The 89290-nt window shown below is 67.9% G+C and carries 72 protein-coding genes and 3 pseudogenes; 50 read left to right on the top strand and 25 right to left on the bottom strand.

Annotation, left to right across the window (positions count from 1 at the left end; translation table 11 throughout):
• The 7 genes and pseudogenes from EV659_RS15265 to EV659_RS13330 form a co-directional block, all read left to right on the top strand.
• Nucleotides 1–96: pseudogene (locus tag EV659_RS15265) on the top strand (IS5 family transposase); the annotation flags it as partial.
• Between the two features lie 230 nt (nucleotides 97–326).
• Nucleotides 327–1358 carry an NADP-dependent oxidoreductase gene (locus EV659_RS13300; RefSeq protein ID WP_132709384.1) on the top strand — a complete coding sequence of 344 codons (1032 nt, stop codon included), beginning with the start codon at nucleotides 327–329 and terminating at the stop codon, nucleotides 1356–1358.
• Nucleotides 1359–1810: 452 nt separating this feature from the next.
• The gene (locus tag EV659_RS13305; RefSeq protein WP_132709385.1) at nucleotides 1811–4729 is read left to right on the top strand and encodes a M16 family metallopeptidase; all 2919 of its coding nucleotides are present in this window, start codon (nucleotides 1811–1813) and stop codon (nucleotides 4727–4729) included.
• A 367-nt stretch (nucleotides 4730–5096) separates the two neighbouring features.
• A pseudogene (locus EV659_RS15170) lies at nucleotides 5097–5351 on the top strand (transposase); the annotation flags it as partial.
• Between the two features lie 384 nt (nucleotides 5352–5735).
• Entirely contained in the window at nucleotides 5736–6245 is a 510-nt protein-coding gene (locus EV659_RS13320; protein WP_132709386.1) for a helix-turn-helix domain-containing protein, read from the top strand.
• 77 nt (nucleotides 6246–6322) lie between these two features.
• A complete protein-coding gene (locus tag EV659_RS13325; protein WP_132709387.1) occupies nucleotides 6323–7048 on the top strand; it encodes an Abi family protein in 726 nt (241 codons plus the stop codon).
• A gap of 117 nt (nucleotides 7049–7165) precedes the next feature.
• A pseudogene (locus tag EV659_RS13330) lies at nucleotides 7166–7602 on the top strand (transposase).
• 185 nt (nucleotides 7603–7787) lie between these two features.
• Here the strand turns inward: EV659_RS13330 and EV659_RS13335 are convergent.
• The gene (locus EV659_RS13335; protein ID WP_132709388.1) at nucleotides 7788–9422 is read right to left on the bottom strand and encodes an acyl-CoA synthetase; all 1635 of its coding nucleotides are present in this window, start codon (nucleotides 9420–9422) and stop codon (nucleotides 7788–7790) included.
• A gap of 230 nt (nucleotides 9423–9652) precedes the next feature.
• Here EV659_RS13335 and EV659_RS13340 point away from each other — a divergent pair, with 230 nt between their 5' ends.
• Complete coding sequence (locus tag EV659_RS13340) at nucleotides 9653–10267, top strand: FKBP-type peptidyl-prolyl cis-trans isomerase (RefSeq protein WP_132709389.1); 615 nt, start codon at nucleotides 9653–9655, stop codon at nucleotides 10265–10267.
• 91 nt (nucleotides 10268–10358) lie between these two features.
• Here EV659_RS13340 and EV659_RS13345 read toward each other — a convergent pair whose 3' ends face one another.
• The 3 genes from EV659_RS13345 to EV659_RS14915 form a co-directional block, all read right to left on the bottom strand.
• A complete protein-coding gene (locus EV659_RS13345) occupies nucleotides 10359–11279 on the bottom strand; it encodes a class I fructose-bisphosphate aldolase (protein ID WP_132709390.1) in 921 nt (306 codons plus the stop codon).
• Between the two features lie 135 nt (nucleotides 11280–11414).
• Nucleotides 11415–12044: a LysE family translocator gene (locus EV659_RS13350; protein WP_200287663.1), complete on the bottom strand. Its 630-nt coding sequence runs from the start codon at nucleotides 12042–12044 to the stop codon at nucleotides 11415–11417.
• Between the two features lie 177 nt (nucleotides 12045–12221).
• On the bottom strand, nucleotides 12222–13019 hold the full coding sequence (locus tag EV659_RS14915; RefSeq protein ID WP_200287665.1) for a TetR/AcrR family transcriptional regulator: 798 nt from the start codon (nucleotides 13017–13019) through the stop codon (nucleotides 12222–12224).
• A 389-nt stretch (nucleotides 13020–13408) separates the two neighbouring features.
• Between EV659_RS14915 and EV659_RS13360 the strand changes: the two genes are divergently transcribed.
• The 5 genes from EV659_RS13360 (at nucleotide 13409) to EV659_RS13380 (ending at nucleotide 17497) form a co-directional block, all read left to right on the top strand.
• Nucleotides 13409–14164 (top strand): carbonic anhydrase, encoded by a 756-nt coding sequence (locus EV659_RS13360; protein WP_132709392.1) that lies wholly within the window; start codon nucleotides 13409–13411, stop codon nucleotides 14162–14164.
• Nucleotides 14161–15837, top strand: a complete 1677-nt coding sequence (locus EV659_RS13365; RefSeq protein WP_132709393.1) for a SulP family inorganic anion transporter — start codon at nucleotides 14161–14163, stop codon at nucleotides 15835–15837. The genes EV659_RS13360 and EV659_RS13365 overlap by 4 nt, the downstream gene beginning before the upstream one ends.
• The gene (locus tag EV659_RS13370; protein ID WP_132709394.1) at nucleotides 15834–16073 is read left to right on the top strand and encodes a DUF1289 domain-containing protein; all 240 of its coding nucleotides are present in this window, start codon (nucleotides 15834–15836) and stop codon (nucleotides 16071–16073) included. Before EV659_RS13365 ends, EV659_RS13370 begins: the two co-directional genes overlap by 4 nt.
• 69 nt (nucleotides 16074–16142) lie before the next feature.
• A complete protein-coding gene (locus tag EV659_RS13375) occupies nucleotides 16143–16454 on the top strand; it encodes a 4a-hydroxytetrahydrobiopterin dehydratase (RefSeq protein WP_132709395.1) in 312 nt (103 codons plus the stop codon).
• A gap of 185 nt (nucleotides 16455–16639) precedes the next feature.
• A complete protein-coding gene (locus EV659_RS13380; protein WP_132709396.1) occupies nucleotides 16640–17497 on the top strand; it encodes a class I SAM-dependent methyltransferase in 858 nt (285 codons plus the stop codon).
• A 4-nt stretch (nucleotides 17498–17501) separates the two neighbouring features.
• On the opposite strand, the gene EV659_RS13385 is transcribed toward EV659_RS13380, so the two are convergent.
• On the bottom strand, nucleotides 17502–17939 hold the full coding sequence (locus tag EV659_RS13385; protein WP_132709397.1) for a DUF1640 domain-containing protein: 438 nt from the start codon (nucleotides 17937–17939) through the stop codon (nucleotides 17502–17504).
• Nucleotides 17940–18044: 105 nt separating this feature from the next.
• Nucleotides 18045–19553 (bottom strand): UbiD family decarboxylase, encoded by a 1509-nt coding sequence (locus EV659_RS13390; protein WP_132709398.1) that lies wholly within the window; start codon nucleotides 19551–19553, stop codon nucleotides 18045–18047.
• Between the two features lie 169 nt (nucleotides 19554–19722).
• Here EV659_RS13390 and EV659_RS13395 point away from each other — a divergent pair, with 169 nt between their 5' ends.
• The gene (locus EV659_RS13395) at nucleotides 19723–20898 is read left to right on the top strand and encodes an acyl-CoA dehydrogenase family protein (protein WP_132709399.1); all 1176 of its coding nucleotides are present in this window, start codon (nucleotides 19723–19725) and stop codon (nucleotides 20896–20898) included.
• A 142-nt stretch (nucleotides 20899–21040) separates the two neighbouring features.
• Nucleotides 21041–22669, top strand: coding sequence for a tetratricopeptide repeat protein (locus tag EV659_RS13400; protein ID WP_132709400.1), 1629 nt, complete (start codon nucleotides 21041–21043; stop codon nucleotides 22667–22669).
• A 112-nt stretch (nucleotides 22670–22781) separates the two neighbouring features.
• On the opposite strand, the gene queG is transcribed toward EV659_RS13400, so the two are convergent.
• Complete coding sequence (gene queG, locus EV659_RS13405) at nucleotides 22782–23948, bottom strand: tRNA epoxyqueuosine(34) reductase QueG (protein ID WP_132709401.1); 1167 nt, start codon at nucleotides 23946–23948, stop codon at nucleotides 22782–22784.
• A gap of 25 nt (nucleotides 23949–23973) precedes the next feature.
• Nucleotides 23974–24642 (bottom strand): glutathione S-transferase family protein, encoded by a 669-nt coding sequence (locus EV659_RS13410; RefSeq protein ID WP_132709402.1) that lies wholly within the window; start codon nucleotides 24640–24642, stop codon nucleotides 23974–23976.
• A 108-nt stretch (nucleotides 24643–24750) separates the two neighbouring features.
• Here EV659_RS13410 and EV659_RS13415 point away from each other — a divergent pair, with 108 nt between their 5' ends.
• Nucleotides 24751–25683, top strand: coding sequence for an ABC transporter ATP-binding protein (locus EV659_RS13415; protein ID WP_200287673.1), 933 nt, complete (start codon nucleotides 24751–24753; stop codon nucleotides 25681–25683).
• On the top strand, nucleotides 25680–27308 hold the full coding sequence (locus EV659_RS13420; RefSeq protein ID WP_165878910.1) for an ABC transporter permease: 1629 nt from the start codon (nucleotides 25680–25682) through the stop codon (nucleotides 27306–27308). Before EV659_RS13415 ends, EV659_RS13420 begins: the two co-directional genes overlap by 4 nt.
• 175 nt (nucleotides 27309–27483) lie before the next feature.
• Here EV659_RS13420 and EV659_RS13425 read toward each other — a convergent pair whose 3' ends face one another.
• Nucleotides 27484–27936, bottom strand: a complete 453-nt coding sequence (locus EV659_RS13425; RefSeq protein ID WP_132709404.1) for a molybdenum cofactor biosynthesis protein MoaE — start codon at nucleotides 27934–27936, stop codon at nucleotides 27484–27486.
• Between the two features lie 15 nt (nucleotides 27937–27951).
• A complete protein-coding gene (locus EV659_RS13430; RefSeq protein ID WP_132709405.1) occupies nucleotides 27952–28764 on the bottom strand; it encodes a hypothetical protein in 813 nt (270 codons plus the stop codon).
• A 360-nt stretch (nucleotides 28765–29124) separates the two neighbouring features.
• Between EV659_RS13430 and EV659_RS13435 the strand changes: the two genes are divergently transcribed.
• Nucleotides 29125–31116, top strand: coding sequence for an acetyl-CoA carboxylase biotin carboxylase subunit (locus tag EV659_RS13435; protein WP_132709406.1), 1992 nt, complete (start codon nucleotides 29125–29127; stop codon nucleotides 31114–31116).
• Nucleotides 31117–31432: 316 nt separating this feature from the next.
• On the opposite strand, the gene EV659_RS13440 is transcribed toward EV659_RS13435, so the two are convergent.
• The 3 genes from EV659_RS13440 to EV659_RS13450 are packed head-to-tail and all read right to left on the bottom strand — an operon-like array spanning nucleotide 31433 to nucleotide 33346.
• Nucleotides 31433–32299 carry a S49 family peptidase gene (locus tag EV659_RS13440; protein WP_132709407.1) on the bottom strand — a complete coding sequence of 289 codons (867 nt, stop codon included), beginning with the start codon at nucleotides 32297–32299 and terminating at the stop codon, nucleotides 31433–31435.
• Nucleotides 32296–33132 carry a tRNA1(Val) (adenine(37)-N6)-methyltransferase gene (locus EV659_RS13445; RefSeq protein WP_200287675.1) on the bottom strand — a complete coding sequence of 279 codons (837 nt, stop codon included), beginning with the start codon at nucleotides 33130–33132 and terminating at the stop codon, nucleotides 32296–32298. The genes EV659_RS13440 and EV659_RS13445 overlap by 4 nt, the downstream gene beginning before the upstream one ends.
• Nucleotides 33122–33346, bottom strand: coding sequence for a putative signal transducing protein (locus EV659_RS13450; RefSeq protein ID WP_132709409.1), 225 nt, complete (start codon nucleotides 33344–33346; stop codon nucleotides 33122–33124). The genes EV659_RS13445 and EV659_RS13450 overlap by 11 nt, the downstream gene beginning before the upstream one ends.
• A 413-nt stretch (nucleotides 33347–33759) precedes the next feature.
• On the opposite strand from EV659_RS13450, the gene EV659_RS13455 reads away from it, so the two are divergent.
• The 6 genes from EV659_RS13455 (at nucleotide 33760) to EV659_RS13480 (ending at nucleotide 43859) form a co-directional block, all read left to right on the top strand.
• Nucleotides 33760–34782: a polyprenyl synthetase family protein gene (locus tag EV659_RS13455; RefSeq protein WP_200287677.1), complete on the top strand. Its 1023-nt coding sequence runs from the start codon at nucleotides 33760–33762 to the stop codon at nucleotides 34780–34782.
• A gap of 283 nt (nucleotides 34783–35065) precedes the next feature.
• A complete protein-coding gene (locus tag EV659_RS13460) occupies nucleotides 35066–35980 on the top strand; it encodes a glycine--tRNA ligase subunit alpha (protein ID WP_132709410.1) in 915 nt (304 codons plus the stop codon).
• Nucleotides 35973–38087 (top strand): glycine--tRNA ligase subunit beta, encoded by a 2115-nt coding sequence (gene glyS / locus EV659_RS13465; protein ID WP_132709411.1) that lies wholly within the window; start codon nucleotides 35973–35975, stop codon nucleotides 38085–38087. The genes EV659_RS13460 and glyS overlap by 8 nt, the downstream gene beginning before the upstream one ends.
• A gap of 118 nt (nucleotides 38088–38205) precedes the next feature.
• Nucleotides 38206–40902 (top strand): pyruvate, phosphate dikinase, encoded by a 2697-nt coding sequence (gene ppdK / locus EV659_RS13470; protein ID WP_132709412.1) that lies wholly within the window; start codon nucleotides 38206–38208, stop codon nucleotides 40900–40902.
• A gap of 8 nt (nucleotides 40903–40910) precedes the next feature.
• Nucleotides 40911–41894, top strand: a complete 984-nt coding sequence (locus EV659_RS13475) for an ArgK/MeaB family GTPase (protein ID WP_165878911.1) — start codon at nucleotides 40911–40913, stop codon at nucleotides 41892–41894.
• Nucleotides 41895–42173: 279 nt separating this feature from the next.
• Nucleotides 42174–43859 carry a hydantoinase B/oxoprolinase family protein gene (locus EV659_RS13480; RefSeq protein ID WP_132709413.1) on the top strand — a complete coding sequence of 562 codons (1686 nt, stop codon included), beginning with the start codon at nucleotides 42174–42176 and terminating at the stop codon, nucleotides 43857–43859.
• A gap of 89 nt (nucleotides 43860–43948) precedes the next feature.
• On the opposite strand, the gene EV659_RS13485 is transcribed toward EV659_RS13480, so the two are convergent.
• The gene (locus EV659_RS13485; RefSeq protein WP_132709414.1) at nucleotides 43949–45235 is read right to left on the bottom strand and encodes a cystathionine gamma-synthase family protein; all 1287 of its coding nucleotides are present in this window, start codon (nucleotides 45233–45235) and stop codon (nucleotides 43949–43951) included.
• A 242-nt stretch (nucleotides 45236–45477) separates the two neighbouring features.
• On the opposite strand from EV659_RS13485, the gene EV659_RS13490 reads away from it, so the two are divergent.
• The 7 genes from EV659_RS13490 to EV659_RS13520 all read left to right on the top strand — a co-directional run bounded on the left by EV659_RS13490 (nucleotide 45478) and on the right by EV659_RS13520 (nucleotide 53438).
• Nucleotides 45478–47865 carry a bifunctional diguanylate cyclase/phosphodiesterase gene (locus EV659_RS13490; RefSeq protein WP_132709415.1) on the top strand — a complete coding sequence of 796 codons (2388 nt, stop codon included), beginning with the start codon at nucleotides 45478–45480 and terminating at the stop codon, nucleotides 47863–47865.
• Nucleotides 47866–48047: 182 nt separating this feature from the next.
• Complete coding sequence (gene yaaA / locus EV659_RS13495) at nucleotides 48048–48827, top strand: peroxide stress protein YaaA (protein ID WP_132709416.1); 780 nt, start codon at nucleotides 48048–48050, stop codon at nucleotides 48825–48827.
• Nucleotides 48828–48911: 84 nt separating this feature from the next.
• Nucleotides 48912–49817 (top strand): LysR family transcriptional regulator, encoded by a 906-nt coding sequence (locus EV659_RS13500; protein WP_132709417.1) that lies wholly within the window; start codon nucleotides 48912–48914, stop codon nucleotides 49815–49817.
• A gap of 130 nt (nucleotides 49818–49947) precedes the next feature.
• Nucleotides 49948–51672, top strand: a complete 1725-nt coding sequence (locus EV659_RS13505) for a GMC family oxidoreductase (protein WP_132709418.1) — start codon at nucleotides 49948–49950, stop codon at nucleotides 51670–51672.
• Between the two features lie 130 nt (nucleotides 51673–51802).
• Complete coding sequence (locus tag EV659_RS13510) at nucleotides 51803–52012, top strand: cold-shock protein (protein WP_132709419.1); 210 nt, start codon at nucleotides 51803–51805, stop codon at nucleotides 52010–52012.
• A 48-nt stretch (nucleotides 52013–52060) separates the two neighbouring features.
• On the top strand, nucleotides 52061–52501 hold the full coding sequence (locus EV659_RS13515) for an FKBP-type peptidyl-prolyl cis-trans isomerase (RefSeq protein WP_132709420.1): 441 nt from the start codon (nucleotides 52061–52063) through the stop codon (nucleotides 52499–52501).
• Nucleotides 52502–52880: 379 nt separating this feature from the next.
• Nucleotides 52881–53438: a PAS domain-containing protein gene (locus tag EV659_RS13520; protein WP_132709421.1), complete on the top strand. Its 558-nt coding sequence runs from the start codon at nucleotides 52881–52883 to the stop codon at nucleotides 53436–53438.
• A 24-nt stretch (nucleotides 53439–53462) separates the two neighbouring features.
• Here the strand turns inward: EV659_RS13520 and EV659_RS13525 are convergent, their stop codons facing one another.
• Together EV659_RS13525 and EV659_RS13530 are read right to left on the bottom strand one after the other, a co-directional pair.
• Nucleotides 53463–55025, bottom strand: a complete 1563-nt coding sequence (locus EV659_RS13525; RefSeq protein ID WP_132709422.1) for a carotenoid oxygenase family protein — start codon at nucleotides 55023–55025, stop codon at nucleotides 53463–53465.
• A 17-nt stretch (nucleotides 55026–55042) separates the two neighbouring features.
• Complete coding sequence (locus EV659_RS13530; RefSeq protein ID WP_132709423.1) at nucleotides 55043–55492, bottom strand: DUF2141 domain-containing protein; 450 nt, start codon at nucleotides 55490–55492, stop codon at nucleotides 55043–55045.
• Between EV659_RS13530 and EV659_RS14920 the strand changes: the two genes are divergently transcribed.
• Nucleotides 55491–56765 carry a LytTR family transcriptional regulator DNA-binding domain-containing protein gene (locus EV659_RS14920; protein WP_200288043.1) on the top strand — a complete coding sequence of 425 codons (1275 nt, stop codon included), beginning with the start codon at nucleotides 55491–55493 and terminating at the stop codon, nucleotides 56763–56765. The two genes, EV659_RS13530 and EV659_RS14920, sit on opposite strands and share 2 nt — an antisense overlap.
• 42 nt (nucleotides 56766–56807) lie before the next feature.
• Here the strand turns inward: EV659_RS14920 and EV659_RS13540 are convergent, their stop codons facing one another.
• Nucleotides 56808–57974 (bottom strand): isovaleryl-CoA dehydrogenase, encoded by a 1167-nt coding sequence (locus EV659_RS13540; protein WP_132709424.1) that lies wholly within the window; start codon nucleotides 57972–57974, stop codon nucleotides 56808–56810.
• 397 nt (nucleotides 57975–58371) lie between these two features.
• Between EV659_RS13540 and EV659_RS13545 the strand changes: the two genes are divergently transcribed.
• From EV659_RS13545 to EV659_RS13555, 3 genes are all read left to right on the top strand, one after another.
• Nucleotides 58372–58845 carry a hypothetical protein gene (locus tag EV659_RS13545; protein ID WP_132709425.1) on the top strand — a complete coding sequence of 158 codons (474 nt, stop codon included), beginning with the start codon at nucleotides 58372–58374 and terminating at the stop codon, nucleotides 58843–58845.
• A gap of 207 nt (nucleotides 58846–59052) precedes the next feature.
• Nucleotides 59053–60330, top strand: a complete 1278-nt coding sequence (locus EV659_RS13550; protein WP_132709426.1) for an endonuclease/exonuclease/phosphatase family protein — start codon at nucleotides 59053–59055, stop codon at nucleotides 60328–60330.
• A gap of 101 nt (nucleotides 60331–60431) precedes the next feature.
• On the top strand, nucleotides 60432–61409 hold the full coding sequence (locus EV659_RS13555) for a hypothetical protein (RefSeq protein WP_132709427.1): 978 nt from the start codon (nucleotides 60432–60434) through the stop codon (nucleotides 61407–61409).
• A 53-nt stretch (nucleotides 61410–61462) separates the two neighbouring features.
• Here EV659_RS13555 and vapB read toward each other — a convergent pair whose 3' ends face one another.
• Nucleotides 61463–61672 carry a type II toxin-antitoxin system VapB family antitoxin gene (gene vapB, locus EV659_RS13560; RefSeq protein WP_132709428.1) on the bottom strand — a complete coding sequence of 70 codons (210 nt, stop codon included), beginning with the start codon at nucleotides 61670–61672 and terminating at the stop codon, nucleotides 61463–61465.
• A gap of 84 nt (nucleotides 61673–61756) precedes the next feature.
• Nucleotides 61757–63865, bottom strand: coding sequence for an acetyl/propionyl/methylcrotonyl-CoA carboxylase subunit alpha (locus tag EV659_RS13565; RefSeq protein ID WP_132709429.1), 2109 nt, complete (start codon nucleotides 63863–63865; stop codon nucleotides 61757–61759).
• A gap of 145 nt (nucleotides 63866–64010) precedes the next feature.
• Between EV659_RS13565 and EV659_RS13570 the strand changes: the two genes are divergently transcribed.
• Entirely contained in the window at nucleotides 64011–64772 is a 762-nt protein-coding gene (locus EV659_RS13570) for a CCDC90 family protein (protein WP_132709430.1), read from the top strand.
• Between the two features lie 100 nt (nucleotides 64773–64872).
• On the opposite strand, the gene apbC is transcribed toward EV659_RS13570, so the two are convergent.
• A complete protein-coding gene (gene apbC, locus EV659_RS13575; RefSeq protein WP_132709431.1) occupies nucleotides 64873–65982 on the bottom strand; it encodes an iron-sulfur cluster carrier protein ApbC in 1110 nt (369 codons plus the stop codon).
• 206 nt (nucleotides 65983–66188) lie between these two features.
• On the opposite strand from apbC, the gene hflK reads away from it, so the two are divergent.
• The 3 genes from hflK (at nucleotide 66189) to EV659_RS13590 (ending at nucleotide 69978) form a co-directional block, all read left to right on the top strand.
• Complete coding sequence (hflK, locus tag EV659_RS13580) at nucleotides 66189–67361, top strand: FtsH protease activity modulator HflK (protein ID WP_132709432.1); 1173 nt, start codon at nucleotides 66189–66191, stop codon at nucleotides 67359–67361.
• The gene (hflC, locus tag EV659_RS13585; protein ID WP_132709433.1) at nucleotides 67361–68248 is read left to right on the top strand and encodes a protease modulator HflC; all 888 of its coding nucleotides are present in this window, start codon (nucleotides 67361–67363) and stop codon (nucleotides 68246–68248) included. The genes hflK and hflC overlap by 1 nt, the downstream gene beginning before the upstream one ends.
• Before the next feature lie 221 nt (nucleotides 68249–68469).
• On the top strand, nucleotides 68470–69978 hold the full coding sequence (locus EV659_RS13590; RefSeq protein ID WP_207136825.1) for a DegQ family serine endoprotease: 1509 nt from the start codon (nucleotides 68470–68472) through the stop codon (nucleotides 69976–69978).
• 160 nt (nucleotides 69979–70138) lie between these two features.
• On the opposite strand, the gene serB is transcribed toward EV659_RS13590, so the two are convergent.
• On the bottom strand, nucleotides 70139–71035 hold the full coding sequence (gene serB / locus EV659_RS13595) for a phosphoserine phosphatase SerB (RefSeq protein WP_132709435.1): 897 nt from the start codon (nucleotides 71033–71035) through the stop codon (nucleotides 70139–70141).
• Here serB and miaA point away from each other — a divergent pair.
• From miaA to EV659_RS13635, 8 genes are all read left to right on the top strand, one after another.
• On the top strand, nucleotides 71034–72059 hold the full coding sequence (gene miaA, locus EV659_RS13600; RefSeq protein WP_132709436.1) for a tRNA (adenosine(37)-N6)-dimethylallyltransferase MiaA: 1026 nt from the start codon (nucleotides 71034–71036) through the stop codon (nucleotides 72057–72059). The genes serB and miaA overlap by 2 nt on opposite strands.
• Nucleotides 72056–73042, top strand: a complete 987-nt coding sequence (gene ilvC, locus EV659_RS13605) for a ketol-acid reductoisomerase (RefSeq protein WP_132709437.1) — start codon at nucleotides 72056–72058, stop codon at nucleotides 73040–73042. Before miaA ends, ilvC begins: the two co-directional genes overlap by 4 nt.
• Nucleotides 73043–73400: 358 nt before the next feature.
• Nucleotides 73401–74435: a rod shape-determining protein gene (locus tag EV659_RS13610; RefSeq protein WP_132709438.1), complete on the top strand. Its 1035-nt coding sequence runs from the start codon at nucleotides 73401–73403 to the stop codon at nucleotides 74433–74435.
• A gap of 53 nt (nucleotides 74436–74488) precedes the next feature.
• Nucleotides 74489–75430, top strand: coding sequence for a rod shape-determining protein MreC (gene mreC / locus EV659_RS13615; RefSeq protein WP_132709439.1), 942 nt, complete (start codon nucleotides 74489–74491; stop codon nucleotides 75428–75430).
• Nucleotides 75427–75927, top strand: coding sequence for a hypothetical protein (locus EV659_RS13620; RefSeq protein ID WP_132709440.1), 501 nt, complete (start codon nucleotides 75427–75429; stop codon nucleotides 75925–75927). The genes mreC and EV659_RS13620 overlap by 4 nt, the downstream gene beginning before the upstream one ends.
• 43 nt (nucleotides 75928–75970) lie before the next feature.
• Nucleotides 75971–77806: a penicillin-binding protein 2 gene (gene mrdA / locus EV659_RS13625; RefSeq protein WP_132709441.1), complete on the top strand. Its 1836-nt coding sequence runs from the start codon at nucleotides 75971–75973 to the stop codon at nucleotides 77804–77806.
• Between the two features lie 23 nt (nucleotides 77807–77829).
• A complete protein-coding gene (gene rodA / locus EV659_RS13630) occupies nucleotides 77830–78978 on the top strand; it encodes a rod shape-determining protein RodA (protein WP_200287923.1) in 1149 nt (382 codons plus the stop codon).
• A gap of 9 nt (nucleotides 78979–78987) precedes the next feature.
• Nucleotides 78988–80058, top strand: a complete 1071-nt coding sequence (locus EV659_RS13635; RefSeq protein ID WP_132709442.1) for a hemolysin family protein — start codon at nucleotides 78988–78990, stop codon at nucleotides 80056–80058.
• Nucleotides 80059–80102: 44 nt separating this feature from the next.
• Here the strand turns inward: EV659_RS13635 and EV659_RS13640 are convergent, their stop codons facing one another.
• Both EV659_RS13640 and EV659_RS13645 read right to left on the bottom strand, forming a co-directional pair.
• Nucleotides 80103–81524 carry an FAD-binding oxidoreductase gene (locus tag EV659_RS13640; protein WP_132709443.1) on the bottom strand — a complete coding sequence of 474 codons (1422 nt, stop codon included), beginning with the start codon at nucleotides 81522–81524 and terminating at the stop codon, nucleotides 80103–80105.
• 111 nt (nucleotides 81525–81635) lie between these two features.
• The gene (locus EV659_RS13645; protein ID WP_132709444.1) at nucleotides 81636–82580 is read right to left on the bottom strand and encodes an L-threonylcarbamoyladenylate synthase; all 945 of its coding nucleotides are present in this window, start codon (nucleotides 82578–82580) and stop codon (nucleotides 81636–81638) included.
• A 164-nt stretch (nucleotides 82581–82744) separates the two neighbouring features.
• Between EV659_RS13645 and EV659_RS13650 the strand changes: the two genes are divergently transcribed.
• A complete protein-coding gene (locus EV659_RS13650; RefSeq protein ID WP_132709445.1) occupies nucleotides 82745–84538 on the top strand; it encodes an acyl-CoA dehydrogenase family protein in 1794 nt (597 codons plus the stop codon).
• 101 nt (nucleotides 84539–84639) lie between these two features.
• Nucleotides 84640–86193, top strand: coding sequence for a hypothetical protein (locus EV659_RS13655; RefSeq protein ID WP_132709446.1), 1554 nt, complete (start codon nucleotides 84640–84642; stop codon nucleotides 86191–86193).
• Between the two features lie 21 nt (nucleotides 86194–86214).
• Here EV659_RS13655 and EV659_RS13660 read toward each other — a convergent pair whose 3' ends face one another.
• Nucleotides 86215–86766 carry a thiol-disulfide oxidoreductase DCC family protein gene (locus EV659_RS13660; RefSeq protein ID WP_165878912.1) on the bottom strand — a complete coding sequence of 184 codons (552 nt, stop codon included), beginning with the start codon at nucleotides 86764–86766 and terminating at the stop codon, nucleotides 86215–86217.
• A 79-nt stretch (nucleotides 86767–86845) separates the two neighbouring features.
• The gene (locus EV659_RS13665) at nucleotides 86846–87253 is read right to left on the bottom strand and encodes an MGMT family protein (protein WP_200287926.1); all 408 of its coding nucleotides are present in this window, start codon (nucleotides 87251–87253) and stop codon (nucleotides 86846–86848) included.
• A 155-nt stretch (nucleotides 87254–87408) separates the two neighbouring features.
• Between EV659_RS13665 and EV659_RS15160 the strand changes: the two genes are divergently transcribed.
• Entirely contained in the window at nucleotides 87409–89199 is a 1791-nt protein-coding gene (locus EV659_RS15160) for a PAS domain S-box protein (protein ID WP_132709449.1), read from the top strand.
• Nucleotides 89200–89290 lie beyond the last annotated feature (91 nt).

Raw genomic sequence — 89290 nt, forward strand, 5'->3', positions numbered from 1 at the left:
GCGACCCGCTACGACAAAACCGCCGACAGCTATCTCGGCTTCATCCATCTCACCTCGATCCGCCTCTGGTTCCGCCACTTCGTCAACAGCCCCTAAGAGAAAACTGGATGGAATTTTTGACGATATCGGGTCCTACATGAGTAAAATAGTGGCTTCGTTCGAATAAAAATATGTGTTTTTAGGTTGATTTTCTGGTGTTAATCGAAGTGCGGGGTTGCTTTTTGTGTTTGGCAAGTGTCGGGCTTGCGACCCCGGTCGGGCGCGCTTAGGTTCGGGGTCGCAGTTCAGTTTCAGCGCGTTCATTCCCCGAAAAGAGGATCGATTTCATGACCGAAACGACCCGGCGTTGGCTGTTTCAAAAGGCTCCCATTGGCGAAAATCCCGGCCCGCAGCATTTCACCCTCGACACCCAGCCGGTGGCCGAGCCCGGTCCGGGCCAGGTGCTGGTCGAGACCATCTATCTGTCGGTCGACCCCGCGCAGGTGAGCTGGATGCAGGGCATCGCCGACTATATGCCGCCGATCAACCCCGGCGACGTGATGCTGGCGGGCGGTGCCGGGCGCGTGCTGGCGTCGAACCATCCGCGCTTCAAGGTCGGCGACCTGGTCACCGGCACGCTCGGCTGGCAGGAACATATGCTTTGCGACGGCTATGACCTGACCGGCCAGCCGCTGCGCGCCGTGCCCGCCGACGCGCCGCTGGCGCTGACCCAAAGCGTGCTCGGCATGACCGGGCTGACCGCCTATGTGGGCCTGTTCCATATCGGCCGCATCCAGGCCGGCGACACCGTGCTGGTCACCGGGGCGGCGGGGGCTGTGGGCTCGATCGTCGGTCAATTGGCCAAGATCGCCGGCGCGCGCCAGGTGGTCGGCGTCGCCGGCGGGGCGGAGAAATGTGCCTGGGTCACCGACACGCTCGGCTTCGACGCCTGCATCGACTATAAGCAGCAGAATGTGGCCGAGGGCCTGCGCACCACGCTCAAGGCGCCGGTCGACCTGTTCTTCGACAATGTGGGCGGCGACGCGCTCGACGCCGGCCTCGGTGCGATCGCCCACGGCGCGCGCATCGTGGTCTGCGGCGGCATCTCGGGCTACACCTCGACGCCGCGCGGCCCGCGCAACTATCTCAACCTGATCCTGCGCCGGGCGCGCATGGAGGGCTTTATCGTCCTCGACCATGCCGACCTGTTCCCCGAGGCGGTGCGGCGGCTGTCGCGCTGGGTCCGTGACGGCCGGATCGTCTATAATCTGGACATCGTCGACGGCTTCGAGCAGACGCCCGACGCGCTCGGCGGCCTGTTCACCGGCGCCAACCGGGGCAAGCGGCTGGTCCGCGTCGCCGCCGACCCGACCGCCTGACCGGGCCAGGCCGCCCGGCGTCGGATTCCGGGCGGCCTGGGCTGCCTGTACGGCCTGAACGGCCTGGGCGGCGGCCAGGGGGCCGGGCGGGGGCCGGCTTAGACCGCCCGCCAGCCCGGCCCCGACGCGCCCGCGTGCCGGACCGGCGCGCCCGGCCGTGCATCGCCACGAGCCCGAGTGCGGCCACGCCCGCCCATCGCCGCCAAGCCCGGGCGGCGGCGCCTGCCCAAGCCTCGACGAGGCCGCCCGGCGTCGGTCGGATCGCCGCTTGTCTCGTGGCCATCTCCGCTAATCGCTGCCCCCCTTGCACCAACGCGCGCTTCGCGCCAGCCTTGCCGCCGGAACCCTGTCGGTGTGGCGATTTATGGCTGGCGATGTGCGCGCCATTGTCGTAGGCGTGGACCGATCTTGACGAGGGGTCGCAAGTAGCAGCGATTGTGAGGAGAGTGCCGATGAACGAGGCGATGGAACCGACCGGCGTGCGGCGTCGGAGCGGGCCGCGCGGCCGATGGGCGGCGGGGCTCGTGCTGGCGTTGGGGCTGGCGTGGACCGGTCCGGTGGGCGCGGCCGACGACGCGGGCATCGCGCCGCCGCCCTGGCCGCGCACCCAGAGCGAGCTGACCCCCGACCCGGGCGTGCGCTATGGCGAACTGGACAACGGCCTGCGCTACGCCATCGTCGCCAATGAGGGCCCCGAGGGGCAGGCGTCGGTGCGCCTGCACATGCGCGCCGGCTCGATGATGGAGGCCGCCGACCAGCGCGGGCTCGCCCATTTCCTGGAGCATATGGCCTTCAACGGCTCGGAAAACGTGCCCGAGGGCGAGTTCACCAAGATGCTGGAGCGCTTGGGGCTCAAGTTCGGCCCCGACACCAACGCCTCCACCGGCCCGCTCAGCACCGCCTATATGCTCGAACTGCCCGAGGTCGGCGAAGAGACGCTGTCCACCGCGTTGATGCTGATGCGCGAACTGGCCGACCGGCTGACCCTGGCCGAGGACGCCATCGACCGCGAGCGCGGTGTGGTGCTGTCGGAGCGCCGGGTGCGCAACACGCCCCAGCGCCGCTACACCCAGGCGCTGTTCGACTTTCTGGTCCCCGGCACCAAGCTGCCGGCGGCGGTGTCGGTGGGCGACCCCGAGGTGCTCGAAAACGCCGGGTCCGAGCGGTTCCGCGCCTTCTATGAGGCGTTCTACACGCCGCAGCGGGCGTTTCTGGTCATCGCCGGCGACGTCGACCCCGACGCCATCGAAGCGCGCATCGAAAAGCGCTTCGCCGATTGGAGCCAGCCCGAGGCGGCGGCGCCCAACCCCGATTTCGGCACCCCCGATCCGGTGCAGCCGACGCCGCAATCGGTGGCCGGCTATTTCCACGACCCCGACATCCCGACCATCGTGTCGCTGAGCATGGTCAAGCCCTATGAGGCCCGGCCCGACACCTCGGAAACCCGCCGCCAGGCGCTGCTGCGCCAGGTTGCCAACGGCGTTATCTCGCGCCGTTTCGCCCGCCTCGCCCGTGCCGAAGACGCCCGGTTCGTCCAGGGCAGCGCCGGTTATGGGCCGCTCTACCGGGTTGCCGAGCGCGCGGCGGTGACCGTGGTCGCCGAGCCCGACACGTGGCGCGACGCCTTGATGCTGGCCGAACAGCAGTTGCGCGCGGCGCTGCAACATGGCGTCACCCAGGCCGAAATCGACGAGCAAGTGGCCAATATCCGCACGGCGCTGAAAAACGCCGTCGACAGTGCCGACACCCGGCGCAATGCCGTGCTCGCCAGCGGCGTCATGGGCGCCTATCATGGCCGGTCGGTGTATACCCACCCAGACACCGACCTGGCGCTGTTCGAGGCGGCCGCCGACACGGTGACGCCCGAGGCGGTGGTTGGTGCGCTGCGTGCCATGTGGCAGGGCGCCATGATCCAGGCGCATCTGGCCACGTCCGCCGACGTGGAAAACCCCGCGCAAGCGATTCTGGCGGTGTTGCGCCAATCGGCGCAGGTGGAGGTGAGCCCGCCCGAGGGCCAGAAGGACCTGTCGTTCGCCTATACCGATTTCGGAACCCCGGGCGAGGTGGTCGCGCGCGACACCGTCGAGGACCTGGACTTCACCCAGGTGCGGTTCGCCAACAATGTGATGCTCAACGTCAAGCGCACCGATATCGAGAAGGGCAAGGTGCTGGCCTCGGTGCGTTTCGGCGGCGGGGTCTTGAGCGAAACGCCGGAGCAGGCCGGCATCGACAGCCTGGTGTCGCTGGGCTTCGTGGCCGGCGGTGTGGGCGCGCACAGCCTGGACGATCTGCAACGCTTGATGGCCGGGCACAATGTGGGCGTGCAATTGGGCAGCGGCCAAGACGCTTTCGGCTATCGCAGCCTGACCACGCCCGATGACCTGCTGTTGCAGTTGCAATTGTGGGCGGCGTTCATGACCGACCCGGCCTATCGCCCCGAGGCCGAGGCGCAGTATCAGCGCACCATCGCGGCGGTCTACGACACCCTTGACGCCACGCCCGGGCGGGTCCTGCAGACCCGGGTGGAGGCAATCCTCACCGGCAACCAGCGTCTGGGGCTGCCGAGCCGTGCCGCCCTTGAGGCGTTTACGCTCGATGACCTGAAGGCGCATTTGGGCCCGGCGCTTACCGACAGCGCCATCGAGGTCAATGTGGTCGGCGATATCGACCCGGATGCGGTGATCGAGCAGGTGGCGCGGACGTTCGGCGCGCTCGACCGGCGTCCGGCCGACTTCGTCGACCATGGCGCGGGCTGGGACGTGTCGTTCCCCGAGCCCGGGCGCACCACGCTGACCCATGCCGGGGCGGCCGATCAGGCTTTGGTGCGGGTCTATTGGCCGGCCTTCGACGACGACGACCTGGAGCAAGTGCGCCACATGACGCTGTTGAGCGAGGTCTTTCAACTGCGCATGACCGACAAGATCCGCGAACAGCTGGGCGCGTCCTATTCGCCCCAGACCGGCGCCAGCTTCTCCGACGCGTTCGACGGCTTTGGCTATGTGTTCGCAGGCTCGGAGGTGGACACCGCCGACCTCGACGCCACCGTGGCGGTGATCGAGGCGATCGCGGCCGATCTGGCCCGGGGCACGATCGAGGCCGACGAGTTGCAGCGCGCCCGCCAGCCGATCCTGGAAAGCCTGGAAGAGGCGCGTGCCAACGAGAACGGCTATTGGATCAACGTGCTGGAACGCTCGCAGACCGACCCGGACGATCTGGAGGCGCATCGCCAGGCGGTGGCGCACTATGAGAGCGCCACGGTCGCCGACCTCAATGCGCTGGCCAAGACCTATCTGGTCAACGACCGCGCCCATGTGGTCGCCGTGGTGCCGGGCGAGGGCGAAGGCGGCGACGCCGGAGACGCCGGCCAGTAAGCCAGACCTGTGCCGGCGGCGCTCCGTTCGTCCGCCGCCGGCACAGGGCCGCCGCAGGGCCGCCCGGGTCGATCTTTCCGGCCGTCTCGGGTGGACGATATCGGCACAGGCCGACAAGATCGACGCGAGGCAAGGCTGCCGGGCCGGGGGAGGGGGCATTGGTCGAGCCAGTTGGGGACGGGCCGTCGGACCAGGGTCGCCGCGGCGACGCAGAGAGGCTCAGAGGCCGTTTCGAGAGTGGTTGAGCGGTCGAGGCTCATCTGATTCCAAGGAGTTGCGAAGCTTCCTGGAATTGTCATGATCTGCCTGCCGCTCCGAAGACGGGCCGGCCCCGCGGCTGGCCGATGCGGGAAATCATCAACGCGATCTTCTCCGTGCTGCGCGGCGGCATCACGTGGCGGCTCTTGGCGTCGGATTTGCCGCCGTGGCCGAAAACATCCTCGTCGAAATCGTCAGAAAGCAACCCGATCAGGTCGGCTTCGTCGTCCTCCCGAGGCGGTGGGTGGTTGAACGCTTCTTTGCCTGGATCAACCGCAACCGGCGGCTTGCCAAAGACGTTGAAGCGAGCGTCAATGCCGCAGCCGCAATGCTGCTCATTCGCCGATTGGCCCGCTCGTCATGACGTTCGAAACCAACTCTTGAGTGCCTGCTGCGGGGCGATCTCCATGCCACCTCTCTGTTTGAGCCTCGATTGAACGGAATTCGTTGTCTTTTGGAGGCGAGATGAGGTTAGGGACTGGTCATTGGCGTCTGGTGCCAGGTTCATACTCGTTCATCCGCTTTTCGGATACTGGGTAAATCTGTTCTTCTTTAGCGGACATGCATGGCCGTACCGTGCAGTCATTCATGACTTCACCGCATGGACAAATCCGTCTGGTGGCTTTCCATTGAAACGTTTGGATTTGAAGGCGATATTACCGCCAGACGGATTCGTTGTCTTTTGGAGGCGAGAAGAGGTCAGGAGTGGTCATCGGCGTCTGGTGCCAGGTTCATAAAGGAATAAATCATGTCTGACAAAAACAAAAGTGATGCTGGCAATGTCGTCCAGCTTCGACCTCCCAACGCAGGCCGTGCCTCCGAGAAGAAATGGGGTAAACAGGTCATGGACCTCGGGTTCTGTATCGTGCCGTCTCTGCTGCTCAGGGCGCAGCAGAGGCTCGGCCTGAATCCCACGCAGCTTTCTGTCCTGATGCAGCTGTGCGATTTCTGGTGGGAGGACGCACGCAAGCCCCATCCGGGCAAGAAGCTTCTGGCTGAACGGCTGGGCCTGAGTGAGCGACAAGTGCAACGATACATAGCCGAGCTGGAGCAGGCGGGCCTTGTCAAACGCATCGAGCGACGCGCGACTCACGGCGGCAAAATGACGAATACCTACGACCTGAGCGGTCTGGTGGAGCGTCTGAAGAAGCTCGAACCGGAATTCCGTAAGGTCGAGGAAGACGTGAAGACCGAGCGGAAAGCTGTGGCGAAGCGCGGATACAAACCGAAACGCAAACCATCCGCTACCGCAAATTGACGAATTCAATGTCCTGAAATGCTGAGCCCCGGGCGCATGCCTAGGGCAGAGGCGGGTCCGGGGCTAACGAGGTAAGTGTGACCAGTCCTACCCCAAATGTCAAGAATTTTGGCCTGAACGACGACATTCTCGATGAGCTGGAAGCATCGCTGTCGGCGGATCGGCTCGGGAAATATCTGACCGCTACCGGCGGTGACCGGGCCGAAGCAGTCAGACTTTACACATGGAATACGGCGGTCAGCGCGGCTTTCTATGGACCGCTTCAGGCTCTTGAGATCGCACTTCGAAACGCGATGAACCGCGAGCTGGCCCGTGTCTATGGACCGGCATGGTACGACAGTGCCAAGGCCGGTCTCGACAGTGGTTGCCTTGCGCGAGTTGATCAGACCAAGCAGGGGCTACGCAAGGACAAGTATCCGGAAGATGCGCCTCACGTCATCGCCTCTCTATCTTTCGGTTTCTGGGTGTCCCTTCTGGGTCGAGGCGGCGTCATCGACCGGAAAACGGAGACGAAAGCCAACTACGAGATGACGCTCTGGCGCCCTGCTCTGAGACACGCGTTCCCGCATGCAACCAACATCACCCGCAAGAAGGTTCATCAGCCGCTGGACTACCTGCGCACTTTCAGGAACAGGATCGCGCATCATGAACCGATCTTCACCAGGCACCTTGAAAAAGACTACCTGAGAATCCTTGAGACTGCTGCGTGGATCGCACCGCATAAGCGGGCATGGATCGAGGCGCATAGCAGGGTGCCAGAGATTCTGGAAACGCCCCCAGACGATGATAACCTGAAGTTTTAATGTCCAGCCCTCCTGACGTATAGACTGGAAGCTTCAGCTCAGATGCCGTTTCGGAAGTGGTTGAGCGGTCGAGGCTCATCGGATTCCAAGGAGTTGCGAAGCTTCCTGGAGATTGTCATGTGGGCTCCGACCACCCGTAAGCAGCATAGTCGCCCTACGGCGCGATACCAGACCGGTTTGACGGACAAGGAGTGGCGGCTGATCGAGCCGTATCTGCCTGTCGCTTCGAAGACAGGCCGGCCCCGCGCCTGGCCGATGCGGGAAATCATCCACGCGACCTTCTCCGTGCTGCGCGGCGGCATCACGTGGCGGCTCTTGCCGTCGGATTTGCCGCCGTGGCCGAAAACATCCTCGTCGAAATCGTCAGAAAGCCACCCGATAAGGTCGGCTTCGTCGTCCTCCCGAGGCGGGGGGTGGTCGAACGCTTCTTTGCCGGGATCAACCGCAACCGGCGGCTTGCCAAAGATGTCGATGCGAGCGTCAATTGCGCCGCAGCATGCCGCTATGCCGCATCTGCAATGCTGCTCATTCGCCGATTGGCCCGCTCGTCATGACGTTCGAAACCGACTCTAGGGCTTCAAATATATTTATCGATCGTTTCTTTGGGCCTTTTTCTTCTTCCGAATGTGTTAGCCGTGTTTTAGGCTTAGTTTTGAGAAGAATTATGGGCAGCCCTTCACGGGGTCTTGTCGTGACGACCGTGAGGGGCTGTCTTTCTTGCCTTCTTGAGGGTTCGGCTCTATTCGGCCGCCACCGGTTCCTTGGCGCGTTCGCGCAGGATGAACTTCTGGATCTTGCCGGTCGAGGTCTTGGGCAGGTCGCAGAAGACGATGTGGCGTGGCGCCTTGAAGTGCGCCATCTCGGCGCGGCAGAAGGCGACGATCTCGGCCTCGGTGGCGGTCTGACCCGGCTTGAGGGTGACGAAGGCACACGGCGTTTCGCCCCATGTCTCGTCCGGCTTGGCGACCACCGCAGCTTCGAGCACCGCGGGGTGCTGGTAGAGCACACCCTCGACCTCGATCGACGAGATGTTCTCGCCGCCTGAGATGATGATATCCTTCGACCGGTCGCGGATCTCGATATAGCCGTCGGGGTGCTTGACCGCCAAGTCGCCCGAATGGAACCAGCCGCCGCGGAACGCCTCTTCGGTGGCGGTGGGGTTCTTCAGATAGCCCTTCATGACCACATTGCCGCGGAACACGATCTCGCCCAGGGTTTCGCCGTCGGCGGGCACCGGCACCATGGTCTCGGGGTCCATCACGTCGAGCCCTTCAAGCACCATGAAGCGCACGCCCTGGCGCGCCTTGAGCGCGGCCCGGTCGGCCAGCGGCAGGTGGTCCCATTCCTTGTGCCAGGCGCACACCGTGGCCGGCCCATAAGTTTCGGTCAGGCCGTAGCCGTGGGTGATCGTGGCGCCGGTGTCCTCCATGGCTTCGATCACCCGGGGCGGCGGCGCGGCCCCGGCGGTCAATACCCGCAACCCTTGCGGCAGCTTGGCACGCAGCGTCTCCTCGGCGTTGGCGATCATGTTGAGCACGATCGGCGCGCCGCACATATGGGTGACGCCGTGTTCGGCGATATTGTTGATGATCGGCTCGGCGGCCACCTTGCGCAGGCACACATGGGTGCCGCCCTGCATGGTCACGCCCCAGGGGAAGCACCAGCCATTGCAGTGGAACATGGGCAGCGTCCACAGATAGACCGGGTCGTGGCCCATGTCCCAGGCCTGGACGTTGCCGATGGCGTTCAGCATGGCGCCGCGGTGGTGGTAGACCACGCCCTTGGGGTTGCCCGTGGTGCCCGAGGTGTAGTTGAGCGCGATCGCCTGCCAGCCATCCTCGATGTGCCAGACCTCCTCATGGGGGTCGCCCTCGGCCAAGAGGTCGTCGTATGACATCGGCACCAGCCGGTTGTCGGGGCCTTCGGGGTCGGCCAGGTCGATCACCAGTGGCGAGCGTGCCGCGTGGCCCAGTGCCGCGCGCGCCAGGTCGGCGAACTCGCCGTCGACCAGCAGCGCGTCGCATTCGCCATGGTCGAGGATGAAGCCGACCGCTGCCGCGTCGAGCCGGTAATTGATCGAGTTGAGCACCGCGCCGGTCATCGGTACCGCGAAGTGCGCCTCCAGGTGCGGCGGGATATTGGGCGCCAGCACCGAGACGGTGGAACCGGGGCCGATGCCGCGGCCTTTGAGCGCCGAGGCGAGCCGGCGCACGCGCTCCAGCATCTGAGCATAGGTGAAGCGCTGGCGGCCGTGGATCACGGCGACACGGTCGGGGTAGGCCTCGGCCGTGCGCAGCAGAAAATCCACCGGCGACAGCGGTACGTGGTTCGCCTCCTGTCGGGCCAGGAAATCCGCTTCGAACGGGTTGGTCATGGCGGTTACCTCCGAATGCGCTGAAAGGGCGGGGAGTGTGACAACGCAACCGGGCGAGCGGCAGTCAGACTTTGGTCTTAAATTACGTTAACGCTTGATTTGCCGCAGCTTCTCGGCCTGAAACAGCACCATGTTCGACCGTCAGTGTAGCACGGATCGCGCGATTGTCTCGATCGACGCGCCCGGCTAGGCTCGCCCCCTCGCATCGTCGTTTCCCCTGGAGCCCTCCTATGCGTCTTGGTCCGGTCCGTCCGTTTGTCTTGCTGTTCGCTTTGGCCGCGGCCGCGTGGGGGCCGGTGCACGCTCAGGACGACGAGGCGGCGACGCGCGAGGCAAGCTTTTGGGCGCGCATCGCCGACAGCGATGACCCGGCGCTGTTCGAGGCCTATCTCGCCGAGGTCAAGGCGGGGCTGTTTCCGGGCGCCTATGCCGCCGAGGCCGAGGCCCGGCTCGACGCCCTGACCGCGCCCGAGGCGCCGCCCGAGGCCGACTCAGACGGCTTCATCACCCGGAAAAGCGGCTTGCGTTATAAGGTGTTGACGGCCGGCGGCGGCGCCCAGCCCGGCCCCGGCGACATGGTGCGCGTGCACTATGAAGGCCGGCTCGCCGACGGCACGGTGTTCGACAGCACCTATGACCGCGACAAACCGGCGGTGTTCGCCGTGCGCGGCGTGATCCGTGGCTGGCAGGAAGCGCTGTTGATGATGCGCGAGGGCGACAAGTGGCTGTTGGAGATCCCGTCTTACCTGGCCTATGGCAAGAACGGTACCGACACGATCCCGCCCGACGCCGACCTGACCTTCGAGGTGGAGTTGATCAAGATCACCTTCCGCGCCGGCCGCTAAGCCGCTGAGCCGCTGAGCCGCTGAGCCGCCGCACCGGCGCCCGATCAGCGCCGGCGTGTCGCAGGCCGGCGCCGATCGGGCGGCCGTCCGGTCAGGCCTTGTCGCGATAGATCTGTACGATGGTGTCGAGCATGGCCAGTGCCTCGTCGCGCGGGCGCTGGAACGTGTTGCGGCCGATGATCGAGCCGTTGCCGCCGCCGTCGCGGATCGCCCGGGCGTCGTCGAACACCGACGTTTCGCCGCGCTTGGCGCCGCCCGAGAACACCACCAGCCGCCGGCCGGCGAACGCGCAGCGCATCACATGGGCGACCCGCTCGGCCGGGCTGGCGGCGGCGACGCCCTGGGCCTCATAGACCTGGGCCGCCTCGCTTTGTTCCAGATGCTCGCCGGGCAGCTTGACCTTGATCACATGGGCGCCCATCAGGGCGGCCAGATGGGCGGCGTAAGCGGTGACGTCGAGCGCGGTTTCGCCGGCCTTGGACAGGTCGCCGCCGCGCGGATAGCTCCACACCACCGCGGCGAGGCCGGCGGCCTTGGCCTCGGCGATCAACTCGCGCAGTTCCTCGGCCATCTCGTTGAACCAGGGCGAGCCCGGATAGAGCGTGAAGCCGATCGCCGAGCAGCCGAGGCGCAGCGCATCCTCGACCGAGCCGTGCACCGCCTGGTCCTTCTCGGTCGCCCAGCTGTTCGACGAATTGACCTTGAGGATGGTGGGGATCTGGCCGGCAAATCGGTCGGCGCCGGCTTCCAGCATGCCCAAGGGGGCGGCATAGGCGTTCAGCCCGGCGTCGATGGCCAGTTGATAGTGATAGTGCGGGTCGTAGGCGGGCGGGTTGGCGGCGAAGGAGCGCGCCGGCCCATGCTCGAACCCCTGGTCGACCGGCAGGATCACCATGCGCCCGGTACCGCCGAGCCGGCCATGGCCCAGAAGCCGCGCCAGATTGGCCTTGGTGCCGGGATTGTCGGCCTCGTACTTGGCGAGGATGTCCTTGACCTTGCGGGTGATCTTCATGGCCGCTGTGCCCCCTTTCTCATGCTGTCCATCCGGGGTCCGCAGGCGGCCCGGACACGGTCTTCGCGAGGCTATCTACACAAGCCCGGGCGTGGAGACAATCCAGGGCCCGCGCGGCTCCCAGTCCGCCCGGCGCTAGCGGTCCAGCACCAGCTTGACCGACAAGCCGGCAAGCACGGTGCCGGCAACCCGGTCGAGCGTCGGCTTGAGCCGGCCATAGGCGCCCTGCAGCCGGTCGGTCGACAGGGCATAGGCGACGATCAGATACCAGCCGCACTCGATCGCGAACACCATCGGCACCAGCACCGCGTAGAACACCGCCGGCGGGTCGGGCGGCAACAGGGTGACGAAGATCGAGCCGAAGAACACCGCCACCTTGGGGTTGGCCAATTGGGTGAACAGCCCGCGCCGGACCGCGCGCCGCCGCGTCTGGCCGAGCGGTGTGGCACCGCCATGGCCGGTGGCCAGCGGCGTGCGCGCGTGCCGCCACAGCATGATCGCCAGCCAGGCCAGATAGGCGCCGCCGGCCAGTTTGACGGCGGTGTAGAGCCACGGCACGGCGGCGAACAGCAACTTGAGCCCGAACAGCGCGCCGAGCCCCCAGACCACCGAGCCCAGGCCCAGACCCACCGCGGTCCAGGCGGCGGCCACCCGGGTCGACCCGACCGCGGTGCGCGCCACCACCAGCAGGCTCGGCCCCGGGCTGACCACCGCCACCGCCTGCGCCAGCCCGACGCCCAATAAAACCGGCAATAGGTCGATCACGGCCCCATTATCCTCCTTGACGTTTCGCGCACCGCCTCTGCCGTCGGCGGACCGGCGCCCCGCGCCGGTGACTGTTCCATAGCGTCAGCCTGCCGCAATCGTCTCGCCGAGGGAAGCGGTCGCCCGCGTTGGGCGGGCGACCGGGCGTATCGGTCTGTATCGGATCGCCCGAAAGGCTCAGGCGTCGGCCGGTTGTTCGGCCGCATCGACGCCGCGGCGCAACAGCGTCAACATGGTCTCGGCGATGGCGTCGGGCGTCAGGCCGTCGGGGCGATACCAGTGGAGCGCCCAGCTAAGGGCGCCGAACAGGGTCAAGCGGAACAGCCGCCGGTCGACCCCTGCGGCCAAGGGAACCCGGTCGATCAGATCGATAAACTGTCGTTCATAAACCGCGCGCTCCGCCACCATCTCGTCGCGCACATCCTGGCCCAGGGTCTTGATGAACTCGGGCGTGACCACTTGGGCGTAGGCACTGCCGTCCAGCAGCACCCGCAGATGCGCCGCACAGGCCGCCGCCAGCGCCGCCCAGGCGTCGCTGTCGCACCCGGCCGGGCCGCCGGACTGCGCCGTCGTCTGACTGTCGCCTTGGGACGCTCTCTTGGCGGCCGCCTCGGCCGCTTTCTGGCCGGTTGTCCGGCCGGGCAATGGGCCCGCCGCCGGTCCCGCCGCCTGTCTCGCCACCCGTTCCAGCGTCGGTCCCGCCGCCTGAAATGGCGCCAGCGCGGCCTCCACCTCGGCGGTGAAATGGGCCACGCCTTCGCGGTGAACGGCCAGCAAAAGCCGCTCCTTGGACGCGAAGTGATAGTAGACCGACCCCGGCAGCATATCGACCGCCGCGGCGATATCGCGGATCGAGGTGCCGGCATAGCCCTTGGCGACGAATAGGTTCGCCGCGGCGTCGAGCAGCGCTTGGCGACGGCTGCTGCCGCCGCGCCCGTCAGCGGTGCCGGCCGGCGGTTCGGGCGGTTGTGTCACGATTTTCCAAGCCCCTCACGATCCGGCGCCGGGGTGTCCGCGCGCCGATGGTCACTGCCCCGAACCGTCTATTGATTGCGTTTAGGGTTTACCGGGTCAAGAAAGCAATTCTCCAAGTCAGTGTGCATTGAGGCCCGAGCGCCCGTGGCACCGATTCCGATTGTCTCTCCCCCCTGTCTGTTGGCGATGATCGTTCCGTCTGCGTCGACGGGCAAAAGCGGTTCGTTCGACAGGTCGGTGATCATTTCGAAACCGTAACAAATTGGCTTTCGAGGGCGCAAACGCCGGGTGAACAGCCGCTTTCGGGGTGATTGCGAACCGGTTTTCATTGACCGGGAAATTTTCGTCCCCATACCCTTCCTGTACGGATCATTAACAGGGAGGACAGGGTGCCCAAACTTACTGCCGGCGTCGTTAAGTTCCAGCGTGAGGTCTATCCAGACCGCCGCGCCATGTTCGAAACGCTGACCCAAGGCCAGAAACCCGAAGCGTTGTTCATTACCTGTTCAGATAGCCGGGTCGACCCCACCATGGTCACGCAGACCGAGCCGGGCGAACTGTTCATCTGTCGAAACGCCGGCAACATCGTGCCCCCCCACACCACGCATACCGGCGCCATGACGGCGGCGATCGAATACGCCATCGGTGCGCTCAAGGTGCCACACATCGTCGTTTGCGGTCATTCGCAATGCGGTGCGATGACCGGTGCGCTCAACCCTGACAGTCTCGCAGACTTGCCGCACACCCACGAATGGCTCGACTATGCGCGCGCGGCGGTGCAGATCGTGCAGACGCGCGATCGCGAATTGAGCCAAGAAGAAAAGCTCAAGCGGCTGATCGAGGAAAACGTTATCCTTCAACTCACCCACCTGCGCTCGCACCCTTATGTGGCCCAGGCGCTGGCCGAGGGCACGGTGACCTTGCGCGGCTGGGTTTATGATATCGGAACCGGCGGCATGCACGCGCTTGACGAGAGCCGGCGGGCTTTTGTACCCGTTGATGAGTTGTATAGCGACCTGCCCGACGCTCAGCCCGACAATTTGACCACCTCCATGGCCAAAGCGGTGCGCGACGCCGCGGCGGGCCCCGTTGGGCCCGGTGGCGGATGCTGCACGAACACCGGCCCCGGTCAGGAGGTGACATGAAAGCCAGCAAATTCTTCGATCCATCCAATCTGCGCGGCGACATCTATGGTGGCCTGACCGCCGGCGTCGTGGCTCTGCCATTGGCGCTCGCCTTCGGTGCCGCATCAGGGGTCGGCCCGATCGCCGGGCTGTGGGGCGCCATTCTGGTCGGGTTCTTCGCCGCCCTGTTCGGCGGTACGCCGACCAACGTCTCCGGGCCCACGGGGCCCATGGTGGTGGTGTTCGCGGGCGTGGTGTCGTCGTTTTCCGGCCACCCGGAATTGATCTTCGCCACCGTCGTACTGGCCGGTCTGATCCAGGTCGCCATGGGCGCGGTGCGGCTCGGCCGCTATATCCGGCTGGTGCCGTACCCGGTGATCTCGGGCTTCATGTCGGGCATCGGCATCATCATCATCGCGTTGCAGGCGTCGCGGCTGTTCGGTCATGCGCCGTCGGAAACCGGCACCATCGCAGCCTTGGCGGCGATCCCTCAGGCGGCGAGCGATCCGGTCTGGGCGGCCCTGGCGGTGGGCGGGTTGTGCCTGGCCATCGTCTTCCTGTGGCCGGCGCGCTGGGGACGGATCGTGCCCGGCCCGTTGGTCGCTCTTGTGGCCGGCACGCTGGCCAGCTTGTGGCTCAATTCGGTGATGGCGGTGCCCGCGCCGGTGTTGGGCGACATTCCCACCGGCTTTCCCGACTTCCAGATGCCGGCGATCACCGCCGACAGCGCGGTGATCATCGGCAAGGCGGCGGTCATTTTGGCGCTTTTGGGCGCCATCGACAGCCTGTTGACCTCGCTGGTGGCCGACAACATGACCCGCTCGCGCCACGACGCCAATCGCGAGTTGATGGGCCAGGGCATCGGCAACGCCATCGCCGGCCTGTTCGGCGGCGTGCCCGGCGCCGGCGCGACCATGCGCACGGTGGTCAATATCCGCACCGGCGGGCGCACGCGGCTGTCGGGCATGATCCATGCGCTGGTGCTGTTGGCCGTGGTGATCAGTCTGGCGCCGCTGGCCGAAGCGATCCCGCACGCCGTGCTGGCCGGGATCCTGATCAAGGTGGGCGTCGATATCGTCGACTGGTCGTACCTGAAGGTCGCCCATCGCGGCCCGCGTTGGGACCTGGCGTTGATGGCGCTGGTGCTGGGGCTGACCGTGTTCGTCGATCTGATCACCGCGGTCGGGGTTGGCGTCGTCTTGGCGGCGATCGCGTTCGTCAAGCAGATCGCCGACACCCAGATCGAGCGCTTTGCCACCATCAAGGACCGGGTCAGCGACCCCGAGGAGCGCGCATTGCTCGACGAGGCCGGCGGCCGGGTGGTGATGTTCGACTTCGGCGGGCCGCTCAGCTTCGGCGCGGCGGCCGACATGGGCCACCAGGTGCGCGAACGCACCGATAATGGCACCGCCTATCTGGTGCTCGATTTCTCGCGCCTGCCAACCATCGATCTGTCGGCCACCCGAGCGGTCGAGGACATCATCCAGGACGGGCGCCGGTCCGGCAAACGGGTCCTCATCACCGGGATGAACGACGAGGTCCGCGCGACCCTGTCGAACCTCAAGGCCGACCGCGACCTGGGGCCAGGGGCGCATTATCCCAGCCGGGTCGAGGCCCTGCGCGACATCGTTGCCGATCTCAAGGGCCGAGCCGACGGCGCCGGCGGATCGGACCGCGCGGTGGCGCCGGCATGAGCGACCGCCGCGGCCGGCTGCCGGTGAGCCCCTGCGTCGGGGTTTGTACGCTCGACCCCGGCACCGGCTGGTGCCGGGGCTGTGCCCGGACCGGCGACGAGATTGGCCGCTGGGCCGGTGCCGATCCGGCCTGGCGGGCCGCCGTCTGGGCGCGGCTGCCGGCCCGCGCCCAGCGCTTGGGCATCAAGGTGGTGCCGCCGCCCGGCGGTGCCGGCGATAACCGCTCGGACGCTTGACAGTCGGGGCGGTGAGGGCCTTATGAGACCCGTCCCGTCAATCGATTGAGACCAAGGAGCAGGACGCCCATGGGCAAGACCGATATCGACCGCAAGACTGTGCTGGACGGCGCCGCACTGGACGAGGCGCTGGCCGGGCTCGACGGCTGGGCCCAATTGGAGGGCCGGGCCGCTATCGCCAAGACGTTCAAGTTCAAGGACTTCAGCCAAGCCTTCGCGTTCATGACCCGGGCCGCCTTGCGCGCCGAGACGCTCGACCACCACCCTGAATGGTTCAATGTCTACAACAAGGTGGACGTGACGTTGGCGACCCACGATGCGGGCGGGGTGACCGCGCTCGATACCACCATGGCGGCCGATATGAACCGCTTTGCCGGCTGACCCGGAGGCGGGCCCGGAGCCCGGGCCGCAGATCGGCGACCGCCGCAACGGCCGGGACGGGTGACGCGGCGGCAAGCGGGTGCTAGGAACGGCCCACCCTGGCCCCGACCAGGAAACTCGGGTGCGCCCGAATGTGTCTGTGGGACGGGGCCGACCTGACTTGACCAGGAAAGAACGGCCCGCCGATGCTTGCAGTCTTCCGTTCGGTCGCCCGTCTCGGGGCCGCCGCTCTCTATCGCACGCTCGACCCGGTCTACCGGGCGCTCGACCGCCACTATGTGGTCCGCACGCCGGCGCTGCGCCGTATCCCCGGCGCCGGCGACCGGCGTGGCGGCAAGCACGCCTATGGCGAATGGGCCCATGTGGCCGGGTTGTTCCAGGGGCTGATCCACCAGGCGCTCGGCGGCGGGGCCGGCCATCATATTTTGGACGTGGGCTGCGGCACCGGGCTTTTGGGCATCGCCGCCAGCCCCTATGTGGGGACCGGCGGGCGCTATACCGGGCTGGACGTGCAGGCCGCCGATATCGCCGCCGCGCGGCGCCGGTTTGCCGAGCACAGTCATCGGTTCATCCACCTGTCCGCGGCCAACCCCGCCTATGACACCGCCGGCGCGCCGGCGCGTCCGCCCTGGCCCGTGGATGACGCCAGCCAGGATCTGGTCACCGCGCTGTCGGTGTGGACCCACTTCGCCGAGGCCGATGCGGGTTTTTATCTGGGCGAGGTGGCGCGCGTGCTGCGCCCCGGCGGGCGGGCGCTGATCACCGCCTTCGTGCTCGACGACACCTACCGCGCGGCGGCGCCGGCGCGCCTGGGGCGCTGGGTGTTCGACCGGCCGGCCTATGGCGCCGACGACTGGCTGTGCCCGGCCTGGGTGCGGGTGCCCGAAGACGCCGTGGCGCTGACCGACCGGGCGCTCGACCGTATCGCGGCGGCGGCCGGGCTGAGGCTGGCGGCGGCCCATGCCGGCACCTGGAAGGCCGAGGGCGGGCTGTACTTTCAGGATGTGCTAGTGCTGGAAAAGCCGGCGGCGGCGCCGGGTTGAGCGGCTAGGGAAAGCGGATCAACAGGCCGAGCACCACCAGGATGACGCTCATATAGCCGAGCATCTCGGCACGCACCGGGCGTTTCATCACCTCGGCCTGGGTCGCCAGGTGGGGCAAGGTGGCGTCGAGCTTGGCCGCCATGGTGGCCAAATCGCCGCGCAAGCCCTGGATATCCGTATGCAGTTCGCCGCGCAGGTTCTGCATGTCGGCGCGGACCTCGCTACGCAAGTTTTCCATGTCGCTGTGAATCTCGTTGCGCAGGTCGTGCAACTCGGTGCGCGTGGCCAAATTGGGTAGGCTGGCGCGCACGAAGCCGTCGAGATTGTTGAGCACCGGCTCGATGCGCCGCAGGGTGGTTTCCACGTCGGTCATCCGGGTTTCCAGGTGCGACACACGGGGGCCCAGATCGCGCGCGTCGACGCCGCCATTGCCGTCTTCCATGCCTGTCCTCTCGCCAGCTTGGATCAGCCACTAAAAGGCGAGAGGTTATCACGATGGCATGGGCGTGTCTCGCGCGGCATCACCCGGCCGCCCGGCAAGGCGGCGCTAGCCCCAGATGTCCTTGCCCGAGCCCGGCAGGCCGAGCCGGTCCCACATGGCGCTGACCTTGTCGACCACCGCCGGGTCCATGCGGATCGCTTCGCCCCATTCGCGCTCGGTCTCGCCGGGCATCTTGTTGGTGGCGTCGAGCCCCAACTTGCCGCCAAGGCCCGAGACCGGCGAGGCGAAGTCCAGATAGTCGATCGGCGTGTTTTCCACCGTGGTGATGTCGCGCACCGGGTCCATGCGGGTCGAGATCGCCCACATCACGTCTTTCCAGTCGCGGGCGTTGATGTCGGCATCCACCACGATCACGAACTTGGTGTACATGAACTGGCGCAGATACGACCACACGCCCATCATCACCCGCTTGGCGTGGCCGGCATAAGCCTTCTTCATGGACACCACGGCGATCCGGTAGCTGCACCCCTCGGGCGGCAGCCAGAAGTCGACGATCTCGGGGAATTGCTGCTGGATCAGCGGGATGAACACTTCGTTGAGCGCTTCGCCCAGCACGCTCGGCTCGTCCGGCGGCCGGCCGGTATAGGTCGACAGGTAAATCGGGTCGCGGCGCATGGTGATCGCCGAGACCTGGAAGACGGGGAAGGTGTCGACCGAGTTGTAATAGCCCGTATGGTCGCCATAGGGGCCTTCGGGCGCCTGTTCGTCCAGCAGCACATGGCCTTCGAGCACGATCTCGGCGCTTGCCGGCACCTTGAGCGGCACGGTCTTACAATCGACCAGATCGACCTTCTGCCCGCGCAGCAGGCCGGCGAACTGATACTCGCTCAAGGTATCGGGCACCGGCGTCACGGCGGCGAGGGTGGTGCCGGGGTCGGCGCCGAGTACGGCGGCCACCGGTAGCGGTTCGCGCCGTTCCTGCTTCCAGCGGCGGAATTGTTGCGCGCCGCCGCGATGCTTGAGCCAGCGCATGATGCAGCGGTCGGGGCCCAGGCGCTGCATCCGGTAGATGCCCAGATTATAGGCGTCTTCCTTGGCACCCGACGGCCCCTTGGTGACCACCAGCGGCCAGGTGATCAGGGGCGCGGGCTCGCCGGGCCAGCAGGTCTGGATCGGCAGCCGGGTCAGGTCGACCCGGTCGCCCGTCCACACCACCTCCTGCACCGGTGCGCGGCGCGCCTTGCCCGGCTTCATGGCCAAGACCTTGCGCGCCAGCGGCAGCATCTCCAGCGCGTCCCTGACGCCGCCCGGCGGTTCGGGCTGGCGCAGGAACGCCAGCGTCTCGCCCACCTCGCGCAGTTGGTCGGGCGTGCGTTCGATGGCGCGGGCGACCCGTTCGACCGTGCCGTAGAGGTTGACCAGCACCGGCATCTCCGAGCGTTCGCCGCGCTCGTTGAGCACATGCTCGAACAGGATCGCCGGACCGCCCTCGGCGATCACGCGGGTCTGGATCTCGGTCATCTCCAACTCGGTGGAGACCGGCTCGCGGACGCGCACCAGGTCACCGGTGCGTTCCAGGTCGTCGATGAAATCGCGCAAGGAAGCGTAAGACATGACCCGTGTTTAGCCCGCCCGGCGGTCGGCGAAAAGAGCCTCTGGCATGGCGGGCGTGGGATTGCGCCGGTTTGCCGCTCGTCTGGCCTCCGGTTGCGGGCCGGCCGGCCGGGGCGATTGGCGGATCGCCGCGTTTCTGGCATGATGTCAAAAATAAGGGAGGCGAGCCATGGCCCTGGCGATCGACGTGACCCGGCGCGACCCGCAGGCGGCGGCCGAGGCGTTGCAGCCCGCGATCCGCGCCCGCGCCGAGGCGATCGAGACCGAGCGGCGGCTGCCCGCCGACCTGGCGGGCGAACTGGCGCGGGCCGGGCTGATGCGGCTGTTCGTGCCCGCTGCTGCGGGCGGGCTGGAGATGGACCCGCCGCAAGCCTTCGCCGCCACCGAGGCGCTGGCGCGGGCCGACGCCTCGGTCGCCTGGTGTCAGATGATCGCCGCCACCACCGGCCTGGTGTCGGCCTATCTGCCCACCGACCGCGCGGCGCAGATCTTCGCCGCCGACGACGCCATCACCGGCGGCGTGTTCGCGCCCAAGGGCGAGGCACGGCCGGTCGCTGGCGGCTACCGGGTTTCGGGGCGCTGGCAGTGGGCGAGCGGCAGCGCCAACTGCGCCTGGCTCATGGCCGGTTGCCGGGTGGTCGAGGACGGGGCGGTGCGCACGCTGCCCAATGGCGCGCCCGACGTGCTGATGGTGCTGGTGCCGCGTCGGGCGGTGACCCTGCACGACACCTGGCACGCCGCCGGCCTCGCCGGCACCGGCAGCGGCGATATGGAGATCGTCGACGCCGAGGTGCCGGGGGGCCACAGCGCGTCGTTCTTCTCCGACCGGCCGGTGGCCGATGGGCCGCTCTATCGTTTTCCGGTGTTCGCCATGCTCGCCCAGGGCATCGCGGCGACGGCGCTTGGCAATGCGCGCGGCGCGCTCGACGAGTTGGCGGCGTTCGGCACCGCCAAGACCCGCCAGTTCGAGCGCAAGGCCCTGGGCGCCACGCCCCATGTGCAGGGCGAGACCGCGCGCGCCGAGGCGCTGTTGTCGTCGGCGCGCGCCTTTTGGGCGGCGACCCTGGCCGACGCCTGGGACCGGGCGTCGGCGGGCCAGGCGCTGAGCATCGAGACCCGGGCCCGGCTGCGCCTCGCTGCCACCCACGCCACCCGCACCGCCGCCGAGGTGACCGCGATGGCCCATGACTTGGCCGGCGGCGCGTCGGCGTTTCTGTCGTTCCCGATCCAGCGTCGGTTCCGCGACGCCCATGTGGCGACCCAGCACATTATGGTCGGCCACGCCACCTACGAAACCTATGGCCGCACCGTCTATGGCCTCGATGTGGACGCCACCTTCGTGTGAGCGCGGCACTGGACCGGTCGGCGGCGTCGGCGTATGACGGAAGAGCGCCGGCCGGGCCGTGCCGTCACCACCCCGCCGTCGCGCACAGACCCATGAGCCTTTCCCATGCGCACTATGACCGCACCATGACCGCATCCGCCCCATGAGCGCCACCAAAGACCCGCATGCCGCCCTGTCCGCCTGGCGCGCCGAGCCGGGCAGCAAGCGCGCGTTTCAGGCGTTTCTCGACAGCCTGGGCCCGAGCACCCCGGTGGCGACGTTTCTGGACTCGCTCGGTGTGTTCCAGCAGCACGGCACCGTCGATGCCGATCTGTTGGCGCAAGTGGGCATCAAGGCGTTCGAGCGCGACGCGCTTGATATCGCGCGGCGGTTCTTCGAGCGCGCCTTGACCGAAAACCGCCAGCAGGTAATCGCCTATTCCGGGCTGATCCACATCTTCTATCGCCAGGAAAACGCCAACGCGGCGATCGCCGTGTTCAAGCGGGCGATGGCCAATGGCGCGCTGCATTCGCGGCTGTTCAGCGATATGAGCCACGTCTATGGCCGGCTTCTGGGCGACACCGCCAAGGGCCGGCGCTACAGCGAACTGGCCCATCAGACCGACGCCAACAATGTGGCGGCGATGGACAATCTGGCGCGCATGTACGCCGTGCGCGACCCGGAATTCGCCGACCAACTCTATACCCAAGCGCTCGCCCGGTCGCCCGAGGATGCGCAACTCAACATGAATTACGCGCTGTTCCTGTTGCAGGCGGGACACTTGGCGCGCGGCTGGAGCCACTATCGCTATCGGTTGGACCTGTCCTTGGGCCCGCGCAAGGCGTTGCGCTACAACCCGATCCTGCCCGGCTGGGACGGCGAGGACCTGACCGGCAAGGCGGTATTCGCCATGGCCGAACAGGGGTTGGGCGACGAATTGCTGTTCGGGCTCACATACCCCGCGCTTTATGCCCGGGCGCGCCACCTGACCATCGGCTGCGACCGGCGGCTGATCCCGATCTTCCAGCGCAGCTTCCCCGACGCCACGGTCACCGGGTTTCGCGATACGGTGGTCAACCGGGTGCGTGACCGGTCGTTTCCCTATGTGGAGGCCGGCGTGCAGGCGGGGACGCTGGCGCTCGACCATGCGCTGCCGATCGGCGATTTGGGGCGCGCCTTCTGGCCCGACCGTGCCGCCGTCGGCCAGTGGCCGTGCGGTTATATCAAGGCCGACCCCGAGCGCACGGCGGAGATGGCCGCGCGCATGGGCCCCCGGCGCGAACCGGTGCGCATCGGCATCGCATGGCGCAGCGGCACCGTCGACGTGGACCGCAAGCACGGCTATCTGGACCCCGACGATCTGGCGCCGATCCTGGCGGTGCCCGGGGTCGAGTTCGTGGTCTTGCAGTATTCGCTGGCCGAGGGCGAGTTGGCGCATCTGCGCCGGGTCGCGCGCCAGCCGGTGATCGCGCTCGACGATGTGGACCTCAAGGACGATCTCGACGCCAATCTGGCGATCATGGAAAATCTGGATATGGTGATGTCGCCCCCCATGGCCCCGGCGATGATGTCGATCTGCCTCGGCCGGCCCACCTGGCTGTTGGGCGGCATGCCCTGGTGGTTCTTCGGCGAACGCGGCGAATGGCCGGCGCATGTGCCGGTGCTGCGCTGGTTGCGCTTCATTCGCCGCCAGGGGGTGGCCGACTTGGAACCGGTGGTCGCGGCGGTGCGCCAACTGGCCGCCGACGGTCCCGACGGCGCCTGGGGGCCGAACCGCGCCGCCGCCGATTGACCGCGCCGTCGCTTGATCCTGCCGGCCTTGATCCCGTCGGCCTTGATTGCGTCGATTGCGGCGTGCCGTGGCCGGACCGGGCGGCGGCTCTTGCGTGCGTGCGCGCCCCCGCTCAGTCGGGCAGGTGTGCCCACTCCGCGATCACGTCCGGGTCGGTTTCGCGGTCCGCCCGGCGGGCCTTGAGCGCCCGCACCCGGTCGGCGGGCGCCAACTGGGCAACCGCCCAGACCGCCGCGCCGCGCACCGCCGGTTCGGCGTCGTCGAGCAGCCCTTCGACCAGCCCCATAAGCCCCGCGTCGCCGCTATTGGCGATGGCGATCAGCACGTTGCGCACGAACCGGGCGCGCCCGGTGCGCTTGATCGGCGAGCCCGAGAACAGCGCGCGAAAGTCGGCGTCGTCGAGCAACGCCAGGTCGGCCAGGTCGGGGGCGCCCAATTCGGCGCGGGCGAAGAACTGCGCCTCGGTCGCGCATTCGGCGAACTTGTTCCACGGGCACACCGCCAGGCAGTCGTCGCAGCCATAGATGCGGTTGCCGAGGGCAGGGCGCAGGGCGTGCGGGATCGGGCCCTTGTGCTCGATGGCCAGATAGCTGATGCAGCGCCGGGCATCCAGTTGATAGGGAGCGACAAACGCGTTCGTCGGGCAGGCGTCGAGACAGCGCCGACACGAACCGCAATGGTCGCGCTCGGGTGCGTCGGCGTCGAGGGCCAGCGGCGTGAACAGCGCGCCCAGGAACAGCCAGTTGCCCAGATCCCGACTGACCAGATTGGTGTGCTTGCCGCGCCAGCCGATCCCCGCCGCCTCGGCCAGCGGTTTTTCCATCACCGGCGCGGTGTCGACGAACACCTTGACCGGCTGGCCCGAGCGCTCGTGCAGCCAGCGCGCCAGGCGCTTCAGCCGCTTCTTGAGCACGTCGTGATAATCCTTGCCGCGGGCATAGACCGACACCGCCCCCTTGGTCGGGTGGTCGCGCAGGATCATCGGGTCGACGGCGGGGCCGTAGTTGAGCCCGACCATCACCGCGGTGCGCATCTCGGGCCACAGCGCCTGCGGGTGACGGCGCTGGTCGGCGCGCTCGGCCATCCAGGCCATGCCGCCATGGTGGCCCTGGGCCAGAAACCGGTCGAGGGCCGTGCCGGCATGGGCCAGCAAGGCGGGCACCGCGTCGGGGCGCGCCAGGCCCACGGCGTCGAAGCCGAGCGCCCGCGCCTCAGCCCGCACCGCGTCGGCGGTGACCGGCGGGATGGGGGCTGAGCTGGCGGCGGGTGCGGGCGTCATCGGCGGCCCCTGGGTGTCATGCGTCTCAAAAGTCGGGCTGGTCGTAGTATTTCGGCGGCCGGATGCCGGCGATCCGCTCGCCGAGCAGGTGGCGCATGGACTTGCGCGACTTGACCAGCATGTACCATTCGCGCGCGCCGGGATGGTCGTCCCAGGCGACATGGCCCAGATAGTCCAGCACCGATACCTGAGCGGCGGCGATGGCGTCGGCGAGGGTAAAATAGGTGCCGGTCAGATAGTGCCGCCGGGTCGCCAGATAATCCAGATAGTCCAGATGGGTGCGCAGGTTTTGCAGACCGGCGCGGATGGCTTCGGTGTCGGGGGTCTCGCGCCGGTAAAGCCGCTTGATGATCTTTTCGGTGATCAGATAGCGGCCGACCTCTTCCCAGAAGCGGTGGCCGTACCACAGCGCCAGGCGGCGCACCTCGGCCCGCGCCAAAAGGTCGCGCCCGAGCATCGGCGGCTCGGGGTGCAATTCCTCCAGATATTCGCAGATCGGCAGGAAGCCGGCGATGGTATGGCCGCCGTCGACCAGCAGCAGCGGCACCTCGCCCTCGGGGCTCAGGCGGCGAAACTCGATCCGGCCTTCCCAGTCGGGCTCCTCGCGCAGGTCCGCCTCGACCCCCTTTTCGGCCAGGAACAGCCGCACAGCCCGCGCACTCGGAGAGATGATGTTGTGAAATAGCACCAGCATGATAGGCCCTATACCCCGCAGCCGACCCCAACGCCACCTTGCATTGCCTGGACCGGGGTTTCTACAGTGCCGATCAAGAACCAAGCCATCATCACAAGGGGGGCGTGCGTGACCGATCATTTGGTCGAACTGGAGGGGATCGAGAAGCGCTATGGCCGCTTCAAGGCGGTCAACGGCGTGTCGATGGCGGTCAAGCCGGGCGAGATTTTCGGCTTTCTGGGCCCCAATGGCGCCGGCAAGACCACCGTGATCCGCATCCTTTTGGATATTCTGCAACCCGACCGGGGGCGGCGTCAGGTTTTGGGCGCCGAATCGGCGCTCAGCGTCGGCGACCGGATCGGCTATCTGCCCGAGGAACGCGGGCTCTACAAGGCGATGACGCCGGTCAACGCGATCACCTATTTCGCTCGGCTCAAGGGCATGAAGGCCGCCCACGCCAAGGAGCGCGCGCGCGAGTTGCTGGAGCGCTACGGTCTGAGCGCCGTCGCTGACAAGCCGATCAAGACCTTCTCCAAGGGCATGGCGCAGAAGGTGCAGGTGCTGTCCTGCGTCGCCCACGACCCCGAGGTGGTGATCCTCGACGAGCCCTTTTCGGGCCTCGACCCGGTCAACCAGCAGGTGCTCGAAGAGTTGATCTGCGCGCTGCGCGACGCCGGCCGCACGGTGATCTTCTCCACCCATGTGATGCAGCACGCCGAGCGCCTGTGCGACCGGGTGATCATGATCGGCCGCGGCGAGACGCGCTTTCTGGGCACGGTGGACGAGGCGCGGGCGCGCTTGCCGCGTCGGCTGCGGCTGACCACCGACAGCACGGCCTCGGCGCTGCCGGCGTTGCCGGGGCTGGAGAAGGTCGCCGAGGCCGATGGCCACGCCACCTATGAGACCCGGCTGGCGGCGCAGCAGTCGGTGCAGCAGATCCTCAAGCAATGCCTGGACAGTGGCGTCGACCTGTCCGGTTTCACCGTGATCGAGCCGACCCTGCACGACGTGTTCGTCGATCTGGTCGGCGAGGACGCCCGCCAAGCGAGGACCGCAGCATGAGACGGATCGCGCTCGTCGCCCGCCACGAAGTCATCGAAACCGTGCGCTCGCGCACCTATTGGATCGGCCTGGTGATCACCCCGGTGATGTTCGCCATCGGCCTGTTCGTGCCAAGCTTTCTGCAACGCAGCTTCACCCCCGACCGGCCGGTGGCCATTGTCGACCTGAGCGGCAATCTGGCGCAGCCTCTGCGCGAACAGATCGAGCGCCGGTTCGCCCGGGATCGCATGGCGACGCTTTATGCCCATGTGCGCGGCTTCGCCAAGCCGGACCTGCGCGACGCCCAGGGCGGCCTGGACCCGGCGCGGGTGCCGCTCGAATTCCTGCGCCGGTCGGGCGACATCACCGACCCCGATGTGGACGCCTTTCTGGCCCAGGGCGGGGTCGAGGCGGCCCTCGACCGTGCCCGACCGCTGCTGCGCGCCGACGCCCCACCGCCCACCTTCGACCCGCAGCCGTTCTCGCTGGTCGACCCGCCGGCGGATTTGGCGGCGGCATTGCGTGCCGGCACGGGTGCCGAGTTGGTGCGGGCCTATCTGAGCGGCGAGCGGCCCTTGCCGCCGGCTGCCGGGGCTGCCGGGGCTGCCGGAAGCGCCGGGGCGGACCAGGCGGGCGAGGGGCGCACGCTCTATGGTGTTTTGGTGCTGCCGGCCGGGGTCGGCCTGGTGCCGGCGGGCGAGCCGGTGGCGCTCGGGCTCGGCGACGGCAGCCGGACCGCTCAATTGTGGACCGACGCGGCACCCGACGAGGCGGTCAGCGACGCAGTCGAGGGAGCGTTGGCGCGGGTGTTGCGCCGGCAGGCCCTGGCCGCCGAGGCGTCGCCCGAACTGGCCCGGCGCCTTGCGGGGCTGGTGACGCCGTTCGACACCCGGCTGACCAGCAAGGCCGACGGCGCCTCGGTGACCAGCCGCGACGTGTTGGAAAAGAATATGCCGCGGGTGTTGTCGATTGCGCTGTGTTTCTTCCTGTTGGGCAATCTGGTCATCTTGATGACCAACACCATGGAAGAAAAGTCCAACCGCATCATCGAGGTGTTGATGTCGTCGATCACCGCGCAGGAGATGATGACCGGCAAGTTGCTCGGCGCATCGATGGTGGCGCTGTTGGGGGTGATGTTCAATGTGGGCACGCTGATGGGTGTGTTTTTCCTGGCCAGCGACGGCGGCTTCGCCTCGTTCGCCCAGGATCTGCTCAGTGTCCTGTTCGGCTCGCCGATCTTGCTGGCGTTGTTGTTCTATTTCATCGTCGGCTATTTCCTGTTCGCCGGCCTGTTCATCGCCATCGGCGGCCTGTGCGAGACCAGCAAGGACGTGCAGTCCCTGTCGCTGCCGCTGCAATACTTTCTGATCCTGCTGCCGATCCTGATCTGGACCGTGGCCAACGAGCCCAACGGCGTCGCCGCGCGGGTGTTGAGCTACATCCCCTATACCAGCCCGATCATGATGATGGCCCGGATCAACGCCGATCCGGGCTGGTTCGACCTGGTGGCCACGGCGGTGCTGCAACTGGTCGGCATCGCCGCGACACTGTGGCTGTCGGGCCGGGTGTTCCGCGCCGGCGCCCTGCGCACCGGCAAACCGCCCAAGCTCGGCGAACTGTGGGGCGCCCTGCGCGGCCAGGCGTAAGCGCATGGGGGGCGGCGGCCCAAGGTCGCCGCCCCCGCCGTGTCCGTGTCCGGCCCAATGGCCTCCCCGATCATCATGGCGACAGCAAGCGGCGCCATCCAAGCGGCGTTGGCGGCGGCTCGGGCGTTGGCCGGTTGCCCGTTAGGGGCGCCCTGGTCGGCCCTGGGCCGCGCCTTCAGCCGCGATCGGCCCAGCGCGCGGCGGCGCGGTCGTCGCCGGGGCGCGGCTCGACCCAGCGCCGCCCCCATGGGCCTTCCTCGCATTTCCAGAACGGCGCGTCGGTCTTGAGCCGGTCCATCACATAGGCCGCGCCGTCGAAGGCGGCCCGGCGATGGCCGGCGGCGGCGACCACCACCACGATGGTCTCGCCCACCGCCATGCGCCCGACCCGGTGGGCCACGCTCAGGGCGGTGAGGGCGAAGCGCGCGGCGGTGCGTTCGGCGATGGCGGTCAGCGCGCGTTCGGTCATGCCGGGATAGTGTTCCAGGGTCAGCGCGGTCAGCCCGTCGTCGGCGCGCACCTGGCCGGTGAAACTGACCAGCGCGCCGCTTTGCCCGTCGCCCGCGTCAAGTGCTGCCAACTCGGCACCGGTGTCGAGCCGCCGGTCGGTGACCCGCGCGGTGATCATGGCCTGCGCCGGCGCTCAGGGGGTGCCGCGGCCGCCCGACGCACCGTCGCCGCCGGTGGCGCCGTCGGTCGCGCCATCGGCGGCGCTGTCATCCGCCCGGCCCGGCAGGGCGTCGCCGATCAGCCCGGCGGCCCAGCCGAGGCCGAAGATCGGATTATAGCCGCCGATACTGGGCAGGTAGAGCTGGCCCAGGCCGCTGTCGACGGTGACCGGCTGGCTGCGACGCATCAGCAGATAATTGTCGATCGCCGCGCCGCCATCGTCGCCGAGCGCCACCGGCCGGCCCAGATCGCCGCTATAGGGCGCCATGGCCGCCCCCATCTGCTCGCCGCCTGGCAGCCGGCCGAAGGTGGCGTAGACGTCGGCCAGCGACAGGTTGACGAAGCGCGTGCCCAACTGGGCCATGCGCTCGGTCTCGGTGAACGAGCCGTCGCGATTGTGGTCGAGCAGGAAGGCGAACCGGCCGCCGGTCAACATGCGCACGCTGGCGCCGGTCTGCACCGCCAGTTCCAGGTCGGAGGCCGGATGGTCGGTCCAGCCGGTGAAATAATGCGCGCGGATCCATTCGCCGAGCGTGATTACCGTGCCGTCGGGCATGATCGTCTCGCGGGCCAGAAACTCGTCCGGGTCGGGCACGTCCATGTCCAGCGGCGTGACCGTCACTTCGAGGGGATTGCCGTCGCGCTCGGGCGTTTGCGGCCGCTCGCCGCTTTCGGGCAGTTCGGGCAGCGGGTCGGGCTCGCCGGTTTCCTGCGCCGAGCCGCCGGGCGCCGCGCCCAACGCCAGCCCGCAAGCCGCCATGATCGCCATCGCCCTCAGCCGCTTCATCCGTCTGCTCCTCATCCGCATTGTTGGCTCGACAGCATATAGGAAGCCCCCGGCCGGGTGAAAGCGGAACCATGGGGGCTGGCGTCGACGTGAAGGCTCAGTCCTCGGCTCCTTGGCGTGCACCGGCTGCCTGATCGACCGTCATTCTGCATGTCGGCGCGCCCTGAGACCCTTTCACCGGGTATCGCCCGAACGGTCGGTCGGGTGCGCGTACGGGTTGTTTTTGCGGTGCACCCCGTTGCGCTCGGCCCCGAACCATGCTGCATTGAGCCGCCCGGTCCGGCCGCCCGCGCGGTCGGCCGATGCAGGCGTATTCACACAACGCAGGCATGTTCACACAACAATTGAGGGCCCGCCGGGATGTTCAAGAAGATTTTGATCGCCAATCGTGGGGAAATCGCCTGCCGCGTCATCAAGACGTGCCGGCGGCTCGATATCGCCACCGTGGCCGTGTATTCCGACGCTGACCGGGATTCGCTGCACGTGGAGATGGCCGACGAGGCGGTGTTTCTCGGCCCGCCGCCGGCGGCGGAGAGCTACCTCAAGGGCGATCTGATCATCCAGGCGGCCAAGGACACCGGCGCCGAGGCGATCCACCCGGGCTTCGGTTTCCTGTCGGAGAATGCCGGTTTCGTCGAGGCGGTCGAGGCCGCGGGGCTGGTGTTCATCGGCCCGGGCACCCGGGCGATCGACGCCATGGGCGACAAGATCCGCTCGAAGCAACTGGCCAAGGAAGCCGGCGTGTCCACCGTGCCCGGCTATATCGGCGAGATCGCCGATGCCGACGAGGCGATCCGCATCGCCGGCGAGATCGGCTATCCGGTGATGATCAAGGCGTCGGCCGGCGGCGGCGGCAAGGGCATGCGCATCGCCCATACCGAGCAGGAGGTGGCCGACAATTTCCGCGCCGCGCGCTCGGAAGCCAAGTCGAGCTTCGGCGACGAGCGCATCTTCATCGAGAAATTCGTCGAACAGCCGCGCCATATCGAGATCCAGGTGCTCGCCGACGGCCACGGCACCGTGCTCTATCTGGGCGAGCGCGAATGCTCGATCCAGCGTCGCCACCAGAAGGTGATCGAGGAGGCGCCGTCGCCGTTCATCGATGCCGCGACCCGCAAGGCGATGGGCGAGCAGGCGGTGGCGCTGGCGCGGGCGGTCGACTATCGCTCCGCCGGTACGGTCGAATTCATCGCCGACAAGGACCGCAATTTCTACTTCCTGGAGATGAACACCCGGCTGCAGGTGGAACACCCGGTCACCGAGATGATCACCGGCATCGACTTGGTCGAACAGATGATCCGGGTCGCTGCGGGCGAAAAACTGTCGCTGACCCAGGATGACGTGACGCTCGACGGTTGGGCCATGGAAGCGCGGGTCTATGCCGAGGACCCCTATCGCAACTTCCTGCCGTCGATCGGCCGGTTGAAGGGCTATCGCCCGCCCGAAGAGGGCGAGCAGGTGCGCCTCGACACCGGCGTCGGCGAAGGCTCGGAAATCTCGCTCTACTACGACCCGATGATCGCCAAGCTGGTCACCCACGGCCCCGGCCGTGCCGCCGCCATCGACGCCATGGTCGCCGCCCTCAGCCGCTATCATATCCGCGGCATCACCCATAACATCCCGTTTCTGGCCGCGGTGATGGAACATCCGCGGTTCCGCGACGGCGCGCTGACCACCAACTTCATCGCCGAGGAGTATCCCGACGGCTTCGAGGGCGCGCCGCTGACCCCGGAACGAGCGTTCGAGTTCCGCGCCGTGGCGTTGTTCATCCACGCCCTCCACGAGGACCGGCTGTTGAGCATCGACGGCCGGGTCAACCGGGGCAAGCCGGTGACCGAACGGCGCTTCCAGGTCTGGCTCGACGACGAGGCGGTCGAGGGCCGCATCCTGCCGAGCGATTCCGGTGCCATGGTCAGCATCGGCCGCGACAAGGCCGAGATCGCCACCGACTGGCTGCCCGGTCGGCCGATCTTCGACTGCCGCATCGACGACCGCCCGGCGGCCTTCGACGTGACCCGCACGCGCAAGGGCTATCGCCTGATCGCACGCGGGATCGACCGTGAGCTGGTGGTCCAGGACCCCCATGTGGCCGATCTGATGGTCCATGTGCCGATGGTCGCCGACCTGGACAACCAGCGCTTCCTGCTGTGTCCGATGCCGGGCCTGGTGGTGCAGATCCCGGTGGCCGAGGGCGACACGGTGGAGGCGGGCCAGACGCTCGCGGTGGTCGAGGCGATGAAGATGGAAAACGTCCTGCGCGCCGAGCGCACGGCCACCGTCAAGGCGGTCAAGGCCAAGCCCGGCGACAGCCTGGCCGTCGACGAGGTGATCCTGGAGTTTGCCGAGGACTGACCGACCCCGCTTGCGCCCCATCCCCATACCGGCCGTCAGGCCGCGCCGCTGTCATGCGGCGCGGCAAGCCGTGGATACCGGCGGGGGAAAGAAGCCCGTCGGGGCCTCGTGCCCGGGGTCGGCGGCGATTGGACAGCGTCGCTGCGCCCGACATGACGGCTGTACGATCCACGGCGGTCGGGCTCTCTTGGCCTCCGTTCGATCCACTCGATCGCCGACAGGCCAGGGGGGGCGCTCGCGCGCGGGGCCTGCGACGCCGGCCGTCCGGGCGGTGCGTGCTGGCGCCACCGCGGCCGGCGGGCAGCCAACGACGCGGTCACAGTCCCCAGCGCTGCCACATCAGGCGCTCTTCCAGGGCGGCGAGGGCCGCGGCGGCGTGGCGGCCGGTGCGCAGGCTCGCTTCGCCGGTCAGCGCCGACAACAACCCGGTCTTGCGCCAGCGCACCGGCCGCACGCGCACCTTGGGGCCGTAGCGCTGTTTCAGCGTCGGCATCATGGCGCCGACGCCGTCGGCCAACCCCAACGCCACCGCACGGCGGCCGGTCCAGACATCGCCCGAGAACAGGTCGGCCGGGTCGCCGGTCAGCTTGTCGCCGCGCCGTTCGCGCACGATATCCTTGAAAATGGTATGGATTTCGTCCTGAAGCCCGGCGATCCAGGTGCGGTCCCCGGGCTTTTCGGGTTGGAACGGATCGAGCCGCACCTTGTTTTCGCCGGCCGTATAGACCCGGCGTTCGATGCCCAGCCGGTCCAGGGCCTGTGCGAAGCCGAAACCGCCCGAGATCACGCCGATGGAGCCGACCAGAGATGCCTCGTGGACGATGATCTCGTCGCCGGCGAGGGCCAGCATATAGCCGCCCGACGCCGCCACATCCTCGCAAAAGGCGATCACCGGTATCTGGTGTTCGGTCGCCAGGTCGCGGATGTGGCGCAGGATCAGCGCCGACTGCACCGGCGCGCCGCCGGGCGAATTGATCGCCAGCGCCACGGCGGTGACGCCGGGATGGTCGAACAGCCGTTCCAGCGGACGGGCCAGGGCGTCGAAGGTAATGGCGCCGGTGCCCCGCCCGGTTTGACCGATCGGGCCGGTCAGCCTCAGCACCGCAACCAAAGGCGCAGGCGTGCCGAAATGGCGGACGCGCAGGCCGTGCCAGAACTTTCGCCACAGACGGGTCAAGGTCATGGGGTCGGTGTCTCCCGGATCGCGCCGCCATCGGCCAGGTCGAGCGCAGCACCGCGCCGCAGCACCGCTTCGGCCTCGGGCGTGTAGCGGGTCTGGGCTCCGTGCAGGCACAGCCCCGGCAGCAGCCGGCTGCCGCCGCGCGTGCCCTTGCGCGCCTGGACCAGGACGCGTTTGGCGCTTTGCCCCGCGCGCGGCCACAGCGGCAGCACCGTCGTGTCGCCGAAGCGCGGGTGCAACAGCGCCACCAGGGCGGCCAGGCGGTCGGCGCGGTGGATGACGGTCAGCGTGCCCTTGGTGCGCAGCAACCGGTGGCCGGCGTCGACCCAGTGGCCGAGATCGAGGGTCTCGTGGGCGTGGGCGGCGGTCTTGCCGGGGATCGGCGAGGCCGGGCCTTCACCGGGCGCGGCATAGGGCGGGTTGGCGAACACATGGTCGACCCGCCCCGGCACCAGGTGCGGCAGCGTGTCGCGAAAGGGTCGGTCCAACGAGCCTTCGGCGATGCGTACCCGGCCATCGAGACCGTTAAGCGCCGCGTTGCGCCGGGCGAGGGCGGCTAAGGGCGCCTGCACCTCAAGCCCGTCGACGCGCGCCCCGGTACGCCACGCCACCGCCAGGGCGGCCGCGCCGGTGCCGGTGCCAAGCTCGACGGTCTGGGCGCCCGCCCGCGCCGGTACCGCAGCGGCCAACAGCACGGTGTCGACAGCCATGCGATAGCCGCGCGCCGGTTGGATCAGCCGCAGGGCTCCGCCGAGCAGGTCGTCGACGGTTTCGTCGGGGCGGGCGGGGCCGTGCGCGGCGGGCGTCAAGGGCGGAACGATGGCCTCAGGGGTCACGCAACTCGCCCTCCAGGCCGGCATCGGTGAGCAGGCGACGCGCATAGCCGTAGCGGTCGTCGGCGACCATCAGGCGGCGCGGAAAAATGCCGATCGAGCCTTCGGTGATGCTCATATGGCCATCGAACACTTCCGCAGGCACGCCGGCTTCGTGCAGGACGGCACTGGCGAAGGCGATCACGGTGGGGTCGGTGGTTTGGATCACGGCTTTCATGGGCCTCCCCTCGGCTCCCTCCGTCTGCTGGTCGACCCGGCCAACAGGCGCCCGGCCGGGTTTGGGCGCGGTCGTCGCCGGCTGCGCCGACCGGCCATCGGACACGGCACACGGACACGTCTCACCGGGCCCGCACCAAGGGCACGGCATCGCGCGTTCGGGCGGGACGGTCCGCGGCCGATGGCACACGGGCGTCGGTCCGTTGCGGTCTCGCGGTCAGTTCACTGCCCTCTTGCCATTCCGGCCGACCCGCGCCAAGTGTCCCAAGGTCAAGGCGCTGCGGCGGAACGATCTCTTGTATTGTCGCAGCGGTGGTCCCTATTGTCACCCCATGTGAAACATGCCATAGCCCCGACGCTGCCTTTTCCGGGCGGCGACTTCCTGGCCCTGGCTGACATCGAACAGGATCGATTGTGGCGGAGAGTGTTCCTCTTTCAACCGACCGGGCGCCGGCCCATCACGAAGCGCTGGACCGGTTGCAGACCCTGGTGGCGGACGACCTGTCGCGGGTCAACCAGATCATCCTGGATCGGATGCAGTCGTCGATCCCGCTGATCCCGCAATTGGCCGGCCATCTGGTCTCGTCGGGGGGCAAGCGGTTGCGGCCCATGCTGACGCTCGCGTCGGCGCAGATGCTCGCCTATGACGGGCGCCGGCACGAAGGGCTGGCGGCGTGCGTGGAGTTCATCCACACCGCCACCCTGTTGCACGACGATGTGGTCGACGAAAGCGACCTGCGCCGCGGCATCGAATCGGCCAATGCCGTCTGGGGCAACAAACCCAGCGTGCTGGTCGGCGATTTTCTGTTTTCGCGCTCGTTCGAATTGATGGTCGAGGACGGCTCGCTCGACGTGCTGCGCATCCTGTCGCGCGCCGCCGGCATCATCGCCGAGGGCGAGGTGCTGCAACTGACCACCTCGAACGATCTGGGCACCACCGAGGAAGCCTATCTCGAAGTGATCGGCGCCAAGACCGCCGCCCTGTTCGCCGCCGCGTGCGAGGTGGCCGCGGTGGTGGCCGGGCGTCCGCAGGCCGAATGGGACGCGCTCAAGGCCTATGGCCACAATCTGGGCGTGGCGTTCCAACTGGTCGACGACATTCTCGACTATTCCGCCAAGCAGGCCGAACTGGGCAAGTCGCTCGGTGACGATTTCCGCGAGGGCAAGATCACCCTGCCGGTGATCATCGCACACAGTCGCGGCACCGACGAGGAACGCGCCTTCTGGGTGCGCACGCTTGAAGACACCGAGCAGGTGGACGGCGACCTCGACCACGCCATCGCGCTGGTCCGCCGCCACGAGGCGCTGGCCGAGACCGCCGCCCGCGCGCAGAGCTTCGGCGAGGCGGCGCGCCGCGCACTCGACCCGTTCCCCGACAATGAGGCCAAGCGCCTGCTGCTCGACATCGTCGATTTCTGTATCGACCGGGTCTACTGACCGGCCTCCCGCCTCTCGGGCTTTTGCCACCGTTGCGGCCTTGACGGCGCGCGGTGGCCGCGATCCGGCCGTCGCCTGTGGTGCGCGCGGCCGGCGGGCCGGCGTGCGTGGGCCTGTTCCATGGTCGGGCCATCGCCCATGCCCTCGGCTGTCCCCGCGGCCGTTCGGGGGACGGCACGGGGCGCGCGGGTCCCATGGGCCGCCTTGACCGGCTGGGGGTGCGCGGCTAATGCTGCGCCCGCGTGCACAGCCCACGCTTGGTTTCCACCCAATCGATTACGGAATGCGTCCATTGGCCTCTTCTGCGCCGTCGTTTCAGGACATCATCCTGCGTCTGCAACGCTACTGGTCCGACCAGGGCTGCGTCATCCTCCAGCCCTATGACGTGGAGATGGGCGCCGGTACCTTCCACTGGGCGACCACGCTCAAGGCTTTGGGCCCGCGGCCATGGAATGCTGCCTATGTGCAGCCCTGTCGCCGGCCCACCGACGGCCGCTATGGCGAGAATCCCAACCGGCTTCAGCACTATTACCAGTTCCAGGTGATCATGAAGCCGAGCCCGGCGGATTTCCAGCAGCGCTATCTGGGCAGCCTGGCGGCGATCGGGCTCGACATGGCCGCCCACGACATCCGCTTCGTCGAGGACGATTGGGAAAGCCCGACGCTCGGCGCCTGGGGGCTCGGCTGGGAGGTCTGGTGCGACGGCATGGAGGTCAGCCAGTTCACCTATTTCCAGCAGGTGGGCGGCCTCGACTGCCACCCGGTGGCCGGCGAACTGACCTATGGCCTGGAACGGCTGGCCATGTATGTCCAGGGCATCGAGAACGTCTATGACCTGGACTTCAACGGCGCCGGGGTGCGCTATGGCGACGTCTATCTGGCGTCGGAAAAGCAGTTCTCGGCCTATAATTTCGACCATGCCGACACCCGTGCGCTCGCCCAGCACTTCCGCGACGCCGAGGCCGAGTGCGCGCGCCTGATCGACGCCGACCTGCCGCTGCCGGCCTATGACCAGACCATCAAGGCGAGCCACCTGTTCAACCTGCTCGACGCGCGCGGGGTGATCTCGGTGACCGAACGCCAGGCCTATATCGGCCGCGTGCGCGCGCTCGCCAAGATGTGCTGCGAGCGCTTCGCCGCCCATGAGGAACGCCTGGCCCGGTCGGCCGACGCAGCGGGGGAGGCAGCCCATGTCTGAGCACTCCGGGTCCGACCTGCTGCTGGAGCTCTATTCCGAGGAAATTCCCGCGCGCATGCAGCGCCGGGCGTGCGACGACCTCAAGCGCTTGATGACCGCCGAGTTGAAAGACGCCGGCTTGGCGTTCGCGGGCATGGACGCCTACGCCACGCCGCGCCGCCTGACCTTGGTGGTCACCGGCCTGCCCGCCGCCCAACCCGACGTCCACGAGGAACGCCGCGGCCCGCGCGCCGACGCGCCCGACAAGGCGATCGCGGGCTTTTTGGCGTCTGCGGGCATCACCCGCGACCAGGCCGAGGAACGCGACGAGAAGAAGGGCCGCTTCCTCTATGCGGTGATCGACCGGCCCGGCCGGCCGACGCCCGAGGTGGTCGGCGAAGCGGTGGAGCGCATCGTGCGCGGGTTTCCGTGGCCCAAGTCGATGCGCTGGGGCACCGGCAGCCTGCGCTGGGTGCGCCCCCTGCACTCGATCTTGTGCCTGTTCGACGGCCGGGTGGTGACCTGCGCGGTGGACGGGATCGAGGCCGGCGACACCACGGCCGGCCACCCGTTCCTGGCGCCCGAGCCGATCCGGGTCGGCGGCGTTCAGGACTATGTCGACCGATTGGCCCAGGCGCGGGTGATCCTGGACCCCGCCGAGAGGCGCGCCGCCATCGCCGACGCCGCCCGGGACCTTGCCGAGGCGCGCGGCCTGGCGCTGGTCGACGACCCCGGGCTGCTCGACGAGGTGGCCGGGCTGGTGGAATGGCCGGTGGCGCTGTTGGGCGATTTCGACCCGGCGTTCCTCGACCTGCCGGGCGAGGTGCTGACCGCCTCCATGCGCACGCACCAGAAGTATTTCGCGCTCCAGGACCCCAAGACCGGCGCTCTGGCCCCGCACTTCGTGGTGATCGCCAACAAGGTCGCCGCCGACGGGGGCGCGGCGATCAAGGCGGGCAATGAACGCGTGCTCGCCGCGCGCCTGTCCGACGCCCGCTTCTTCTGGGATCAGGACCGCAAGACGCCGCTGGCGGCGCGTCTGCCGGCGCTCAAGGCGATCACCTTCCACGACAAGCTCGGCACCCTGGCCGAGCGGGTCGAGCGGATGACGGCCTTGGCCGAGCGCCTGGCGGTCGAGGTGGTCGGACCGCAAATGCTGGGCGCGGCGTCCGACGGGTTCGTCGACCAGGTGCGCCAGGCGGCGCGGCTCGCCAAGGCCGATCTGGTCACCGAGATGGTCGGCGAATTCCCCGAGCTTCAGGGCCTGATGGGCCGCTATTATGCCGCGGCCGAGGGGCTGCCGGCGCCGGTCGCCCACGCCATCGAACAGCATTACGCGCCCAAGGGCCCCGACGACCGCTGCCCCACCGACCCGGTGGCGGTGTGCGTGGCGTTGGCCGAAAAGCTCGACACCCTGGTCGGCTTTTTCGGCATCGACGAGAAGCCCACCGGCTCCAAGGACCCCTTCGCCCTGCGCCGGGCCGCCTTGGGCGTGATCCGCTTGATCGTCGAGAACCGGCTGCGGCTGAGCCTGGTGGCGCTGGTCGGCGCCCACGCCGGGCGGCTGCTGGACGGCGACCGCGCCGCCATCGCCGCCGTCGAGACCGATATCCCGGCGTTTTTCGCCGACCGGCTGACGGTGCAGCAGCGGGCCAAGGGCGTGCGCCACGACCTGATCGATGCGGTGTTCGCGCTCGGCGGCGAAGACGATCTGGTGCGATTGTTGGCGCGCGTCGACGCCTTGCAGCGCTTCGTCGAGACCGACGACGGCGCCAATCTGTTGGCCGGCTACAAGCGCGCCGCCAACATCCTCAAGATCGAAGAGAAGAAGGACGGCCGCCCGGCGCCGGGCGAAGCCCACTTGACCTTGCTCAAGGAGCCGGCCGAAAAGCATCTTTACGACAAGCTCACGGACGCCACGGCCCAGGCCGAAGCCGCCGTTGCCCGTGAGGATTACGCCGACGCCATGGGCGCGCTGGCCCAATTGCGCGCGCCCATCGACGCCTTTTTCGACCAGGTGACGGTCAATGCCGGCGACCCGGCGGTCCGGGCCAACCGGTTGGCGCTGTTGGCGCGCATCCGGCAGGCCGCCCACACCGTGGCCGATTTTTCCCGGATCGAGGGCTAAGGGTCTCGATCCGATCACCGTGGCGGCGCACGCCCGACGGACCCGGCACAGCATTTGCCAGGGTCGGGGGCCGGGTCTATGCTGCGCCGCGTGACACATTAGAGTAGCCCAGGGGGCGATGACCGTGACTTCAGCAACGCAGACCAAGACCAAATGGGTGTACAGCTTCGGCGACGGCAAGGCCGAGGGCGGGCGTGCCATGCGCGACCTGCTCGGCGGCAAGGGCGCCAACCTCGCCGAGATGGCGTCGCTGGGGCTGCCGGTGCCGCCGGGCTTCACCATTTCCACCGACGTCTGCACCTATTTCTACCAGAATGATCGGACCTATCCCGCCGACCTGGAAGGGGCTGTGGAAGCCGCGCTGGCGCAGGTGGAACAGACCGTCGGCGCGCGCTTCGGCGACCCGGCCAAGCCGCTCTTGGTCTCGGTGCGTTCGGGCGCGCGGGTGTCCATGCCCGGCATGATGGACACGGTGCTCAATCTGGGGCTCAACGACGAGACCGCGGCGGGGCTTGCCCAGCAGTCGGGCGACGAGCGATTCGCCTGGGACAGCTATCGCCGGTTCATCCAGATGTATGCCGACGTGGTGATGGGCGTCGACCATTACCTGTTCGAGGAAGCGATCGAGATCCACAAGGAAGGCAAGAACGCCGACCTCGACACCGATCTCGACGCCGACGACTGGAAGCAACTGGTCGAGGCGTTCAAGAAGATCGTCGCCGACAATCACGACCGGCCGTTCCCGCAAGACCCCAAGGACCAGCTTTGGGGCGCCATCGGCGCGGTGTTCGGGTCGTGGCAGATCGACCGCGCCCGGACCTATCGCCGGCTTCACAATATCCCCGAGGAATGGGGCACGGCGGTCAATGTCCAGGCCATGGTGTTCGGCAATATGGGCGAGACCTCGGCCACCGGCGTGGCGTTCACCCGCAACCCCTCGACCGGCGAGCGCGAGGTCTATGGCGAGTTTCTGGTCAACGCCCAGGGCGAGGACGTGGTCGCCGGCATCCGCACGCCCCAGCCGCTGAGCCGCGAAGCCGCCGAGGCCGCGGGCCCCGGCTCCGACAAGCCGAGCATGGAAGAGGTCATGCCCGGCGTCTATGGCCAGTTGCTCGACGTGTTCGAGAAGCTGGAGACCCACTATCGCGACATGCAGGACATCGAGTTCACGGTCCAGGAGGGCAAGCTCTGGATGCTCCAGACGCGCGCCGGCAAGCGCACCGCCAAGGCGGCCCTGCGCATCGCCGTCAACATGGCCCATGAAGGGCTGATCACCGAGACCGAGGCGGTGACGCGCGTCGAGCCGAGCCAGCTTGACCAACTGCTGCACCCGACGCTCGACCCGGCGGCACCGCGCGACGTGCTGACCAAGGGTCTGCCGGCGTCGCCCGGGGCCGCGTCGGGGCAGGTGGTGTTCACCGCCGACGAGGCCGAGGAAAAGGCCAAACAGGGCGAAAACGTCATCCTGGTGCGCGTCGAGACCAGCCCCGAGGACATCCATGGCATGGCGGCGGCGCGCGGCATCCTGACCTCGCGCGGGGGCATGACCAGCCACGCCGCCGTGGTGGCGCGCGGCATGGGCCGGTGCTGCGTGTCGGGGGCGGGCTCGCTGCACATCGACATCAAGACCCGCACGATCACCTGCAACGGCCGCACGCTGAAGGCCGGCGACCTGGTTACCCTCGACGGCACCACCGGCGAGGTGATGGTCGGCGAGGTGCCGACGCTCAAGCCCGAACTGTCGGGCGATTTCTCGACCCTGATGCAGTGGGCCGACCGCAGCCGCAAGCTCAAGGTGCGCGCCAACACCGACACCCCGGGCGACACCCAGACCGCGCGCGAATTCGGCGCTGAAGGCATCGGTCTGTGCCGCACCGAGCACATGTTCTTCGAGGCCGACCGGATCATCGCCGTGCGCCAGATGATCCTGGCCCGCGACGCCGACGGCCGGCGCGCGGCGCTTGAAAAACTGCGCCCCATGCAGCGCGGCGATTTCGTCGAGCTGTTCCGGATCATGGCCGGGCTGCCGGTGACCATCCGTCTGCTCGACCCGCCGTTGCACGAGTTCCTGCCGCACGAGGAACAGGAATTCGCCGATGTGGCCGAGGCCATGGGCGTCGAGCCCGAAAGCCTGCGCTGGCGGGCCAAGGAGCTGGAGGAATTCAACCCCATGCTCGGCCACCGGGGCTGCCGCCTGGCGGTGACCTATCCCGAAATCTACGAGATGCAGACCCGCGCGATCATCGAGGCGGCGCTGGAAGTGGCCCAGGAAAGCGGCCAGACCGTGGTGCCCGAAATCATGATCCCGCTGGTGTTCGGCGACAAGGAACTGGCCAGCATCCGCAAGCGGGTCGAAGCGGTGGCGCAAGAGGTGATCGCCGCCTCGGGCCACAAGCTCGACTATCTGATCGGCACCATGATCGAACTGCCGCGCGCCTGCCTGCAAGCCGGCTCGATCGCCGACCATGCCGACTTCTTCTCGTTCGGCACCAACGACCTGACCCAGACCACGCTGGGCATCAGCCGCGACGACGCCAGCCGCTTCCTGCCCGCCTATGTGGAGCAGGGGCTGCTGGCCTACGACCCGTTCGTGTCCATGGACCGCGCCGGCGTCGGCGAACTGGTCAAGATCGCGGCTGAGCGCGGCCGGGCCACCAAGCCCGACATCAAGCTTGGCATCTGCGGCGAGCATGGCGGCGACCCGCAGTCGGTGGCGTTCTGCCATCGCCAGGGGCTCGACTATGTGTCCTGCTCGGCCTATCGGGTGCCGATCGCGCGCCTGGCCGCGGCCCAAGCCGCGCTCGCCGAGGACTGAGCGACGCCATGGCCGCAGCCGACGGCACCGAGGCGCACGCCGCCGCTGCCGCTCCGGCACTGACCCTCGACGCGGTGCGCGGCGCGGGCAAGCCGGGGCTCGCCCGCGCGCTCGCGGCCATGGAACGGACCGGCGCGGCGCCGGCGGTCGCTGCGCTGCTCGACGCCGCCTATGACGCGCCGGTGGGCCATGTGTTGGGGCTCACCGGGCCGCCCGGTGTCGGCAAGTCGACGCTGGTCAACCGGCTGATCGCGCTGTGGCGCGGGCGGGGCGAGACCGTCGGCGTGATCGCCGTCGACCCCACGTCGCGCGCCACCGGCGGTGCCCTGCTCGGCGACCGCACCCGGTTCAAGACCGACCCCGAAGACCAGGGCGTGTTCGTCCGCTCCATGGCGGCGCGCGAGGCGCTGGGCGGTCTGGCCGAACTGACCTTCCCCGCCACCGTGTTGATGCGCGCGCTGTTCGACCATGTGATCGTCGAGACCGTGGGCGTCGGCCAGTCCGAAACCGATGTGGGCCAGGTGGCCGACACGGTGGCGTTCTGCATCCAGCCCGGCTCCGGCGATAGCCTGCAATTCATGAAGGCCGGCATCATGGAGGTGCCGGACCTGTTCGTGGTCACCAAGGCGGACCTGGGCACCCCGGCGCAGAAAGCGGTCGCCGACGTGGAGGGCGCGTTGAGCCTGGCCGCCGGGCGCGGTGACTGGACGCCGCCGGTGCTCAGCGTCTCGGCCGACCGGCACGCGGGCCTCGACGCGTTTATCGACGCGGTGGCGGCGCACGCCCGCAGCCTCGCCGCGCCCGCCGAAGCCCTGGCCACGCGCCGCGCGGCCCAGGCGCGCGCCTGGCTGATGGCGGCGGTGCGCGCGCGCTTCGGCAGCGCCGGCACGGCGCTCATGGACCCCGCCGCCCTCGACGCCCGCACCGACCGCTTCTTCACCGCCCGCACCAGCCTGCTCGCCTCGCTCGACGTGGTCCGCACCGACGGCTGAGCCCGGCGTCTGCCCCAGGACCGGCGGGCTGGACGGGCTTAAAAGCCGCTGGCGAACAGGATCAGGATCAGCAGGGCGGCCAGGCCCAGCACCAGCAACAGGCGCCGTTCCCCGCCCTGGGGTTTGCGATGTTTGCGGCGATGGCTGTGCTGGCTCATGGGCGGTTCTCCAAATCGGTGTTTGGTCGCACCCTAGCGCGTCCGGCGGCCCGATTTGAAGACTTGGCCCAAGGAGGGTGTGTGCGCGATAGTCGTCGGCGTCGAGACAGGGGCCCGGGCGATGACCGCAGTGACCGACCTTCAGGCGCAGATCCTCTGGCACCGGTTGATCGCCGTGGTCGAGGAACAGGCGCAGACGCTGATCCGCACCGCCTTTTCCACCACCGTGCGCGAGGCCGGCGACCTGTCGGCGGGCGTGTTCGACGACCAGGGCCGCATGCTCGCCCAGGCGGTCACCGGTACGCCCGGCCACGTCAACGCCATGGCCGCGTCGGTGGGCGCGTTCCTGCGCGCCTATCCCCTCGACAGCTTAAGCCCGGGCGACGTGCTGGTGACCAATGACCCCTGGGATGGCACCGGCCACCTCAACGATTTCACCGTGGTCACGCCGGTGTTCCGGGCCGGCCGGGCGATCGCGCTGTTCGCCGCCACCACCCATATCGCCGATGTGGGCGGTCTGGGCTTCGGGCCGCAGGGTCGCAGCGTGTTCGAGGAAGGCCTGTTGATCCCGATCGCCAAGCTGTTCGACCGCGGCCGGCTCAACGACACGCTGATGGCCATCGTCCGGGCCAATGTGCGCGACCCGGTGGCCGCCGAGGGCGATCTCTATTCGCTGGCCGCCTGCAACCGCACCGGCGCCGAGCGATTGGCCGCCATGCTCGACGAATTCGGGCTTGCCGACTTGGGCCCGGTGGCCGAGCAGATCCTGGTGCGCTCGGACGCCGCCATGCGCGCCGAGATCGCCAGGCTGCCCCAGACCCGCGTGCGCCATGCCATGCGCATCGACGGCCATGACGCGCCGCTCGACCTGGTGTGCACGCTGAGCGTCGCCGACGAGACCATTCATATCGACTGGACCGGCAGTTCGGCCCAGGCGCCGCGCGGGGTCAATGTGCCCTTGACCTACACCCAGGCCTATTCGGCGTTCGGCGTGCGCGTGCTGATCGGCGCGGCGGTGCCCAACAATCATGCCAGCCTGGCGCGCGTGGTCACCACGGCACCCGCGGGCTGCGTGTTGAACGCGCAGCGCCCGGCGCCGGTGTCGGCGCGCCACGCCATCGGCCAGATGCTGCCCGACGTGGTGCTCGGCTGTCTGGCGCAACTGCTGCCCGACCGGGTGCCGGCCGAGGGGGCGGGCTGCCTGTGGAACCCGGTGCTGCTCGGCGGGCCGGGGCAGGGGCTGGAGGTCGCGGCCGGGGCGGCGCCGACCCGGGCGCCGGGACCGGCCCGCCGAGCGGGCCGCCCAACCGGCGATCCGGGCCCGGCGTTCGTCATCAACCCGTTTCACACCGGCGGCATGGGCGCCCGGCCGGACCGCGACGGGCTCGACTGCACGGCGTTCCCGTCGGGCGTGCGCTCGACGCCGGTGGAGATCTACGAGGCGACCGCGCCGGTGATCGTCTGGCGCAAGGAGTTTCGCCCCGGCAGCGGCGGCGCGGGACGGTTTCGCGGCGGCATGGGCCAGGTGATGGAGTTCGGTCATGCCGACGACCGGCCGTTCGCGGTCAGCCGTATGTTCGACCGGCTGGTGCACGCGCCGCGCGGCCGGGCGGGCGGCGGCGACGGCGCGCCCGGCCGCGCCTATCTGAGCGACGGCACCGAGTTGAGCGGCATGGGCCGCGACGTGGTGCCGGCGGGCGTCACCTTTGTCATGGAAACGCCCGGGGGCGGCGGCTATGGCGACCCGGCCGAGCGCGCCGCAGACGCGGTGGCGCGCGACGCTCGCGACGGCGTCGCCGAGCCCTGAGCCGCGGCCGGGCGCCGGTGACGCCCGTTGATGCTGGTGTGGAAGGGGCCCGACGGAGTTGGAGTTGGTGGCTCCCCCGGGCCGGGCCGTCAGACCTTGTCGAGCGCCTGGGTCAGGTCGGCGATCAGGTCTTCGGCCGACTCGATCCCCACCGAGATCCGGCACAGCGCGTCATTGACGCCCGCCTTGGCGCGCAGGTCCTTGGGCACGCCCGAATGGGTGGTCGAGGCGGGGTGGCAGATCAGCGTCTCGGTGCCGCCCAAGCTGACCGCCAGCTTGACCACTTCGAGCGCGTTCAAGAAGCGGAACGCCTCGGGCTCGCCGCCCTTGAGGTCGAACGCGAAGGTCGAGCCCGGCGCCAGACACTGGCGGGTGAACACCGCATGGGCGGGGCTGCCGGTCTCCAGAAAGCCCAGATAGTGGACCTTGTCGACCTTCGGGTGGTTGTGGAGGAACTCGGCGATGGTGCGGGCGTTCTCGGTGGCGCGCTCGAAGCGGATCTTCAGCGTCTCCAGGCTGCGCATGACCATCCAGCAGGTGTGCGGATCGATATGGTTGCCGATCGCCGAGCGCATCTGCTTCATCGGCTTGACCCACCGGGCCGGACCGGCGGCGGCGCCGGCCACCAGGTCGGAATGCCCGCCGACATATTTGGTCAGCGAATAGAGTACGATGTCGGCGCCGTGTTCGAGCGGCTTTTGCCACACCGGGCCCAGGAACGTGTTGTCGACCGCCAGCGGCGGGCGCTCGCCGTCGCTGTCCTGGCAGTCTTCAAGCCAATTGCGCACATAGCGGATGTCCACCAGCCCGCAGGTGGGGTTGGCCGGCGTCTCGATCAGCGCCATGCCCACCGGGCCCATTTCCTGCGCCTTCTTGAACGCTTCGTCGATCGCCGCCTTGCTGTCATTGGCGGCGAAACCGACGGTCTTGATCCCCCATTTGGGCATCAGGTTGAGGATCAGCGTCTCGGTGCCGCCATAGATCGGTTGCGAATAGACCAGCACCTCGCCCGGCTTCATGTGCGCCATGATGGCGGTGAAGATCGCCGCCATGCCCGACGAAAACACCGTCGCCAGTTCCGACTTCTCCCACAGCGCCAGCCGGTCTTCGAGCACTTCCATGTCGGGATTGTTGAACCGCGAATAGACCAAACCGGCCGATTCGCCCGGGTTCAATTCCCGCCGGCCGCCGACCAGGTCGAAAAAGTCCTTGCCGTGCTCGGCCGATTCAAACACGAACGTCGAGGTCAGAAACACCGGCGGCTTCAATGCGCCTTCGGACAGTTTCGGGTCGAAACCGTAGCCCATCATCTGAGTCTCGGGGCTCAGTTCGTGATTGCCGACGGTGAGGCTGCGAAAGTCTTTTTTGTTACCCATGCGATGGTCTCCCGGGGCCATGGGGTGATAGGTGCGTCCCGGTGTGACGGCTTGGGGCGGCGGAATCAATGGCTCGATCCCGTCGATCCGCCGTGCTGGGATTGGTGTTTTGAAACTAAAGGAACTGCCGCGCGCCGGGTGTTGGTGTTTTTCGACTTCCGGATCAGAATGCTTAAACATTCAGCAACTTCTCCCTGAGACGCTGCGTCACGGGCAGATTCCGCCTTTTCTTGGAGTTTGGATTGTTCCAAGCGCTACTCCACCACGATGGGGCCTGGCTTGCCGTCGCGGCCATGGTCGGCTTTGCGAGCGTGCTGATGACGCTGAGCGTCGTCCAAAGGGCGCCGTCGGGTCTTGCCAAGACGCCCGGCCCATGGTGGCTGGCCGCCACCGGTGTGGCCGGCGGCGGTGGCATCTGGGCGGCGCACGCGATCGCGCTTCTGGCCTTCGAGCCCTTGGCGGGGCGGCATTTCGACCTGCCCATCGCTCTCGCTGCGGTGCTGATCGGGGTGGCGAGCGTTGTCGGAGCGGTCATGGTGATGGCCGGGCGCAGGCGCTCGACGGCGCCGTTTCTGGCCGCCGTCTTGCTGGCCACGGGCTTTGCCCTGATGCACTGGATCAGCTTGGCCGGCCTGATCGACAGCCAGCTTCTGCGGCCGTCGCCGCTGCTGGTCATCGCCGCTCTGGCGCTGATGACGGCGGTGGTGGTGGCGGGCATGTTGACGGTGTGGCGTGCCGGAGGTCTGCATCGGCTGATCGCCGCTGCGTCGCTGGTCGTCACCGGCGGCTTTGTGGGCTATCTGCTGACCATGTCCCAGGCCGGCGAGGCCGCCGTCGCTCTGTCCGGCGGCCTGGCACCGCCCGACATGTCGCGCATGGCGGTCAGCTTCACCACCATGGTGATGGTGATGGCGGTGCTCGGCGTCGGGGTCGCCGGGGTGCTGCTCGACCGTCATCTGGCCCGCGCCGCCCGGGTCGAGGCGCGGCGCGTCACCGATCTGGCCAATGTGGCGCTTGAGAGCATCGTGCTGTTGCGCGACGACGGCATCGTCGAGGTCAATCGCAGCTTCTGCCGATTGACCGGCCAGAACCGCGACAGTTTGATCGGTTGCCGCTTCAGTGAGTTGTTCATCGACGATCATCGGCTGTCCGTGGTGCAGGCCCTAGAGCAGCCGGGCGGGCCGGGGCGCGAGTTCCGGCTCGCCGCCGTCGGTCAGACCGAGGGCGTGCCCGTGGAGCTGTCGGTGCGCGAGACGGAGGCGCACGAGAATGCCAGCCGGGTGGCGCTGTTGCGCGACCTGCGCGACCAGCACGAGGCCGAGGCGCGGATCCGCTACCTGGCCCAGCACGATGCGCTGACCCGCCTGCCCAATCGGGCGCTGTTCGGCGACCGGCTGGCCCATGCGCTGCAATTGGCCGAACGCTACGAGAACCCGGTCGCCCTGTTGCTGGTCGATGTGGACCGCTTGCAGGAAATCAACAAGCTGCGCGGCCAGGACATCGGCGATGGCGTGTTGCGCCAGACCGCCAAGCGGATCAAGAATACGGTGCGCGGCAGCGACACCGTGGCTTGCCTGGGTGGCGATACCTTTGCGGTGATCCAGGAAGGCATGGATCAGCCCCATGCGGCGGACAAACTGGCGCGGCGTCTGCTGACCCGCATGGGCGTGCCGTTGATCGTCAACGGCAACGAGATCGCGGCCACCGTCTCGATCGGCATCGCGGTGGCACCGACCGATGCGCTGGTCGGCTCGGCGCTGTTGGCGCACGCGGAAAGCGCGTTGCAACGGTCCAAAGACGGCGGCCGCAACCGCCATACCTTCTACGAGGCGCGCATGGAGGAAGAGCGTCGCGCGCGCCAGGTGCTCGGCGTCGACCTGCGCAACGCCTTGCGTGCCGGCGATTTGCATGTGCACTTCCAGCCGGTCGCCGACGTGGGTACCGGTTCGTTGCTCGGTTTCGAGGCGCTGGCGCGTTGGACTCACCCGGAGCGCGGCGTCGTGCCGCCGGGCCTGTTCATTCCGGTCGCCGAGGAATCGGGTGCGATCGTCGACTTGGGCGAGTGGATGCTGGAGACCGTGTGCCAGGAAGCGACGCGCTGGCCGTTGGCGTGCACCGTGGCGGTCAACATCTCGGTGATGCAGTTCGAAAAGAGCGATCTGGTCGCCCAGGTGGACGGTGTGCTCGAGCGCACCGGGCTCGACCCCGCGCGGCTGGAGTTGGAGATCACCGAAAGTGTGCTGATCCACGATACCGACTATGCCGTCGAGGTGCTCAATCGGTTGAAGGCCCGGGGCGTGCGCATCGTGCTCGACGATTTCGGCACCGGCTATTCGTCGCTCAGTTATCTCAAGCGATTTCCGTTCGACAAAATCAAGATCGACCGCAGCTTCGTCTCGGAGATCGGCGACAGTCAGCAATCGGCGGCTATCGTGCGCGGCGTGATCGGGTTGGCGCGTGGGCTCGGCGTCCCGGTGGTGGCCGAGGGCGTCGAACAGGCGGCCCATGTGGACATGCTGCGCGAGGAAGGCTGCGACCAGATGCAGGGTTATCTGATCGGCCGGCCCGCGCCCATCGAGGATTATGGCGACCTGGTGTTCGATCACCCCATGGCCGCCCAGCCCGAGTGATCAGGGCTGGCAGCTTGCGTCTTGGCGGACGTTTGTTGAGGCGCTTGGGCGGGGGCTGAGGGGGCGCGCGTCTGGCAGCGTGTTGAGGCGCTTATGGGGGGCGCGTCGAGCGGTGCTTTGACACGGCACGCGGCTCTGCGTATGTGCGAAGGGCAGCATCAGGATCATCCGAGGGGCCCCCCATGCTCAGCGTCCTTTCGCCGGCCAAGCGGCTGGATTTCGAGACCCCGCCGGTGGTCGACCGGCACAGCCAGCCCGCGTTTCTGGACGCGGCGCAGACTCTGGCGCACGAAGCCGCCAAGCTCAAGCCCGAGGAGATCCAGGGGCTGATGGGCGTGTCGGACCAGATCGCCGAATTGAACGCCCGGCGCTTTCAGGCGTTTTCGCCGCCTTTCGATCTCGCCAACGCCAAGCAGGCGGTCTTCGCCTTTCAAGGCGACGTCTATCAGGGCCTCGACGCGGCGAGCCTGTCGGCCGACGATCTGGGCTTTGCGCAGGACCATGTGCGCATCTTGTCGGGGCTTTACGGGCTGCTGCGCCCGCTCGACCTGATGCAACCCTATCGCCTGGAAATGGGCACCAAGTTCCGCAATCCGCGTGGCACCGACCTTTACGCCTTCTGGCGCGACACCCTGGCGCCCGCCCTGGCCGCCGAAGCCGCCTGCGACGTGCTGGTCAATCTGGCGTCGAAGGAATATTTCTCCGCCGTCGATACACAGGCGCTGGCGGCGCGCGGCGTCGAGGTGGTCACCCCGGCCTTCTACGAGATGCGCGATGGCCGGCCCAAGATCATCTCGTTCCATGCCAAGAAGGCGCGCGGGGCGATGGTGCGCTTTCAGGTGGAAAACCGCATCGATCGGGTCGACGGGCTCAAGGACTTCGACCGCGACGGCTACACCTATCGCGACGATCTGAGCGACGCCGCCACGCTGGTGTTCACCCGGCCCGACAGCCGCGGCTGAGGCGCGCCATCGCATCTGGCCGGGCGGCCGTCGGGACACCCGGCGGTCGACCAAGCCTGAGGGCAAGTCTGAGGGGAGGGGCGGATGGCGCCGACCATAGATTGGGACAAGCTGCGCATCTTCCACACCGTCGCGCGTGCCGGCAGCTTCACCGAGGCGGCGCGCAAGCTCGGGCTCAGCCAGTCCTCGGTCAGCCGCCAGGTGCGCGCGGTCGAGGACCATTTCAACGTCAGTCTGTTCAACCGCCATGCCCGCGGCCTGGTGCTCACCTATGAAGGCGAGCGCTTGTTCGAGACCGCCGAGGCGATGGCCGACCGGCTCGCCGGCACCGAGCAGATGTTGCTTGAAGCCAAGGGCCAGCCGCGCGGCCGGCTGCGCATCACCACCATGGCCAGCTTCGGCGCCTATTGGCTGGCGCCGCGCCTCAGCGCCTTTATCGAGGCCTATCCCGAGATGGATCTGGAATTGATCCTCGACGACAACGATCTGGACCTGAGCCGGCGCGAGGCCGACGTGGCGATCCGCTTCCACGGCTCGCGCCAGTCGGAGTTGATCCAGCGCCCGCTGGTGGTCGTCCACCACCATATCTACGCCTCGCCCGACTATCTGGCGCGCAAGGGCGAGCCGTTGACCGCGGCCGATCTGGACCGCCACGACCTGATCGTCTACGGCCCCGAAACCCCCGATGCGCTGCGCGACATCAACTGGACGCTGACCATCGGCGCCGAGGGCAGGCCGCGTCGGCCGGTGATGATGATCAATTCCACCTATGCGGTGTTGCAGGCGATTCGCTCGGGCCTCGGCATCGCCGCCTTGCCGGACTATCTGGCCGAGGGCGACGACAGGCTGGTGCGCATCCTGACCCACATCGATTGCCCGGCGTTCGAGAGCTTCTTCGTCTATCCCCAGGAACTGCGCGGGTCGAAGCGGGTGCGGTTGTTCCGCGAATTCCTGGTCGACCGGGTGCGCCGCGACGCCGCCAATCTGTGATCGCCCCTTGAGCCCCGGCGGCCGGTTCAAGCCCAAAGCTTTGACGCGCGCGGCTGAACCAGTTTAGTCTCGTTCTGAAGACGGCGCAGACGCCGCGGTAAAGGCCGGGTCGGGCCGGCGGGGAGGCGATATGGCGACCAAAACCGGCGGGGCGCCCAAGACCGGCGGGACCAGCCAGGCGGGCGGGGTCGAGGGCGCCGAGGTTTTCGACTATATCGTCATCGGTGCCGGGTCGGCGGGGTGCACGCTTGCCGGGCGTCTGGCCGAGCGGCCGGGCGTGCGCGTGCTGGTCCTCGAAGCCGGGCCGAAGGATCGCAGCGCCTGGATTCATATCCCCGTGGGCTATGCCAAGACCCTGTCGTCGCGGACGCTCAATTGGCAGTTCCCGACCGAACGCGACGCCGGTACCGGTGGCCGGGTCCATCTGTGGCCGCGCGGCAAGACCCTGGGCGGATCGTCGGCGATCAACGCCATGCTCTACATCCGCGGCAATCCCGGCGACTATGACGGCTGGGCGCAGCGCGGCCTTGCGGGCTGGGACTGGGCCCATGTGTTGCCCTATTTCATGCGCAGCGAAGACCAGGCGCGTGGCGCGCTGCCCGGTCACGGCGTCGGCGGCCCGCTGCACGTTTCCGACCCCACGTTCGAGCACCCGATTTCCGACGCCCTGGTGGCCGCAGCCGAGGCCGAGGGCCTGCCCCGACGCGCCGACTTCAACGCCGGCGAGCAGGAAGGCGTCGGCTTCTACCAGTTGACCATCCATGGCGGCCGGCGGGTGTCGGCGGCGACCGCCTATCTGCACCCGGCGGTGGCGGCCGGTCGGGTGGCGGTGCAGACCGGCGCGCTGGTCGAACGGATCCTGGTCGACGGCGGCCGGGCGGTGGGCGTGCGCTACCGCCAGGGCCGGCGCACGGTCACCGTGCGCGCCGGGGCCGAGGTGATTTTGAGCGCCGGGGCGGTCAACTCGCCCCATCTGCTCGAACTGTCGGGCATCGGCGACGCCGAACGGCTGCGCGCGCTGGGTATCGAGCCGGTGCACCATCTGCCCGGCGTGGGCGAGAATTTGCAGGACCATTTCAACGCCGCGCTGGCGTTCCGGCTCAAGCCCGGCACGCCGTCGGTCAACGCCATGGGCCATGGGCTCGGGCTGCTGCGCGAGGCGCTGCGTTATCTGGCCAGCCGGCGCGGCTTTTTCGCCATCTCGGCAGCCCATGTGGCGATGTTCGCCAAGTCGCGCCCCGGCCTGGACTGGCCCGACCTGCAATACCACGCGCTCGCCGGCAGCCTCGACGGCGAGGCATACAAGCGCAACAAGCTCAAGTTCGACCGCGACCCGGGGCTGACCATCGGCCATTGCCTGCTGCGCCCGGACAGCCGCGGCTCGATCCACGCGCGCAGCGCCGACCCCACCGAGCCGCCCGTGATCCGCCCCAACTATCTGAGCGCGCCCGGCGACGTGCGCGCCATGCTCGACGGCTACCGGTTGACCCGCCGGATCGTCGCCCGCGCGCCCCTGGCCCAGCACATCGACCATGAACGCGAACCCGGCAGCACCGCCCAGGACGATGACGCCCTGATGGCCCATATGCGCGACAAGGGCACCACCATCTATCACCCGGTGGGCACCTGCCGCATGGGCGCCGCCGACGAGCCCGGAGCCGTGGTCGATGCCACCTTGACGGTGCGCGGGCTTGACGGCCTGCGCGTGGTGGACGCCTCGGTGATGCCGACGCTGGTGTCGGGCAACACCAATGCACCGACGATCATGATCGCGGAAAAGGCCGCCGATTTGATCCTCGGGCGCTCGGCGTTAGCCCCCGTAGAACTGGCCCTGGATCAAACAGACGCGGCTTGACTCGAACCCACTCAAACACCCACACTTTTCTCTGCCGCATTGGGTGCTGAGCCTCATCGCCCGAGCTAGAGGTGTGTGTGCCCGGTCTTCTCTGCGGTAGAGACGCGAACTGGAAGACGGAGATCGGACGGTGGCTTCGGGTAAGGTGAAATGGTTCAACGCGACCAAGGGCTATGGGTTCATCCAGCCCGACGAGGGCGGCAAGGACGCCTTCGTCCATATTACCGCAGTCAAGCAAGCCGGCTTGGAAAGCCTGGAAGAGGGGCAACGGGTCGAGTTCGAGCTGTTGCCGGCGGCCAAGGGTCGGACCTCGGCGGGCAATCTCCGTCTTCTCGACTGAACCGGCCGCGGCGGCGGCATTTGATCACAGACATATAAGGAGGCCGGCATGGCGGAAGCGAAAACCGGCGATCGCGTCAGCGTGCACTACAAGGGCACGCTGGACGACGGACAGCAATTCGACAATTCGCGCGAGCGTGACGAGCCGATCGACTTCGTGGTCGGTGACAACCAGATCATCGCCGGTTTCGAGGACGCGGTGAAGGGCATGACGCCCGGTGATACCAAGGCGGTGCGCGTGGAGGCCGAAGATGCCTATGGCGAACGCCGGGACGAACTGGTCTTTACCGTGCCGAAAAGCGAACTGCCCGACGATGTGGAGGTTCAGGTGGGCTCGCGCCTGCAACTGGGCACGCCCGACGGGCAGTCGGTGGTGGTCACGGTGACCGCGATCGACGACGACAATCTGACCCTTGATGCCAATCACATGCTGGCGGGCAAGGCGCTCAATTTCGAGATCGAACTGGTCGACGTGCAGGAACAGGCGTAAACGCCCGCTTGATCGTCCCGATCATGAGCCATTGGATGCCCGGCTCGGCGCCGCCGAACCGGGCATTTTTGTCGCTCCGTTCGGCTTGGTGTCGGGGGAGAGGCGGCCATTGCCCACCGCGTGTGCCGGGGTGGGCTTGTGCCGCGTTGCGGGCGCTGTGCTCGGCTGCGCGATGGAGGCCCAAGACGAAACCGGGCGCTCGGGCGGCTGTTGTTGCGATCTGGTGGTGACCGTTTAAGCTGGCCGGCCATGGCTGGGATACTTCTTTCATCCGTCGGCGGTCTATGCTTTACTGGACTTCGCCGGTTTTGGAAGTTTGTTGATGCTCCCGGCGGCTGGCTGGCTCGACACCAGCGATCGTTGGGGGGGTGGTCGAGCCATGTCGCGAACGCTCATCAAGGCTTATTACGCCCTCGACGATCCGATGGCCGACCTGGAGGTGCAGCCTGCATCGCTCGCCTGGTGGCGGGGTTTGTGCCGGCGCTGTGACCGGCCAACCCGCCGCGACCTGGATTTCGCCGAGTTGCGCGGGTGGCACAGCCGTCTGATGCTGTGCGAGGTGTTGGCCGATGGCAGCGATATGGTCACGCGCATCGTCGGCGAGGAGGTCAAGGATCTGTTCACCGGCCAGGTGGAGCCCAAGCCGCATCTGCGCTTCGATCGCGGCACGCGGCTGGGCACGATCATCGATGTGTCGCCCGAGCGCCAGCGCGCTCATGTGCGCCGCATCGTCGACACCCCGGCGATTGCCGTCACCCAGGGCTGGCTTGAGCTGCTCAACGGCCGCCAGGTGGAGTTGTTCGCGCTCGATTATCCGCTGTTCGCGGCGGCGGGCGAGAACCGCTATGTGATCACCTTTTTCGAGGTCCAAGCCGGCGACGTGCTCGACGCGATGCCCCACAAGGGCCTGCGCGACATGGCCCACGACAATCGCTGACCGATGGCGCGAAAACGCTTTGGCTCACCAACGCCAGATCCCATGAAAGCTTAACGGCAGCGCCACCGGTGCTCGCCACGTGACCAGCGGCCCGCGCTCCAGACGGGCGGCGTCGAAGACATGCAATTCGGTCGCCTGCGCCGCCAGATTGAGGCTGGTACCGACCAGCCAGCCCTCGGTTTCGGCGCCGCCGCCGGGAGCGGGCACGAAGATATGCTCCTCGACGAGATGGTCCGACCCGAACCGGAAGCAGTCGGTGGTGCCGGTCGACCAGTCGGTTCGCTGGACGGTATTGAAGCCCACCGCGGGTGCGGGATCGCCGGCATCGTGTCCGACACTCCACACCGACGAACGCGGCTGTCCTTGGCGGCGCGCGTCGGTGCGCGGGAATTCCGCCACCACGTCAGACTGACGCACCTCGGCGCGACCGTCCGGATGTAGCGAGACCAGACACAGGCGCGGCAGGTCTTGCCGAACCGCCACGCCACGGACCAGTTGTCCGCCGATCTCGCCATCCATGGTCGGTCGGTCGGCGAAACAAACGTCGAAATGCAGGCCGCCGCCGGCATCTTCCCAGGCATCGCCGGTGTGGAAGAAAAACGCCGCCGGCAGATGGAACAGCCGCCGGTCGGCGAAATTGTCCTTGTCGACCACCAGCACCGTCACGCCGCGCTCCGGCTGCCAGGCCAGACGGTCCACAAGCGGCGGATGACCGCCCGACACGATCCACGGATGCAGCGGAAAGATCAGTTTGCGCTCGGTGACCGCGAAATCGTGAATGTAGGCGGCTCGGGGCCAGGGAATGGTGGCTGCTTTGGCCACTCGCCCTGTGGGGTCGAGCGCCCAGACGAAGGCCCGGGTGCTTCCCAGACCGAGGCCGAAGTTCCAGATCCAGCCGCGCGGGTCAATCTTGGGATGGGCGGAAAACGGCATGTGGCGCACATCATCGCGCAGCGTCACGGTGCCCCGGGTCGCCAGGGTTTCGGGGTCGAGCGCTGTGGGGCTGCCGGCTTCCCACAGTGCCCAGAGGGCGTCGCCCCGGTCGAGCACGGCGGTGTTGGCGGCGTTGGCGTCGTCGGCATGGGCGATGGCTGTGTCCGGGGCGCCCGCCGTCCCGAAACCGGGACTGACGAAACCGCCGGCCGCAGTGTCAACCCGACGCTTGTGGGTGTCGACGAAGCGGGCGGTCAGATGGGCTTCCTCGCCGGCGATGCGGAACGCCCGGACCAAGCCATCGCCGTCGAACCAGTGCCCGATCGTCTGGTCGCCCCGGGTAAATTGGCCTGGTCCGTTGCGGATCAGGGTGCCGGCCAGGGCTTCGGGCGCGCGGCCATGGATCGGGCGCAGCGGCACGGGCCCGACGCCACCGACCGGCGCGTTGCGAAAGCCCAGATGCCAGCGCGGCGTTCCGCCCTCAAGCGCCGCCGCGGCTGCCAGCGCGCCTTGTCGGGCCGGGGCGCTGAGCCAGAGACCGGCGGCGGTGCCGGCCAACAGGTTAAGCACGGTGCGCCGCGACGGGGTGTGGTCGCAGATGGGCCCGCCGATGGTCGGCGCCGATGGCGGTCGGTGCGTGCGGGGGGTGTGCATGGCTCTGGCTCCCGGCGTCAGCGGCGGAACGACAGCGTCTGACCGGTCTCGCCAGTCGCCACCTGAAACCGTGTTGCGGCCCACTCGGGCGGGCCGTAGCGGACCGTGGCACCGTTGGAAAAGGCCACGGCCTCGACGGGCACGCCGAACGGGTTGGTGTTCAGGCTGTTGTCGTCGTTGAGGTCGTGGAATGCCCGCACCGCATAGTCGCCAGGCGGCAGAGCGTCGAGCGTCTGGCGCACGGTCGGCGCGGTGACCGGCAGGCGGAAAGCGCGCACCGGTGCGCCGTTGCCGCCATAGGCATCGGCATTGTCGAATACCGCGGCCATGATTGCGCCCGACGGCTCGGTTACTTCGAACGTGAGCGTCAGTCGACCGGTTTCACGGTCACCGTCAGCCGCGTTGCTGCCGAGCCCAATGGCGCCGGTCAGGCATAGGGCATACAAGAACAGGGGGGCAGATCGCATGATCAAGGCTCCATTGCAAAAGCGGTTCGCTCGCTGCCATCAGGCAGGCCAGAGCGGTGCGCTGGCCTGCCTCGGCCATCTCTGCCGTCGGCCTTTCCCGCTGACTGGCTTTCGGCCGCGTTGCGTGCGGGGGCATTGGCATCGGACTCCCATGTGCCGCAACCAGGGCGAAATCGGCACAGCGGATGCGTGGAGGGCGTTGCGGCGCATCGCCGGCGGCGGGTATCGTGACCGGCGATGCGCGACTGACGATGATCGAGCCGCCATGTTCGCCCGGACGACCGCTTTCAATATCGCCTTCGTTCTGATCGTCGGCACACTGTTGGCCGCCAGCGGTGTCTATGGCACCGGGGTGCTTGGCTGGCCGCGGGTGTGGCTTTACTGGACCGGCCTGATCGCCGTGGGCTTCTGGATCGGCACGGCGATTTCCGCCCAGCTTGCCCGCATGCTGCCGGTCGGTCGCGCGCCCTGGATGCTGCGATGGTTGCTGCTGTCGGCAGCCCTCAGCGCGCCCATGTGCGCCGTCGTTGCGACGGCTCAGATCGTGATCGATCAGCCGATTCCGGCGTCGGCGCTGTGGGATTTGTTGCTCAAAGTCGCGGTGATCACCGCAGCGGTCGTCGGCGCGCGGCAACTGGCCGACATGGGCGGCGCCGGTGCGCCGGATCTGGCCGAATCACCGCCCGCCGCGGACGGCAGCGCGCTATCCGCGCCGACGGCCGCTGCCGTGCCGCCGTCGGGTCCGTCGCCCATTCCGTTGCCGGGGCCGGCTCTGACGCCCGCCTTCGCCCCCAAGCCGACGCCGGATCCGCTGGCCGCGCCGCGGGGGCTGACCGACGAGCCGCCGGTCGCCGGGGCCAGGGCGGCAGGCGGCCCATCGGATGCTCCCGACACCGCGCCGTCCACCGCCGCCGCCCGATCCGTCCGGGCGGCCGACGGTTTCGCCCGTTCGGCCCGGCTGGCACGCCGGTTGCCTGCGAAGCTACAAGGCGCCGAGATTTGGGCGCTGTCGGCCGAAGACCATTATGTGCGCGTCCATACCGCGCAAGGCGAGGCGCTGATCCTGATCCGTTTCGCCGACGCCATCGCCGAAATGGCACCGATTCCGGGGGCGCGCACGCACCGGTCCTGGTGGGTGGCGCGCGCCGGCATACGCACCGCCGAGCGGCGGCGCGAAGGCGGGGTGGTGGTGCTGAAAAGCGGCGTTCAGGTCCCGGTGTCACGCAGCCGGACGGCCGAGATCGCGGCGCGCGACTGGTTCGACCCGGATTGACGGCCCGGGATCGCCGAACGGGCCATCAGTCCCGGGGCGCCCTTAGCGGGTTTCTTCGAACAACTCGCGGCCGATCAGCATGCGGCGGATTTCGCTGGTGCCGGCGCCGATCTCGTAGAGCTTGGCGTCGCGCAGCAGCCGGCCGGTGGGATAGTCGTTGATATAGCCGTTGCCGCCGAGCGCCTGGATCGCGTCGAGCGCCATCTGCGTGGCCTTTTCCGCGGCATAGAGGATGCAGCCGGCGGCGTCCTTGCGCGTCGTCTCGCCCCGGTCGCAGGCCTGCGCCACCGCATAGACATAGGACCGCGCCGCGCCCCAGGTGGTGTACATGTCGGCCAGCTTACCCTGCATCAACTGAAACTCGCCGATCGGCCGGCCGAACTGCTCGCGCTCGTGCACATAAGGGATCACCGTGTCGAGACAGGCGCGCATGATGCCCAGCGGCCCGGCGGCCAGCACCACGCGCTCATAGTCGAGCCCCGACATCAGCACCCGCACGCCGCGGCCTTCGCCGCCCACCACATTGTCGGCCGGCACCCGGCAGTCCTCGAACACCAGCTCGCAGGTGTTGGAGCCGCGCATGCCGAGCTTGTCGAGCTTCTGCGCGGTCGAGAAGCCGGCGAAGTCGCGCTCGATCAGGAACGCGGTGATGCCCTTGGAGCCGGCCTCGGGGTCGGTCTTGGCATAGACCATCAGCACGTCGGCGTCGGGGCCGTTGGTGATCCACATCTTCGAGCCGTTGAGCACGAAGCCGTCATTGGAGCGCTCGGCGCGCGTCTTCATGGACACCACGTCCGAGCCGGCGCCGGGCTCCGACATGGCCAGCGCGCCCACATGCTCGCCCGAGATCAGCTTGGGCAGATAGCGGCGCTTCTGCTGTTCCGAGCCGTTGAGCGCGATCTGGTTGACGCACAGGTTCGAGTGCGCGCCATAGGACAGCCCCACCGAGGCCGAGGCGCGCGACAGTTCCTCGACCACGATGGCGTGGGCCAGATAGCCCATGCCGGCGCCGCCATAGTCTTCCGGCACGGTGATGCCCAGCAGCCCCAACTCGCCCATGGCCGGCCACAGGTCGCGCGGGAACTCGTTGGTCTCGTCGATCTCGGCGGCGCGCGGCGCGATCTTGTCGGCGGCGAAGCGGGCCACCGTGTCGCGCAGCATGTCCAGGTCGGACCCGTGGCCGAAGGACAGGTGGGGAAAGTCGAACATGGCAGGGCTCCCAAAGGCGCGTGTCATTGTTGGCTTTGTCTCTACGCTGTCTCTAACCCGCACTCAAGCGTGCGCAGGCGTTGGACGCCCGGCGGGTCGGGCGGTCTGTGGGCGCTCGGGGGGCGCTCGGGGGGCGGCGCGGCGACGGCGCGGCGACGGCGCGGCTCGGGGGGGCGACGACGGGGCGCGGGGGGCTTGGCCTGGGCGCGCCGGCCGATCGGGTTTAGGCTGGTCCGGGTGACCAACCGGACCGCCAAGACAGCCAAGACAGTCAAGACAGGCGGGGCCGGCGGGAAAGCCAAGACAGACGGGGCAGGCGGGGGCGACCATGGTGCAGCGGCGACACGGCGACTTGTGGGTTTATCGTCCGGCTTTGGGCGGGCGAGGCTGGCGGCCGGTGCCCCAGGGGTTGGACCGCAGCATCCGCCGGCTCGCTCACCGGCTCGGCCTGGCGTTGCTGGTCTGGGCGCTGGCGCTGCTGGGCTTGCGGGTCGGCGTCGGGCTCGGCGGCTGGCACCGGGTGTTTCTGGGCGCCCATCTGGCGTTGATGCCCTATGCGGCGTGGCTTGGCTGGCGGGTGCTGCTGGGCCTGCATGGGCGCCCGGTGGCGGCGCTGCCGGTGGACCAGGGTGCGGGCCAGGATGCGGGGCAGGGTGCGGGCCAGGGTGCGGGGCAGGGTGCTGCGGGCACGGACGGCCGCGCCGACCCCGCCGCTGGCCGCGCGCCGGGCGATCGCTATCAGGCCGCCGCGTTTGCCGCCCTCGCGCTCGCCGTGCTCAGCCTGTGGGGGGTGGCCGCTTGGCTCGACGCCGTGGCCGGCGGTGTGGCGTTGGTCTGTGCGGGGCTCGCCGGGCGCGCCTGGCGGGGCTGAGGCGCCTGATGGGGCCGGGCTGCCACCAAGCCGTCACACTCGGTCGCTAGCGTGCCGTGCCAGACCATCGGCGGGCGGTGCCGGGGCCGGTTCCTGCCGGGGCCGACCCCGGGCGTCGTGCGCCTCCGCCGCCCCGGGGTCCGTCCATCCGCCTGTGGCCTGCCCATCCGCCCCTGGCCCGCTTATCCGCGCGTGGCCGCCCTGCCCATGAGGAGAACCGCCTTGGCCCGTGTTTCGCGTCGTGTCGCCGCTGTGTCGTTGGTGTCGCTGGGCCTGTGGCTGGCCCCCGGGGCGCCCGCCGGTGCTGAGCCCTTGGTGCCGGCCAAGGCCGACGGCGCGGTGCGCATCGCCACCTTCAACGTGTCGCTCTATCGCGACGCCGCCGGCGCCCTGGTCGCCGATCTCGACGCCGGGTCCGACCAGGCCCACGCCATCGCCGAGATCATCCAGCGGGTGCGCCCCGACGTGCTGCTGCTCAACGAGATCGACCACGACCCGCAGGGCCGCGCGGTCGCGCTGTTGCAGGAGCGCTATCTGGCCGAGCCGCACAATGGCGCCGCGCCGGTCTTCTACCCGCATCGTTTCGTGGCACCGGTCAACACCGGCCAGCCTTCGGGCCACGACCTCAACCGCGACGGCAAGGTCGACGCCCAAGGCGGTCCGGACGCCTGGGGCTATGGCGTCCACCCGGGCCAGTACGGCATGGCGGTGCTGTCCAAGCTGGCGATCGACACCGAGGCGGTGCGCACCTTCCAGCACTTTCGCTGGGCCGACATGCCGGGCGCCAAGCTGCCCGACGACCCGGCGACCGAGGCGCCGGGCGACTGGTACGGCCCTGACATCCTGCGCGCTTTGCCGCTGTCGTCGAAAAGCCATTGGGACGTGCCGCTGCGCCTGGAGGACGGCCGCGCGCTGCACCTGCTGGCCAGCCACCCGACGCCGCCGGGCTTCGACGGCCCCGAAGACCGCAACGGCCGCCGCAACCATGATGAAATCCGTCTGTGGGCCGACTATGTGACGCCGGGGGCGGCCGACTATCTCTATGACGACCGGGGCGGGCGCGGCGGTCTGGACGACCGGGCCGCGTTCGTGATCGCCGGCGACCTGAACGCCGACCCCGACGACGGCGACGCCACCGCTGCGATCGCCCAACTGCTCGACCATCCGCGCATCGAGACCCAGCCCGAGCCCGCGTCCGACGGCGCGGTGGCGGCAGCCCGACGCCAGGGCGGCGCCAATGACCGCCAATGGGGCGACCCGGCCACCGACACCGCCGATTTCAACGACGGCGCCCCCTCGGGCGCCGGCGGCGTCGGCAATCTGCGCGTCGACTATGTGCTGCCGGGCGGGCCGGGGGTCACCATCGTCGCCGCCGGGGTGTTCTGGCCCGACCCCGACAGCCGCGTCTTCCGCCTGGTCGGCGACTACCCCTTCCCCAGCTCCGACCACCGCCTGGTGTGGGTGGACGTGCGGGTGGGGGAGTGATGTGTATGCATGGCTCCGCTTTTGAAGCCGATTTTCGTTGACACTTTACAGGCGCGGAATTTAAGTAAAATTGTAGCTTTTTAGAATTTTATGGTGATGAGATGTATTCTGCTCGAATTGGTCCGGAAAAATTGAAATCTGGAGGCAAAAAACTGCATATTTACTTTTGCCAAGAAATCGCAATAGACCATGGCTGGAAGCACAAAGAGGAGTTAATATTAGAGTTTGAGGGCTGGCCTGGAAAATGGAAGGGGACAGTTGGTATTAAGAAAAACAACAAGCCCTACATGCATTGTAACGTCCGTCCAGTTTCCGATCTAGAGCCTTCAAGTCTTGGGGGTAAGACTTCAGTAACTTCGTTATTGTGTGATATCGGTCTTTCGGAAAACGAATATCTGCGAGTAAATGTATTAGATAATAATAATTTGCAAATCAGGAAATTCAGTGAAGGTGGTTCTTCGGAGGTCGCAGAAAAATCAGTTTTATCTCCTGTTGTTCCTGGCTTTGTTAGTCATGAATTCAGTAAAGAGAATTATTTGCACACTAATTTTCCATTTGGAGACAAAAAAGAAATCCTTCGGCTCGCAAAGACATACTGGCAATATATAAGCGGTAAGAATCGTGAGGCTGAAAAGGAAATTGAGTTTAAAATTGTTCCGAATTGCCAGGACAGGGGCTATTTAACTGATGAGGATTTTGAATTTATTTGCAGTTGGAAAAGCCCTAGGCCAAAAATGCATCGCCAGAGAAACACAAGTTCGGAGATTGCGAGAAAAACACATGCGGCATTAAGTGAGGTTAGTCGAAGTAAAAGTCTTGATTTTTTAGTTGAATTGAAAGGTGTTCGCTTGCGGACTGCGACAGCAGTAATGCATTGGTTTCGTCAGCATGATACACCAATTTTAGATTATCGAGTAATTTTCTCTCTTGGAAGGCCAGAGCCATCGAATTATGAAGACATGTTGTTTTATGACCAAATTGCAGATGAAATTATTGGAGAAGCCAAAAAAGTTGATGTTTCACTGAGAGAAATGGATCGCGCATTATGGGTTTGGGATAAAATTAAGGATAAAAAATGATGGTTGGGGCGCGTTTGATGTGTTGATTGCATGATTCGGCGATTTGGTTCGAATTAAAGTTGCTCACGATCACGAAAGTAGTCGTCCGTCGCGCGGGGGCCGTGTCGGAACAGATCATCCCAGCGCCTGCCCCTGGGGACAATCAGCCGGCTATGGCCGACCTTAAGAATGTCCACCTGGTCGATCCCCTCGGGAAACGCGACCGCTTGGGGAAGGCGAACAATCTGGGTTTTGTCGGTGGTCGAGACGGTCGATCGGGTCATCTGCGCCTCCTGCACGGCAAAGCTGCCCTCCAGAATAAGGGCGCTGCTGCCGATTGCACAAGACAAGGCATGCCAGACCCGTGGCTATTCTCCGTCCGCCACGCTCAGCAGCACATCGCCGTCGCCCACCTGGTCGCCGGGGCGCAGGGTCAGGGCGGTGACGGTGCCGGCGCGCGGGGCGGTCAGCGTCTGTTCCATCTTCATCGCTTCCAGCACCACGAGCGGCGCGCCCTTGGCCACCGGGTCGCCCTCTCCGACCAGGACCGCCAGCACCTTGCCCGGCATCGGCGCGCGCACCGTGCCCGGCGCCTCGGCGTCGGTGTCGGCGTCGACGCGCAGGGTGTGCCGGGTCAGCACCGCGGTGTGGCCCGCGTGGATCACCACCACCCGGTCGTCGTGCACCTGCACCGTGGCGTGGACGCTGAGCCCGTCCACCACCGCCTCGAAGCGCTCGCCGGTCTGGCCGCGCAGGCGCACATGGGCCTCGGCCTCGACGCTGCCGGCGCCGTCGCCGTCGTCGAGCGCCACGGTCATGCGATAGCCGCCGGCATGGGGGCGGTCCGCGTCGGTGTCCCGGTCACTGCCCGGGTCGGTAGCGGTCACCGGCACCAGGGTCAGGTGGCGGCGCAGGCCGTCGGCACCCTCGAAGGTCAGGGTCTCGGCATAGGGGCGGTTGAGCCGCCAGCCGTCGACCCGGTGCCAGGGCGAGCCGGGGTCGCCTGACGCGGCGGCCAGGCCCGCCACCTGCGCGCGGCGCCGGGCGACCACGCCGAGGGCCGCCAGATAGAGCCATTCGGGCGCCGGCGCCGTGGCCGGCGGGGTCAGGTCGGCCGCGTGGCGGGCGATGAAGCCGGTGTCGATGTCGCCGGCGACGAAGGCGGGATGGTCGATCACCCGTTGCAGGAAGCTCAGATTGGTCGCCAGCCCGGCCACTTCGGTGTTGCGCAGGCCGTGGCGCAGATGGGCGAGGGCGGTGCGCCGGTCCTCGCCCCAGGCGACGATCTTGGCGAGCATGGGGTCGTAGTGCAACGTCACCCGGTCGCCCTGGCGCACGCCGGCGTCGACGCGCAGGATGCCGTCTTCGTCGGGGAACGCCAGCCGGTCGAGCCGGCCGGTGGCGGGCACGAAGTCGCGCGCCGGGTCCTCGGCGTAGAGGCGCACCTCGACCGCATAGCCGTCCATGTCGATATCGTCCTGGACCAGCGGCAGGGGCTCGCCGGCGGCAACCCGCAACTGCCATTCCACCAGGTCCTCGCCGGTGATCATCTCGGTCACCGGGTGTTCGACCTGAAGCCGGGTGTTCATCTCCATGAAATAGAACGGCGCGCCGTCGAGGCCGTTGGCCACGTCGACGATGAACTCCACCGTGCCGGCGCCCTCATAGCCGATCGCCTTGGCCGCCGCGACCGCCGCAGCCCCCATGGCCTCGCGCATCTCTTGCGGCATGCCCGGGGCGGGCGCTTCCTCGACCACCTTCTGGTGGCGGCGTTGCAGCGAACAGTCGCGCTCGAACAGCGACACCGCGAGGCCGTAGCGGTCGGCGAACACCTGGATCTCGATGTGGCGCGGTACCTGGATGTATTTTTCCAGCAACACCACGTCGTTGCCGAAGGCGCTTCGGGCCTCGCGCCGGGCGGCGGCGAGCGCGTCGGCGAACTGGCCGGCGTCGTGGACCACGCGCATGCCCTTGCCGCCGCCGCCGGCGACCGCCTTGATCAGCAGCGGAAAGCCGATCCGCTCGGCTTCGGCGGCGAGGCTGGCGTCGCTCTGGTCGGCGCTGTGATAGCCGGGCACCACCGGCACGCCGGCCTCTTCCATCAGCCGCTTGGCCTCGCCCTTCAGCCCCATGGCGCGGATCGCGTCGGCCGGCGGGCCGATGAAGGTCAGGCCGTTGGCCGCGCACATCTCGGCGAAGTCGGCGTTCTCGCTCAGGAAGCCATAGCCCGGGTGGATCGCCTGGGCGCCGGTGCGTCGGGCCGCGGCGACGATGGCCTCGGCCTTGAGATAGCTGTCGCCGGCCGGCGCCGGGCCGATATGAACCGCAGCGTCGGCCCGGTCGACGAAGGCGGCGTGCGCGTCGGCGTCGGAATAGACCGCCACGCAGTCGATGCCCATGGCCTGGGCGGTGCGCATGATCCGGCACGCGATCTCGCCGCGGTTGGCGATCAGGATGCGGTCGAAGACTTTGGGCATGGGCGGCTCCCTCCTCGGGCCTCGTTTGCCGCCTTGGTAGGCGATCGGCGCCGCCAAGCCAAGGGGCGCCGGTGGCCTCGGCGTGGCGCGCGCTTTGTTGAACCGGCGTCCTGGCGTATGATGGCGGTCGAGGGAGGCTAAGCGCATGACCGCCGCCGACGAGCCCGTGGGCCGGATCTTCGACACCCTGCGCGCGACGCAGTATCTGACCGAGCATGGCTGGTCCGACGATCAGGCGCGCGCGGTGGTGACCCTGTTGAGCGAGTTTCGCGACGCCGAACTGGCGACCAAGGCCGACCTCAGGCTGCAGACCCAGGAACTGCGCACCGAAATCGCCGACCTGCGCGGCGAGGTGGCGGCGTTCAAGGCGGAGATCTCCGGCGAACTGGCGGCGTTCAAGGCGGAGGTTGCCGGCGAAATATCGGTGTTCAGGTCGGAAATCGCCGGCGAGATGGCGGCGTTTAAGTCGGAAACGGCCGGTGAGATGGCGGCCTTCAAGGCCGATCTGCTTGGCGCGATGGACGCGTTCAAGGCGGAGATCTCCGGCGAACTGGCGGCGTTCAAGGCAGAGGGTGCCGGCGAAATGTCGGTATTTAAGTCGGAAATGGCCGGCGAGATGGCGGCGTTCAGGTCGGAAATGGCCGGTGAGATGGCGACCTTCAAGGCCGATTTGCTTGGCGCGATGGACGCGTTCAAGGCGGAGATCTTCGGCGAAATGTCGGTATTTAAGTCGGAAATGGTCGGCGAGATGGCGGCGTTTAAGTCGGAAATGACCGGCGAGGTGGACGCCTTGAAGGTCGGGTTGCGCGGTGAGATCAAGGACCTGGAATTACGCCTGACCGTGCGCCTCGGCGCCATGATCGCGGTCGCGGTGGCGCTCATTACCCTGTTCGACAAGCTGCTTTGACCGCCGCTGCGCGTGCCGGCACGCCCTTTGGTGAGGGACGCGCGGGGGTCGGGCGGCGTCGCCCCTGGCCTCCGACCCCAGCCACGGCCCCCGGCTTGTCTTAGCCCATGCGGATCGTGGGGCCTGTGGGCGCTTGGGCGCGGGCGTCCAGTTGCGCCTTGACCCCTTGGGCGATGCGCGCGAATGCCTGCGCCTGTTCGCTGTCGGGCTGGCTGTCGACGATCGGCGTGCCGGTGTCCGACATCTCGCGGATCGCCAGGTGCAGCGGCACCTCGCCCAGGAACGGCGTGTTGCGTGCCTCGGCAGTGGCGCGCGCGCCACCGTGGCCGAACAATTCGTCGCGGCTGCCGCAATGGGGGCAGACATAATAGCTCATATTCTCGACCAGCCCCAGCAGCGGCACGTTCACCTTGTCGAACATGGCGATGCCCTTGCGCGCGTCGATCAGCGCGATGTCTTGGGGCGTCGACACCACCACCGCCCCCGACAACGGCACCCGCTGCGCCATGGTCAGTTGCGCGTCGCCGGTGCCCGGCGGCATGTCGACCACCAGCACGTCCAAAGGCGCCCAGTCCACATCGTACAGCAATTGCGTGACCGCGGTCATGACCATCGGCCCGCGCCAGATCATCGCCTTGTCCTCCTCGACGATGAAGCCGATCGACATCGCCTTGACACCGCGCGCCTCGAATGGCGTCAGGGTCTTGCCGTCGCTCTGGGGCTCGCCCGAGATGCCGAGCATGCGCGGCAGCGACGGCCCGTAGATATCGGCGTCCATGATCCCCACCTTGAGGCCCAGGTCGCGCAGGCCGAGCGCCAGATTGACCGACAGGGTGGATTTACCGACCCCGCCCTTGCCCGATGCCACCGCGATGATATGGCGCACGCCGGCGATGGCGCCGCTGCGATTGTCCTTTTTGTCGCTGCGCCTGCGGCTGGCTGCCGGTGCGGGGCTCGGCGGACGTTCGGCGGTCAGCACCACGAAGGCGGCGTCGACCCCGTCGAGCGCGCGCACCGCGTCTTCGCAGGCGCGGCGCAGCGGTTCCTTGGCGGCGGCGTCGCCGCTGGTGCCCAGATCGAGCGAGAACCCCACCTGACCGCCCGACAGGGTGAGGCCGGAAATCAGACCGGCATCGACCACATTGCGGCCGGTTTCGGGGTCGACGACGGCGCGCAGGGCGGCCAGGATGGTATCGCGGGTCGGGGGCATGGGTGTCTCCAGCGTCGGGCTCCGGGGTGGGGCCGGGTGGGCCAGCGGTATCGGGCCGGTCGCTGCCGGGCAAGGGTCGCGATGGGACACTTGTACGCCCGCCGTTGCACCGGCCCGGTCAACGTTTATATACGGATGGTCACAGCCGCGCCCGATATCAAGGCAACTCAGCGTTCACCAACCCGGGGCGGCAGGAGCTTTCATATATGCCATGGCAAGATAATTCCGGCGGGGGTGGTCGTAACCCCTGGGGTCAGAATGGCGGCCAGGGCGGCGGCCGCGGCAACAATCCGTGGGGACAAGGCGGTGGCGGCGGCAGTCGCGGCCCGGGCGGTCCCGGCGGTCAAGGTCCCGACCTGGACGATTTGATTCGTAAGGGTCAGGAGCGGCTCAAACGCATGCTGCCCGGCGGCATGGGCGGCGCGCGCGGCATTTTGCTGTTGCTGGTGCTGTTCCTGATCGTCTGGGGGGCGAGCGGTATCTATTCCAACAAGCCCGGCATGCGCGGCGTGGTCACCACGTTCGGGCAATTCACCGCGATCACCGGCGAAGGTCTGAACTACCATCTGCCGTTCCCCATTCAGTCGGTCGAACAGGTGTCGGTGGAGAAGATCCACGAGACCAAGATCGACGGCAGCATGCTCGGCCGGCGCGGTCGGACCGGGTCGGGCCTGGAAGAAACCTTGATGCTGACCGGCGACGAAAACATCGTCGACATTCAGTTCACGGTTTTCTGGCGGGTCAGCGATCCCCAGCGCTTTCTGTTCAACATCGAGCGGCCCCAGGAAATGACCGTGCGCATGGCCGCGGAGTCGGCGCTGCGCGATGTGATCGGCCGCACGCCGATCGAACAGGCGCTGACCACCGGCAAGGGTGTCATCCAGGGCGAGACGCTGGAATTGCTGCAACAGACGCTCGACCGCTATGAGGCCGGCGTGCTGGTCAACGAGGTTCAGCTTCTCGAAGTCGACCCGCCGCAGCAGGTGATCGCCGCGTTCCGGGACGTCCAGGCGGCCGAGGCCGACCGCGAGCGGATTCGCAACGAAGCCCAGGCCTATGCCAACAAGGTGATCCCCGAGGCGCGCGGCCAGGCCGAACGGATGCTGCAAGAGGCCCAGGCCTATCGCGAGCAGGTGGTCGCCCGGGCCGAGGGCCAGGCGTCGCGCTTCCTGTCGATCTACGATTCCTATCAAGGCGCCGAAAGCGTCACCAAACGGCGCATGTATCTGGAAACCATGGAAGAGGTGCTGTCGGGCATGGACAAGATCATTGTCGGCACCGGCACCGGTACCGACGGCGGTGTGGTTCCCTATCTGCCGCTCGATCAGTTGAACAAGGGCCGCGCGCAAGCCGGCGGTAGCAGCCAGGGAGGCCAATGATGAAGGCACGTTCCGTCGTCCTCGCGATCCTCGGGCTGGTCGCCGCCGTGGGCGGGCTGATGTCCGTCTACACGGTCCACGAAACCGAACAGGTCATCGTTCTGGAATTCAGCCGGCCGGTGAAGGCGGTGCAGGAACCCGGCCTGCACTTCAAGCTGCCCTGGCGCACCGTGCTGCGGCTCGACAACCGGCTGCTCAATCTGGACATGGAGCCCGAGGAGGTCACCGCGTCCGACCAGAAGCGTCTGGTGGTGGATGCCTTCGCCCGGTTCCGTATCGTCGACCCGACGCAGATGTACCGCTCGATCCGCACGGTGACCGCGGCGCGCGACCAGATCACCAAGCAACTGCGCTCCAATCTGCGCGAGGTGCTCGGCGAACGGACGCTCGACACGCTTTTGTCGGATGCCCGCGACGATCTGATGAAGCGGATCGAAGCGTCGGTGGATAGCCAGACCCGCGACAAGTACGGCATCGAGATCGTCGACGTCCGGATCCGTCGCGCCGACCTGCCGCCGGCCAACACGCAAGCGATTCTGCGCCGCATGGAAGCCGAGCGGAAGCGCGATGCCCAGAAGGCGCGGTCGGAAGGCCAGGAGCAGAAGCTGCGCATCGAGGCCGAGGCCGACCGCAAGGCGACCATCCTGATCGCCGAAGCCGAGAAGGAAGCTGCGCAGATGCGCGGTCAGGGCGACAAGGAAGCGACCCGGATCTTTGCCGAGGCGTTCAGCAAGGACGAGGATTTCTTCTCCTTCTATCGGTCCATGCAGGCGTATCGCCGGACGCTCAAGAAGGAAGACACCACCTTGGTGTTGTCGCCCGACAATCCGTTCTTCGACATGTTCATGGGCAAACTGTCCGGCGAAAAAATGGATGGCAAAAACTAGTTGTCCGGTCATTTGTCTTTGACCGCAAATCCGGCACGGCTGATCGACCCCCCATTGTCGATGCGGCCGTGCCTTCCTTTATGTAAAACGAGCGGCGATTCCGGTGGGCGGCGCCTTGGCGTTGATAGCAAGTCGGCCCGGCAGAAGTCGGCCCGGGTGCGGGTCCGGCGGAGCGGCTGGACAATCGCCGCGATGATCGATTCATGCAAAGGAGTCTCAAGGTGACGTTGACACGGACACCGGCCATGGCACGCACCGCCGCCCCGGCGGCATGGGCGCGTGCCTTTCTACTTGCTCTGACGGCTCTGGTCATGCTGTCGGCCACCCAGGCGGCCACCGCGCAGCCCAAGGGGGCGCCCGGCAGTTTCGCCCCGCTGGTCGACCGGCTGGCGCCGGCGGTCGTTAACATTTCATCGGAAGGGTTCGTCGAGCGCCCGCGCCGTCGCATCTTCCCGGAGGGCTCGCCGTTCGAGGAGTTCTTCAATCGCGATGGCGACGACGAAGAACCCGAGGAGCGCCGCGTCCGGTCGCTCGGCTCGGGCTTCATCATCGACGCCAAGGGCTATATCGTCACCAACAACCATGTGGTGCGCGAGGCCGACGAGATCCGCGTCACCACCGTGGGCGGCGACGAGTATGAGGCCGAAATCGTCGGCCGCGACGCCGACACCGATCTGGCGCTGCTCAAGATCGAGGCCGACGTGGACTTGCCGCACGTCAACTGGGGCGATTCCGATGCCGCGCGCGTCGGCGACTGGGTGTTGGCGATCGGCAATCCGTTCGGCCTTGGCGGCACCGTCACCTCGGGCATTGTCTCGGCCAAGGGCCGCGATCAGATCGCCGGCGGCGGCCGCAATGTGGGCGAGTATTTCCAGACCGACGCGCCGATCAACCGCGGCAATTCGGGCGGCCCGCTGTTCGACCTGGACGGCAATGTGATCGGCGTCAACACGGCGATCTTCAGCCCCAGCGGCGGCAGCGTCGGCATCGGCTTCGCGATCACCTCCAACTTCGCCAAGCGCGTGGTCGACAGCCTGCGCGAAAGCGGCAAGTTCCGTCGCGGCTATATCGGTGTGCGGATCGAGAACGTGATCGGCGACATGGCCGAGGCGCTCGGCGTTGACGAGGGCGCGCTGATCGCCGAGGTGACCAAGGGCAGCCCCGCCGACAAGGCCGGCCTGCGCCATGGCGACGTGGTGACCCGCTTCGCCGGTCGCGACGTGGACAGTTCCAGCGAACTGGCCCAGGTGGCCGCGCTGACCCCGGTGGGAGAAACCGTCGAGGTGCAGTATGTGCGTCAGGGCAAGACCCGCACCACCCGGATCACCCTCGCCGAGTTTCCCGACGACCTGGCCAATGCGGCCGTTGCCGGGCACGGCATGGGCGGCGACGACGACGGCTCTAGCGCGCAGGAAATGCTCGGCATGGACCTGTCGGCGGTCAGCGACGAGTTGCGCGAGCGGATGGATCTGGACCGCGACCTCAAGGGCGTCGTGGTCATGGACCTGACCCGGCGCAGCGAGGCGTGGCGCATCGGCGTGCGTCCCGGCGATGTGATCCTGGAGGTCAACCAGTCGCCGGTGAGCAAGCCCGAGGATCTGGCCGACCGGATCGCCGAGGCCCGCGAAGACGGACGGTCGGCCGTGCTGCTCTATCTCTACCGGCCGAACGGCGACAGCTTCTTCCACCGCCCGCTGGCGCTGGAGAACGGCGACGGCGAGGAAGGCTGATCTTGGCCCGCGTCTCCGGCCCGATGGTCGGCACCCATCGCGCATAGCGAAAAGACTAGGCCCCTCGCCGGCATGGCGGGGGGCCTTTTCGTTGCCGCGTCGCGGTCGCGGCCTTTGCGTGCCGCGCGGTCGGGCCTTGTCTGGGGGTTTGGGGAGGGCGTCAGCTCACGAACTGGTCGTGGGGGATGCCCAGCAGATACAACAGGCCGGTCAGGTCGGCATGGTCGAGAGCCGCATCGGCGGCGGCGCGCGCCTTGGCCTTGGCGTGATAGGCGACGCCCAGGCCGGCGCGGGTCAGCATCGGAATATCGTTGGCGCCGTCGCCCACCGCCAGCACCGCCTCGGGCGGGATCGAGCGGTCGGCCATCACAGCTTCGAGCGTCGCCAGCTTGGATTGCGGCCCGAACACCGGCGGGATCACCTGGCCGGTCAGCCGGCCGTCGCTGATCTCCAGCCGGTTGGCATAGTTGTCGTCGAAGCCCAGCGCGGCGGCCACCCGTTCGGTGAAGAAGGTGAAGCCGCCCGACACCAGCACCGTGTGCACGCCCTGCGCCGCCAGCGTCTGCACCAGGGTGCGCGCACCGGGCGTGAAGGTGATGCGCTGGTCATAGGTGCGGTCGAGGGCCGCGGCCTTCAGCCCCTTGAGCAGCGCCACCCGCTCCACCAACGCGCCCTCGAAATCCAGTTCGCCCTGCATGGCGGCTTCGGTGATCCGGGCCACCTGGTCCTTGACCCCGACCATGTCGGCGATCTCGTCGATGCATTCGACGGTGATCATGGTCGAATCCATATCGGCCAGGAACAGCCGCTTGGGGCTCTGGTCGGCCTTTTGGACATGGACGTCGAGGGGCAGGGCGGTGGTCAGGCGGTCCAGCGAGCGATAGGCCGAGGCGGCATCGAGCCCCTCGAACCGGATCGCGGTGGCGGTCGGGCCGAGCGGGCGGGTCTGACCCACCAGCCCACCGGCGGCGGCGAGCGCCGCGCGGGCTTCCGACACGGCCCGCGTCAGGCTATGGCTGTGGTCGGCTCCGACCAGCAGAGTAGCGACAAGCGTCATGGAAAACGATCTCGGATCGGCAAAAGGCAAGGCGGTTCTTATCGCAGGTCCGACCAGCGCGGGCAAGACGGCGGTCGCCCTGCGGTTGGCGCGCGCCCTTGGCGGCTGGATCGTCAACGCCGACAGCGTGCAGGTTTATGCCGATCTGGCGCTGTTGTCGGCGCGCCCCAGCGCGCGCGAGCAAGGCGCGGTGCCGCATCGTCTGTTCGGCACGGTCGACGCGGCGACGGCGTTTTCCGCCGCCGATTGGGCCGCTGCCGCTGCTGAGGCCCTGGCCGAAGCGGACGCCGCCGGTGCGGTGCCGATCTTCGTCGGCGGCACCGGGCTCTATTTCGAGGCGTTGTGCGACGGGCTGGCGCCGGTGCCGGCCATCGACCCCGCGGTGCGCAGCGCGGTGCGCGACGCCATGGCCGCGCGCGGGCCGCAGGCGCTTTACGACGACCTGGCGCGCGAGGACCCGCACGCCGCCGCCACCCTGGCGCCCGGCGACAGCCAGCGCATCGCCCGGGCGCTCGAAGTGGTGCGCTCGACCGGGCGCCCCCTGAGCGCCTGGCAGGGCGCGCGCACGCCCGGCCCGTTGGCCGGCCGGCCGCAGGTGCGCGCGGTGTTGAGCCTGGACCGGGCGCGTTTGCGCGACCGCATCGCCCGGCGCTTCGAGGCCATGATGGCCGCCGGCGCGCTCGACGAGGTGCGCGCCCTGGCGGCGCGCGACCTGGACCCCAGCCTGCCGGCGATGAAGGCGCTCGGCGTCCCGCCCTTGCTGGACCATGTGCGCGGTCATCTGGACCGCGACACCGCCGTGGCCCGCGCGATCACCCAGACCCGCCAATACGCCAAGCGCCAGGAAACCTGGTTTCGCAATCGCTTGGCGTCCTGGCCCCGGCTCGACGCCGGCGACCCCGCCGCCGCCGCAGCAGCACTCGCCCGCTGGTTCGCCACGGCCGACACGCCAGACGCCCGCGCGGCCGACCCCGACACGGCGCCCGCGCCGTCCCATCCGACCCAACAGGAGGATCGCCCATGAAGGTGTATCGCGACCGCGACGCCGACCCATCCGTCTTAGAAGGTCGCCGGCTGGCGGTGATCGGTTATGGCAACCAGGGCCATGCCCACGCCCTCAACCTCCGCCGCTCGGGCTATGACGTGGTGGTCGGTGCCCGCGCCGACGGTGCCGGCGCCCAGGCCGCCGCCGCCGCCGGTTTCGAGGTGCAAAGCCCCGCCGCCGCCGCCGACGGCGCCGACTTGGTGATGCTGACCCTGCCCGACGAGGTGATCCCCCAGGTCTATGCCGAGGCGGTGGAACCCGCCCTCCGCCACGGCGCGGCGCTCGGCCTGGCGCACGGCCTGGCGATCCATTTCGGCCATCTGGTGCCGCGCGCTGATCTGGACGTGTTCCTGGTCGGGCCGAAGGGCGCCGGGCGCTGGCTGCGCGCGGAGTATGAGGCCGGCCGGGGCCTTGCCGCCGTCGTCGCCGTGCACCAGAACCCCGGCGGCCGGGCCTTCGACATCGCCTTGGCCTATGCCTGCGGGCTCGGCTGCGGGCGCACCGGCATTCTGGAGACCACGGTCGAGGAGGAGGCGGTCACCGACCTGTTCGGCGAACAGGCGGTGCTGTGCGGCGGCCTGCCGGATCTGCTCCAGGCCGGCTATGACACCCTGGTGGCCGCCGGCTACAGCCCCGAAATGGCCTATTTCGAGTGCGTGCACGAGGCCAAGCTGATCGTCGACCTGATCGCCGAGGGCGGTTTCGAGCATATGCGCCGGGCGATCTCCACCACCGCCGGCTATGGCGGCTCGGTGACCGGCGAGCGCGTGGTCACCGACGCCACCCGCGCCGAGATGGGCCGGGTGCTTGACGATGTGCAAAGCGGCCGCTTCGCCACTCGCTTTCTGGCCGACGCCGCAGACGGCTCGCCCGATTTCAAGCGCCGCCGCGCCGCCGCCCATGACCCGCGGTTGGAAGCTGCCGGGGCCGCCGTGCGCGACCTGTTGAAGGGGGCTGGTTGATCCACCAAGGACGGGGGCGATTATATCGCCTGTTGACTATCGAGCCGATACGCCGATCTCCAAGGTTGGCGTTGGCGCCCGCCTGGCTCGGACCCGTCCGGGGGCGGATGCCACAGGTCTTCCCTCGCGCGCGCCATGCCCGCCAATCGTCGGCGGCGCGCGCGCTTTTTTTGTCGGGCGGGGGCCGGGCGCGTTGCGGCGCTTGCGTGGCGGCTTATGCCTGTTATAACGCTCGAAGTGCGGACACAGACGATCGCCCCTTAGACCAACGCGACGCAGCCGGCGCCCGTGACGCAGCTCTCAGAAATTCGTCCACTCATCCTCCGGCCGGGCGCCCGCCGGACCAGGACATCAGGTGATGTTTAACAAGCTTTTCGGAATGTTTTCCTCGGACATGGCCATCGACTTGGGCACGGCCAACACGTTGGTTTACGTCAAGGGTCGGGGGATTGTCCTGAACGAACCGAGCGTGGTGGCCATCAAGACGGTTAACGGCCGCAAGCAGGTGCTCGCCGTCGGCGACGAAGCCAAGCTGATGCTCGGCCGGACGCCCGGCGCCATCGACGCCATCCGGCCGCTGCGCGACGGTGTGATCGCCGACTTCGACGTCGCCCGCGACATGATCCAGCACTTCATCAAGAAGGTGCACAATCGCTCGTTCGCCAGCCCGCAGGTGGTGATCTGCGTGCCGTCGGGCTCGACCGCGGTGGAACGCCGCGCGATCCGCGAGGCGGCCGAGGACGCCGGCGCCTCCAAGGTGTTCCTGATCGAAGAGCCGATGGCCGCGGCGATCGGCGCCGGCCTGCCGGTGACCGAGCCCACGGGCTCGATGGTGGTGGACATCGGCGGCGGCACCACGGAAGTGGCGGTGCTGTCGCTCGGCGGCATCGTCTATGCCAATTCGGTCCGGGTCGGCGGCGACAAGATGGACGAAGGCATTATCGGCTATATCCGCCGGCACCATAATCTGATGGTCGGCGAAGCGACCGCCGAACGGGTCAAGACCCAGATCGGCACCGCGCAGGAGCCCGCCGACGGCGTCGGCCGGTCGATCGAGATCAAGGGCCGCGACCTGATGAACGGCGTGCCCAAGGAGATCATGCTCAATCAGATGCAGATCGCCGAGGCGCTGGCCGAGCCGGTGGGCCAGATCGTCGAGGGCGTCAAGGTGGCGCTCGAACACACCGCGCCCGAACTGGCCGCCGACATCGTCGACAAGGGCATTGTGCTGACCGGCGGCGGCGCGCTGCTGGCCGATCTGGACAGCGTGCTGCGCCAGTGGACCGGGCTGCCGGTGTCGATCGCTGAGGAACCCTTGACCTGCGTGGCGCTGGGCACCGGCCGGGCGCTGGAGGACGAGTTTCTCAAGCATGTGCTGAGCACCGACGACTGAACCGCCGGCCGGTATCGCCGGCGCGACCTTGAAGGCACGAAGGAGGGACGGCCGTGGCGCGGGCCAAACGGTTCGGACGGGGCGGCGCGACGCCGTTGAAGGAGCGCTCGGGCACGGTGTTGGCCGCGGCCATTCTGGTGGTCGCGCTGGTGCTGGTGATCCTCAACCGCGTCGAGCATCCGCTGGTGCGCGACGCCCGGCGGACCCTGACCGATCTGACCGCGCCGGTGATGACCGTTTTGTCGGCACCGGTGCGCAAGCTGCGCGACGTGGACCATTGGTTCGCGGGCCTTGCCGACATCCAGACCGAAAACGCCCGGCTGACGCGCGAAAACGAACGCCTGCGCCAGATGTTTCCGACCATCGAACGCCTGGAGATGGAAAACCGGCGCCTGCGCCGGCTGCTCAACATGACGCCGCCCGACCGGCGCGTGCTGGCCACCGCCCAGGTCATCGCCATGCCCGGCGGCGCCTTCGTGCGCAATGTGATCATCGACGCCGGGCGCCGCCAGGGCCTCGAACGCGGCCTGCCGGTGACCGACGAACAGGGGCTGGTGGGCCGGTTGATCGAGGTCGGCCTGGTCTCGGCGCGGGTGTTGCTGGTCACCGACTTGAACAGCCGCATCCCCGTGGTGCTGCCGCGCACCGGCCAGCCGGGCATCGCGGTGGGCCGCAACGGGCCGTTGATGAGCCTCGATTTCGTCGGTCGTAACGCCGATGTGCGCCTGGGCGACCGGATCGTCACCTCGGGCCATGGCGGGGTCTATCCGCCGGGCCTGCTGCTCGGCGTGTTGGTGGAAGACGGCGGCGTGCTCAAGGTGCGGCCCTCGGCCGCCCTCGGCCGGCTGGACCTGGTGCAGGTGCGCCCCGGTCCCCCGCCGGCGCCCGAAGACAGCGCCGAGCCGGCGGCCCTCGGCGACCCGGGGCCGGACGCTGGATCGCCCGGGCGCGACGGCGGCGGTCCGGTCGCCCCCATGGCCAGCGACGCGCCATGAGCGAACCGCTTGCCCCGGCCGGTCCGGCGCGCGGCTGGCTCGCCTGCTATGGCGTGACGCTGTTGGTCATGATGCTGTTTCTGTTGCCGGTGGGCTCCACCGAGGCCGCCTATCTGCGCCCCATGGTGCCGTTGATTTTGGTCTATGTGCTGACCGCCGCCCACGAGATCGAGATCCCGTTGCCGGCGATCGCCGCCTTGGGGCTGGTCCAGGACGTGACCACCGGCGGCATATTGGGGCTCAATGTGATCGTGTTGATCATTGCGCGGCTGACCTTGGCCGACCAGCAGACCTGGTTGACCGGCCGGTCGTTCTGGATCGGCTGGCTCGGTTTTCTACCCGTTGCGTTGACCGCGGCCGGGCTCAGTTGGGCGCTCGCCGGCCTGCACGCGGGCGCGCTGCACCCGGTCGGGCCGGTGCTTGGTCAGACGCTGATGACTGCGGCGGTCTATCCCGCCTTCGCGGCACTGTTTGGCCGTTTGGTCAAGGCGCGTTAAGCTGCGCCGCCGGGACCGTTGTTCTCGTTCGGAAAGGGCCGAGGTGAAATCCGAAACCGACCGCAAGAGCGTGTTCACCCGCCGTGCCTTGGTGCTGGCCGGCGCCCAGGGGTTGGCGGTGACCGCGCTGATGGGCCGGATGTATTATCTGGGCGTGGTCCAGGGCAGCCAGTATGAGACGCTGGCCGAGGAAAACCGTGTCTCGCTGCGCCTTTTGGCGCCGCCGCGCGGGGAAATCGTCGATCGTTACGGCCGCGTCATGGCCACCAACCGCCAGGATTATCGGGTTTTCCTGATCCCCGAACAGGCCCGCGACGTGGCCGCGACGCTGGAAAAGCTGGGCCGCATCATCACCCTGACGCCCGGCCAGATCCGGCTGATCGAACGCAAGATCGCCCGCCAGCGCGCGTTCATGCGGGTCACCGTGGCCGACAATCTGGACTGGCAGGCGTTCGCGCGGATCAATGTGCTGAGCCCGGAACTGCCCGGCATTCAGCCCGATTCGGGCACCACCCGCTGGTATCCCGACGCCGACATGGTCAGCCAGATCGTCGGCTATGTGGGTGCGCCGGCCGAACGCGACATGGACGGCGACCCGCTGTTGACCCTACCGGGCTTCAAGGTCGGCAAGCGCGGCATCGAAAAGGTCTACGAGAAGACCCTGCGCGGCACCGCCGGCACCACCCGGGTCGAGGTCAACGCCTATGGCCGCGAAATCCGCGAGCTGTCGCGCACCGAGGGCCAGAGCGGCGACCGCATCACCCTGACCATCGACCGCGACCTGCAACGCTTCGCCGCGCGCCGGCTGGGCGAGGAAAGCGGCGGCGTGGTGGTGATGGACGTGGAGACCGGCGATGTGCTGGTCCACGTCTCCATGCCCAGCTACGACCCCAATGAATTCAATCTGGGCATCAGCCGCGAAAACTGGCGCGCGTTGATCCAGGACCCGCGCAAGCCCCTGGTCAACAAGTGTACCGCCGGCCAGTACCCGCCGGGCTCGACCTTCAAGATGGTGGTGGCGCTGGCGGCGTTGCACTATGGCGTGGTGACGCCCGAGGACGAGGAGGTCTGCCGCGGCCATTACCGCTATGGCGACAACACCTTCCACTGCTGGCGCAAATACGGCCATGGCAAGGTCGACATGGTGACCGCGCTGGCGCGCTCGTGCGATGTGTATTTCTACAAAGTCGCCAAGGAAGTGGGCATCGAGCGGATCGCCGAGTTCGCGCGCGCCTTCGGCCTGGGCGAGGATTATGGCTTCGAGTTGCCGGCGCGCCACGGCCTGGTGCCGACACCGGGCTGGAAGCTGGCCAATACCGGCCGGCCGTGGGTCGGTGGCGATACGCTCAATGTGGGCATCGGCCAGGGCGCGCTGTTGGCGACGCCGCTGCAGACCGCGGTGATGACCGCGCGGATCGCCAATGGCGGGCGCCAGGTGGTGCCGCGCTTGGTGCGTGCCATCGCCGGCCAGCCCACCGAGCCGGCGCCCGTGGGCGTCATCGACCTGGACCCCGCGCATCTGGCGGTGATCCGTCGGGGCATGGAGGCGGTGATGGAATATCGCGGTACCGCCTACACCTCGCGCCTTGACCTCGACGGCTTTGCCATGGCCGGCAAGACCGGCACCGCCCAGGTGCGCCGGATCACCCAGGCCGACCGCGACGCCGGGGTCAAGAACGAGGACAAGCCGTGGGCCGAGCGTCACCACGCCTGGTTCGTGGCCTATGCGCCCATCGACACGCCGCGCTATGCCATCGGCGTGCTGGTGGAACATGGCGGCGGCGGCGCTTCGGCCGCGGCACCGGTGGCGCGCGACGTGATGGCCGAGGTGCTCAAGCGGCGGCGGCCCCAGGCCAGCGGCGAAACGCGCAAGGTCTGACACATGCAGGGAGCGGTTCGGCAATGGCCGATGTGATGTTCGCGCCGCGGCGGATGGACCTGTCGCCGGCGCAAAAGCTGGCCCGGCTCAACTGGCTGGTGATCGGTCTTCTGACCGCGATCGCCGGCATCGGGGTCGCCATGCTTTATTCGGTCGCCGGCGGCCAGATGGAGCCGTGGGCGGCGCGTCATGCGATCCGCTTCGTGCCGATCCTGTGCGTCATGCTGGCGATCGCGGTGGTCGATATCCGTGCCTGGATGGCGCTTGCCTACCCGGCTTACTTCGGCGGTCTGGCGCTGTTGATCGCGGTCGAATTGATCGGCGTCACCGGCATGGGCGGGCAGCGTTGGCTGGACCTGCAGGTGATCCGCCTGCAACCGTCCGAATTGATGAAGATCGCCTTGGTGCTCGCCCTGGCGCGCTATTATCACGGCCAGACCCGGGCGCAGACCGCCAAACTCACCAGCCTGGGCGTGCCGATGCTGATGATTGCGCTGCCGGTTCTGTTGGTCATGCGCCAGCCGGACTTGGGCACCGGGCTGATGATGGCGGCGGCGTCCATGGGGGTGATCTTCCTGGCCGGCGCGCCGGTGTGGTTGTTCGTCTCGGGCAGCGTCGCGGCGGCGGCGGCGGTGCCGGTGGCCTGGAAGGTGCTGCTGCGCGACTATCAGAAGGATCGGGTGCTGACCTTTCTCGACCCCAGCCGCGACCCGCAGGGCGCGGGCTATCAGATCACCCAGTCGAAAATTGCGCTCGGCTCGGGCGGCATGTCGGGCAAGGGCTATCTGGAAGGCACGCAAAGCCACCTGAATTTCCTGCCTGAGATGAAGACCGACTTCATCTTCACCGTGCTGGGCGAGGAGTTCGGTCTGTTGGGCGGGGCGGTGCTGCTGGTGCTTTACATGGCCGTGTTGGGCTATGGCCTGTTCGTGGCAGTGACCTGCCGGAATCAGTTCGGCCGCCTGCTCGCCGGGGGATTGAGCCTGACGCTGTTTCTCTATGTGTTCATCAACATCGCCATGGTGATGGGGCTGTTGCCGGTGGTCGGCGTGCCGCTGCCGTTGGTTTCCTACGGCGGGTCGGCCATGCTGACCATGATGACCGCCTATGGCCTGATCCTCTCGGTCGCGCTTCACCGCCAGATTACCATTCCCCGCGGGGCGGGGCTTTAGGGACCTTTCATGTTCGCTTTGTTGCTGCTCTATCTGGCCGTCGCGCTGGGTTTTTCATTCTTCTGTTCCATCGCCGAGGCGGTCTTGCTGTCGGTCCGGCCGGCCTATGTGGCGTCGTTGGAAGAGAAGGGGGCGGCCGGCTCCAAGGCGTTGGCCCGGCTGCGGGACAATCTCGACCGGCCACTCGCCGCCATCCTGACCCTGAACACCATCGCCCACACGGTGGGGGCGGCGGGTGTCGGCGCCGAGGCGGCCGCGGTGTTCGGCAGCGGTTATGTGGGCGTCACGTCGGCGGTGCTGACGTTTCTGATCCTGGTGTTTTCCGAGATCATCCCGAAAACCCTGGGCGCCACCTACTGGCCGCAACTGGCGCCGGTGATGGCGCCGATGATCGAGGCGCTGGTGGTGCTGTTGTGGCCGTTCGTGTGGATGTCGCGGCTGATCACCCGGCTGTTGGCGCGCGGCGGCGAAAGCGCGTTCACCTTCAGCCGCGACGAATTGAAGTCGATGGCCGAGATCGGCGCGCGCGAGGGCCATATCGACACCAAGGAACTGCGCATCGTCACCAATCTGATGCGCCTGCACCGCTTGTCGGTGCGCGACATCATGACGCCGCGCCCGGTCATGGTGATGGTGCCCGAGGGCATGAGCGTGCGCGCCTTCTTCGAGGCCCATGCCGATGTGCCGTTCTCGCGCCTGGCGGTTTATGGCCATAACCGTGACGACGTCACCGGCTATGTGATGAAGGACGACCTGCTGATCGCCCAGGCCGCCGACGAGTTCGACCGCCGGCTGGCCGAATTCAAGCGCGGCTTTCCGACCATCCCCGACCAGAGCTCGGTCTCGGAGGTGTTCGAGCGGCTGGTGCGCGAACGCTGGCACATCGCCTTCGTGCTCGACGAATATGGCACCGTGCAGGGCTTGGTGACGCTTGAAGACGTGGTCGAGACGCTGATCGGGCTGGAAATCACCGACGAGCACGACACGGTGGAGAATATGCAGGCCCTGGCGCACGATCGCTGGCGCAGCCGGGTCAGCGCGCTGGGCATCAACCCCGAAAGCCTCGGCGGGTCGCAGTAGGGGGGCGCCCCCTCGGCCAGCCCGCCGGTCGGCTTGGGCCGGCCTCACAGGCTGTCGGCGGCCAGGATGCGTCCAGGGTTGAAGATGTTGTGCGGGTCGAGCGCGCGCTTGATCGCCCTCTGGGCGGCCAGCTTGGCGGGGTCGGCGAGGCGGGCGTGTTCGGCCACCTTCATCCAGCCGATGCCGTGCTCGGCCGAAATCGAGCCGCCCCAGCGCGCGACGATGTCGTGCACCGTGCGGTTGACCGCCTCCCACTGAGCCAGGAAGGCGTCGCGGTCGCCGCCCTCGGGCTCCGAAATGTTAAAGTGCAGATTGCCGTCGCCCAGATGGCCGAACGGGCACGGCCGGCAGCCGGGCACCTGGGCGGTCACCGCCGCCAGCGCCTCGGTCAGAAAGCCCGGCACCGCGCCCACCGGCACGGCGATGTCGTGTTTGATCGACCCGCCCTCGTGCTTCTGCGCCTCGGACAGGCCATGGCGCAGCGCCCACAACGCCTCGGCCTGGGCCTCCGACTGGGCGATCAGCGCGGCGCCGATGCGCCCGGCCTCCATCTCGGCGGCCAGCAGGTCCTCCATGGCGGCGGCGAGGCGTGCCGGCGCCCATCCGCTGGCGGTCTCCAGCAGCAGAAACCACGGATGGCTCGGCCCTAGCGGGTCGTCGGCGCCCAGATGGCGGATCGCCAGCTCGATGCCGAAGCGCGGCATCAACTCGGCGGCGTTGAGGGTGTCGCCGAGCGCACCGCGCGCCCGGGTCAGCAGCGCCAGCGCCGCTTCGGGGCTGTCGAGGCCGACCAACGCCACCGAGCGGTGCGGCGTCGCCGGCACCAGCTTGACCGCCACGGCGGTGATCAGCCCCAGCGTGCCCTCGCTGCCGACCAGCAGGTGCTTGAGGTCATAGCCGGTATTGTCCTTGCGCAGCCGGCTCAGGCCGTGCCAGACGCGGCCGTCGGCGAGCACCGCTTCGAGGCCGAGGACCAGGTCGCGGGCCATGCCATAGCGCAGCACGTGGACGCCGCCGGCATTGGTGGCGGCGATGCCGCCGAGCGTGGCGCTGCCCTCAGACGCGATGGTCAGCGGCAGCAGAAGCCCGGCCTCGTTGGCCGCCGCCTGGGCTTGGGCCAGCGGCAGCCCGGCCTCGCCGATCAGCGAGCCGTCGGCGGGGTCGAGCGCGCGCAGCCGGCGCAGCCGCGCGAACGACACCGGCAACTCGCCGGCCCGCGGCACGCCCGCGCCCACCAGCCCGGTGCGCCCGCCCTGGGCCACCAGGGCGACGCCGTGGGCGCTGGCCAGGCGCACGATGCGCGCCACCTCCTCGGTGCTGCCGGGCAGGGCCAGCCAATCGGCCTGGCCCCGATAGCGGCCGCGCCATTCGATCAGGTGCGGCGCGATGCGCTCGGCGTCGGCGGTCAGGCTGGCGTCAGGCAGGGCGTCGCGCAGCGCGGCGATGAACGGCGACGGCAGGGTCATGGGCGGTCTCGTCTCCCTGGGCGATCGGCGGCCGGCCCGCCCGGCTCGCCCGCTACAACCGGTTCGACCGGACCAATGACGGCGCGTCCTGGCGCGTCAAGGCAAGGCGCCTCAATGGGGGCGCGGGGCCGCCGCCCGGCGCAGCCGGTCGTTGATGGCGCGGCCCAGCCCATGGTCGGGCACCGGTGCGACGGCGATGCGGTCGGCGCGGGCGTCGGCTTCGCGCAGCAACGCGAACAGACGGGTCGCCGCTTCTTCCAGGTCGCCCGCCGGGCTCAGATTCAGATCGCCGGCGACCGCGCCGAAGCCGATCAGGATCTCGTCGTCGGCGACCTCGGTGGCGTCAAGGCGCAGCGCGGCGCGCGGGGCGTAGTGGCTGAGCAATTGACCGGGCGCATTGATCGGGTCGCCGTCCTCGCGCTCGCGCACCGGCAGGGCGACCACGGCGCGCAGGTCGGCGGTGGTGATCGAGCCGTGGCGCAGCACTACCACCGCGTCGTCGCGCACCTCGACCACCGTGCTTTCCAGCCCCACGGCGCACGGGCCGCCGTCGACGATCAGGTCGACCCGGTCGCCCAAGCCGTCGGCCACATGGTCGGCGCGGGTCGGGCTCAGCCGGCCCGAGGGGTTGGCCGACGGTGCGGCCACCGGCCGGTCGAGCGCGAACAGCACCTGGCGCATCACCGAATGCGCCGGCGCGCGCACCGCCAGGGTATCGAGCCCGGCGCTGACCAGATCGGCCACCGGCGCGTCGGCCCGGCGCGGCAGCACCAGGGTCAGCGGACCGGGCCAAAATGCCGCGATCAGCGCGTCGGCGGCCGGCGACAGGGTGACTAGGCGGCCGGCCATGTCGCGACCCGCCACGTGGCAGATCAGCGGATTGAACTGCGGCCGGCCCTTGACCTCGAACACATGGGCGACCGCGCGCGGCTGGCTGGCGTCGACGGCCAGGCCGTAGACCGTTTCGGTCGGCAGCGCCACCAACCCGCCCTGGCGCAGGGTTTCGACGGCGCGGTCGATGGTCTTGGGGCGCGGCTTTTCGATCGGCGCGGGCAAGGGGGGCCTCCTGGTCGCCGTCGCCTATCGCGGGGCGGGGCGCTTGGCATTCACTGATCGGTGCTTACATCACGCGCTTGGTGGACGCAAAGAAAAGGCGTCCTACATAAAGGCCTTGGGACGATCACCGCGGCCGGGCATCGGCGCGCGCAATGGAGGTATGAATGAGTCGTTATGCTGCGCCCTTGAAGGATATGCGTCTGGCCCTGGATGTGGCCGCGGGGATCGAGGACCTGACCCGTATTCCGCAATTCTCCGAAGCCACTCCCGATCTGGTCGACGCGGTGCTGGACGAGGCGGGCAAGCTTGCCGCCGAGACCATGGCGCCGCTCAACGCGGTCGGCGACAGCCAGGGCGCGCAGTGGGACAATGGCGTGGTGCGCATGCCCGAGGGCTTCAAGGACGCCTATGACGAGTATGTGAACGGCGGCTGGAACGGCCTCACCTTTACGACCGAGCATGGCGGGCAGGGGCTGCCGTTCGCGCTTGGGCTGGCGGTCCAGGAGACCTGGGCGTCGGCCAATATGGCGCTGTCGCTGTGCCCCTTGCTGAACCAGGGCGCGGTCGAGGCGTTGACCCATCACGGCTCGGAAGAGCTGAAGCGGCTGTATCTGCCCAAGCTGATCTCGGGCGAATGGGCCGGCACCATGAACCTGACCGAGCCGCAGGCGGGCTCCGACGTGGGCGCCCTGACCACCCGCGCCGAGCGCGCCGAGGACGGCACCTACCGGATCAAGGGCCAGAAGATCTACATCACCTTCGGCGAACACGACCTGACCGGCAATATCGTCCATCTGGTGCTTGCCCGGCTGAGCGACGCGCCCGAGGGCACGCGCGGCATTTCGTGCTTCCTGGTGCCCAAGTTCCTGCCGGACGAAAACGGCCAGCCGGGCCAGCGCAACGACCTGCGCTGCGCCGGGCTCGAACACAAACTGGGCATCCACGCCTCGCCCACCTGCACCATGCAGTTCGGCGACAATGACGCCTGCGTGGGCTGGCTGGTCGGCGAGGAGAACAAGGGCCTGCGCGCCATGTTCACGATGATGAACCATGCCCGCATCTGTGTCGGCCTGCAGGGCGTGGCGATCGCCGAGCGCGCCTATCAACAAGCCGTGGCGTTCGCCCAGGAGCGGGTGCAATCGGCGGAGTATGGCAGCCGGGGGCCGTCGGTGCCGATCATCCAGCACGCGCTGATCCGGCGCAAACTGATGACCATGAAGGCGACCGTCGAGGCCATGCGCGCGCTGACCTACGCCACCGGCGGGGCGGTCGACCGCGCCCACGCCCACCCCGACGCCGACGAACGCGCCAAGGCCCAGGGGCTGGCCGACCTGTTGACGCCGGTGGTCAAGGCTTGGTGCACCGACATGGGCGTCGAATTGACCTCCGAGAACATCCAGATCCACGGCGGCATGGGCTTCATCGAAGAATCCGGGGCGCCGCAGCACTATCGCGACGCCCGCATCGCGCCGATTTATGAGGGCACCAACGGCATCCAGGCCATGGACCTGGTGGGCCGCAAGTTGGCCATGGACGACGGTCGGCATTGGAAGGCGCTGTTCGCCGACATCCGCGATTTCGCGGGCGCCATCGCCGGCGACGACACGCTGGGCTCGATCGCCGAATATCTGTCCGACGGGGTCGAGGCGTTGCAACATGCCGCCGTCTGGCTGGCCGGCAACGATCTGGACGAGGCGCGCGCCACCGCTGCCGGGGCGTCGCCGTTCCTGACCCTGTTCGGCACCGTGGCCGGCGGCTATTATCTGGCGCTGCAGGCGCGCGAGGCCCAGCGGCGGCTTGACGCCGGCACCGGCGACCCGGTGTTCCTGGCCAACAAGATCGCCACCGCGCGCTTCTTCGCCGAACAATGCCTGCCGCCGGCGACCGCGCTTTTGGGCCCGATCACCCGCGGCGCCGAATTGTTCTATGCGCTGGAGCCCGACCAATTCGCCGCGTGACGCCGGCGGGCGCGCGCAGCCCCCTTTGCCTGGCGGCGTTGGCGCTGGGCCTGGGGACGAGTTGGGGGGCGAGTTGGGCGGCGGCGGCCCAGGAACCACCGGTGCCGCCGCCCACCGAGGACGCCGCACCGCCGGCTGCGCGCCTGCCCGATACCCGCGCGGTCGACGACCCGGGCGCCCAGGCGGCGCCCTGGGTCGACGCCTGGCGCGCCTTGAGCGCCGCCCAGGCCGACGGGGCGCGCGCCGCCCGCTTGCTCGACCTGGTCGACCGGGTGCTGGCCTATGACAGTTTGCCCGAGCGCCACCGTGCCCTGGCGCAGTTCCTGCGCGCGGCCGCTCTGGTGCGGGCCGGCGAGCCCGAGGCTGCGCGCGCGCTGCTGTGGCGGCTTTATGACGACGGCCGGCACTATCCCGACGGGCTGATCACGCTGTTGCAGTTGGAGCGCCAATTGGGCGGCGTGGCGGGGGAGGGCCGGGCGCTGACGGCGCTCGCCCGCACCTATCCCTTCGCGGCGCAAAAGCTCAACCCGGCCTATGCGGTGTCGGTGCTGGGGCGCCTGCACCGGGCGGCCGAGGCCGGCGAGCTGCCCGCCCGCCAGGCGGACCAGCCGCCCCGGCATCTGGCGCTCCTCGACGCGCTGTACAAGGCCGGGGTCGAGCCGGTGACCGCCGAGGGACTGTCGCCCGACTTCTTCTATGAGGATCTGATCGCCCATTATGTGGACCGGGGCGACTTGGCCGCCGCGCGGCGGCTGGCGTTGCGCGTGCGCAGCTACCGGGTGCTGGTCGACCTGAAGATCGACCGCCGGTTCGAGCCCTTGTGGGGGGTCGTCGACGCCTTGGTGGTGCCCGACCTGGCCGCTGCCGGGCGCAAGGCGCTGGCCCATGCGCGCGAGCAGGCGGCGCGCCTGCCGGACGCGCCGGCGGCGCAGTTGCGCCTGGTCGAGGAGTTGATCCGGGTCGGCGATTTCGCCGGCGCGCTTGAAGACGCGCGTATCGCGCTGGCGCGCTTCGGCGATGGCGGCGACGAGAAGAGCCTGTATTTCCTGGACAATATGATCGTCTATGCCCTGGTGGCGCTGGGCCGCGACGACGCGGCGCGCGAGCGGATGGCCGAGCTGCTCGACCTCGACCTGGCGACGCATCCCGATGTGCTCAACCAGTGGATCAACTACGGCTTTGTCTTGGCCGACCTGGGCGATGCCGACGCCGCGATCGATCTGGCGCGGCGGGCGCGCGCGCAGCAGGTCAACCCGCTGTCGCCCTATGGCGCGGGGTTTGTGCGCGCGGTCGAGGTCTGCGCGCTCGATCTGCTCGACCGCGAAGACGAAAGCGCCGAGACGATGGCGTGGTTCGACGCCAACCCGATGGTCAATGCCGAGGCGACCGCCTATGCGCTGGCCTGTCGCGGCGACGACGCCGGTCTGGCGGCATTGTTCAAGGCGCGCCTTGCCGACCCCGAGCAGCGCGGGCCGGCGCTGCGCACCTTGAGCGCCCACCGGATCAACGGCCCCACGGATGGCGCGATCCACGCCCGGGTGTTCGCGGCCCTCGACCGGCTGCGCGCCGACCCCGAGGTGATGACGGCGGCGCGCGCGGCCGGTCGATTGACCGACCAGCCTTTGGATCTGGCGTTCGTCAACGCGCTCGAATAGCGCTTGGGTGGCGTCTCGGCCTCAGCCGTCGCCGGGCCCGTCGCCCGTGACGCGGGCCGCGCGGCGACGCGCCAAGCCCGTGCGCCCGCTTGGCCGGCGCCGCTCGCGCGCTTCGCGGGCCAGGCGGCGCTTGTTCCAGCCATAGATGGCGCGCGCCGCCACATGCTCATAGCCCCAACTCATCACCGGGTTGACGCCGGGCAGGCTGACCGCGTCGGCCAACAGATGCCAGCGCCGCTTGGGCAGCCGCCGCCAAATGGCGATGAACGCGTCGAGGCCGACCAGCAGCGTATCGTGCTCGTCGACCGCGTAGAGACGGCGATAGGCCATCTCCTGGGTGACGCCGTGGCGCGCCAGATCGGCACCCTCGGTGGAAATGTCCACCCAGGCGAGCGGCGCGCCGGCGGCGTCCGCCTCGTCGCGATAATGGTTGATCTCGGCGCTGCATACCGGGCAGGCCTCGTTGTAAAAGGTGGTCAGGCCGGGCGCGGCGCCCGGCCCGTCCTTGGCCTCGGCGGTCGCGCCCTGGGCGTCGGCGCCGGTCGGATCGGATCTTTCGGATGTCTGGGTCATAGCCCTGGTTCGCGACGCCGGGGCGCCCCGGATCAGGGCGGGTGCCGCCCGCGCCGCGATGCCGCAGGCAGCGTATGGCTCAGCGGTCGGGCGCCAGGCCGCGGGCGATGAACCACACATGGCCGGGCCCGGCCCAGCGATGGCGCGACCAGTCGAGCCGGTCGCGGCGGTCGAAGGCGATGCCCTCGGCCTCCAGTCGCCGGCGCTGGTCGGCCGCGCCGGCATGGGGCGAGACCGCACCGCGGGCATTGACCACCCGGTGCCAGGGCAAGGCATGGGGCACCGGGTCCCGGCGCCCCGACAGCGCATAGCCCACCTGGCGCGCGGTCAGGCCCGGCAGCATGGCCGCGATCTGGCCGTAGCTGGCGACCCGGCCCGCCGGGATTTCGGCCACCAACGCGCGAACCAGGGCATAGCGGCGGGCTGGGACCGAGGCGCCGGTGGTGTCGGTGGCGCCATGGGGGGCTTGGGGGAGGCGATCTATCAAATCCATTGCTCCTGGGTCAGATCGGTCGCGCCTCTGAATGCCGGTAGATGGCTATTTTTTGCTATATTGCCAATATTAAGACAAAATTTACAACCCTGGTTTTATCAAAGGGCTTCCGTGTTTTTGGAGTCGTATTGGTTGTGGAGTGTACGTCGATGGATACTGGCACCTATCTCGGCCTGGGCGATAATCGCCAAACTGACGGCCGTCACCAGTCGAGTGAGCAACGAACGGGCGAAGCGGAACGAATTCTCAGCCAAGCGATTGATGCGATTGTCCAGATTGACGAAACGAATCGGGTCACCTTCTATAATCAGGCGGCCGTTAACCTTTGGGGCTATGAGCCGAACGAGGTGATCGGGCGCAACGTCAAGATGCTGGTGCCGCCGGAGATGCAGCACAAGCACGACGATTTCGTGAACCGGAACCGGACCACCGGCGTTGACAAGATTGTCGGTACCAGCCGCGATGTGGCGATCCATAGAAAGGATGGTTCCGTTCGTTTGGGCAGCTTGTCTCTCTCGAAGGTGACGGACGCCGATGGCCGGATCAGCTACACGGCGTTTGTTAAAGACATCACAGAAGAGCGCCAAACCCAAGACCTCTTCATTCAGACCCTTGAGCAGGCCATCGATGCGGTTGTGACCATTGATGAGGCCAACCGGGTGACGTTCTTCAATGCGGCGGCGGAGCGCTTGTGGGGCTATGGCCGCGACGAGGTCATTGGACAAAATGTCAAGATGCTGGTGCCGCCGGAAATGCAGCACAAGCACGACGGTTTTGTGGACGCCAATCGGGCCACCGGTGTCGACAAGATCGTCGGCACGAGTCGGGAAGTGGCTATTCATCGCAAGGACGGTAGTTTTTGTTATGCCAGTTTGTCCTTGTCAAAAGTAAATACTGGCACGGGGAGTATCATTTACACCGCCTTTTTACGTGATGTGACCGAAGAAATTCAGCGGCGGGAGGAATTTAAACGTTTGTCCCTCGTTGCTAACGAAACCGATAATTCGGTGATTATCACCGATGCCGATGGCTTCATTGAGTTTGTCAATCCAGGGTTCACAGCACTGACCGGATTTTCCTTGGAAGAAATTAAAGGGAAAAAGCCGGGCGATGTTTTGCAAGGGCCCAATACCGATCCCAAAACGGTTGATCGAATCCGAACCGCGTTGAAAATGCGGAAGCCGGTCTACGAAGAAATCCTCAATTATACAAAGGCCGGCAATCCATACTGGGTTTCCATTGCAATTAACCCAGTTTTTGACGACTATGGAGTTTTGAGTAACTATATATCTATTCAGGCGAATATTTCGTCAACAAAAACCCAATCTGTCGAGTTCGAGAGAACCTTACAGGTTATCAATGAATCCAATGCTATTATTGAGTGGGGAAAAAATTTCACGCTTACATCTGTCAATTCCTATTTTGAAATGCTCGGCGGAAGTCAGGTAGATATAAATTTGGATAAAATGTTAAGCTCTGGCGAAATAAAATCTTTGCAGAATGACGGGTCGTTGCAAAAAGAAGTCGAGTTTTCCACGGCTGATGGTCGGGACGTGGTCCTGAAGGGTAGTTTTGGCTGCATGCAGGACGTCAATGGCGAGATCATCAAGTACCTCATGATCGGAATCGATGTCACCGGGCAAAAGACGGCCGTGTTGAAAACCCAAGAGGCGGTCGAGGAAGCAAAACGGTCGAGCGAACGGGTCATTAAGATCGCCCGCGCGATCAAGGATGTGGCGGCACAGACCAACCTGTTGTCTTTGAACGCGACCATTGAGGCCGCCCGCGCCGGGGAGGCAGGCCGGGGCTTCGCCGTGGTGGCCAACGAGGTCAAACAACTCGCCGCGACCACTCGTCAGGAGGCGGACAATATCTCTGACCTAGTCAATCAAAACAACGATCTTATGGAACGTTTGGTGGCCGCCGTGCGCGATATCTAGGTCCTGTTGACGAAGTGGATTCCCAAGGCGGTCGAAGCGTGATTCAAGACTGGCTTTTGGGAGGCGGTCTTGGTTCGCGGGTTGATGACGG

The sequence above is a fragment of the Rhodothalassium salexigens DSM 2132 genome (genome assembly GCF_004341375.1).
Classification (GTDB): domain Bacteria; phylum Pseudomonadota; class Alphaproteobacteria; order Sphingomonadales; family Rhodothalassiaceae; genus Rhodothalassium; species Rhodothalassium salexigens.

Excerpts from the sequence above, each read along its gene's own strand:
- queG (WP_132709401.1), bottom strand. The coding sequence starts at position 23,948 with ATGACGCCCGCACCCGCCGCCAGCTCAGCCCCCATCCCGCCGGTCACC.
- hflC (WP_132709433.1), top strand. The coding sequence starts at position 67,361 with ATGAAGGCACGTTCCGTCGTCCTCGCGATCCTCGGGCTGGTCGCCGCC.
- EV659_RS13410 (WP_132709402.1), bottom strand. The coding sequence starts at position 24,642 with ATGCTGGTGCTATTTCACAACATCATCTCTCCGAGTGCGCGGGCTGTG.
- serB (WP_132709435.1), bottom strand. The coding sequence starts at position 71,035 with ATGACGCTTGTCGCTACTCTGCTGGTCGGAGCCGACCACAGCCATAGC.
- EV659_RS13565 (WP_132709429.1), bottom strand. The coding sequence starts at position 63,865 with ATGCCCAAAGTCTTCGACCGCATCCTGATCGCCAACCGCGGCGAGATC.
- EV659_RS13480 (WP_132709413.1), top strand. The coding sequence starts at position 42,174 with ATGACCGCAGTGACCGACCTTCAGGCGCAGATCCTCTGGCACCGGTTG.
- EV659_RS13305 (WP_132709385.1), top strand. The coding sequence starts at position 1,811 with ATGAACGAGGCGATGGAACCGACCGGCGTGCGGCGTCGGAGCGGGCCG.
- EV659_RS13485 (WP_132709414.1), bottom strand. The coding sequence starts at position 45,235 with ATGGGTAACAAAAAAGACTTTCGCAGCCTCACCGTCGGCAATCACGAA.
- EV659_RS13340 (WP_132709389.1), top strand. The coding sequence starts at position 9,653 with ATGCGTCTTGGTCCGGTCCGTCCGTTTGTCTTGCTGTTCGCTTTGGCC.
- EV659_RS13345 (WP_132709390.1), bottom strand. The coding sequence starts at position 11,279 with ATGAAGATCACCCGCAAGGTCAAGGACATCCTCGCCAAGTACGAGGCC.
- EV659_RS13435 (WP_132709406.1), top strand. The coding sequence starts at position 29,125 with ATGTTCAAGAAGATTTTGATCGCCAATCGTGGGGAAATCGCCTGCCGC.
- ilvC (WP_132709437.1), top strand. The coding sequence starts at position 72,056 with ATGAAGGTGTATCGCGACCGCGACGCCGACCCATCCGTCTTAGAAGGT.
- glyS (WP_132709411.1), top strand. The coding sequence starts at position 35,973 with ATGTCTGAGCACTCCGGGTCCGACCTGCTGCTGGAGCTCTATTCCGAG.
- EV659_RS13300 (WP_132709384.1), top strand. The coding sequence starts at position 327 with ATGACCGAAACGACCCGGCGTTGGCTGTTTCAAAAGGCTCCCATTGGC.
- EV659_RS13395 (WP_132709399.1), top strand. The coding sequence starts at position 19,723 with ATGGCCCTGGCGATCGACGTGACCCGGCGCGACCCGCAGGCGGCGGCC.
- EV659_RS13520 (WP_132709421.1), top strand. The coding sequence starts at position 52,881 with ATGTCGCGAACGCTCATCAAGGCTTATTACGCCCTCGACGATCCGATG.
- hflK (WP_132709432.1), top strand. The coding sequence starts at position 66,189 with ATGCCATGGCAAGATAATTCCGGCGGGGGTGGTCGTAACCCCTGGGGT.
- EV659_RS14920 (WP_200288043.1), top strand. The coding sequence starts at position 55,491 with ATGATCAAGGCTCCATTGCAAAAGCGGTTCGCTCGCTGCCATCAGGCA.
- EV659_RS13660 (WP_165878912.1), bottom strand. The coding sequence starts at position 86,766 with ATGACCCAGACATCCGAAAGATCCGATCCGACCGGCGCCGACGCCCAG.
- EV659_RS13430 (WP_132709405.1), bottom strand. The coding sequence starts at position 28,764 with ATGAAGCGGCTGAGGGCGATGGCGATCATGGCGGCTTGCGGGCTGGCG.
- EV659_RS13380 (WP_132709396.1), top strand. The coding sequence starts at position 16,640 with ATGCTTGCAGTCTTCCGTTCGGTCGCCCGTCTCGGGGCCGCCGCTCTC.
- EV659_RS13635 (WP_132709442.1), top strand. The coding sequence starts at position 78,988 with ATGTTCGCTTTGTTGCTGCTCTATCTGGCCGTCGCGCTGGGTTTTTCA.
- EV659_RS13440 (WP_132709407.1), bottom strand. The coding sequence starts at position 32,299 with ATGACCTTGACCCGTCTGTGGCGAAAGTTCTGGCACGGCCTGCGCGTC.
- EV659_RS13450 (WP_132709409.1), bottom strand. The coding sequence starts at position 33,346 with ATGAAAGCCGTGATCCAAACCACCGACCCCACCGTGATCGCCTTCGCC.
- EV659_RS13515 (WP_132709420.1), top strand. The coding sequence starts at position 52,061 with ATGGCGGAAGCGAAAACCGGCGATCGCGTCAGCGTGCACTACAAGGGC.
- EV659_RS13320 (WP_132709386.1), top strand. The coding sequence starts at position 5,736 with ATGTCTGACAAAAACAAAAGTGATGCTGGCAATGTCGTCCAGCTTCGA.
- EV659_RS13505 (WP_132709418.1), top strand. The coding sequence starts at position 49,948 with ATGGCGACCAAAACCGGCGGGGCGCCCAAGACCGGCGGGACCAGCCAG.
- miaA (WP_132709436.1), top strand. The coding sequence starts at position 71,034 with ATGGAAAACGATCTCGGATCGGCAAAAGGCAAGGCGGTTCTTATCGCA.
- vapB (WP_132709428.1), bottom strand. The coding sequence starts at position 61,672 with ATGACCCGATCGACCGTCTCGACCACCGACAAAACCCAGATTGTTCGC.
- EV659_RS13400 (WP_132709400.1), top strand. The coding sequence starts at position 21,041 with ATGAGCGCCACCAAAGACCCGCATGCCGCCCTGTCCGCCTGGCGCGCC.
- EV659_RS13610 (WP_132709438.1), top strand. The coding sequence starts at position 73,401 with ATGTTTAACAAGCTTTTCGGAATGTTTTCCTCGGACATGGCCATCGAC.
- EV659_RS13540 (WP_132709424.1), bottom strand. The coding sequence starts at position 57,974 with ATGTTCGACTTTCCCCACCTGTCCTTCGGCCACGGGTCCGACCTGGAC.
- EV659_RS13335 (WP_132709388.1), bottom strand. The coding sequence starts at position 9,422 with ATGACCAACCCGTTCGAAGCGGATTTCCTGGCCCGACAGGAGGCGAAC.
- EV659_RS13620 (WP_132709440.1), top strand. The coding sequence starts at position 75,427 with ATGAGCGAACCGCTTGCCCCGGCCGGTCCGGCGCGCGGCTGGCTCGCC.
- EV659_RS13530 (WP_132709423.1), bottom strand. The coding sequence starts at position 55,492 with ATGCGATCTGCCCCCCTGTTCTTGTATGCCCTATGCCTGACCGGCGCC.
- EV659_RS13640 (WP_132709443.1), bottom strand. The coding sequence starts at position 81,524 with ATGACCCTGCCGTCGCCGTTCATCGCCGCGCTGCGCGACGCCCTGCCT.
- EV659_RS13425 (WP_132709404.1), bottom strand. The coding sequence starts at position 27,936 with ATGATCACCGCGCGGGTCACCGACCGGCGGCTCGACACCGGTGCCGAG.
- EV659_RS13420 (WP_165878910.1), top strand. The coding sequence starts at position 25,680 with ATGAGACGGATCGCGCTCGTCGCCCGCCACGAAGTCATCGAAACCGTG.
- EV659_RS13555 (WP_132709427.1), top strand. The coding sequence starts at position 60,432 with ATGTATTCTGCTCGAATTGGTCCGGAAAAATTGAAATCTGGAGGCAAA.
- EV659_RS13500 (WP_132709417.1), top strand. The coding sequence starts at position 48,912 with ATGGCGCCGACCATAGATTGGGACAAGCTGCGCATCTTCCACACCGTC.
- EV659_RS13365 (WP_132709393.1), top strand. The coding sequence starts at position 14,161 with ATGAAAGCCAGCAAATTCTTCGATCCATCCAATCTGCGCGGCGACATC.
- apbC (WP_132709431.1), bottom strand. The coding sequence starts at position 65,982 with ATGCCCCCGACCCGCGATACCATCCTGGCCGCCCTGCGCGCCGTCGTC.
- EV659_RS13390 (WP_132709398.1), bottom strand. The coding sequence starts at position 19,553 with ATGTCTTACGCTTCCTTGCGCGATTTCATCGACGACCTGGAACGCACC.
- EV659_RS13570 (WP_132709430.1), top strand. The coding sequence starts at position 64,011 with ATGACCGCCGCCGACGAGCCCGTGGGCCGGATCTTCGACACCCTGCGC.
- EV659_RS13460 (WP_132709410.1), top strand. The coding sequence starts at position 35,066 with ATGCGTCCATTGGCCTCTTCTGCGCCGTCGTTTCAGGACATCATCCTG.
- EV659_RS13475 (WP_165878911.1), top strand. The coding sequence starts at position 40,911 with ATGGCCGCAGCCGACGGCACCGAGGCGCACGCCGCCGCTGCCGCTCCG.
- EV659_RS13525 (WP_132709422.1), bottom strand. The coding sequence starts at position 55,025 with ATGCACACCCCCCGCACGCACCGACCGCCATCGGCGCCGACCATCGGC.
- ppdK (WP_132709412.1), top strand. The coding sequence starts at position 38,206 with ATGACCGTGACTTCAGCAACGCAGACCAAGACCAAATGGGTGTACAGC.
- EV659_RS13550 (WP_132709426.1), top strand. The coding sequence starts at position 59,053 with ATGAGGAGAACCGCCTTGGCCCGTGTTTCGCGTCGTGTCGCCGCTGTG.
- EV659_RS13385 (WP_132709397.1), bottom strand. The coding sequence starts at position 17,939 with ATGGAAGACGGCAATGGCGGCGTCGACGCGCGCGATCTGGGCCCCCGT.
- yaaA (WP_132709416.1), top strand. The coding sequence starts at position 48,048 with ATGCTCAGCGTCCTTTCGCCGGCCAAGCGGCTGGATTTCGAGACCCCG.
- rodA (WP_200287923.1), top strand. The coding sequence starts at position 77,830 with ATGGCCGATGTGATGTTCGCGCCGCGGCGGATGGACCTGTCGCCGGCG.
- EV659_RS13370 (WP_132709394.1), top strand. The coding sequence starts at position 15,834 with ATGAGCGACCGCCGCGGCCGGCTGCCGGTGAGCCCCTGCGTCGGGGTT.
- EV659_RS13650 (WP_132709445.1), top strand. The coding sequence starts at position 82,745 with ATGAGTCGTTATGCTGCGCCCTTGAAGGATATGCGTCTGGCCCTGGAT.
- EV659_RS13375 (WP_132709395.1), top strand. The coding sequence starts at position 16,143 with ATGGGCAAGACCGATATCGACCGCAAGACTGTGCTGGACGGCGCCGCA.
- EV659_RS15160 (WP_132709449.1), top strand. The coding sequence starts at position 87,409 with ATGGATACTGGCACCTATCTCGGCCTGGGCGATAATCGCCAAACTGAC.